This window comes from Nitrospirillum guaranorum (assembly GCF_034653275.1).
Classification (GTDB): domain Bacteria; phylum Pseudomonadota; class Alphaproteobacteria; order Azospirillales; family Azospirillaceae; genus Nitrospirillum.
Genome location: NZ_JAYEES010000001.1, coordinates 1 through 115,343, shown reverse-complemented (window position 1 = coordinate 115,343; position 115,343 = coordinate 1). Strand labels below are relative to the sequence as shown.

At 68.8% G+C, this 115,343-nt stretch carries 68 protein-coding genes and 2 pseudogenes; 46 read left to right on the top strand and 24 right to left on the bottom strand.

What is annotated here, in order from left to right:
• Positions 1 to 70 precede the first annotated feature (70 nt).
• Entirely contained in the window at positions 71 to 1,126 is a 1,056-nt protein-coding gene (locus UAJ10_RS00350; RefSeq protein WP_416235326.1) for a bile acid:sodium symporter family protein, read from the bottom strand.
• A 154-nt stretch (positions 1,127 to 1,280) separates the two neighbouring features.
• On the opposite strand from UAJ10_RS00350, the gene UAJ10_RS00345 reads away from it, so the two are divergent.
• Complete coding sequence (locus UAJ10_RS00345) at positions 1,281 to 2,126, top strand: LysR substrate-binding domain-containing protein (RefSeq protein ID WP_322913159.1); 846 nt, start codon at positions 1,281 to 1,283, stop codon at positions 2,124 to 2,126.
• A gap of 419 nt (positions 2,127 to 2,545) precedes the next feature.
• Here the strand turns inward: UAJ10_RS00345 and UAJ10_RS29785 are convergent, their stop codons facing one another.
• Complete coding sequence (locus tag UAJ10_RS29785) at positions 2,546 to 3,028, bottom strand: DUF4166 domain-containing protein (RefSeq protein WP_416235343.1); 483 nt, start codon at positions 3,026 to 3,028, stop codon at positions 2,546 to 2,548.
• Positions 3,029 to 3,941: 913 nt separating this feature from the next.
• Positions 3,942 to 4,241 (bottom strand): annotated as a pseudogene (locus UAJ10_RS29780) (saccharopine dehydrogenase NADP-binding domain-containing protein); the annotation flags it as partial.
• A gap of 230 nt (positions 4,242 to 4,471) precedes the next feature.
• Here UAJ10_RS29780 and UAJ10_RS00335 point away from each other — a divergent pair.
• From UAJ10_RS00335 to UAJ10_RS00320, 4 genes are all read left to right on the top strand, one after another.
• Positions 4,472 to 5,704 carry a dipeptidase gene (locus tag UAJ10_RS00335; protein WP_322913155.1) on the top strand — a complete coding sequence of 411 codons (1,233 nt, stop codon included), beginning with the start codon at positions 4,472 to 4,474 and terminating at the stop codon, positions 5,702 to 5,704.
• Between the two features lie 166 nt (positions 5,705 to 5,870).
• Positions 5,871 to 6,452 carry a TetR/AcrR family transcriptional regulator gene (locus tag UAJ10_RS00330; RefSeq protein ID WP_322913153.1) on the top strand — a complete coding sequence of 194 codons (582 nt, stop codon included), beginning with the start codon at positions 5,871 to 5,873 and terminating at the stop codon, positions 6,450 to 6,452.
• 27 nt (positions 6,453 to 6,479) lie between these two features.
• Positions 6,480 to 7,187: a glutathione binding-like protein gene (locus UAJ10_RS00325; protein ID WP_322913151.1), complete on the top strand. Its 708-nt coding sequence runs from the start codon at positions 6,480 to 6,482 to the stop codon at positions 7,185 to 7,187.
• A 43-nt stretch (positions 7,188 to 7,230) separates the two neighbouring features.
• Positions 7,231 to 8,451, top strand: a complete 1,221-nt coding sequence (locus UAJ10_RS00320) for a YbfB/YjiJ family MFS transporter (protein WP_322913149.1) — start codon at positions 7,231 to 7,233, stop codon at positions 8,449 to 8,451.
• Between the two features lie 77 nt (positions 8,452 to 8,528).
• Here UAJ10_RS00320 and UAJ10_RS00315 read toward each other — a convergent pair whose 3' ends face one another.
• The 4 genes from UAJ10_RS00315 to UAJ10_RS00300 form a co-directional block, all read right to left on the bottom strand.
• Complete coding sequence (locus tag UAJ10_RS00315) at positions 8,529 to 10,142, bottom strand: sensor histidine kinase (protein WP_322913148.1); 1,614 nt, start codon at positions 10,140 to 10,142, stop codon at positions 8,529 to 8,531.
• Positions 10,139 to 10,891 (bottom strand): response regulator transcription factor, encoded by a 753-nt coding sequence (locus tag UAJ10_RS00310; RefSeq protein WP_322913146.1) that lies wholly within the window; start codon positions 10,889 to 10,891, stop codon positions 10,139 to 10,141. The genes UAJ10_RS00315 and UAJ10_RS00310 overlap by 4 nt, the downstream gene beginning before the upstream one ends.
• Before the next feature lie 11 nt (positions 10,892 to 10,902).
• A complete protein-coding gene (locus tag UAJ10_RS00305) occupies positions 10,903 to 12,408 on the bottom strand; it encodes a DUF4153 domain-containing protein (RefSeq protein WP_322913144.1) in 1,506 nt (501 codons plus the stop codon).
• 270 nt (positions 12,409 to 12,678) lie between these two features.
• A complete protein-coding gene (locus UAJ10_RS00300) occupies positions 12,679 to 13,140 on the bottom strand; it encodes a hypothetical protein (protein WP_322913142.1) in 462 nt (153 codons plus the stop codon).
• 243 nt (positions 13,141 to 13,383) lie between these two features.
• Between UAJ10_RS00300 and UAJ10_RS00295 the strand changes: the two genes are divergently transcribed.
• Entirely contained in the window at positions 13,384 to 14,244 is an 861-nt protein-coding gene (locus tag UAJ10_RS00295; protein ID WP_322913140.1) for a protein-methionine-sulfoxide reductase heme-binding subunit MsrQ, read from the top strand.
• A gap of 3 nt (positions 14,245 to 14,247) precedes the next feature.
• On the opposite strand, the gene UAJ10_RS00290 is transcribed toward UAJ10_RS00295, so the two are convergent.
• Positions 14,248 to 15,831 (bottom strand): hypothetical protein, encoded by a 1,584-nt coding sequence (locus UAJ10_RS00290; protein ID WP_322913139.1) that lies wholly within the window; start codon positions 15,829 to 15,831, stop codon positions 14,248 to 14,250.
• A gap of 270 nt (positions 15,832 to 16,101) precedes the next feature.
• Here UAJ10_RS00290 and UAJ10_RS00285 point away from each other — a divergent pair, with 270 nt between their 5' ends.
• On the top strand, positions 16,102 to 17,220 hold the full coding sequence (locus UAJ10_RS00285) for an NAD(P)/FAD-dependent oxidoreductase (protein ID WP_322913138.1): 1,119 nt from the start codon (positions 16,102 to 16,104) through the stop codon (positions 17,218 to 17,220).
• A 53-nt stretch (positions 17,221 to 17,273) separates the two neighbouring features.
• Here UAJ10_RS00285 and UAJ10_RS00280 read toward each other — a convergent pair whose 3' ends face one another.
• From UAJ10_RS00280 to UAJ10_RS00270, 3 genes are all read right to left on the bottom strand, one after another.
• Complete coding sequence (locus tag UAJ10_RS00280; protein ID WP_322913137.1) at positions 17,274 to 18,485, bottom strand: MFS transporter; 1,212 nt, start codon at positions 18,483 to 18,485, stop codon at positions 17,274 to 17,276.
• A gap of 172 nt (positions 18,486 to 18,657) precedes the next feature.
• Positions 18,658 to 19,110: a DMT family transporter gene (locus tag UAJ10_RS00275; protein ID WP_322913135.1), complete on the bottom strand. Its 453-nt coding sequence runs from the start codon at positions 19,108 to 19,110 to the stop codon at positions 18,658 to 18,660.
• A gap of 78 nt (positions 19,111 to 19,188) precedes the next feature.
• A complete protein-coding gene (locus UAJ10_RS00270; protein WP_322913134.1) occupies positions 19,189 to 19,776 on the bottom strand; it encodes an AraC family transcriptional regulator in 588 nt (195 codons plus the stop codon).
• Between the two features lie 277 nt (positions 19,777 to 20,053).
• Between UAJ10_RS00270 and UAJ10_RS00265 the strand changes: the two genes are divergently transcribed.
• Positions 20,054 to 21,175 (top strand): D-alanyl-D-alanine carboxypeptidase family protein, encoded by a 1,122-nt coding sequence (locus UAJ10_RS00265; protein WP_322913133.1) that lies wholly within the window; start codon positions 20,054 to 20,056, stop codon positions 21,173 to 21,175.
• A gap of 118 nt (positions 21,176 to 21,293) precedes the next feature.
• Positions 21,294 to 22,328, top strand: a complete 1,035-nt coding sequence (locus UAJ10_RS00260; protein WP_322913132.1) for a YeiH family protein — start codon at positions 21,294 to 21,296, stop codon at positions 22,326 to 22,328.
• Positions 22,329 to 22,383: 55 nt separating this feature from the next.
• Here UAJ10_RS00260 and UAJ10_RS00255 read toward each other — a convergent pair whose 3' ends face one another.
• Entirely contained in the window at positions 22,384 to 24,804 is a 2,421-nt protein-coding gene (locus UAJ10_RS00255; RefSeq protein ID WP_322913130.1) for an ABC transporter permease, read from the bottom strand.
• A gap of 245 nt (positions 24,805 to 25,049) precedes the next feature.
• Between UAJ10_RS00255 and UAJ10_RS00250 the strand changes: the two genes are divergently transcribed.
• The 4 genes from UAJ10_RS00250 (at position 25,050) to UAJ10_RS00235 (ending at position 29,687) form a co-directional block, all read left to right on the top strand.
• Positions 25,050 to 25,940, top strand: coding sequence for a LysR family transcriptional regulator (locus UAJ10_RS00250; RefSeq protein ID WP_322913128.1), 891 nt, complete (start codon positions 25,050 to 25,052; stop codon positions 25,938 to 25,940).
• A gap of 419 nt (positions 25,941 to 26,359) precedes the next feature.
• Positions 26,360 to 27,751, top strand: a complete 1,392-nt coding sequence (locus UAJ10_RS00245) for a circularly permuted type 2 ATP-grasp protein (RefSeq protein ID WP_416235325.1) — start codon at positions 26,360 to 26,362, stop codon at positions 27,749 to 27,751.
• 3 nt (positions 27,752 to 27,754) lie between these two features.
• Positions 27,755 to 28,705, top strand: coding sequence for an alpha-E domain-containing protein (locus UAJ10_RS00240; protein ID WP_322913125.1), 951 nt, complete (start codon positions 27,755 to 27,757; stop codon positions 28,703 to 28,705).
• 226 nt (positions 28,706 to 28,931) lie between these two features.
• Positions 28,932 to 29,687, top strand: a complete 756-nt coding sequence (locus UAJ10_RS00235) for a proteasome-type protease (protein WP_322913124.1) — start codon at positions 28,932 to 28,934, stop codon at positions 29,685 to 29,687.
• A 12-nt stretch (positions 29,688 to 29,699) separates the two neighbouring features.
• Here the strand turns inward: UAJ10_RS00235 and UAJ10_RS00230 are convergent, their stop codons facing one another.
• The 3 genes from UAJ10_RS00230 to UAJ10_RS00220 form a co-directional block, all read right to left on the bottom strand.
• Complete coding sequence (locus UAJ10_RS00230) at positions 29,700 to 33,284, bottom strand: response regulator (protein WP_322913123.1); 3,585 nt, start codon at positions 33,282 to 33,284, stop codon at positions 29,700 to 29,702.
• 139 nt (positions 33,285 to 33,423) lie between these two features.
• Complete coding sequence (locus UAJ10_RS00225) at positions 33,424 to 34,683, bottom strand: sensor histidine kinase (RefSeq protein WP_322914475.1); 1,260 nt, start codon at positions 34,681 to 34,683, stop codon at positions 33,424 to 33,426.
• 166 nt (positions 34,684 to 34,849) lie between these two features.
• Entirely contained in the window at positions 34,850 to 35,329 is a 480-nt protein-coding gene (locus tag UAJ10_RS00220; RefSeq protein ID WP_322913121.1) for an Lrp/AsnC family transcriptional regulator, read from the bottom strand.
• Between the two features lie 157 nt (positions 35,330 to 35,486).
• Here UAJ10_RS00220 and UAJ10_RS00215 point away from each other — a divergent pair, with 157 nt between their 5' ends.
• Positions 35,487 to 35,750 (top strand): DUF6356 family protein, encoded by a 264-nt coding sequence (locus UAJ10_RS00215; RefSeq protein ID WP_322913119.1) that lies wholly within the window; start codon positions 35,487 to 35,489, stop codon positions 35,748 to 35,750.
• Here UAJ10_RS00215 and UAJ10_RS00210 read toward each other — a convergent pair.
• The 3 genes from UAJ10_RS00210 to sodC all read right to left on the bottom strand — a co-directional run bounded on the left by UAJ10_RS00210 (position 35,729) and on the right by sodC (position 40,569).
• Positions 35,729 to 37,267 carry an HD domain-containing phosphohydrolase gene (locus UAJ10_RS00210; RefSeq protein WP_322913118.1) on the bottom strand — a complete coding sequence of 513 codons (1,539 nt, stop codon included), beginning with the start codon at positions 37,265 to 37,267 and terminating at the stop codon, positions 35,729 to 35,731. The genes UAJ10_RS00215 and UAJ10_RS00210 overlap by 22 nt on opposite strands.
• Positions 37,264 to 39,720, bottom strand: a complete 2,457-nt coding sequence (locus UAJ10_RS00205; RefSeq protein ID WP_322913117.1) for a sensor histidine kinase — start codon at positions 39,718 to 39,720, stop codon at positions 37,264 to 37,266. The genes UAJ10_RS00210 and UAJ10_RS00205 overlap by 4 nt, the downstream gene beginning before the upstream one ends.
• Positions 39,721 to 40,017: 297 nt before the next feature.
• Positions 40,018 to 40,569, bottom strand: coding sequence for a superoxide dismutase [Cu-Zn] SodC (gene sodC / locus UAJ10_RS00200; protein WP_322913116.1), 552 nt, complete (start codon positions 40,567 to 40,569; stop codon positions 40,018 to 40,020).
• Positions 40,570 to 40,777: 208 nt separating this feature from the next.
• On the opposite strand from sodC, the gene UAJ10_RS00195 reads away from it, so the two are divergent.
• The 10 genes and pseudogenes from UAJ10_RS00195 (at position 40,778) to UAJ10_RS00145 (ending at position 57,605) form a co-directional block, all read left to right on the top strand.
• Complete coding sequence (locus UAJ10_RS00195; RefSeq protein ID WP_322913115.1) at positions 40,778 to 41,488, top strand: response regulator transcription factor; 711 nt, start codon at positions 40,778 to 40,780, stop codon at positions 41,486 to 41,488.
• Positions 41,485 to 42,795 (top strand): sensor histidine kinase, encoded by a 1,311-nt coding sequence (locus tag UAJ10_RS00190; RefSeq protein WP_322913114.1) that lies wholly within the window; start codon positions 41,485 to 41,487, stop codon positions 42,793 to 42,795. Before UAJ10_RS00195 ends, UAJ10_RS00190 begins: the two co-directional genes overlap by 4 nt.
• A 72-nt stretch (positions 42,796 to 42,867) precedes the next feature.
• Positions 42,868 to 43,566 carry an ABC transporter ATP-binding protein gene (locus UAJ10_RS00185; RefSeq protein WP_322913113.1) on the top strand — a complete coding sequence of 233 codons (699 nt, stop codon included), beginning with the start codon at positions 42,868 to 42,870 and terminating at the stop codon, positions 43,564 to 43,566.
• Complete coding sequence (locus UAJ10_RS00180) at positions 43,563 to 45,956, top strand: ABC transporter permease (protein WP_322913111.1); 2,394 nt, start codon at positions 43,563 to 43,565, stop codon at positions 45,954 to 45,956. Before UAJ10_RS00185 ends, UAJ10_RS00180 begins: the two co-directional genes overlap by 4 nt.
• A 525-nt stretch (positions 45,957 to 46,481) precedes the next feature.
• On the top strand, positions 46,482 to 49,316 hold the full coding sequence (locus UAJ10_RS00175) for a TonB-dependent receptor (RefSeq protein ID WP_322913110.1): 2,835 nt from the start codon (positions 46,482 to 46,484) through the stop codon (positions 49,314 to 49,316).
• A 184-nt stretch (positions 49,317 to 49,500) separates the two neighbouring features.
• Positions 49,501 to 51,044: pseudogene (locus UAJ10_RS00165) on the top strand (tryptophan halogenase family protein).
• Positions 51,045 to 51,054: 10 nt separating this feature from the next.
• Positions 51,055 to 52,920 (top strand): alpha-amylase family glycosyl hydrolase, encoded by a 1,866-nt coding sequence (locus UAJ10_RS00160; protein ID WP_322913108.1) that lies wholly within the window; start codon positions 51,055 to 51,057, stop codon positions 52,918 to 52,920.
• On the top strand, positions 52,917 to 54,554 hold the full coding sequence (locus UAJ10_RS00155; protein WP_322913107.1) for an alpha-glucosidase family protein: 1,638 nt from the start codon (positions 52,917 to 52,919) through the stop codon (positions 54,552 to 54,554). Before UAJ10_RS00160 ends, UAJ10_RS00155 begins: the two co-directional genes overlap by 4 nt.
• Before the next feature lie 49 nt (positions 54,555 to 54,603).
• Positions 54,604 to 56,655, top strand: coding sequence for a glycoside hydrolase family 97 protein (locus UAJ10_RS00150; protein WP_322913106.1), 2,052 nt, complete (start codon positions 54,604 to 54,606; stop codon positions 56,653 to 56,655).
• A 2-nt stretch (positions 56,656 to 56,657) separates the two neighbouring features.
• The gene (locus tag UAJ10_RS00145; protein WP_322913104.1) at positions 56,658 to 57,605 is read left to right on the top strand and encodes an alpha/beta hydrolase; all 948 of its coding nucleotides are present in this window, start codon (positions 56,658 to 56,660) and stop codon (positions 57,603 to 57,605) included.
• A gap of 45 nt (positions 57,606 to 57,650) precedes the next feature.
• On the opposite strand, the gene UAJ10_RS00140 is transcribed toward UAJ10_RS00145, so the two are convergent.
• Positions 57,651 to 58,085, bottom strand: coding sequence for a hypothetical protein (locus tag UAJ10_RS00140; RefSeq protein WP_322913102.1), 435 nt, complete (start codon positions 58,083 to 58,085; stop codon positions 57,651 to 57,653).
• Positions 58,086 to 58,214: 129 nt separating this feature from the next.
• Here UAJ10_RS00140 and UAJ10_RS00135 point away from each other — a divergent pair, with 129 nt between their 5' ends.
• Positions 58,215 to 58,478, top strand: coding sequence for a hypothetical protein (locus UAJ10_RS00135; RefSeq protein WP_322913101.1), 264 nt, complete (start codon positions 58,215 to 58,217; stop codon positions 58,476 to 58,478).
• A gap of 116 nt (positions 58,479 to 58,594) precedes the next feature.
• Positions 58,595 to 60,991, top strand: a complete 2,397-nt coding sequence (locus UAJ10_RS00130; RefSeq protein ID WP_322913100.1) for a glucan 1,4-alpha-glucosidase — start codon at positions 58,595 to 58,597, stop codon at positions 60,989 to 60,991.
• A gap of 42 nt (positions 60,992 to 61,033) precedes the next feature.
• Here the strand turns inward: UAJ10_RS00130 and UAJ10_RS00125 are convergent, their stop codons facing one another.
• The 3 genes from UAJ10_RS00125 to UAJ10_RS00115 all read right to left on the bottom strand — a co-directional run bounded on the left by UAJ10_RS00125 (position 61,034) and on the right by UAJ10_RS00115 (position 65,002).
• Positions 61,034 to 62,101: a class I SAM-dependent methyltransferase gene (locus UAJ10_RS00125; protein WP_322913099.1), complete on the bottom strand. Its 1,068-nt coding sequence runs from the start codon at positions 62,099 to 62,101 to the stop codon at positions 61,034 to 61,036.
• Positions 62,102 to 62,231: 130 nt separating this feature from the next.
• Positions 62,232 to 63,260 (bottom strand): LacI family DNA-binding transcriptional regulator, encoded by a 1,029-nt coding sequence (locus UAJ10_RS00120; RefSeq protein WP_322913097.1) that lies wholly within the window; start codon positions 63,258 to 63,260, stop codon positions 62,232 to 62,234.
• A gap of 155 nt (positions 63,261 to 63,415) precedes the next feature.
• On the bottom strand, positions 63,416 to 65,002 hold the full coding sequence (locus UAJ10_RS00115) for a sodium:solute symporter (RefSeq protein WP_322913095.1): 1,587 nt from the start codon (positions 65,000 to 65,002) through the stop codon (positions 63,416 to 63,418).
• A 297-nt stretch (positions 65,003 to 65,299) separates the two neighbouring features.
• Here UAJ10_RS00115 and UAJ10_RS00110 point away from each other — a divergent pair, with 297 nt between their 5' ends.
• Both UAJ10_RS00110 and UAJ10_RS00105 read left to right on the top strand, forming a co-directional pair.
• Positions 65,300 to 68,290, top strand: a complete 2,991-nt coding sequence (locus tag UAJ10_RS00110; RefSeq protein WP_322913093.1) for a TonB-dependent receptor domain-containing protein — start codon at positions 65,300 to 65,302, stop codon at positions 68,288 to 68,290.
• Positions 68,291 to 68,351: 61 nt separating this feature from the next.
• On the top strand, positions 68,352 to 70,631 hold the full coding sequence (locus UAJ10_RS00105) for an endo-beta-N-acetylglucosaminidase (protein ID WP_322913091.1): 2,280 nt from the start codon (positions 68,352 to 68,354) through the stop codon (positions 70,629 to 70,631).
• Positions 70,632 to 70,645: 14 nt separating this feature from the next.
• On the opposite strand, the gene UAJ10_RS00100 is transcribed toward UAJ10_RS00105, so the two are convergent.
• Complete coding sequence (locus UAJ10_RS00100; protein WP_322913089.1) at positions 70,646 to 71,317, bottom strand: SH3 domain-containing protein; 672 nt, start codon at positions 71,315 to 71,317, stop codon at positions 70,646 to 70,648.
• A gap of 333 nt (positions 71,318 to 71,650) precedes the next feature.
• Between UAJ10_RS00100 and UAJ10_RS00095 the strand changes: the two genes are divergently transcribed.
• The 15 genes from UAJ10_RS00095 to UAJ10_RS00025 all read left to right on the top strand — a co-directional run bounded on the left by UAJ10_RS00095 (position 71,651) and on the right by UAJ10_RS00025 (position 88,539).
• A complete protein-coding gene (locus UAJ10_RS00095; RefSeq protein WP_322913087.1) occupies positions 71,651 to 72,100 on the top strand; it encodes a lysozyme in 450 nt (149 codons plus the stop codon).
• A gap of 178 nt (positions 72,101 to 72,278) precedes the next feature.
• On the top strand, positions 72,279 to 73,280 hold the full coding sequence (locus UAJ10_RS00090) for an SGNH/GDSL hydrolase family protein (protein ID WP_322913086.1): 1,002 nt from the start codon (positions 72,279 to 72,281) through the stop codon (positions 73,278 to 73,280).
• 5 nt (positions 73,281 to 73,285) lie between these two features.
• Positions 73,286 to 74,686 (top strand): GDSL-type esterase/lipase family protein, encoded by a 1,401-nt coding sequence (locus tag UAJ10_RS00085; protein WP_322913084.1) that lies wholly within the window; start codon positions 73,286 to 73,288, stop codon positions 74,684 to 74,686.
• A 10-nt stretch (positions 74,687 to 74,696) separates the two neighbouring features.
• Positions 74,697 to 76,142 (top strand): MBOAT family O-acyltransferase, encoded by a 1,446-nt coding sequence (locus UAJ10_RS00080; RefSeq protein ID WP_322913082.1) that lies wholly within the window; start codon positions 74,697 to 74,699, stop codon positions 76,140 to 76,142.
• 13 nt (positions 76,143 to 76,155) lie between these two features.
• A complete protein-coding gene (locus UAJ10_RS00075; RefSeq protein WP_322913080.1) occupies positions 76,156 to 76,497 on the top strand; it encodes a hypothetical protein in 342 nt (113 codons plus the stop codon).
• 15 nt (positions 76,498 to 76,512) lie between these two features.
• A complete protein-coding gene (locus UAJ10_RS00070) occupies positions 76,513 to 76,854 on the top strand; it encodes a hypothetical protein (RefSeq protein ID WP_322913078.1) in 342 nt (113 codons plus the stop codon).
• Positions 76,855 to 76,978: 124 nt separating this feature from the next.
• Positions 76,979 to 77,473 (top strand): winged helix-turn-helix transcriptional regulator, encoded by a 495-nt coding sequence (locus UAJ10_RS00065; RefSeq protein WP_322913076.1) that lies wholly within the window; start codon positions 76,979 to 76,981, stop codon positions 77,471 to 77,473.
• Between the two features lie 207 nt (positions 77,474 to 77,680).
• The gene (locus tag UAJ10_RS00060) at positions 77,681 to 78,775 is read left to right on the top strand and encodes a glycosyltransferase family 4 protein (RefSeq protein ID WP_322913074.1); all 1,095 of its coding nucleotides are present in this window, start codon (positions 77,681 to 77,683) and stop codon (positions 78,773 to 78,775) included.
• Between the two features lie 29 nt (positions 78,776 to 78,804).
• Positions 78,805 to 80,982 (top strand): amylo-alpha-1,6-glucosidase, encoded by a 2,178-nt coding sequence (locus tag UAJ10_RS00055; RefSeq protein WP_322913073.1) that lies wholly within the window; start codon positions 78,805 to 78,807, stop codon positions 80,980 to 80,982.
• A gap of 265 nt (positions 80,983 to 81,247) precedes the next feature.
• A complete protein-coding gene (locus UAJ10_RS00050; protein WP_322913071.1) occupies positions 81,248 to 83,185 on the top strand; it encodes an alpha,alpha-trehalose-phosphate synthase (UDP-forming) in 1,938 nt (645 codons plus the stop codon).
• Positions 83,166 to 83,993 carry a trehalose-phosphatase gene (gene otsB, locus UAJ10_RS00045; protein WP_322913069.1) on the top strand — a complete coding sequence of 276 codons (828 nt, stop codon included), beginning with the start codon at positions 83,166 to 83,168 and terminating at the stop codon, positions 83,991 to 83,993. Before UAJ10_RS00050 ends, otsB begins: the two co-directional genes overlap by 20 nt.
• A gap of 180 nt (positions 83,994 to 84,173) precedes the next feature.
• On the top strand, positions 84,174 to 86,327 hold the full coding sequence (locus UAJ10_RS00040) for a sensor histidine kinase (protein WP_322913067.1): 2,154 nt from the start codon (positions 84,174 to 84,176) through the stop codon (positions 86,325 to 86,327).
• Positions 86,324 to 86,704 carry a response regulator gene (locus tag UAJ10_RS00035; protein WP_322913065.1) on the top strand — a complete coding sequence of 127 codons (381 nt, stop codon included), beginning with the start codon at positions 86,324 to 86,326 and terminating at the stop codon, positions 86,702 to 86,704. Before UAJ10_RS00040 ends, UAJ10_RS00035 begins: the two co-directional genes overlap by 4 nt.
• A gap of 156 nt (positions 86,705 to 86,860) precedes the next feature.
• A complete protein-coding gene (locus UAJ10_RS00030; protein ID WP_322913063.1) occupies positions 86,861 to 88,006 on the top strand; it encodes an FAD-dependent monooxygenase in 1,146 nt (381 codons plus the stop codon).
• Positions 88,007 to 88,029: 23 nt separating this feature from the next.
• On the top strand, positions 88,030 to 88,539 hold the full coding sequence (locus UAJ10_RS00025; protein ID WP_322913061.1) for a cupin domain-containing protein: 510 nt from the start codon (positions 88,030 to 88,032) through the stop codon (positions 88,537 to 88,539).
• A gap of 24 nt (positions 88,540 to 88,563) precedes the next feature.
• Here UAJ10_RS00025 and UAJ10_RS00020 read toward each other — a convergent pair whose 3' ends face one another.
• A complete protein-coding gene (locus UAJ10_RS00020) occupies positions 88,564 to 89,817 on the bottom strand; it encodes a multidrug effflux MFS transporter (RefSeq protein ID WP_322913059.1) in 1,254 nt (417 codons plus the stop codon).
• A 272-nt stretch (positions 89,818 to 90,089) separates the two neighbouring features.
• Between UAJ10_RS00020 and UAJ10_RS00015 the strand changes: the two genes are divergently transcribed.
• The 3 genes from UAJ10_RS00015 to UAJ10_RS00005 all read left to right on the top strand — a co-directional run.
• Positions 90,090 to 90,749: a TIGR02466 family protein gene (locus UAJ10_RS00015; RefSeq protein WP_322913057.1), complete on the top strand. Its 660-nt coding sequence runs from the start codon at positions 90,090 to 90,092 to the stop codon at positions 90,747 to 90,749.
• 674 nt (positions 90,750 to 91,423) lie between these two features.
• Positions 91,424 to 92,533, top strand: a complete 1,110-nt coding sequence (locus UAJ10_RS00010; protein WP_322913055.1) for a beta strand repeat-containing protein — start codon at positions 91,424 to 91,426, stop codon at positions 92,531 to 92,533.
• Between the two features lie 2 nt (positions 92,534 to 92,535).
• A partial coding sequence (locus UAJ10_RS00005; protein WP_322913053.1) for a hypothetical protein occupies positions 92,536 to 115,343 on the top strand: 22,808 nt, incomplete at its 3' end.

The following is a 115,343-nucleotide window of genomic DNA, read 5'->3' as shown; positions in this document are numbered from 1 at the left end:
CGCGTCCTAGGGCACGGAACGTTGTTCCATGCCCGTTGGCGTTCTCGGGGGCGCTTTCGGGAAGTCTTGGTTATTCCGCCGTCCCATACCCCGGCGGATGGCTGCTGGCGTAACGGCGGGCCAGCACGGCGCAGACCATCAGCTGGATCTGGTGGAACAGCATCAGGGGCAGGACGATCATGCCCACGGCGTGGCCGGCGAACAGCACGTTGGCCATGGGGATGCCGCTGACCAGGCTTTTCTTCGACCCGCAGAACACCACGGCGATCTCGTCGGCCCGCGACAGGTGCAGGCGGCGGCTGATGACGGTGGTCAGCACCAGGATCAGGGCCAGCAGGCCACCGTCGACCAGCACCACCTTCAACAGGCTGGCCACGTCCAGCTGGTGCCAGATGCCCTCGTTCACCGCGTGGCTGAAGGCGCCATAGACCACCAGCAGGATGCTGGCGCGGTCGACGGGGCCCAGCACCTTCTTGTTGCGCGCCACCCAGTCCCCGATGCGGCTGCGGAGAAGCTGGCCCAGGACGAAGGGCAACAGCAGCTGCACGAAGACCGAGGTCAGCGCGTCGGCTGAGAAGCCGCCGCCGGCCTTGGCCAGCAGCAGGCCCACCAGCAGCGGCGTGATCACCATGCCCAGCAGGTTGCTGGCCGAGGCGCTGCAGATGGCCGCCGCCACGTTGCCACCGGCGATGGAGGTGAAGGCGATGGAGGATTGCACCGTGGACGGCAGGGTGCAGAGGAACAGCACGCCCAGGTACAGGTCGGGCGTCAGGACGCCCAGGTTCACCAGCGGCTTCAGCGCCAGCCCCACCAGCGGGAACAGGGCGAAGGTGCAGAGCGTCACCAGCAGGTGCAGCCGCCACTGCGTCAGCCCGCCGATCACCGCCTCGCGCGACAGCCGGGCGCCATAGAGGAAGAACAGCAGGAAGACGGCGACGTCCGTGGCCCCGTTGGCCACGCCGATCATGGCGCCCTTGGCCGGCAGGAACGAGGCCAGCACCACCGTCCCCACCAGCAGCAGGGTGAAGGTGTCGGGCTTCAGGCGCGCCAGCCACAGCAGGGCCGTGGAGGGCTTCCGGGAGGACGGCATGGACGGGTCGGGGGCGGTTGCGGCGGGGACGGACATGGGCTGACAACCTTGTACGGGCGACGGGTCGGGGGCAAGGGGCGGAACAGGATGACGCACCATCATAAAGTGCTGGACGGCCCATCTTGAAGGCTGCTTACAATTGTTATTGTGATCACGTTTATGAATGATCGTACCGTCGCCGGGGATGGGTATGCTGGACACCACGCTGTTGCGCACCTTCATGGAGGTGGCGCGCGCCCAAGGGTTTACCGAGGCCGGCCGCCGGCTGGGCCTGCGCCAGTCCACCGTCAGCCAGCAGATCGGCCGGTTGGAGGAGGCGGTGGGCCGCCGTCTGTTCGTGCGCGACACCCACACCGTGCGTCTGACCGCGGATGGCGAGGCGCTGGTGGAATTCGCCCGCGGCATGCTGGAGCTGGAGGAACGCGCACGGCAGCACTTCGCCGGGGCCGACCTGCGCGGCCGGGTGCGGTTGGGCGCGGGGGAGGACTTCGTCATCTCCCACCTGTCCGACGTCTTGGCCGCCTTCGTGCGCCGCCATCCCGCCGTGGACCTGGAACTGACCGTGGGCCTCAGCGGCTTCCTGTATCAGAAGCTGGACGCGGGTGAACTGGACCTGGTGCTGGCCAAGCGCCGCCCGGGCGACACGCTGGGCCGGCCGCTGTGGCGCGACCGCTTCGTCTGGGCGGGGCGGGAGGGGGAGACGCTGGATCCCGCCAAGCCGGTGCCGCTGGTGTTGTACACCCCGCCCAGCATCAGCCGCTCCGTCGCCCTGGAAAGCTTGGAACGCCACGGCCGCCCCTGGCGCATCGCCTGCGTCAGCGGCAGCCTCAGCGGTTTGCGCGCCGCCGCCTTGGCCGGCCTGGGCGTCACCGTCCAGCCCCGCGCCATGCTGCCCAGCGGCATGGCGGAGGTGCCGCACCTGCCGCCCTTGGTGGATGTCGAGTTCGTCCTGGCCGGACCCGGCGCCACGGGGCGCGGCCCGGCGGCTGCCTTGGCCCAGGCTATCGTGGACAGCGCGGTGAAATTACAAGGATAGAGGGGATGAATCGTGGTTTAATAATTAAATGGCTGTGGTCGCGGTATCGAAGGGGGGCGCATGAAAAGTCTTATGGCCGGAATGATTGAGAAGAGTTTGTATGATAAACCGCGTAGCGCCAAAGTAGGGTGTCTTTACGTCTGTGCAGCCTTAGTTGTAACGATTGCTCGATATCACCGGATGTCTCATTACTCAATGTGGGATTTTATATCCAGTTTTTCCTTTAATGTGTTTGGAATAGCGTTTATTATGGTTATATCCAAGGTAGTTTCTGAGTATTTTGGAAAATTTTTTCTCGGAAAAACAATAAATTATGAGAAAGATGAATACGAATTCTGTGCATTAATAACAATTATTTCAATCTGCCTTTTGGCAATAATTGTAAATGAAATAGGTCATATCTATACTGGCCTTGATGATTAATGTAGCCACCCCCGGTAATGCACGATCAGTCCCGCCAGCGGGTGGCTGAGGCGGACGTCGAAGTGGAAGCGGTCGCCGTCCGGCGTGGATGCCACCGTCTCGGTGGCCGCGCTGCGCGGCGCCAGCCACAGGGGCAGCGGCAGGCCGAACAGCGTCCAGCGGCGCAGGACCAGGGTGACGCCGTCGGCATCGGCCACCAGGGCCATGGCGAAGGCGGCAGGGCCGAAGCTCTCCACCACCAGATGCGCGTCGCGGCCCCGGCCCAGGCTTTGCCGGCTGGCGAAGCGGCGGCCGGCGAAGTCGCGAACCCACAGCTCGCCGCCCCCCGGTGCACCCGTGTCGGCCGTGCGGCTCAGGGTGACGGTGACGGGGCACGTCGGTCCCGCTGGGCGGGAAGCCGACCAGCCAGGCCGCCAGCCGGGCCAGTGGCCCCCGGCCCCGGGTGACGGCGGCCCGGCCGCGCCAGATGGCCGGTCCATCGGCGGGCAGGGTATGAAGGGCGCGCCAGGCGGCGGGCTGCCGGTCCCAGGCCTCGCCCCCCATCACCTGGGCGAACAGGGGCGCCCCCGGCCCGGGGGTGTCGCGCACGCCGGCGCGGATGGCGCGGGGGGCGAACAGGGGCTGGTAGTCCGCCAGATCCAGGTCGGTGACGGCGGCGCGGGCGCCAGCGGGCGGCGGCGATCCCGCCAGCCAGCGGCGCACCAGGGCGGCGGCCGGCATGGCGGGGATGTAGGGGCCGTCGTCGCCCTCCGCCACCATGTGCCAGGACCGCGTGGCGGTTTGGCCTTGCGCGTCCCGTCCCGTGACCTCGACGAACATGCCGCCGCGATGCTCCCCCCAGCGGAGGATGCCGGCGCCCCAGTGGAACAGGGGCGCCAGGGGCAGCAGGCTGGGCAGCAGCCGCAGACGCACCAGCCAGGCCAGGCCGGTCATGACCCGGTGCACGCTTTCCGGCCGCGTGCCCGCCCCCACCCAGATGTCGCGCAAGGCCGGCCACAGGGGCGGCAGCACCCGCAGGTCCGGCACCTCCACCAGGGCGAAGCGGGTGTTGCGCAGGGGCAGGACGCCCGGCGGGGCGATGGTGTGGCGCCGCACCTCCGTCATGGCCTGGCCCCGGGTCCAGGCGCCGTCGCGCATCAGGGGCACGGGGCGGCCGGCATAGCTGGCGATGGCGCGCAGCACGTTGGCGCCCACCACGGCATAGGGGGAGGGGGCGACGCCCGCCGCGATGCCCGTCACCGCCGTCCAGCCCGGCGTCAGGTGGCGCACGGCCGCCGCCGTCAGCACGGGGAAGCTGCTGACCCCCGACAGCACGGGAATGCCGCGCGCGCGGGCGGCCCCGTCAAAGGCCTGGATGCCCATGACGAAGTCGGCGCCGTCCGCCAGATCCAGGTAGGGCAGGCCCAGGTCCAGGCAGGCCTGGACCACGCGATAGGGGGCGTCTCCATAGACCTGGAAGGGGCCGGTGGCGTCGATCACCAGGTCGGGGGCCGCGGCCGACAATTGGGCCGCCAGGTCGCCGTCGCGGTCGAAGGCCAGGGGCGACAGCCGGGTGGCGCCGCATGCCCGCGCCAGGGCCGCGCAAAAGGCGGCGGCCTTGCCCGCCGACCGACCGGCGATGACCAGGGTCAGGCCCGGCTCATCCGCCAGCAGGGTGGCGATTCGGCCGCCGAAGGTGCCGTAGCCGCCCATGATCAGGACCCGCAGGCCGGGTTTGGACATCCGTGCACTTCCCTTCCAGTGGCCGCCGACGGCGCCCGCCATCAAGGCACAGTCTGGGGCGGATGACAAACTGCGGCGGGCCGGCCGGATGACGTCCAACGCGCGTGGCCACGCCACCCTTCCTTTTTCCCGGGCTTTGCGCAATCGTGACGGCGGCGACCCGGCGTTAGGGCGGGCGCCTGATGGGGAATGGGGACCGGATGACGATGATGGATCGCCGCGCCGTGCTGGCGGGGGCCATGGCGACCTTGGGCGGCGGCCTGGCCGCAGGCCCGGTACGGGCGCGCAGTCGCGCCCCCGACGCCGCCTCCAACACATCCTCTGGCAAGCCTGTCACGGAGCCGTCCATGCGTGCGCCCCTCATCAATTTCCTGGGCGGCTTCTCCAACCCCAACATCGAGGTGGACGCCACGCTGGACCCGCAGTCGGTGGCGGCCCGGCTGCCCGACACGCCGCAGGCCAAGGTGGACGCCCGCGCCCTGGCCGATGTGCGCCAATCGGGTCTCACCGCCGTGAACCTGACCCTTGGCTACGTCTCTGGGGGTTACGTCTCCGGCCCCATGGACCCGTTCGAATTCACGGTGCGCGACATCGGCCGCTGGGACCGGCTGATCCGTCAGCATCCCGGCGCATTGCGCAAGGTCTACACCGCCGCCGACATCGTCGCGGCGCAGGCCCAGGGCCAACTGGGCGTCATCTACGGTTTCCAGAACGCGGTGCAACTGGGCGACGACCTCGACCGGGTGGAGTTGTTCGCCGACCTCGGCGTGCGCATCATCCAGCTGACCTACAACCCCGCCAACCCGCTGGGCGCCGGCTCCATGGCGCCCAACACCGGCCTGACCGATTTCGGCCGCCAGGCGGTGGAGCGGCTGCAGGCCGCCCGGGTCATGGTCGACCTGTCGCACAGTGGGGAGAAGACCTGCCTGGACGCCTTGGCCGTGGCCAAGGGCCCCATCACCATCAGCCACACCGGCTGCCGCGCCGTGTGCGACCTGCCGCGCAACAAGACGGATGCGGAACTGCGCGGCGTGGCCCAGGGCGGCGGCGTGGTCGGCATCTACTTCATGCCCTTCCTGACGCCGGACGGCCACGCCAAGGCCGAGGACGTGGTGCGGCATATCGAGCACGCCCTGGCCGTCTGTGGCGAGGATCACGTGGCCATCGGCACCGACGGCGACGTCACCGGCATCGACGACCTGGACCGCTACCGCGCCGTGCTGCGTGAGGAGATCCAGCGGCGCCGCGCCGCCGGCATCAGCGCCACCGGCGAGTCCGAGGACACCTACCCCTTCTTGGCCGACATGCGCGGCCCGGGCCAGTTCGCCCACCTGGCCGACCTCCTGTCCAAGCGCGGCCACAAGCCCGCCCGCATCGACAAGATCCTGGGCGGCAATGTCCTGCGCTTCGCGCGCGACGTGTGGGGGGCATGAGGGCGCCACGCATCGGCGCCGCAGCCTTCCACCCCACGGCACATTGATTTCCGTCCAACGGGGCTTGCGTTCTGTATCGAGTGCTCTAATTTAATTGGAGCGAGTGATACAGAACCGCCCCGTATGGCGTTTGGCGGTTCTTTCCGGATTTGGGGGAGAGACCGCCATGGCGCGGCCGCGTGAGTTTGATGAGGGGGTGGCCCTGCAGGCCGCCGTCGACGGGTTCTGGTCGCAGGGCTATGGCGCGGCCAGCACCCGGGATCTGGCGGCGCGCATGGGGCTGACCACGGCCAGCTTCTACAACGCCTTCGGCGACAAGCGCGGCCTGTTCATGAAGGCGCTGGACCAGTATCTGAGCGGGACGCTGAGCCAGCGCATCGCCCGGCTGGACCAGCTGCCGCCGCGCCAGGCGGTGGCCGGCTACCTGGCCGATGTCGTCGAACGCTCGCTGGCCGATCCGCAGCGGCGGGGGTGCATGCTGATCAACGCCGCGCTGGACGTCACGGCCCAGGACCCTGACATCCGCGCCGAGGTGGCTGGCGGCCTGGGCGAAATCCGCGCCTTTTTCCTGCGCCATCTACAGGCGGGCCAGGCTGACGGGACGATCGCGTCGGCCCAGCCGGCGGAAGACTTGTCCCACCTGTTCCTGAGCGTGGTGGTGGCCATGCGCGTCATGGCGCGCCTGCACGCCGACCGTGACCAGCTGGAGGGCATGGCCCGACCGGCCTTGGCCCTGCTGGGCCCCTGACATCCGCCCGACCCCGTGAGGTATCCGATGATCGAGCTGTACTACTGGCCCACCCCCAATGGCCACAAGATCACCCTGTTCCTGGAAGAGGCGGGGCTGGACTACGCCATCCACCCGGTGGACATCAGCGCTGGCGACCAGTTCAAGCCGGACTTCCTGGCCTTCTCCCCCAACAACCGCATGCCGGCCATCATCGACACCGCGCCGGCTGATGGGGGTGAAGCCATCACCGTGTTCGAGAGCGGCGCCATCCTGCTGTACCTGGCGGAAAAGACCGGCCGCTTCATTCCCGCCGACGTGCGCGGCCGCAAGACGGTGACGGAATGGCTGTTCTGGCAGATGGGCGGCCTGGGCCCCATGGCGGGGCAGAACCATCACTTCGTGCAGTACGCGCCGGAACGCATCCCCTACGCCATGACCCGCTATGTCAACGAGACCAACCGACTGTACGGCGTGCTGAACCGCCGCCTGGCGGGCCGCCCCTTCGTGGCCGGTGACGAATATTCCATCGCCGACATGGCGATCTATCCCTGGATCGTGCCGTGGCAGCGGCAGCAGCAGAACCTGGACGACTTTCCCGACCTGAAGCGCTGGTTCGGGGCCGTGGCTGCCCGCCCGGCCACCGTCCGCGCCTATGCCAAGGGGGAGCCCCTGCGCACCCGCCCCACGGTGACGGAGGAGGGGAAGAAAATCCTGTTCGGCCAGACATCGACGAACGCACCCACCATCAAATAAGGCCAGCATCGTAAAGCCGGCCGCAGTAAAGGCGGTTCATCCCATGTCCACCTCCACCACCGGGGACGGCACCGTCCCCCGGCACGCCCCCGGCTTGTCCGCCGCCTCCTGGATGGCCGCCGTCGCCGGCCTCAGCGGCAGCCTGGTCGCCGTCGGCCTGGCGCGCTTCGCCTACACGCCCCTGATCCCGCCGCTGATCGACGCCCGCTGGTTCGCGCCCGGCGACGTGGTCACCTTGGGGGCGGCCAACTTCGCCGGCTACCTGGCGGGCGCGTTGCTGGGCCGGCCCCTGGCGGCTGGCCTGACCAGCCGCTGGGTCCTGCGCCTGATGATGCTGGCCGTTACCGTGGCGTTCTTCGCCTGCGCCTTCCCCCTGTCGGTCGCCTGGTTCTTCATCTGGCGCCTCCTCTCGGGCCTGGCCGGTGGCGCCATCATGGTGCTGGTGGCGACCAGCATCCTGCCCCACATCCCGCCGGCCAGGCGCGGCCTGGTCAGCGGCATTATCTTCCTCGGCTTGGGGCTGGGCATCGCCGCGTCGGGCACCCTGGTGCCGGCGCTGCTGCGCCTGGGCCTGGTGCAGACCTGGGTGGGCCTGGGCGGGCTGTCGCTGCTGCTGACGGCCCTCAGCTGGTTCGGCTGGCCGGCCGGGGACGCGCCCACCCCCGTCACGACAGCCGGCGAGGCGGAGGGCGGGCGCACCGGCGGCATCCTGCGCGTGCTCTACGCCGAATATGCCCTGAACGCCTTGGGCCTGGTGCCGGTCATGGTGCTGCTGGTCGACTATGTCGCGCGCGGCCTGGGCCGGGGGGCGGATGTCGGCGCGTCCTATTGGGTGCTGTATGGTATCGCCGCCATCGCCGGCCCTCTGATCAGCGGCCCCATGGCCGACCGCCTGGGCGCGGGGCTGGCCTATCGTTTGTCCCTGGCCCTGCTGGCGGGCGCGGTGGCCCTGCTGGCGGTCAGCGGCCATCCTGCCGCCATCGTCGTCGCCACCGTCGTCCTGGGCATTTTCACCGCTGGCATCGTGCCCTTGGTCCTGGGCCGCATCCGCGAACTGCTGCCGCACAGCCATAAGCGGCAGCAGGCGGCGTGGAGCCGCGCCACCACCGCCTTCGCCCTGTTCCAGGCGCTGGCCGGCTACGGCTATTCCTATCTGTTCAACCACAGCGGCCAGAACTATGCCTTGATCTTCGTCTGCGGCGCCGTGGCCCTGGTGGTGGCGCTGGTGGCCGACACGGCGGCGGCGCTGGGCGGGCGGAAATGAAGCCAGCGGCATAACGTTTCCCTTATGCCGCAGCCCGCGACCGCGGGCGCCCGGCGCTTGAGGGACGCCTCAAGCCTTCAAACCCGGGGCAGGGTCACCTCGAACACCGCCCCGCCGCCTTCCGGCGCGTCGCCCAGGCGGATGTCGCCGCCGTGGGAGCGCAGCAGGGATTGCACGATGTGCAGGCCCATGCCGGTGCCGCCGCTGTCCCGCCGGGTGGTGAAGAAGGCATCAAACACCCGGTCGCGGTTGGCGGCGGAGATGCCGTGGCCGTTGTCGGTCACGGTGACCACCACCGCCCAGTCGCGGGTGGCGACGGCGATGTCCAGCGCCGTGGCGCCGTGGCGGCCGGCGTTGTCCGCCAGGTGGCTGAACAGGATCATCACGTTCTCCGCCGACATGGCGACGGCGGCGTCCTCGCCGCCGGTGGTCAGCGCCAGTCTCGGGAACTGGGCCGCCAGCTCGGGCCAGACGGCGGACAGGCTGGTGCGGCCGCCGCGTACCGCGTTGTCCGCCTGGGCCAGGTCGCGCAGCCGCTGAACCAGGGCCGTCAGGCGGCGGGTGTCGGCCAGGATGTTGCCCAGGAAGCGCCGGCGCTGTTCGGTGTCCATGGGACCGGCGCCCATCGCCTCCTCCCCCTCCAGGTCGTCGTGCAGCAGCTCGGCCGCCCCCTGGATGCCGGTCAGGGGCGACTTCAGCTCGTGGCTGACATGGGCGGCGAAGGTGGTGATGTAGCGGGAGCGGTCGGACAGGCGCTGGGCCATGTCGTGGAAGCTTTGCGACAGCAGGGCGATTTCCCGGGTGCCGTAGTGCGGGGCCTCGGCCGGCCCCTCGTCCAGGGCGCGGGTGCCCAGTTCCCGCGTCTGGCGCACCAGCTGGTGGATGGGGCGGGTGATGGTGCGGGAAAAGACGAAGGCGATGATCAGGATGACCGCCAGGATGACGCCGCCGGCCAGGGCCACCTTGCGCCGCTCCCCATACAGGTGGCGGAAGATGTTGTTGGGCGTGCGTGAGGCGTAGATGACGCCGGCCACCCGGTCGCCCTCTGGCGTGTGGGCGATGATGGGCAGGGCCACGAACACCCGCACGCCCGTCCCCCGGCTCATGGAGTATAGCGGCGGCGGCTCATGCTGTGACCGGCGGACACGCAGGGCCGCGTGGTATTGGCCGGCCAGGGCGCCCGCCACCTCCGGCACCTCGGCCAGGGACAGGCCCACCTCCTCCGCTCCGGCCAGGATGGTGCCGTTGAAGTCCAGCACGCGCACGCCGGCCAGCGTCTGGTCCTGTGCCCGCCGGGCGATGGCATAGACCTGGGACCCGATGGCCTGTAGCGCGGGATCCACGGCGGCGGTGGCTGGCACGGCCGCCGGCCGGGGGCCCAGCACATCGTCGCCCGTCAGGTCCAGCGCCGGTTCGATGGGGTGGAAGCGTTCCTCCGGCGCCAGGGATGCGACAGGCGTGGGCGACACGGCCGGCGGAGGGTCCTGCCGCTCCACCGCGTCGGCGTAGGCCGCGGCCAGCACGCTGGCCTGGGCGATCAATTCCGCCTCCGTCTGGCGGACCAGCTGGTTCTCATAGAGGCGGAAGAAGAACAGGCCGGCCAGGGGCAAGGCCGCCACCGCCAGCAGCACCGCCACCACGATCATGCCCAGCGACGGACGCCATTTGGCACGGACGCGCAGGGGTGTCACGGCGCCGTGCCCGTGGTGCAGGGGCCCAGGCGGAAGCCCACGCCGTGCACCGTCTCCACCACGTCCTCGCACCCCGCCGCCTGGAACTTGGCGCGGATGTTGCGGACGTGGCTGTCGATGGTGCGGTCGGAGACGTGGATGTTGTCGGGATAGGCCGCGTCCATCAGCTGGTTGCGGCTGAACACCACCGCCGGCCGCCCGGCCAGGGTCTTCACGATCATGAATTCGCGGGCCGTCAGGCCCAGCTCACGGCCCGCCACCGTGGCCCGGTGGCCGGCGCTGTCCAGCACCAGGGCGCCCCTGATTATGGGGGGAGGTGTCAGGGGCGGGGCGTCCTCTTGCGGCGTCGCAACCAGGGCCGCGCCGGGGGATGCGCCTTGGGGGGTGCCGCGCGCGCGGCGCAGGATGACGTTGACGCGGGCCACCAGCTCACGCGGGCTGAAGGGCTTGGTGACGTAGTCGTCGCCGCCCATCTCCAGCCCCAGCACGCGGTCGATCTCCTCATCCCGGGCGGACAGGAACAGGATGGGCACGTCGGAGGCGCGGCGCAAGCGGCGGCAGACCTCCAGCCCGTCCATCTCCGGCATGCCCACGTCCAGCACCACCAGGCTGGGCGGGTTGCGGGTGGCCAGGTCCAGGGCGTCCACGCCGTTGCCCGCCCACTCCGCCGCCATGCCGGCCTTTTCCAGGGCGAAGCACAGGACGTCACGGATGTGGGGATCGTCATCGACGACAAGGATGCGGTGCATGATGCCCATCATTACTGCCCTTCGTGATCGATACCATCTGGATGGGCGGCCAGATAGTCCCGCAAGTTCTGGTCACGCACGGTCCAGCTGCGCCAGTCGGCGTGGCGGGCCAGGAAACGCTCCGCCAACTTGCGCCGGGCGTCCAGGACGGCCTGGCCCGGGCTGTCGGGCAGGACGGTGTAGCGATCCAGCGCCGGGATGGCTTGTGGGCCCAGCCGCGCCAGGTAGGCCCAGTCCAGGTCGGGGCCATTCCCCGCCGCTTGCCGGCTGTGGGTAACGTTGTAGCCGGCGATCAGGGCGGGGATGTTGACCCAAGCGGCGCCGTACAGCAGGGTCGCGGCCGCTACCAGGTTGGCGCCCACCAGCCAGCGGTTGGACCGGCTCAGCGCCATGCGCGCCAGGATCAGCGCCAGGCCCATCGCCACCAGGGCCATCCAAAGGAAGGCGGCGACGCGCAGGCCGGTCAGGGAATAAGCCTCCACATAGGCGGCCAAGCGCAGCATGGCCGACAGCACCAGCAGGATGTTCTGCGCGATCCAGGCGACGATCAGGCGGCGCACGGTGCCGGTCACGCCCGGCCGCTCCAGTGCCACCAGCACGAACAGGGCCGCCAGCAGGGCGGTCAGGACCAGCGGATAGGCGCCCTGGTGGGCGTAAGCGGCGTGCGTGACGCCCTCAGGCGGCTGATGGCCGGTCCACAGGTAATAGAGGTCCAGGGCGGATTGCAGGGCGAACAGGCCGTTGAACAGGGCCAGGGCCCGCACCAGTGTCTGCGGCGACAGCAGCAGGGCCAGCACCGGGTCGTCACTTTTCTCCTTGGCGGCCATCGGTTCCGGTGGCGCGTCGTGCTGACCGGCGCCGATGATGCGCACGAAGGGCCACAACAGGGCCAGGGTCCCCATCCAGAAGACGACGCGGCCGGCGTCGATGTCCCCCAGGAAGGCCAGCGGCAGGCGGCCGGCCCACAGGCCCAGCACCGGGTTGGCGGTGGCGAACAGCAGGCAGAAGATCAGCCCCAGGCCCAGGGGCAGGACCCAGCGGGCGATGGTGGCGGCAACGGCCTGCCGTGATGTCCGACCCGACCACCAGAGCCATGCCGCCATGCCGTCCCGCGCCAGGCGCCAGGGGCCCAGGCCCAGCATGGCGCCCAGCGATCGCGCCCGGTCTTCCAGACGGGGGGGCCAGCGGCCGGTCAGATGCAGCAGGCTGGCCGCCACGGTTGGGAAGGTCAGCAGCAGCGACAGGGGTGTGACGGCGTTGATCAGAAGCGCCAGCACGGCCGCCAGGGCCGCCCCTGCCGTGACCCGTCTTTTGATCCCCTCCGCCGGCGGGTTCAGCAGCAGCGATCCGGCGCATAGCGGCACCAGGAAGGCGGGCAGGGCGATGCCCAGCGGCGCGTCGTAGAACAGGGCGGTGGCCAGGGTCGCCAGGCCGGCCAGGAGGATGCCGGCGGGCAAGCCGGGGGCGCCGCCGCCCGGCGTCGCGCCGGCGGTCGTGTCAGGGGTGGTGTCGGTCATGGGGCCGGGCTCTTCCTGGGCTTGAAGGGCAGGATGACAGCCGTCGGGCCTTTTCCGTTCGGACGCGCCACCAGCCACCAGCCGTCGCGCAGGACGCCAACGGGAAGCTGGGCCGGTGGCACGGTGGCGGAGTGTGGGCTCGGGGGTGGGGTTCCGGCGGGTGTCATGCCGCCGTTATGCGACGCGACCGTGCAGCCCTGCGGGCGCCGGTCAGCAGATATTCAGCGTCTTTTGTGCAGATTTTGTGCAGGCGGCCGTCGGGCCCCCGCCTTACTTCGCCTTGATGGTCACCGTCAGGGTGTCGGTGTAGTTGCCGGCGATGGTCTTGGCGTTGGCGGCGATGGTCACGGCCAGGGCGGCGGTCTTGGCGAAGGTGGCCTTGGACCGGGTGACCGAGACGCTGCCGCTGCCGTTGCCGTTGGCGCCGTCATAGATGGTGGTGAAGCCGACGGTGTTCTTGCCCGACTGCAGCTTGCCATTGTTGGCGGAGTTGACCGTGATGGTGTAGCCCTTGGCATCGTTGCAGTTTTCCACCACGCTGCCCACCTGGCGCTTGGTCTCCCCACCCACCACATCGAGGGCGACGCCCAGGTCGGTGACGTCCACGGTGCAGGCGGTGGAGACGCTGGCCTTCAAGGCGATGGTGTTCTTCGTACTGGCGGCGCGGGCCGGCGCGGTGGCGACGATCCAGGCCAGGCAGCCCAGGATCAGGGCCGTCAACAGGCGGGTCATGAGAAGTCCTCGGTTCCGATGGGCTTGCAGCCCTTTTGGGACTGGTCAACGCAAGGACCGGGCCAGATGCGGCGGATAGCCGCGCGCGGTACGGTAAATAAGGAATTAACTTGGGGTGGCGCGTCGGCCCCATCCCCCTGAAAAGGCGAAGATAATGCGTTATGCAACAAAAATGCCCGGCGCTGTTGCCATCAGTTTTGCAAACAGTATTGCATATCGCATTGACGTCATGGGGGGCCGCGCATGAACTGGCGCCTGTGGCAGGATCGGGCCGGCCGCTATTCCTGGCTGATGACCCTGGTGCTGGCGGGCTTGTGCCTGCCCATGGTCCTCATCGCCTATGACGCGGTCATGGGGCAGCTGGGCCCCCGGCCCTACAACGCCTTCATCCATGAGGTGGGCGTGTGGACCTTCCGCTTCCTGCTGCTGTCGCTGCTGGTGACCCCGCTGGCGCGCATCGCCCGCTGGCCGGCGCTGATGACCGTGCGGCGGCGCATCGGCGTGGCCGCCTGCCTTTACGCCTTGGTCCACCTGGGCGGCTACGCGGCCGACCAGTCGCTGGACCTTTTGCACATCGCGTCCGAGATCGCGCGCCGTGTCTACCTCACCATCGGATTCGTGGCGCTGTTGGGCCTGGTGGCGCTGGGCGTCACGTCCACCGACGGCATGATCAAGCGGCTGGGCGGGCCGCGGTGGCGCCGGCTGCACGCCCTGGTCTACCCCATCGCCATCCTGGGCCTGGTCCACTACTTCCTGCAGGAAAAGGCCGACGTGACGGTACCCACCCTGATGGCCGGGTGGCTGGCCTGGCTGCTGGCCTACCGTCTGCTGAACCGCCTGCTGCCCGACGGGCAGGCGCGCTCGGTTCCTGTGCTGCTGGGGCTCAGCGTCATGGCGGCCCTGGGCACGGCCGGGGCGGAGGCGCTGGGCTTCTGGGCGGTGCGCCACCTGCCGCCGGATCTGGTGCTGGAGGCCAACCTCAGCTTCGACTGGGACGCGGGTATCCGCCCCGCCTGGTACGTCCTGGCCGGCGGCTTGGGCCTGACCCTGGCCTCCGTGGTGGGCGACCTGAAGCAGCGGGCGCGCCGGCTGGCGCGGGCGTAGGCCTCAGCCTTTCAGCCCGCGCCCCTCGGCCAGGGTGACGAAGTTCACCAGGTTGGCGTCACGCCAGTGCTTGGTCCGGCGCAGCTCGTTCTGCGCCTTGACCAGCAGGGTGCTGATCAAGGCCATCTCGGCGCCGGTCATGGGCGTGGCGTCGCGCAGGCGGTCGGTGGCCGTCTGCACCAGCCCCTGGTCCAGCAGGGTCATGCTCTCGCGCAAATCGGCGCCCACGGCCTGCGACAGCTCCGCCGCGCGCACGGCCTGGCCCAGCCGCTCCCGGCTGTCGCCCGCCTCGGTGCGGGAGAAGGCGGCGCGGTAGGCGTCCGTCAGATCCTCCACCAGCCGGTCGCGGAAGTCGCTGTAGCGGGTGCCCCAGTGCAGGCTGCGGGTCAGGGTGTTGCGCCAGCGCATGGTATAGCCCAGCGCCCAGGCCAGCGCGGCATGGTCCAGCGCCATACGACCCTTGGCATGGGCCGTGACCGAGACGCGCATGGACAGGTAAGGGTACAGCGCGCCCTCCACCTTCTTGATCATGGTGTCCAGGTTGCCGTGGGCCAGGCTGGCCTCGCGCCCGTCGCGCAGCAGGTCGAATTCGTCGAACAGGGTCAGCAGGTCGTCCAGGTAGACCAGCTCCCGCTCCAGCAGCTCCCGCCGTTCCGAGGCGACGACCAGGGGGCGGCGGGCCACCTCGCCGGCGCCGGCCAGGGCGCCCAGCTCATCGGCCAGCACCTGGCAGGTGCGGGCCAGGTGGCGCACCAGGGCCGACAGCAGCACCGGCTGCCAGTCGGTGGGGCCCTGCACCAAATAGCCGCTCATCTGCCGGTAGGCGCGGTGGCGGTTCAACAGCACCAGGGGCATCAGCAGGGTCAGCTGGTTGGCCTGGGCCGCCGGCACGCCCGGCGCCTGGAAGGACAGCACGGCGTCGGCCCCGTCGGCCCCGCCATTGTCGTCATCGCCATTCAGGCCCATGACCAGGCGGGAATAGGGACCGCCGTTCTCCAGCAGCATGTACAGCAGCGACAGGTCGGCCAGCATCAGGGGGCGGGGCACGACCCCCAGGTTCTTGCGTGTCGCCTCCGTCCGGCGCCAGGCGTTCATCGCCTCCAGCAAATCCTTGGTGGCCGCCTTGTCCTGCAGGGTCTGCGACAGCCGCGCGGCGGCGGCCACGCGCAATTCCTCGCGCAGGGCCAGGGCCTTGGGCGTCCGCAGCACCATGAACAGCGGCTGTTCCTGGGCCAGCGCCGACAGGGTCTCATCCACCGAGCGGCTCAGCGGCGCCAGCGGCTTGGCGGCCAGGGCGGACCACAGGCCGCCCACGTCCAGCGGGTGGATGCTGCCGGGGCAGTGGAACTCCTCCCGCAGCAGCCAAGGGTCGCTGGTCAGGAAGGGTTCGAACAGCTGGGTGAACTGGCGCCGGGCGTGGGCCTGGCGCTGGGCGTTCAGTTTTTGGATCAGGGCGCGGCGCACCATCGCCCGGCTCTGGTCCGGGCTGGAGTCGACCTCTTCGAACAGTTTGCGCGCGGCCTCGGGCGACAGCCGGTCCACCAGGTCGGTCAGCGTGCGGGCGCGATCCTCTTCCGCCGGGGTCATGCCCTGCCCCGAAGGCCGCTGTGGCAAGCCGTCCTCAACCCCATCCTTGCAACCCCATAGCCCATGCGCCGACGGCATCCATTATGGCCTGCGGATATTTCCGGCAGGTAAACGAACATCCCCAAGGTAATACGCTGCGGCCCCTTGGCCGACAATTATCTTAAAGGTTTGACCCTGCCAAAAGGTTTGGGGCGCCGTTTATGCCTGCGGCATTGCGCGACGCGGCGCCGTCCGGGCAGATTTGACCCGAGGATAGGACGGGAGCAAGGCATGGCCGGCGCGGACACGGATTTCGACGCGATCGTTGTGGGGGCGGGGGCGGTGGGTCTGGCCTGCGGTCGCGCCCTGGCCCTGCGCGGCCTGACCGTCGCGGTGCTGGAGGCGGAGGACGCCATTGGCCAGGGCGTGTCGTCCCGCAATTCCGAGGTGGCGCACGGCGGCCTCTACTACCCCACCGGTTCCTTGCGGGCGCGGTTCTGCGTGGCGGGCCGGCGGATGCTGTATCCCTTCCTGGAGGCCCACGGCGTCACTTACGACAAGTGCGGCAAGCTGGTGGTGGCGACGGAGGAGGCGGAGGTGCCCCGGCTGGAGGGCATCCTGCACCAGGCCCAGATCAACGGCGTGGAAGGCATGCGCTGGTTGAGCGCGGCCGAGGTGCACGCGCTGGAGCCGGACCTGCGCGCCGTGGCCGCCCTGATCTCGCCGGAGAGCGGCATCTTCGACAGCCATGGCTACATGGTGGCGCTGCGGGGGGAGATCGAAGGGCGGGACGGCGCGGTGGTCACCGGCACGCCGGTGCTGGGCGCCACGCCCCTGGAGGGCGGCGGCTACGCCGTGCGCACCGGCGGGCGCGATCCCACCACCGTCACCACACGTCTGCTGGTGACCGCACCGGGCCTGTCGGCCCAGGATGTGGCGGCCGGCATTGAGGGCTTCCCGGCCGACCTGATCCCCCGGGCGCACTACGGCAAGGGCAGCTATTTCGCCCTCAACGGCCGGGCGCCGTTCAAGCGCCTGGTCTATCCGCCGCCCATACCCGGCGCCCTGGGCGTGCACTACCGCCGCGACCTGGGCGGGCAGGCGCGCTTCGGCCCCGACCTGGAATATGTCGAGGCGCCGGACCATCGCGTGGACCCCAGCCGCGCCGATGGCTTCTACCGCTACATCCGCCGCTTTTGGCCGGGCCTGCCCGACGGCGCCCTGGTGCCGGACTATGCCGGCGTGCGGCCCAAGATCCATGGTCCCGGGGAGGCGCAGCCCGACTTCCGCCTGGATGGGCAGGCGGTGCACGGCCTGCCGGGCCTGGTGGCCCTGTTCGGCATCGAAAGCCCGGGGCTGACCTCCTCGCTCGCCATCGGCGAGGCGGTGGCCGACCTGCTGGGGGCATGAGAAAGGGGCGACCCGGATGGGCCGCCCCTTGCCCGTGACGGAGGATCGGGCCCTCAGCGCGCCCCGGGCGCGGTTGCCCCCTGGGCGCGGTTGCCCATAAGGGCGAGACCGCCCAGCGCCAGCACGGCGGCGATGCCGCTGGCGATGGCCAGGCCCAGGAAAGCGCTGAAGATGTCGCCGAAGCGATGAGACAGGGTGGTGACGACGAAGGCGCTCAGGAACTGCCCGACAAAGAAGGACGCCTGCCACAGACCGGTGGCCCGGCCGCGGATCTCGAACGCCAGGCCGCGCAGGGCCCAGGTCAGCAGGGTGGGCAGGATTAGGCCGCAGCCGAACTGGGCCAGCGCCACGGAGGCCAGCAGCCATCCATGGCCGGTCGCCAGCGCCATGCCGCCGAAGCCCGCGCCGCAGAGGGCGAACGCCACCAGCAACAGCAGGGCCACCGGCAGGCCGGACAGGCGTTGGAAGGCGATGGTGCCCACCGGCACGGCCAGGCTGGCCGCCGCCGTCATTCCGCCGATGGTGGCGGGATCGGTGACGCCCCGACCGGTCAACGCCAGGGACAGGTCCACCTGCACCGTATAGAACAGGACGGCGGCGAAGGTGGTGATGGCGCAGATGCCGCCCAGGCGACCCCATGGGAAGGCCACCTTCCGGTGCGCCTCGGGATGCTGGAGGACGTCCGCCGTCTCCTCCGGCTCCCAGGTGAAGAAGTGGATGCCGGCCAGCAGCAGCAGGCTGCTGGCATACACGGCGAAGGGTGCCCGCCAGCTGATGCTGCCCAGCGCGCCGCCGATGACGAACAGCGCCACGGCGGAGATGGAGGCGACGGCGGTTTGCAGCGCCAGCCATTTCTCCCGCTGTTGCCCCTTGAAGTAGTCGCCGATCAAGGTGGTGGTCAGGGTCATGACCGCGGCCTCCGTCACCCCCACCACCACGCGGCTGGCCAGGATGGCCCGGAAATCATCAAGGACCAGCGGGGCCACGCCGCAGACGGCGTACAGCAGCATGGACAGCATCAGCAGCCGGCGGCGGCCAAAGCGGTCGGCCAGCCAACCGGCGGGGGCGGAGAACAGGGCCACGCACAGCGCCGGTGTCGTCAGGATCATGGGCACCCAGTAATCGGCCTGGGGCATGTCCTTGAAATGCGCCAGCATTTGCGGCAACACCGGCGCCAACACGACGACGCCCATGACCGACATCGTGCTGGGCAGCAGCAGCGCCAGGCCCTGCGGCAGGCCGGCCGTCCGACTTTTGGAAGCCACGTCACACCCTCCCTGGGGACGGGCGCGGGCGCCGGTCCGTTATCCTCCTGCCATGTCGGGGCGGGCTTTTCCCGCCGGCCTCCGAACCATGGCGTCCCTAAACTAGAGGGTAGGGGACCGTGCGGTAAAATCGGGGTTTCCGATATCATGCATCGGCGGCACCGGCAGGTCGCTATCGGCGCACCAGGACGACGCCCAGGATCAGCAGCGCCGCGCCCAGCAGCCGGGCGGCGCCGGCGGGATGTGGGGTCACGCCTAGCGCGCCGACATGGTCGATGACCAGGCCGCACAGCATCTGCCCCACCACGATCAGGGCCAGGACGGTGGCGGCGCCCAAGCGCGGGATCATCAGGATGGCGGTGGCGATGAAGGCCGCGCCGAACAGGCCGCCGGCCCAGGCCGGCCAGGGCGTGGCGCCCAGCGTCGCCGCCGTCGGCCGGGGTCCCGGCATCGTCAGCGCCAGCAGCAGCATGGCCGCCATCCCCACCAGATAGCTGGTGAAGCCCGCCCACCAGGGCGATCCCAGCGCCATGCGCAGGTTGGCGTTCAGGACCTGCTGCACGGCCAGGCTGACGCCGGCGGCGACCACCAGCAGGCAGGGGAGCACGGTGGCGAGGGATGGCATGGGGCGCGGCTTTCCAAAGGGTGACGGTGGCACCACGGATAACGGTGTGTCGCGCCGCGCTATAGAACGGGTGTGACCTCAGCCGGCGCGATAGCGTCCCGGCGTGACGCCGAAGGTGCCGCGGAAACAGCGGCCCAGATGGCTTTGGTCGGCGAAGCCCGTGTCCGCCGCCACGGCGGCGATGGCCTCGCCCTGACGCAGCAGGGCGCGGGCGGCGTTCAGCCGGTCCAGCAGGCGGAACCGCTGCGGCGCCAGGCCGTGCAGCCGCTTGAAGCGGCGGGAATACCCCTCCCGGCTCAGGCCCGCCAGCGCCGCCGCCCGGGTCACGGTTTCCCATCCCGTGTCGATGCCGGCCGCCGCCCGTGCCGTGCCCGGTGGCAGGTAGAGGTTGGTGCAGACCACCCTGGCCGGGCTGGGCAGGGAAAGGTGGGGCACGCCGGCGGGGATGCGCACCGCCTGGCCCGCCGCCACCTCGACCGGGACGCCCGCGATGACGAAGCGGCGCACGCCGAGGTGGACCATGGTCACCTGATCCTCTTCATGGAAATGGACGGGCAGGGCCACGTCGCGCCCGCGCACCGTTCCCAGCTCGACGGCCGCGCCATCCCCGGGGCGCCAGTAGCGCCAGGGCCCGTCGGGGGTTTCCGATAAAGGGGGTGGAGGCATGGCGGCGGCGGCCTGTTGAGGGGCGGGCCCGCCATGGTACCGCCAATCGCAGGGATCGGGAGGGCTGTTTCGATGGCCCGCGCGGCCTGGTGCCGCAGATTGATTCCGCTATCGACGGCGCCACCCCCGCCGGGTGATTCACCCTTTATCTTGTTGCGTCATCTTTACCCCACCCAATACCTGGACAGAATCCGCTGAATCTTCTACCCCTAGGGACAGTATTCCATTCCCTAGGGGCGAGAGGAGCGGCACGGTGGGTTTCAAGGGGGCGATTGGGGTGGCGCGGCGTGTCCTGGGCCGGCTGGGGGCTGTCGTCGCGGCGCTGGGGGCGGTCGCCGTCGGCTTGGGGGCGGCCCATCCGGCGCAGGCGGGTTACGCCTCCCTGGTGGTCGACGGTGGCACGGGCGAGGTGCTGAACGCCGTGAACCCGGATGAGCAGAACCATCCGGCGTCGCTGACCAAGATGATGACGCTCTACCTCACCTTCGAGGCCATCCACCAAGGGCGCCTGCATTGGGAGGATGAGTTGCCGGTGTCGCGCAACGCCGCCAACAAGGAACCGACCAAGCTGGGGCTGGAGGTCGGGCAGACGGTCAGCGTCAAGGACTGCGTCCTGGGCATGATCGTCATTTCCGCCAACGACGGCGCCACCGTGGTGGGCGAGGCCCTGGCCGGCGGCAGCGAACAGGTGTTCGCCCGCATGATGACGGACAAGGCCCACCAGTTGGGCATGACCAACACCGTGTTCCGCAACGCCTCCGGCCTGCCTGATCGCGAGCAGGTGACGACGGCGCGCGACATGTCGCGCCTGGCCATGGCGCTGCATCGCGACTTCCCGCAGGATTATCACTACTTCGCCACGCGCGAGTTCGATTTCGAGGGTCGCCACCTGACCGGCCATAACCGCCTCATGTACCGCTACCCCGGCATGGACGGCATGAAGACCGGCTTCACCAACGCCTCCGGTTCCAACCTGGTGTCCTCGGCCGTGCATGATGGGCGCCGCCTGTTCGGCGTGGTGTTCGGCGGCAGCAGCGCCAAGACCCGCGACACGCTGATGGAAACCCTGCTGGACAACGCCTTCGCCAACCGCGACACCGACCCCAAGCTGGTGGCGCTGGCCGCCGGCCGCCCCCTGACGCGGGTGGCCCGCGCCCGCGGCACCGGCCGCGTCGTCCACGCCGGCCGGGCCCGCACCGTGCACGTGGCCGTGGCCCCGGTGCAGCGGCGCGGCCATGCCGCCGCCACGCGCCAGCGTGTGGCCTCGGGCCACGCCGGCCGGCATGGGACGGCCCACGCGGCATCCAAGGGCCATGCCCACGCCAAGGCGGTGACGGTGGCGGGCAAGGCCGCCAAGGGCAAGGCGCACGGGCACCATCATAAGGTTGCCGCCGACTAATCTAAAAGTCAGATTGATATCAACAGAACAATCTGTTGGATGGTTTTGTGTGAAATAGCGATGTTTGGGGGCGCGATCCAGTGGGGTCGCGCCCCTTTCGCATCAAGGCACCGCCATCATGGTCCACACCGCCCATACCGCCGCCGCACCCGCCGTCCGCTGGCCCACGCTGGCCTCCGCCACCCGCTTGGTCCCGGGCCTGGTCTACTGCCTCATCCCGGCGGCGGCTGGCCTTGCCCTGCACCGCGTGCCGGCCCTGGGATTGTTCAGCCCCATGATCCTGGCCGTGGTGGTGGGCATCGTGCTGCGCAGCGCGATTGGCCTTCCCACGGTGACGCAGGCGGGGGTGACCTTCGTGCTGAAGCGCCTGTTGCGCATCGCCGTGGCCATGCTGGGCCTGCAGTTGACGGCGGCCCAGGTGGCGGCGGTGGGCCCCACCGGCGTCGCCATCATCGCCGTCAGCCTGGTGGCCACCTTCGTCTTCACCAAGACGGTGGGCCGCTGGCTGGGCGTGCCCGCGCCGCTGGCGGAACTGATCGCCGCCGGCACCTCGATCTGTGGCGCCTCGGCCGTGGTCGCGGCCAACACCGTCACCCAGGCGGATGATGAGGACGCGGCCTACGCCGTCGCCTGCGTCACCGTCTTCGGCAGCATCGCCATGCTCGGCTATCCGGCCCTGGGCGCCGCCCTGCATCTCGCACCGAGGGCTGTCGGCCTGTGGGCCGGCGCCTCGATCCATGAGATCGCCCAGGTGGTGGCCGCCGCCTTCCAGTCGGGCCAGCAGGCTGGGGAATTCGGCACGGTGGCCAAGCTGACCCGCGTGGCCATGCTGGCCCCCCTGGTCCTGTCGCTGGGCGCCCTGCGCCGCCGGCGGGAAGGCACAGGCGGCAAGCCCATGCCCATGCCGTGGTTCATCCTGGGCTTCGTGGCGCTGGTCGCCCTGAACAGCCTGCACGCCGTTCCCGCCGTGGTGAAGGACTGGGCCCCCGGCGTCACCACCAGCCTGCTGACCCTGGCCCTGGCCGCCATGGGCCTGCACACCCACGTCGGCCGCATGGCCGCCAAGGGCATCGCCCCCCTGGCCCTGGGCGCCCTGGCCAGCCTGTTCATCGCCGGCCTCAGCCTGGTGCTGATCGTGACGGTGTGGGCGTGACGCCGCTAACGGACCATTGAGGGGAAGGGCCCGCCGGCGCTGTCGGCGGGCCTTTTCATTCATACCGTAGCGCCAGCACCGGCCGGGCGCGGGCGACCAGGATGGTCTGGCCGGCCACGGTGGCGGCGGCGATGGCCAGGGCCAGGGCGGTGGGGCCGACGAAGGTCCAGGGGCCGATGTCCACGTGATAGGCGAAGCCCGCCAGCCAGCGGTGCAGGAACAGATAGGCCGGCAGCCAGGCCAGCGCGCTGGCCAGCAGCACCGGCTTGGCGAATTGCCACAGCAGCAGGCGCAGGATGTCGGCCAGCGAGGCGCCGTAGACCTTGCGCACCCCGATCTCCTTGGTCCGCCGCTCCGCCGTCACGGCCGACAGGCCGTAGATGCCGGCGCAGGCCATGCCCAGGTTGATCAGGCTGAACAGGGTGATCATCTGCGTCTCATGCCGGATCAGGCTGGTCAGCGAGTTCAGGTGATCGTCGAAGAAATAACGGTCGCTGGGCGTCAGCTCCCCCACGCGGCGCCACAGGGCGTCGATGGCGGCCAGCGTGCGGGCGCGGTCGCCCGGCGCCAGCTTCACGTACATCAGCTCATACCCGCCGGGATCGCTGACGAAGAAGGTGGGGGCGATCTTGTCCTGTAACGACCCCATGGGGAAGTCGGGCACCACCGCTGCCACCTGCACGTCGCCGTCCACGCCTGGCAGGTGCAGCGTCTGGCCGATGGCGTCCTCCGGCAGGTCGTTGCCCAGGGCCCGCGCGGCCGTCTCGTTGATCACCACCTTGTGGCGCACGGTGCTGGGCCGCTTCGGGTCCGGCAGTTGCCCGGCCAGGGCGGGCAGGTGGAAAACGGGCAGGAAGCCGGGGTCGGCCGCCACGCGGTTCAGGCGGACGGCGTGGCCGTCGTTCAGCGTGGCCGTCACCAGGGGGCGACTGCGCTCCAGGCTTTCCATGCCGGTGCAGCCCACGCCCTTCACCCCGTCGATATGCTGCAGGCCGACGCGAATTGATTCCGGGCAGTTGGCGTCCAGGATCAGGATGTCGGCGGTGTCATAGGACACGCGGTCGCGCGTCAGCAGCTGTTGCTGGCGATAGGTGACCGAAGCCCCCACCAGCAGCATGACCAGCAGCATGAACTGCCCCATCATCAGAATCTGCCGCACCCGGGCCGTCCGGTCCACCACCGGGGCCGCCGTGCCCGGGCCGCTGCCCTTCAGGATGGCCACCGGCCGGTGCGCCGCCAGCACCAGGGCGGGGTAGAACCCGGCCAGCAGCGTGACGCCCGCGCCCAGGCCGGCGACGATGGCCCCCACCTCGGGCGAGGCGGCGTCCAGCGACAGCCGCGCGTCCAGGAAGCGGTTGACCGGGGGGATGGCCAGTTCCGTCAGTGACAGGGCGATGACCATGGCGATGCCCACCAGGATCAGCGTTTCCAGCATGAATTGGGTGACCAGGTCGCGCCGCCGCGCGCCGCCCATCTTGCGCACCCCCACCTCCACGGCGCGGCGGGTGGCCCTCGCCGTGGCCATGTTGATGAAGTTGATGCAGGGGATCAGCAGGGTCAGCAGGGCGATGCCGCCGATCATATACATGCGGTTCAGCCGGTCGGGGTTCAGGCCGGCGTGCAGCTGCAGGCCGGTCATGGGCACCAGCTGCGGCGACTGTCCGCCCGCATGCCCCGCCCCCCAATGCCGGGCCGCCAGCCCGTCCAGCGTCGCTTGCGCCGCCGCCGGGTCGGCGCCATCGCGCAGGCGGACATAGGTGTAGACGTCGCCCGTCGTCCGCGCCGCCGCCGGGTCGCTGTCGCCGCCATCGGTCCGTGGCCCATTGACACGGGACTGGGGCGCGCTGAAGGGCGAATAGGGCGAGGCGGAGGACGCCAGGATCATCACCTCCCGCATATGGCTGCGGAAGGGCAGGTCCTTCAGCACGGCGCGCACGCGCAGCGTGGTGCGCTCATCCAGCTCGATGCGCTTGCCCAGGGGGGATTCCGGTCCGAACAGCTTGCGCGCCATGGTCTGCGTCAGGGCCACCGCCCCCGGGTCGGCCAGGCTTTCCTTCAGGTCGCCCTCCACCGCCGGCAGGTGCATGATGTCGGCGAAGGAGGGGTCGACCCAGGTGACGAACTCACGGAAGGCGGCGTTTCCCCGCCGGATCTTGCGGGCGTCGTCCAGCAGGCGGGCGGCGGCGTCCACTTCCGGCGCCTCCGCCACCAGCGTGGCGGCCAGGTCGGGCGGGGTGCGCCATCGCACCAGGGGGCCGGCGTCCTGGTCCTCGTCCACCGGCGCCAGGATACTGTCCACCAGGTACAGCTGGGCATGGTCGGGCAGGAAGGTATCGTAGGCCATCTGGTCGCGGATCAGCAGGGCCATCAACAGGCTGGCCGTCAGCCCGACCACCAGCCCCGCCAGGCTGATGACGATATCGGCCTTCACCTGCCGCAAGGACCGGACGGCCTGGCTTGCCGCGATGTACAGCATGGTCGCTTCCCTGTTCCCCACCCCGTTTTCGGGATCGCCGCGCCCGCAAGCAAAGGGCGGACCACCGCTCAAGCCCTTGGTATTTCTTGATTCAACGGGCTTTGGGCGCTGTTCGGAACCGCGCCTTGTCCGTTTCCGGACAGCCAGGTTGCCCGCTTCCGGACAATGATGCCGTGCCGCCCGCGCCTGCGCTAGAGTGGCGGCGACGCCGCCGCTGGGGCGGTACCTGACAACGGGCCTATCCCTTGACCCTGGAACAGTTGCGCATCTTCGTGGCGGTGGCGGAGCGCCAGCATGTGACCCAGGCTGCGCGGGCCCTGAACCTGGCGCAGTCGGCCGCCAGCGCCGCCGTCGCGGCGCTGGAGGATCGCTACCAGACGGCCCTGTTCAACCGCGTGGGCCGCGGCATCACGCTGACGGAGGCCGGCCGCCTGTTCCTGGCGGAGGCCAAGGCCGTGCTGGCCCGGGCCGACATGGCCGAACGGGCGCTGGCCGAACTGTCGGGGCTGCAGCGCGGGCAATTGCGGGTGCAGGCCAGCCAGACCATCGCCAGCTATTGGCTGCCGCGCCACTTGGTGGCCTTCCGCGACCGGCACCCGGGCGTGGAGCTGGACCTCACCATCGGCAACACCGCCCAGGTCGCGGCCGCCGTGCTGGAGGGCAGGGCCGACCTGGGCTTCGTCGAGGGGGCGGTGGACAGCCCCGACCTGTCCGCCCACCAGGTGGCGCTGGACCAGCTGGTGGTGGTGGTCGCCCCCCATCATCCCTGGGCCTTCCGCGAGACGGTGGCGCCGGCCGACCTGCACGAGACGCCCTGGATCATGCGGGAACAGGGTTCGGGCACCCGCTCCGCCTTCCTGGCGGCGCTGGCGGACTTGGGTGTGGATACGGCCCGGTTGCGCATCGCGCTGGAACTGCCCTCGAACGAGGCGGTGCGGGCGGCGGTGGAGGCGGGCGGCGGCGCGGCGGCGCTGTCGGCCTCCGTCGCCAGCGGCAGCATCGAGGTGGGGCTGCTGTACCCCGTGCCGCTGGCCTTGGCCCCGCGCGCCTTCACTTTGGTGCGCCATCCCGATCGCGGGCTAAGCCGCGCGGCTAGCGCTTTTCTAGACGAAATGGGCCGCCGGGACTTGGCTTAAGCGATAGAAGCCGCCCGTTGAAACCCTGTTCACTCAAATGAACTTCTTTTGACTGTCCTGGCCGGGTCTTGACCTGACGCAGGGCCTGTTCGATTGAAGGCGGACAAGGATAAGCGCGCCTTTTGGTTGCCACGGCGGCCGGCGCGCGGTTGAGGAGGAAACCCATGATCATATCGCCGCAACGGCCCGCATCGGGCGCCTGCCAGAGGCCATGAGAGCGTCTGCACAATTTATGGGCGATGAACGGCGGGCCGTTGCCTGCGCATTGGGCGCCCATGCTTTTGCGTCCTTGGCGGAACGCATATTTCCTGGGCAGTTCCTAGGCTAGGCCGAGTTGGCGTGGCTCTTGCTCAACCAATCAGTCGGGCCTACCGATGGGGAAGGGGTTTATGGCGAAAACAGACGGTCCATTCAATGAAATGGGCATGTCGGATCAGGTGCGCGGCCCGTATGCGGACATCGAACGATGGCTGCGCGAGATGCCGTCCGACAAACTGGAACTGAAGCGCCGCGAGGCGGAAACGCTGTTCCGGCGTGTGGGCATCACCTTCGCGGTGTACACGGAAGGCGGGGATCCGGAACGGCTGATCCCCTTCGACATCATTCCCCGCGTGCTGGCGCGGTCCGAATGGGACAGGCTGTCGCTGGGCCTGCAGCAGCGGGTGAAGGCGCTGAACGCCTTCCTGGCCGATGTCTATGGCGAACGCCACATCCTGCGCGCGGGCAAGGTGCCGGAACGCATGGTGCTGGGGAATGAAAGCTTCCGGCCCGAAATGCAGGGCTTCCTGCCCCCGGCCGGCGCTTACACCCATGTGGCCGGCATCGATATCGTCCGCCTGGATCCGGACAATTTCTATGTGTTGGAAGACAATTGCCGCACGCCGTCCGGCGTCTCCTACATGCTGGAGAACCGCGAGGCGATGCTCCGGTTGCTGCCCGACCTTTGCGGCATGCACAAGCTCGCGCCCGTCTCCCACTACCCGGAAGACTTGCTGGACACGCTGAAGTCGGTGGCGCCGCCGGCCTGCCGTGACGCGCCCACCGTGGCGGTGCTGACGCCCGGGTCCTACAACAGCGCCTATTATGAACACTCGTTCCTGGCCGATGAGATGGGCGTGGAACTGGTGGAGGGCGGCGACCTTTTCGTGGACGAGGGCTTCGTCTACATGCGCACCACCCAGGGACCGAAGCGGGTGGACGTGCTGTACCGCCGCATCGACGACGATTACCTGGACCCGCTGACCTTCCGCCCCGACAGCGCGCTGGGCGTGCCGGGCCTGTTCGCGGCCTACCGCGCCGGCCGGGTCACCCTGGCCAACGCCGTCGGCACCGGCATCGCGGACGATAAGGCGATCTATCCTTTCGTTCCCGAAATGATCCGCTTCTACCTTGGGGAAGAGCCCATCCTGTTGAACGTCCCGACCTATCTTTGCGAACGGGACGACGACCGCAAGTACGTGCTGGAGCACCTGCACGAACTGGTGGTGAAGGAGACGCGCGGGTCGGGCGGCTACGGCATGCTGATCGGGCCGCAGTCCACCGCCGCCGACCGGGCGGTGTTCGCCGACCGCATCAAGGCGCGGCCGGCCGACTACATCGCCCAGCCGACGCTGGCGCTGTCCACTTGCCCGACCTTCGTCGAGCAGGGCATCGCCCCCCGCCATGTCGACCTGCGGCCCTTCGTGCTGAACGGGCGGGAAATCCGGGTGGTGCCCGGCGGCCTCACCCGCGTGGCCCTGCGCGAGGGTTCCCTGGTGGTGAATTCCAGCCAGGGCGGCGGCACCAAAGACACCTGGGTACTGGAGCGCTGACGAATGCTGAGCCGTACCGCAGACGGACTGTTCTGGCTGGCCCGCTATATGGAGCGGGCGGCCAGCGTCGCGCGCCTGGTGCAGGTGGGCAACCGCATGTCCAACATGTCGCTGTCCCTGGACAATCCGGGCAATGAATGGCGTTCCACCCTGATCGCCACAGGCACGGAGCCGGGCTACCTTGCCAAGCATGGCGAGGTGGTACCCTCCCTGGTGCTGGATTACCTGGTGCTGGACCCGGAAAACCCGTCCAGCATCGTGTCCTGCATCGAGACCGCCCGCCGCAACGGCCGGGCGGTGCGCACCGCCCTGACCGTGGACACATGGGAGGCGCTGAACGAGACCTGGCAGCAGACCCGGGCCCTGAAGGCCGACCGCCTGGCGGCGGACAGCCTGCCCGGCCTGATGGACTGGGTGGTCCAGCGGTCCCTGCTGTTCTGCGGCAGCTACGCCAACACCATGCTGCGCAACGACGGCTACCTGTTCACCCATCTGGGCACGCTGCTGGAACGGGCGGACAACACCGCCCGCATCCTGGACGTCAAGTATCACGTCCTGCTGCCCGACCATGAGGGCGTGGGCGGGGTGCTGGATTATTATCAGTGGCAGAGCATCCTGCGGGCCGTCTCCGCCCTGCGCAGCTATCACTGGGTCTATCATGACCGGCTGAAGCCCTGGCTGATCGCCGAGCTGCTGATCCTGCGGCCGGAAATGCCCCGGTCCCTGGTGGCCTGCCTGGCCCATGTGGTGGATCTGCTGGAGGCCCTGGCCGTGCGTTATGGCGGCCAGCGGGGCGAGTGCCACCGCCTGGCGGGCGAAATCCACGCCCGGCTGCGCTACGGCCGGGTGGAGGACATCTTCCAGTTCGGTCTGCATGAGTACGTGACGCAGTTCATTGATGACATGCTGCGCCTGGGCCAGGAGATCAGCGGCTTCTACCTCAACGTCCGCTGAGCCGCCGCGAGGGGATCCGGACCCGGGTTCTCCCTGGGGCCGGATCCATTCGTTGCGTTTCCGGTCCGTCGCCAATACTTAACGTGCGCACCCCCTGGTGGCGGCCGCCGGTTTCGGGGTATGACGGGGCATGGGGATAGGGACCCTGTCCGTCGGGGCGCCTATCCCTCACTTGAGGAAGAAAGCCGCCCGTCAAGGATGGCGTCCCGCATGTCGAGGCCTGAAGATGACCTATTGCGTCGCCCTGTTTCTCAAAGCCGGGCTGGTGATGCTCTCCGACACCCGCACCAATGCCGGGGTCGACAACATCTCCACCTTCTGCAAGATGCACCGGTTCGAAACCCCGGGTGAGCGCTGCATGGTCCTGCTGACGGCGGGGAACCTGTCCATCAGCCAGTCGGTGGTGAACCGCCTGCAGGAAGGCGTTTCCATCGGCGACGCCGATCCGGAGACGCTGGCCACCGTCCCGTCCATGTTCCGCGCCGCGCAGCTGGTGGGTGCCGCCATCCGCGATGTCTACAACAGCGACGGCTTGGCCATGAAGGCGCAGGGCGTGGGCTTCGACGCGTCGTTCCTGCTGGGCGGACAGATCAGGGGCCGGGGCATGCGCCTGTTCCAGATTTATTCGCCCGGCAACTTCATCGAGGCGACACCCGAAACGCCCTACCTGCAGATCGGGGAGCACAAGTACGGCAAGCCCATCCTGGATCGCGTGGTCTCTTACGACACGCCGGTGCAGGACGGGGTGAAGCTGGTGCTGGTCTCCATGGACAGCACCCTGCGCAGCAACCTGTCGGTCGGCATGCCCATCGACCTGGCGGTCTACCATCGCGACGATCTGCAGCTGCGCATCAACCGTCGCATCACCGAGACCGACAGCTATTTCCAGCATGTGCGCGACCATTGGTCCAACGCCCTGCGGCAGAGCTACGGCACCCTGCCCACGGCCGACGAGTGGTGGGCGGGCGAGCGGCAGGGCTAGCCCGCCGGAGCGCTATCCCTCGGCCTTTTTCAGCAGCGGTTTCAGCACGGCGGCCACGGCGGCCAGCCCGGCGGGGAGGGTCGCCGCCAACGCGGCGATCTGGGGCCGGCACTCATCCGCCTTCCCGGCGCGCGCGGACGTCTGGATGCGGGTCGCCAGGTTCTGCATCTGGCGCAGGCCGATGTCACCCGCGGTGGCGATCAGGGTATGGGCGGCCCTGGCCATGGCGTCGGTGTCGCTGGTGTTCGCCAGGGTTTCCAGCGTCGCCACCCGCGCCTCGCATTCGTTCACCGACGACATGACCAGGTCGGCCAGGGTGTCTGTGTCCAGCAGCTCCGCCAGCTGGCGCAGGGGTGCGGGGTCCAGCACGGGCGGCTCGGCCGGTGCTGCGGGTGCCGCCGGCTCCGGGGCCCTCTGTTCCGGGACCCTCTGTTCCGGGACCAGGGGGGCCGGCGGTGCCGAAGGCATCGGGATGGGGGCGGTCGGGGCCGGAACGGTGCCCTCTGTCGACCCGACCACCGCGACCCAGCGCGCCACGGTGGTGGCCAGGGTGGGCAGGGCGAAGGGTTTGGCGATGTAGTCGTCCATGCCGGCGGCCAGATATTCCTCGCGCATGCCGGCCATGGCGTTGGCCGTCATGGCGATGACGGGGGTGCGGGCCCGGCCCATCCTTCCCTGGATGTCGCGGATGCGCTGGGTGGCCTGCACGCCGTCCATCTCCGGCATCTGGATGTCCATCAGCACGGCGTGGAAGGCTTCGCGCTCATAAAGGTCCAGCGCCGTGCGCGCGTCACCGGCCAGGGTGACACGATAGCCCAGCTTCTCCAGCATGGTCCGGGCGACCGTTTGGTTGATGAAGTTGTCGTCCACCACCAGCAGCCGGGCGCCGTTGCCGGCGGGCAGGCCCGGCCGGCCGGGCTTGGGCGGCCGGTTGGGGCGCGGTGCTGCCGCCGGTGGCGATCCCTGTACCGGGGGCAGGGCTTGCGCCTTGGGTATCTCCTTGGCGCGTGCCGCCGGCAGGCGCACGGTGAAGGCGAAGGTGCTGCCCTGGTTCAGCGTGCTGTCCAGGGTGATGGCGCCGCCCATGAGGGCCACCAGCCGCTGGGAAATGGCCAAGCCCAGGCCCGACCCGCCGAAGCGGCGGGAGATCGAGGTATCGGCCTGCCCGAACTTGCGGAACAACTGCGCCTGGGCCGGCGCGCTGATGCCGATGCCGGTGTCGCGCACGGCGAAGTGCAGCGGCACCAGGCCGTCCCTGGCGATGCCCACCTCCACCTCCAGCGTGACCGATCCCCTTTCCGTGAACTTCACGGCGTTGCCCACCAGGTTCAACAGAACCTGGCGCAGGCGGAACGGGTCGCCCCGGTAATGGCCGGGGGCCGCCCCCACCACCAGCGTTTCCAGCCGTATGCCCTTGTCGCGGGCGCGCGGCTCCAGGATGGCCAACACGCCGGCGGTGACGTCGGCCAGGGCGAACGGCACCTCCTCCAGCTCCACCCGCCCCGCTTCCAGCTTCGAGATGTCCAGGATGTCGTTGATGATGGACAGCAGGGCGTCGGCGCTGTCGCGTATGATGGCGGCGTAGGTCGCCTGGTCGGCGGTCAGCGGGCTTTCCAGCAACAGCTGCACCATGCCCATGACCCCGTTCATGGGCGTGCGGATCTCGTGGCTCATGTTGGCCAGGAAGTCCGACTTGGCGGCGTTGGCCGCCTCGGCGGAGCGGCGCGCGGCGTCCAGCTCCTCCGCCAGGGTGCGCAGTTCACGCGCCTGCGCCGCCAGGCGGTCGCGCGCGTCGATCAGGTCGCTGACCTGCCGCCGCTGCAGCGTCATGTCCATGTAGCTGACGACGAAGCCGCCGCCCGGCATGGGGATGGCCCGCGCCTCCAGCGTGCTGCCGTCGGCCCGCGTCAGCTCATAGGTCATGGGTTCCGGTGAGCGCACCCCCGCCAGCGGGTCGGCGGCGCCGTCCTTCAACAGGGGCTCGACCTCCCCCAGGGGCAGGCCGGGCGGGCAATCCTCCGCCGTCAGCCCCATCAGATCCAGGAAATGGCGGTTGCGGATGGACAGGCGCAGCTGGGCGTCGAAGGCGACGATGCCCTGGTCAATGGATTCCAGGATGGTGGTCAGCAGCCTGTCGCGCTCCTGCAGGTGCTGGCGCGCCTCCACCAAGGGCGTGATGTTGCGCCCCACCCCGCGGAAGCCGCGAAAACGGCCGTCAGGCGCGTAATAAGGCCGGCCGGAGATTTCCAGGTGCCGGATCTGGTCGTTGGGTCCGGGGACGGAATAGGTGAAGTCGCGGAAGGGGGTGCGGGTGTTGAGGAACCCCTCGTAGATCGCCCAGTGGGCGGCGTCGGCGTCGGTCGACAGCTCCCGCCGGGTGCGGCCCAGCAACTGGGCCACGTCGATGCCCACGAACTGCACCCCGTCGGAGATGTAGGTCAGGCGGTGGGTCTCATCCGTTTCCCAGTACCAGTCGGTTGACACCTCCGTCAGGTCGCGGAACCGTTCCTCCCGCGCCACCAGTTCCTGCTCCTGCCGCGCGACGGCGTCGGCCATGGCGTTGAAGGCCTGGGCCACGGCCTCCAATTCCGGCCCGCTGCCGGGGCTGTCGACGTGGATGGCGCGGTCGCCGGCGGCGATGCGCTGCGCCGCGTCGCCCAGGGCGCGCAGCCAGCGCAGGACCGACAGCTCCAGCCCCGCCACACCCAGGGCGAAGGCCAGCAGGGTGACGGCCAGAACCACCACCAGGTTGCGGCGGAAGTCGATGTTGGCGGCGGCCAGCACATCGGCCTTGGACAGGCCGACGGCCACGCGGGCCCCGGTGTCCCCCACGCTGGCGATGCCGAACAACCGGCCCACGCCCTGCAAATCGACCGTGTCGGCGTTGCCGTCCGGCGTGGCCAGCATGGCGCCGATCAAGGGCGCGCGACGATCGTCATCCCCCACCTCGGCACCGGACTCCGGGTACCGCGCCAGGATGTGGCCATGGCGGTCCACGGCCAGGAACACGGCGTGCCGCTTCTCCACCAGTTGCCGGCCCATGTCCTCCAGCCATTGCAGGCTGATGGCGGTGCTGGCCACGCGGGCGACATCGCCCTTGGGGGTGGCCTGCATCTGCGCCACCACCATCACCGGCTGGCCCGAGGTGCGGCCGATCAGGAAATCGCTGATGGTGGGCTGGCCGGTCCTGATCAGGGTCTGGAAATAGTCGCGGTCGCCAAAGTTCTGGAAGGGGGGCCCGGATGATGAGCAGAAGGCCTGGCCGTCCGGCCCCATCAGATTGACGTTGGTGATCCAGGGATGGGCCGCCTTCATCAGCCGCGCGTCCTGCACGCACTCCTCCACCGGCAGGCGCGCGCTTTCGCTGACCAGCGTGTCCGCGATGTGCCGGGCCTGGGTGATCAGCATCGCCTGCTGCCCGGCGACCGCGTGCGCCAGGCCCAGGGCCTGGGCCTCGGCGCCGGCCACGGCCTCCGACCGGCGGGCGCCGTAGTCGGCGATGGACAGGGCGGTGAGGGGCGCCACCACCACCAGCAGCAGGATTTGCAGCCGGGCGCGCAGGCCTTTGCCGTGCAGCTTCAGGTAGTGGGGAGGCAAGCCGTTATGCCTTTCCGGCTGAACGTCAGGGTCGCGCCATCATAGCGAAAGCCACCGGGAAATACAGGCACAGCCGCAAGACAGGATCGTTGCGGATCCGATTTTTCAATAAATTAGAGGTGGCACGCGCGGTCAGCCCTCAGGCCGCTTGCACCTTGCGCGCCCGGGGCACGGTGACGGAGATGTAGAACTGTGTGCCGGCTTTGTCGAAGGCCATCTCCGCCCCGATCTGGCGGCACAGCGCCTGGACCACGGTCATGCCGATACCGGCCAGGCGGGCGGCCCCCATGTCGGTGGGCAACTGCCCGCTGGGGTCGTCGATGATGCAGGACAGGCGGTTGTCCACCACGGACAGGGTCAGCTGCACGGGGCTGTACAGCTCGTCCGACCGGCGCAGGGTGGGGGTCAGCATCTCATTCAGGATCAGGGCCAGGGCGACGCCCGTCTCCACCGGCAGCAGCACGGGCGTGCTGGTGACCTGCACACGGTCCAGGGCGCCGTATTCCGCGGCCACCTCACGGCAAAAGGCGGGCAGCAGGGCGCCGAACTCCACCTCGTCCACCGTCTCGGCCTGCAGCATGCGCTTGTGGACCTCGTTGATGGCCAGCACGCGGGTGCGGGCCTCCGCCAGGGCGCGTTCGGCCTGCGGGTCCTTGGTGTCGTGGGTCTGCAACTGCAGCAGGGTTCCGATCATGGCCAGGCCGTTGCCCACGCGGTGGTTGATCTCGCGCAGCAGACGGCCCTTTTCGTCCAGCATGTCCTGCAACTGCTGGCGCATGCGGCTTTCGCGGTCCGCCTCGGTCATGGCGCCGCTGGACAGGCGCCAGACCAGGCCGCCGGCCACCAGGCAGATGACGACGCTGCCGGCCACGAACAACAGGCGCAGGGTGTTGACCCGGCCCTGGCGCTGCACCAGCAGCGCCTGCTCGGTGCCGTCTATGATGGCCACCTGCTCCCGCACCTCGGCCATCAGGGACTCGCCCCGTTCCAGGGTGATGGTGTCCGGGGGCGATCCGGCGGGGGTCTGCATCAGCACCTGCAGCGCATCCAGCCTCGCGTTGGCCAGGGCCGTCAGGGTGGATGCGCGCCGCACCTGGTCCGGGTTGTCGCTCAGCAGGGTGGTCAGCGCCAGCAGCTGGTTGGTGGTGTCGTCGCGATAGCCCTGGAAGCGGTCGCGGGCCTCCGGCGCGTGGACCAGCAGGTACAGGCGCTGGGCCAATTCCGCCGACAGGATGTGGCTCAGCACCAGGATCGCTGTGGTGCGGACCTGATGGCTGTGGTTCACCCACCTCTCGCTGCTCACCACCTCCGCGAAGATGGACTGCATGATCAACAGCAGGGCGACGATGCCACCCAGGGCCGCCAGCCCCGCCAGTCGCACCCGCTGTCGCAGCAGCATGTCCACGGCTTACGCCCTCATCAAACCCGGCACCCTCACGAAACCGCGACGCGCCAATCGCCCATAAAAAATCCCTCCGCGTTTCGCAACGCGGATGGGACAAACCAGAGGCGGAACATGACGCAGTTTTTCCCGCCTGGCGACCTTGCCTTAGGCGTATGCCTCTTTATGGTCGCGACAGCGGGCTCGGGAGGGGGATCGCCGTGGTGGATTTGATGCGTTCCATGGCGAAGCTGGAACTGACGTCGGTCAGCTTGGTCACCTTGATCAGGCGCTTGTACACCCGGTCGTAATGGGGAATATCGGCCACCAGCACCTTCAGCAGGTAATCGACGTCGCCGCTCATGCGGTAGAACTCCACGATTTCCGGGATGTCCGCCACGCCCCGGGCGAACGTTTCCAGCCAGTCCTCGTCATGTTGGTTGGTCCGGATGGCGACGAATACGGTGATGCCGCAGCCCAGCAGGTCGGCGTCCAGCAGGGCGACGCGGCGGCGGATGATGCCCGCCTCCTCCAGCTGCTTGACCCGGCGCCAGCAGGCGTTGGTCGACAGGGCGACGGCGTCGGCCAGCTGGGCGATGGACAGCGAGGCGTCCTCCTGCAGCAACTGCAGAAGCCGGATGTCGATCTTGTCAAGATGATCCATGGAACTGCCACTTCATGGGATGAGTTCACACTATCGCGCCATCACAGTGGGACAGTTTGGGATTTTTCTCAAGGCCGTCCGGGTTATGCTGATGTCATCGGCACCGGATGGCAGCGGCCGTATGACAGGGGCCGGATGACAGGGAAAGGCGCGGATCATGTTGGGCAAGCTGTTTATCGATCACCCGCGGTCAGTTCAGGAAAGCTATGGCGAGCATGCCGTCGTGGCGGCGTCGTTCGGTGGCCGCATGGTGCTGGCGGGCCTGGCCTGTCTGGTGCACGCCGTCGTGCCGGGCCTGTTCGTGCGCACCGGCAGCCGCACCATCACCACGCTGTATGACGAGATGGTGGTGAATCGCAACCGCAAGGCCGCCCCGCCGGAAGCCGCCGTGGGCGCCGGCTATCGCTCGATATCCGGGTAACGCGTCCGGCTTTCCATCAGGGTCGGCGCCAACGCCAGGATGGCGTCCACCACGGTGGGGTCGAAATGGCGGCCCCGCTCCTTGACCATATGCTCCAGGATGCGTTCCAGGGGCCAGGGCGCCTTATAGGGCCGGTGGCTGCCCAGGGCGTCGAACACGTCGGCGGCGGCGACGATGCGGGCCAGCGGGTCGATCTCATCCCCCCGCAGGCCCCGGGGATAACCCGTCCCATCCCATTTCTCATGATGCTGAAGGGCGATGACGGCGCCGGCGCGCAGGATGTCCTGCCGGGCGTCCTTCAGCATGCGCCAGCCGATGTCGGCGTGCGTCTGCATCACCTTCCATTCCTCCTCGTCCAGCTGGCCGCGCTTGTTCAGGATATGGTCGGGGATGCCGATCTTGCCGATGTCGTGCAGGGGGGCCGCGTAGCGCACCCGCGACACCATGGTCTCATCATACCCCAGATAGGCGGCGATCATGCCCGCCGCCTCCGATACCCGCTTCAAATGGTTGCCGGTTTCCTGGTTGCGCGTCTCCACCGCCTCGCCCAGGCGGAAGACGATCTCGCGCTGGGTCTCCTCGATCTCCTCCTTCAGGCGCAGGTTATCGAAGGCTACGGTCAGGTTGCGTACGAACAGGGCCAGCAGGTCGCGGCCCAGGGGCGTGACGGCGGCCACACCATCCAGATACAGCAGGCGGCGCCCGCCGCCGCCGGTGGGCAGCCATTCGCTCCACCGGCCATGTTCGCGCAGGTTGCCGTCCAGCGCCAGCGCGGCTTGCACCTCCGCGGGCACGGGGCCGTCCTCATCCAGATCCGCGAACCGGCCGCAGGCGGCCAGGGCCCGGGCAGGACCGTCGGGCCTGTCCTGTTCCAGCACCAGGCCGTTCAGCACAACCCCACCCGTCAGGCCCGCCAGCTGCTCCAGGCAGGTTCGGGCCAGGCGGTCGGCGGCGGTCAGGTGGAAAATTCGGGGCAGGGCGTCGATCAGCCGGCGCAGGCCCTGGCGGCTCTGCTCCACCGCCGCGATATCGCGGTACCCGCGCAGGCAGGAATACATCAGGGTGAACAGCTGCCGCTCCGTCAGTTCCCCCTTCTCACGATAATTGTCGATGTCGTAGCGGGCGATGATGTCGGCCTCGGGCGCCGAGCCGGGCTGGCCGGTGTTCAGCACGATGCGCACCTGGCGGTTGCCCAGCCGCTCCCGCACCGCCTTGGCCACGTCCAGGCCGGCGCTGTCGCTTTCCATCACCACGTCCAGCAACAGCACGGCGATGTCCGGATGTTCCGCCATGCGCTGCAGGGTCTCCGCCCCGGAATGGGCATGCAGGAAGGCCAGCGGCCGGCCGTCCATGCGGAATCCCTCCAGCGCCAGCTCGGTGACCGCGTGGATGGCGGTGTCATCATCGGCGATCAGCACCTTCCACGGCGCGACGGGGGATGCTGGCGGGGGCGGCCGGGGCGCTGGCGGAACCGGGTCGGCGGGTGACCGGGCGAACAGATCGTCGAAGGTCATCATGGCGATATCCCGTTGAAGGCGTCAGGCGCCGGTTCCGCTGATGCGGGGGCGGCGGCGGGCGGGACCAGGGGCATTTCGATGCGAAAGGCGGTGCCGGCGCCAGGGGCGCTCTCCACGGCGATGCGGCCCTTCAGGCCGCTGGTGACCAGGGTGTGGGCGATGGACAAGCCCAGGCCGCTGCCGCCCTGGCCGCGCTTGGTGGTGAAGAAGGGCTCGAAACAGCGCCGGCGCACCTCTTCCGTCATGCCGATGCCGTCGTCACGCACCTCCATCACCGCGCGGTTGCCGGACCGGGTCAGGGTGAGGCGCACGGTGCCGCCCTCCTGGTCGGGGAAGGCGTGCATCACCGCGTTCAGCACCAGGTTGCTGGCCACCTGCCACAGCTGGGATGGGACGGCGCGCACGATGATCTCACCATCCCCCTCGATGACGAGGGTGTGCCGGCCGCGCCGCAACTCCGGCCGCAGGTTGACCAGCGCGTCCTCAAGATACTGTTTAAGCCGTACCTCATGTTCGGCGTCGCCGTGCTGGTCGATGGCCACCTGCTTGAAGCTGCGCACCAGCCGGGTGGCGCGCTCCAGATTCTCCTGGATCAGCGACGTCAGGGTGGCCGCCCGCTTCAGGTAGTCGTCCAGCATTTCCTTGGTCATGGCGCGCTCGGCGAAGGCGCCGGCCAGCAGGCGGGTGCGCTCCGCCAGGGTGCTGGCGGCGGTGACACCCACGCCGATGGGGGTGTTCACCTCGTGCGCCACGCCGGCCACCAGGCCGCCCAACGCGGCCATCTTCTCGCTTTCCACCAGCTGGTCCTGCGCATCCTCCAGCTGGGCCAGCGCCGTCACCGCGCGTTCCTTGGTGGCGGCCAGCGCCAGCTCGTCACGCTTGCGGGCGGTGATGTCGGTGGCCAGGCACACGATCATGCCGCCGCCGGGTACCAGCCGGAAACGGGCCTCGCACCAGCGTCGGCCGCCGGGTAGGGGCGCGTCGAAGCTGTACTGCCCGCCGCCGTCCGCCAGACGGGCCAGCAGGGCGGGCATGGTCAGCAGGCGCATGCCGGCGGGGTAGAGGCCCGCCAGGTGGGTGTTGATGTCCGCCAGGGTGGCGCCGGGCCGGGTCAGGTGCTCCGGCAGGTCCAGCACGGCGGCTAGGCGGGCGTTGGCCGCCTTCACCCGGCCCTCACGGTCCAGCAGGCACAGGCCCTCGGTCATGTTGTCGAAGGTCAGGCGCAACTCGCCCACGGCCTTGTGCAGGCGTTGCTCCAGCAGGATGGCCGGGGCCAGCAGGCGCCGCGCCGCGGCGCCGTAGGCCAGCCAGATGCCCGCCAGCAGCAGAATGGCGCTACCCAAGGGCCACAGGCTGCCGCTGAGCAACGCGGACAAAAAATCCCCCAAGGGCATACGCACGACCAGCGACCAGCCGAGGTTGGTCAGGGGCAGGGCGGCGGTCAGCCAGGCGCCGTCGCGCACCGGCTGGCCGGCGCCCGCCAGCGCCCGCCGCACCTCCGCCAGGGGCAGGCTGGGGCGGTCGCCGGTCTTCGCGTCGGGCAGCACGGCTTCGGCCGGGGCGCCGCCCCGTAGCACGACGGTGCCTTTGGCATCGACGATCAGCAGTTCGTTGCCGGGGAGATCCGGCAGGGGGCCGATCGCCCGCCACAGTCCCTCCAGGGACAGGCTGACGGTGATGGCCAGGAAGTCGGGCAGGTCGCTGGACCGGGTGAGATAGGCGGCGGTGACGCCCCGGCCCGCCACCATGCTGCGATAGGGCGGGCTCATCATGCCTTGGCCGATCTTCAGCGCACGCTGCGCCAGGCCGCGGATGCTGGCGATCAGGCGTTCGCCGGTCATGTCGTCGCGCAGGCCCCGGGGCATGTCGGGGTAGGTCAGCGCCCAGTCCGGCCCGACCACGGTGACCGAACTGATGGGCGTGCCGCTGGCCAGCAGGCTGATGCCCTGCAGCATGGATAGAAGGCAGGCGGTGGGGCCGGCGGGCGGGCGCTGGTCGGGCGCGGTCAGGATCAGGTGGGCGTTCAGCGCGGCGGCATCGGCTCGCAGGCGCTCGTCACAGCGCACGGCGTCGTTGGCGGGCAGGCCTTGGATGCGGCCGGGTTCCGCCCGCGTGCCCGACAGGCGCGTGGCCACGCCGTCACCGATCGTCCGCGCCTGTTCCAGCGCGGGGGTCAGGGTCAGGGCCCGGGCCAGCAGCTGCCGCTGCAGGTCGGCGACCAGGGCGTCCGCGTCGTGGTGCAGTTGAGCCCCCGCCGCCGCCAGCACGGCCAGGGTCAACAGCACGGCGGCACCCAGCAGGCCCCGGCGGCCGAACTGGCCCAGGCGCGGGATGCCGCCGCCATCCGGGGCAACCCCCAAAGCGCGGTCCGGGTCCAGCGTTCCGTCCCGCTGCACCGCCGTCAGCGTCGGGGTTGGGGTGGGATTTGGGGTCGAGGAGGAATAGAAGGTCATAAGTGTCCGCGTGCCACCTGCCCCGGTCCGAAAGGGGGAAGGGGGACGCGTTCCGGACGCGCCCGCTGGGACCGGTCACCGCCCGGTCATATGGACAAATCCGCCGGTATGCTCACTGTATGCTTCGGCATAGCTTGGCCAGGCCGGCGCCATATCCGGTGGTTTCGGGATCGGAACATGGGGTCCAGCAGGGCGGCGGGTGTGGCTCCCCGCGTGCCGGCGGCGGAACACCGCAAAAAACCAAGCCCCAGCAGGCGGTTCCGCTGGGGCTTTGCTCAATGGCGACGGGGGTGGACCTTACTTCTCGCCCACCACGCCGCAGGCGATGCGGCCGCCGCCGCCGCCCAGTGGTTCCGGCGTGTCGGAGAAGTTGTCGCCGCCGGCATGGATGACGAAGGCGTGGCCGGCCAGGTCGGACAGCGTCAGGTGCGGCACCGTCAGCGGCTCGGGCGCGGTGCTGCCGTCGGCCGTGACCGTCAGCGGGGGCAGGTCGCCCTTGTGGCCGTCGGCCGTGGGGCCCAGGTGCTTGCCGGTGCCGGCGGGGTCGAAGTGGCCGCCGGCCCCCAGCCCGGCGCCGGGCTTGCCGTCCTTTTCCCCCGGCTGGCATGAGGCGTTGGCGTGCAGGTGGAAGCCATGCACCCCCGGCGGCAGGCCGGTCAGCTTGGGCGTCAGCACCAGGCCGCCGCTGCCTTCGGTGGCGGTGATGGTGCCGATGGCGGCCCCCACGCCCGTGGCGGTGATCAGGTGGACGGTGGTGACGACCGGGGCGCCGGCGGCCAGGGCCGGGGCGGTGGTGGCGACCGCCATCGCGGCCGACAGCAGGGCGGCGCGCAGAATGGACTTCGTCATGCTTTCCCTCCAGATGGGCCCGGCGTTCCCCGGCGAAGCGGGCGCGGGCTTATGGGCAGGTTTGGTTAACACGCTGAATGATAGGGGAGAAGGCCGGGGCCTGCCAGCAGGCAGGCTGCTTAGGCCGTAAGATTGCGACTATGTCGCGGCGCCGCTGTTTCACGCTATCGTCCGGCGCGCAGATATCGCATTCAAGGATGCCGCCCTCATGATCCCGCCCCCGCCCGACGGCGCCCGCATCCTGCTGGTGGAAGACGACGACCGGTTGGCACCCCTTGTGGTGCGCCATTTGGCCGACAGCGGCTTCCAGGTCGCCTGGGCCGCGGACGCGGCGGCGGCTGACGCGCATTTGCGGGCGCATGCCGTGGACCTGGCGGTGCTGGACATCATGCTGCCGGGGGAGGATGGCTTGTCCCTCTGCCGTCGCATCCGCCGCGACCACGACATCGGCATCATCATGGTCACCGCCCGGGGGCAGGAGGCCGACCGAATCCGCGGCCTGGACCTGGGCGCCGACGACTACCTGCCCAAGCCCTACAGCCTGTGGGAGCTGGAGGCGCGGGCCAAGGCGGTGCTGCGGCGCTGCGTCCGCGCCGGCCCGGCGGCGGCCCCGCCCGCCATCCACCACGCCGGTCCCTTCCGCATCGACGCCGGCAGCCGCGTCGCCAGCCTGCACGGCCAAGCCCTGGATCTGACGCGCACGGAGTTCGACCTGCTGGCCCGACTGGCGGCGGAGCCGGGGCGGGTGTTCAGCCGCGACATGCTGCTGGAATGCGTGCGGGGTGGGGAGACGGACGCCTTCGACCGCGCGGTCGACACCCACATCAGCAACCTGCGCCGCAAGATCGGTGACGACCCCAAGACCCCCACCTTCATCCGCACGGTGTGGGGCGTGGGCTACCGGTTCCACCTGTCATGAGGGGGCCGGGCCTGTTCCGCCTGATGTTCTGGCGGGCGCTGCTGCTGGTGGCCGTCTGCCTGGGCATCCTGGTGACGCTGTCCTTCCATTTCCAGGCGCGCTTCCTCTATGGCGACTGGCAGCGCGATCTGCAGGAAGAGGCGCGCTGGCAGGCCAGCCACTGGCCCGAGGGCCAGGATCCGGCGACCGTTGTCCAGGCCTGGGGGGCGGCGCACCGCCGGGTGCGTCTGACCTGGCTGGCGGCCGATGGCCATGTTGTGGGTGACAGCCGACCTGACCGCCCGTCCTTGGATCCCGGGCTGGTCGGCGCGGGGCACCAGGATCTGGAGGTGCTGGTGGGCGCCGCGCCGCTGCCCGGCGGCGGCACCCTGGTGCTGAGCCGCGCCGGCCAGCCGGCGATCCCCCTCCATGTGGAGTTCGTGCCCGTCGTGCTGGTGTTCGTCGGGTTGGCCGCCTTGCTGATCTGGCCGCCGGTGCGCGACCTGACGGGGGCCTTCCGCCGTCTCTCCACCCTGGCCGCGCGCGTGGCCGGCGGGCACTTCGGGGAGACGCTGGCCCCGCCGCGCCAGCGCGAACTGGCGGGCCTGGTCCAATCCTTCAACGACATGTCGCTCGCCCTGCGCGATGCCGAAACGCGGCAGCGCCGGTTGCTGGCCGACGTGTCGCACGAACTACGGTCTCCCCTGGGCCGGCTGCGGGCGCTGGGGGAGACCATCGCCCGCCGGCCGGAACAGGCGGCGCCGCATCTGGCGCAGATGGATGCGGAGATCGCGCTGATGGATCGCCTGGTCGGCGACATCCTGGAGGCGGCGCGGGTGGAGGAGGGGGCCGTGCCGCTGGTGCGGGACGCGGTGGCGCTGGCCGACTGGGGCCGCGACGCCTTCGCCCGGCTCTCATCCCGCATCGAGGGCGCCGGCATCGGGGTGTCGGTGAGCGTGGACGCGGACCGCACCGTCCACATCGACGCCGAACGCCTGTTCCAGGCCCTGGGCAACCTGGTGGACAACGCGGTGGCCGCCACCCAGGGTCGGCCGGACGCGCGCATCACCCTTGGCCTGCGGGCCGACGACGCGGGCTGGCGCGTAACGGTGGCCGACAATGGCCGGGGCATCCCGGCGGCCGACCTGCCCCACGTCTTCGACCGTTTCTTTCGTGTCGACCGCCACCGGGGCCGCCAAACGGGCGGCGCTGGTTTGGGCCTTGGCATCGCCCGTAGCCTGGTGGTGGCGCAGGGCGGCCGGCTGACGCTGGACAGCACGGTGGACATGGGCACCACCGCCACCCTGGTTTTCCCCACACTTTCCTGACAATCGCGGCAAAGGCGCCCGACACGGCCCCGCCACGCTGTCCCCTCTTCAACCAGGAAAGGGGGGGCGCAGGTGTCGCCTGTCATTCAATTGCTGGCCGCCGGGCGGACGTTCCGCCAGGGGCCTGACGCGCACGCCGCCCTGCGGCCCGCCACCGTCACCATCGACCGGGGGCAGTATGTGGCGGTGACGGGGGCGTCCGGCTCCGGCAAGTCCACGCTGCTGAACCTCATCACCGGGGTGGATCGGGCCAGCCAGGGCTCCGTCCGCGTCAACGGCACGGCGCTGGAGACGTTGGGTGAGGGGGCGCTGGCCCGTTTCCGGGGGGCCAGCATTGGCATCGTCTTCCAGTTCTTCGAACTGATCCCCACCTTGACCGCCCTGGACAATGTCGTGCTGGCCATGGATTTGGTGGGTACGGTGCCGGCCAAGGCGCGCCGGGCGCGGGCCCTGTCCCTGCTGGGCGACATGGGCCTGGCCGACCAGGCCTTCCGCCCGCCCGGCCGCCTTTCGGGTGGCGAGCAGCAGCGCGTGGCCATCGCCCGCGCCCTGGCCAACGACCCGCCCATCCTGATCGCGGACGAACCCACCGGCAACCTGGACCGCGCCAACGGGGAACGCGTGGCCGCCCTGTTCGACCGCTGCGTGGCCGATGGGCGCACCGTCATCGTCGCCACCCACGAACGCGTCGGGTTGGATCGCTATCACCGGGTGCTGCGGGTCGAGGACGGCCAGGTGACGGAGAATAATCCGGTGGAGGACACGCCATGATCTCCGTTCGAATGAAGAAGGTGGCGCGCGACTTCGGCGTGCGCTGGGGCCGCACCCTGATGGCCTTCGCCGGACTCACCATCGGCCTATTCGTCGCCGGCGCGGTGGTGGCCGCCTATTCCCTGCTGCGCACGGACCTGGACGCCGGCTATCGCCGCACCAACCCGCCCAACCTGGTGCTGCGCACCGATGCCGTGCCGCCGGAGGCGCTGCGCCGGCTGGCGGCCCTACCCGGCGTCGCGGCTGTGGAGGAACGCCCATTGGTGATGGCCCGGGTGCAAACCCGGCCGGGCCGCTGGTGGCCCCTGGAACTGTCGGTGGTGGACGACTTCCGCGCCCTGCGCGTGGCCACCTTCGCTCCCGACGCCGGCCTGCCCCAGGAGGCCTGGCCGCCCCCCACCGGCAGCCTGCTGCTGGAACGCGATGGGCGTTATTTCATGGAGGGCGGGCCGGGTGTCGCCCTGCCGCTGCGCTTCGCCAATGGCGGAACCGCCAGCGCGACCTTCGGCGGCTATGTCTTCGATCCCGGCCAGCATCCCTCGCGCATGGAAATGGTGCTTTACGGCTATGTCACCCGCGCCACCCTGGCCGCCTGGGGCCAGACGCTGGATGGCACCCGCCTGCTGCTGACCGCGCGCGCGTCCATCGGCCCGGAAAGCGCCGGCGCGCTGGCCCCGGCGGTGGAGTCCACGTTGGCGGCGGCGGGCGTGGCCGTGCGGCGCCTGGATATCCAGGACGTCCCGGTCTACGGCCACCAGAACCAGTTGGACGCGCTGCTGGTGCTGATGGCCGGCTTGGCCTTGACCACCCTGGTCATGGGCATGGTGCTGGTGGTCAACCTGATCGACGGGATGATGACGCGGGAACGGCGGGTGGTGGGGGTGATGCGGGCCCTGGGGGCCCGGCCGGGGCAGGTGCTGCGCGACTATCTGCTGGCCACGGGAGCCTTCGGCCTGGTGGCCGCTCTGGCCAGCCTCTGGGCCGCCATGACCATGGGCACGGTCATGGCCCGCTTCCTGGCCGCCGGCAATAATTTCGACCTGTTGACGCCCCGGCCACCCCTATGGGTGGCGGCCATCATCCTGGCTTTCGGTGCGGCCACGCCCCTGGCGGTGGCCACCTGGCGGGTGGGGCGGACGGTGCGCCTGCCCGTGCGCTTGGCCCTGATGCGGGCCGATGGGCAGGGCGGCGGCGCGGGCGTGGGCATGCTGGGCCGTGCCGTGATCCTGCCCCTGCTGCCCCGCCTGGCGTTGGGGGCCGTGCTGCGGCGGCCCCGCCCGGCCGTGCTCAGCGCCCTGGTGCTGGCCATCGGCCTGGCTTTTTTCCTGACGGCCCTGAACGTCCGCGCCTCCATGCAGGGCACGGCGGCGGCGGTGGCGCGGACCAAGCCCTACGACGTGCAATTGGCGCTGCGCCAGCCTTATCCGGTGGACCGCCTGCGACCCCTGCTGGCCGGTCGGGCGGGGGTCCGCGTGGCGGAGTACTGGCGGGCGGCGGCGGCCACACCGCTGGGCGCCGACGGGGTGCGCCTGGGCAACGCCATTCCGGTGGTGGCGCCGCCAGCGGACACCCGCCTGCTGCGCCCGGATCTGCTGGCCGGGCGGTGGCTGGCCGGGAACACGCTGTCCGGGAACGCCACGCCCCATGGTGTGGTCGTGACGCAGAAGCTGTTGGCCGACGTTCCGGCCCTCCGGTTGGGCGGCGCCTATCAACTGCGCGCCGGGGACCGCGTCGCACCGGTCACCATCATCGGCGTGGTGCGGGAATTCGGACCGGGCCGCGTCTACGCCCCCGCAGCGGTGATGGACGCCCTGCGCCCGTCACCCGCGGACGCCGACCTGGTCTATCTGGCCCTGGCCCCGGGCACGGACCAGCGTCGGGCCGCCCAGGAATTGCAGGACGACCTGATCGCCGCCGGCATCCAGGTGGGGGAGGTGGAGACGGCCGGTATGCTGAGGGCCATCATCGACGGTCATCTGAACTTCATCACCCTCATCCTCATGGCAATCTCCGTCCTGGCCTTGGCGACCGGCGTGCTGGGCTTGGCGGCCTGCATCGGCGTCAGCGTGGCGGAGCGAACGCGGGAGGTCGGGGTGATGAAGGCCATGGGCGGCGGCGCCGCCGCCCTGGTGCGTCTGTTCATTTATGAGGCGGTGGTGATCGCCGTCCTGGGCTGGGGCGTCGCTTCGGCATTGGCGCCGCTCATCAGCCGCCCGGTGGTGGCCCGCTTCGGCCAGAGCATCATCCGCTACCCCTTCGACTACCAGGCCTGTCCCTGGGGTGCCGCCGCTGGCCTGGGGGTCGCCCTCCTGGTCGCGGTACTGGCGGCGCTGGCCCCCGCCCTGACGGCGGCGCGCGCCGCCGTGGCCACCGCCCTGCGGGTGGAATGAGGACAGGCCATTTGATTGCGGTCTTGTAAGCGCCAGGCCGGATCCGCAAGGGTCCGGCCTTTTTCATTGTGCATGTGCACACATGATTATTTGGGTGGGCGAAGCAGAATTGGTTAACAGTCGCGCCGCTGTCTGAATACGTATGTGACTGTTACTGGATCGTTGCACATACGTATGCGGACTATGTTACAAAAATCCGCCCCACACTATGATCGTCACAAATTCGGGAGGATACGGGGCCAGGGTGCCCAAGCACCCAGATCCAAGTTGATGCGCGTTCAGGTGGAAACGATACGGCCGGGCACCTCGAAATGCCTGGTACAGTCGTACCTGAGCCATCTTTGATCCATACCGTGACATTCATGACGTCGTGCAAGGTGCCCCGTCGACCCGGGGCGGCCACAGCCTTCGTTCACGCCGGGGCGACCCGGGGGGTGTCCGTCCACAGGGGCGGGCGCTTTGAAGAACAGCAGCAACTGGGCCGGGTAACGGCCCGCGTAAGGCAAGACTTAAGGGGAGGGTGCCATGAGGAACATGAAGATCAGTTTGGCCGCCAGGCTGGCCCTGGGCGTCAGCGCCGCCGTGCTGATGATGCACGGATCCGCCCTGGCGCAGAGCGCGCCGGCCGATGCCGCCGCCGCCAACGACGACATGCAGGAAATCGTCGTCAGCGGCTTCCGCCACTCGCTGGAATCGGCGATCGAGGCGAAGCGCGACGCCAGCCAGATCGTGGAAGCGATCTCGGCCGAGGACATTGGCAAGCTGCCGGACAACTCCATCGCCGAATTGCTGGCCCGCCTGCCCGGCCTGGCCGCCCAGCGCGTCGATGGCCGCGCCCAGGTCATCAGCCTGCGCGGTTTGGGCCCGGACTTCACCCTGACCACCCTGAACGGGCGCGAGCAGGTGTCGACCGGCAACAACCGCAGCGTCGAATACGACCTGTACCCCTCGGAAATCATCAGCAGCGCCGTGGTTTACAAGACCCCGCAGGCCGGCTTCACGGCCCAGGGCCTGGCCGGCACCGTGGACCTGCAGACCGTCCGCCCGCTGGACTACGGCAAGCAGGTGCTGTCCGCCTCCGCCCGGTATGAGCAGACCTCCATCGGCAAGCTGAATTCCGACAGCGAGGACAAGGGCTACCGCGCCAGCGCCACCTACATCGACCAGTTCGCCCACGACACCCTGGGCGTGTCGCTGTCCATCGCCCATCTGAACTCGCCGACGCAGCAGGAAACCTCGCGCGTCTGGGGCTACCCGCAGCTGTCCAACGGCAAGTACGTCATCGGCGGTGACGAGGTGCGCGCGAATTCCGAAGAGTTCAACCGCACCGGCATCATGAGCACGGTGCAGTACAAGCCCACCGACAACTTCACCACGTCGCTGGACTTCTTCTACACCCACTATCAGGACTACCAGTGGCAGCGCGGCATCGAGATGCCGCTGCAGTGGGGCAACGGCTCGGCCATCGGCGCGCAGCCGCCCGTGGCGCTGCTGCCCGGCTACACCACCGTCGGCAACATGATCACCAGCGGCGCGTTCAGCGGCGTGAAGGGCGTGGGCCGCAGCGACGTGGGCACCACCCAGTCCGACCTGTACTCCATCGGCTGGAACGGCCAGTACACCAAGGGCGACTGGACCGGCACCCTGGACGCCGGCTACAGCCAGGCCGACCGCACCACCACCCGCTTCGAATCCTACTTCGGCACCGGTTCCAGCGGGTCGTCGGGCGCCACCGACACCATCGGGTTCACCGATGTCGGCACCAATGTGGCCGGGTACCAGTACACCCACAACCTGAACTACGCCGACCCCAACCTGATCAAGCTGACCGATCCCAACAACTGGAACGGCGGCACCACCCCCTATGCCCAGAACGGCTACCTGAACAAGCCGCGGGTGCACGACGACCTGTATTCGCTGAAGGGTGACCTCAAGAAGGACTTCCACGAAGTCGCCTTCCTGAAGGACATCGACATCGGCGTGAACTACACCGAGCGCAACAAGGAATACTACCAGCCGGAATGGTACGTCACCCTGACGTCCAACCTGACCGCGCCGGTCGATCCCCTGACCGGCGTGCGGGGCGCCAGCGCCGCCATTCCGTCCTGGGCCATGGTGGGCACCGCCGACCTCAGCTGGATCGGCCTGGGCAACACCGTCGCCTACAACCCGGTGGAACTGCTGTCCCGCGGCGTCTACAGCCTGGTGCCCTGTGGCCAGTATCGCGCCAACTGCACGGGCGACAGCCACTACACCGTGGATGAAAAAGTCACCACCGCCTTCGTCAAGGCGGACGTGGACGGTAACCTGGGGAGCGTGAAGGTCACCGGCAACGTCGGTCTGCAACTGGTCCATACCGACCAGTCGTCCACCGGCATCGCCGTCAGCACCGCCAATTCCGCCGCCGGCGTTTATGCCCCGCGCACCGAGGGCATCGCCTACAACGACCTGCTGCCCAGCCTGAACCTGTCCTTCGTTCTGCCTAACCCGGACCATCAGATCCGTCTGGGCGCCGCCCGCGAGATGATGCGGGCCCGCATGGACCAGATGCAGGCCAACCTGGCCTACAGCTTCGACAGCTCCAAGGCCGGCTACACCGGCGGCAACCTGAACAACAGTCCGTGGAGCGGCAACGGCGGCAACCCCTACCTGAAGCCCTGGTACGCCGACGCGGTCGACCTGTCCTACGAATACTATTTCAACAAGGCTGGCTACCTGTCGCTGGCGGCGTTCTACAAGCACCTGGAAAACAACATCTACAATAAGAGCACGGTCACGGACTTCACCGGGGTCACCAGCAATTCCACCACCGGATCCAGCACCACGCTGGGTTACGTCACCGTGCCCGTGAACGGTGCCGGCGGCATGATCGAGGGCGTGGAGGCCGCGTTCGCCGTGCCGCTGGACATGGTGTGGTCCAAGCTGAGCGGCTTCGGCATCAACGGCGCCGCCGGCTGGACGCAGACCGACCTGCAGGCCGGGTCGCAGGGTGTGGGTAGCGGCAACAGCACCCTGCCGGTGGCCGGTTACTCCAAGTGGACGGAGCAGGGCACGCTGTACTACGAGAACGGCGGCTTCGGCGCCCGCGTCTCGGTCACCCACCGCTCCGGCTACCTGTCGGAACAGACCGGTTTCGGGCAGGGCCGCGAGTTCGACCTGGCGGTGCCGGAGACCCTGGTGGACGCCCAGGTCAGCTACGACTTCGGCGAAGGCGCCCTGAAGGGCCTCTCCATCGTCCTGCAGGCCCAGAACCTGACCGACGAGCCGGTCATCACCTACTACAACGGCGATACCACGCAGAATTGGCGGTACGAAAAGTACGGCGTTCGTTATCTGCTCGGCGCTTCCTACAAGTACTGAGCCGATAGGGTGGGGTCTCCCGCCGGCATCCCGGCCGGCGGGCGCCTCTCGCCTTTCTCCCCGAGCCCTCGTGAGGCGGGCCCAGACCCAGGTGGACCCCAGATCCAGGTGGACCAGGGCCCGCCTCACCCTTTTCCCCGCTCCGGCGGGGACGTACCGTCAACAGCGACCTGGAAGACAGGCCATGACGTTCGCCCCCCTCCGCGACATCGTCATCGTCGGCGGCGGAACCGCCGGATGGATGACGGCCGCCCTTTTCAGCCACATCCTGGGCCCTGGCGGCCACCGCATCCACCTGGTGGAATCCGAGGAGATCGGAACCGTGGGCGTGGGCGAGGCCACCATCCCCCCATCGCCATCTTCAACCGCGCCTTGGGCCTGGACGAAAACGACTTCCTGCGCCAGACCCAGGGCACCATCAAGCTGGCCATCGAGTTCGTGGACTGGCTGCGGCCGGGGCACCGCTACCTGCACAGCTTCGGCGCTTTCAGCCGGTCGCTGGGGCTGGGCCATTTCCAGGATTTCTGGCTGCGCGCCCACCGCCTGGGCATGACGGACGACTGGGAACCCTACATCCTCAATAGCGTGGCGGCCCGGCGCGGGCGCTTCCTGCGGCCCGACCCGCGCCGGCAAAGCCCGCTTGAGCCGCTGGCCCACGCCTTCCACATCGATGCCGGGCTGTACGCCCGCTATCTGCGGCGGTTCGCGGAACAGCGCGGGGTGCGCCGGACGGAGGGCAAGATCGTCCGCACCGTGCTGCGCGCCCACGACGGCTTCGTCGACGCGGTGGAGCTGGCCGACGGCACGCGCGTCGCCGGGGACCTGTTCATCGACTGCTCCGGCTTTCGCGGCCTGTTGATCGAGCAGGCGCTGAACACCGGGTTCGAGGACTGGACGCATTGGCTGCCCTGTGACCGGGCCTGGGCCGTGCCCAGCGCGCACGACGGGTCCGCCGCCGCCCTGACGCCCTACACCCGCTCGACCGCGCGGCCCGCCGGCTGGCAGTGGCGCATCCCGCTGCAGCACCGCACCGGCAACGGCTACGTCTATTCCAGCCGCCATGTCAGCGATGACGAGGCGGCCGCCACGCTCATGGCCAACCTGGATGGCGAAGCGTTGGCCGAGCCACGCCAGTTGCGTTTCACCGCCGGTCGCCGCCGCCGCTTCTGGAACCGCAACGTCGTGGCCGTGGGCCTGGCCGGCGGATTCATGGAACCCCTGGAGTCCACCAGCATCCACCTGGTGCAGTCGGCGATTTCCCGCCTGATCACGCTGCTGCCGAACCGGGAATTCGATCCCGCCGTGGCGGACGAGTTCAACCGGGCGTCGGCCATCGAGTATGAGCGCATCCGCGACTTCATCATCCTGCACTACGCGGCCACGGAACGCGCCGACAACCCCTTCTGGAGGGAGTGCCGGGACCGGCCCGTGCCCGAGGAACTGGCCCGCCGCATGCGCGTCTTCCGGGCGCTGGGCCGCGTCGCCCGCGACCACGACGAACTGTTCAGCGAGGTCAGCTGGCTGCACGTCTTCCTGGGGCAGGGGGTCTGGCCGCGCGATCACCATCCCCTGGCCGACCAGTTGTCGGAAGAGGATCTGCGCCGTTTCCTGGACGACATCAAGTCGGCCGTGGCGCGCGAGGTGGATGCCATGCCCACCCATGCCGACTTCGTCGCCCGCCACTGCTCCGCCCCCCAATGCCCCGCTACCGCAAGCCCGACCGCCTGACGAGGACCGCATGACGCCCTTCAGCCGCCGCCTGGCGCTGTTCGCCACGACCATGATCATCGCCGCCGGGACCCTGCCGCTGGCGGGCGCCGCTCCGGCGCGGGCCGCCGACTATCGCGATCGGCTGGCGGAGGATGAGGTGGTCTATTTCCTGCTGCCCGACCGCTTCGACAACGCCGACCCCGCCAACGACACGGGCGGCCTGGGCGGCGGCCTGGGCGGCGACCGGTCGGTCACCGGCTACGATCCGACCGACAGCGGCTATTACCACGGCGGCGATCTCAAGGGCCTGATCCGGCGGCTGGACTACATCCAGGGCCTGGGCGCCACGGCCCTGTGGGTCGGCCCGGTGTTCAAGAATAAGGCGGTGCAGGGGGCGCCCGGCCACCAGTCCGCCGGCTACCACGGCTATTGGATCACCGACTTCACCCACGTCGATCCGCATCTGGGCACCGACGACGACTTCAAGGCCCTGGTGGACGCGGCCCACGCGCGCGGCATGAAGGTCTATCTGGACATCGTCATCAACCACACGGCCGACGTCATCCAGTACAAGGAATGCGCCCTGGAAAACGGCAAGGGCAAGCCGTGCCCCTACCGCTCCAAGGCGGACTATCCCTATACCCGCAAGGGCGGCCCCGCCGGCCCCGCCATCAATGCCGGCTTCCAGGGCGACGAGGTCCGGACCGAGGAGAACTTCGCCCGGCTGACGGACCCGGCCTACGCCTACACCCCCTTCGTGCCCGAGGCGGAACGGCATGTTAAGGCGCCGGACTGGCTGAACGACCCCCGCTACTACCACAATCGCGGTGAATCGACCTTCAAGGGCGAAAGCTCCCTGTACGGCGACTTCGGCGGCCTGGACGACGTGATGACGGAGCACCCGGCCGTGGTGCGGGGCTTCATCGACATCTATGGCGGCTGGATCGACCGCTATGGCATCGACGGCTACCGCATCGATACCACCCGCCATGTGAATCCGGAATTCTGGCAGGCCTTCGTGCCCGCCATGTTGGAACGCGCCAAGGCCAAGGGCATCCCCCATTTCCATATCTTTGGCGAGGTGGCGGACACCGACGGCCGGGTGGCCATCCTGGCCCGCCACACCCGCGTGGACAAGTTGCCGGCCGTGCTGGACTTCGCCTTCCGCCGCGCCGTGGTCGACACGGTGGCCGGCACCAAGGGCACCGACAGGCTGGCCCTGATGCTGGACGGCGATGCGCTGTACGAGGGCGGTGAGGACGCGGCGCGCCAGCTGCCCACCTTCGTCAGCAACCATGACCACGGCCGCTTCGCCTATTTCGCCCGTAAGGCTTTCCCCCAGGCCGGGGAGGATGAGATCCTCCGCCGTGTGATCCTGGCCAACGCCCTGATGTTCACCCAGCGCGGCGTGCCCGTCGTCTATTCCGGGGACGAGCAGGGCTTCAGCGGCGGGGAGGATCGCGCCGGCCGCGAGGACATGTTCGGCAGCCGCGTCCCGTCCTACAACGCGGAACGCCTGGTGGGCACCACCGCCACCACCGCCACGCCCAGCTTCAACCCGGACCACCCGCTCTATAAGGCCCTGGCCGAGATGGCGCGTCTGCGCGAGGCGGAGCCGGCGCTGCGCCACGGCCGCAGCGTCCTGCGCTACGCCAGTGAAAAGCCGGGATTGTTCGCCGTCTCGCGTATTGACCCCGCCACGGGGCGCGAGGTGCTGGTGGCCGTCAACACCGGGACCCAACCGGTGAACGCCCAGGTTGAGGTCGGCAGCCAGTGGACCACTTTCATCGCCCTGCACGGCCGATGCGGCGCTGCCCCTACCGCCCCTGGCAGCTATGCTGTCCAGCTGGCCCCGCTTGATTACGTTGTCTGCGCATCTGGAGAGGCTTCATGACCATGGAACACCCCACCCATACTGGACCGGGCAGCCCCCGACCCTGGTGGCGCGGGGCGGCGATCTACCAGATCTATCCGCGCAGTTTCGCCGACTCCAACAACGACGGCGTGGGCGACCTGCCCGGCATCACCCGGCACCTGGATCATATCGCCAGCCTGGGCGTGGACGCCGTCTGGCTGTCGCCCTTCTTCACCTCCCCCATGCGCGACTTCGGCTATGACGTGTCCGATTTCCGTGACGTCGACCCGCTGTTCGGCACCCTGGCCGATTTCGACGCCCTGGTGGCGCGGGCGCATGCGCTGAATCTCAAGGTCATCATCGACCAGGTCTATTCCCACACGTCCGACCAGCACGCCTGGTTCCAGGAAAGCCGCCAGGACCGCACCAACCCCAAGGCCGACTGGTATGTCTGGGCCGACGCCAAGCCCGACGGCAGTCCGCCCTGCAACTGGCAGTCCGTCTTCGGCGGCCCGGCCTGGACCTGGGACGCGCGGCGGCGGCAGTACTACCTGCACAACTTCCTGACCGAACAGCCGGATCTGAACGTGCACAATCCGGTGGTGCAGGACGCCCTGCTGGACGTGGCGCGCTTTTGGCTGGATCGGGGGGTGGATGGCTTCCGCCTGGACGCCATCAACTTCTCCATGCACGACCCGGCCTTCACCGACAATCCGGTGAACCCGGACACGCGCGCCGCGCGCACCCGGCCCTTCGATTTCCAGCTGCATTCCAAGAACATGTCCCACCCGGACATTCCGAAATTCCTGGAACGCATCCGCGGCGTGCTGGACAGCTACGATGGCGACCGCTTCACGGTGGCGGAGGTGGGCGGCCCCGATGCCGATCGCGAGATGAAGGCCTTCACCGCCGGCGACACGCGGCTGAACAGCGCCTACGACTTCAGCTTCCTCTATGCCGACACCTTGACCCCCGCCCTGGTGCGCAAGGCGCTGGAGCTGTGGCCGGATGAGCCCGGCCTGGGCTGGCCCAGTTGGGCCTTTTCCAACCATGACGCGCCGCGCTGCGTCTCCCGCTGGGCGAAGCCGCAGGACCGCGCGGCCTTCGCCCGCATGGCGGCGCTGCTGCTGGTCACCCTGCGCGGCAACATCTTCTTCTACCAGGGGGAAGAGCTGGCGCTGACCCAGGTGTCCATCCCGTTCGAGCAGCTGCAGGACCCCGAGGCCATCGCCAACTGGCCCCTGACCCTGGGCCGCGACGGCGCCCGCACGCCCATGCCCTGGACGTCCGGCGCCCCCAACGCCGGCTTCAGCACCGTCCAGCCCTGGCTGCCCGTGGGCGCCGACCATGACGCGATGGCGGTGGACCGGCAGCAGGCCGACCCCCACTCCCACCTGGCGCTGACCCGCCGGGTGCTGGGCCTGCGCAAGGCGCACGCGGCGCTGGCGGTGGGCGATATGCGCTTCATCGAGACGGGCGAGCACGTGCTGGCCTTCGAACGCAGCCACGGCGACGAGACGCTGCTGTGCCTGTTCAACTTCGGCCCCGGGGCGTGGACGACGCCGGAGGGGGCGAACTGGCCGGTGGTGGACAGTGTGGGCGAGCCGCGGTCCGGCACCCAGGGCTGGACCCTGCCGCCCTTCGGCGGCCTGGTGCTGTCGCGGCCGAAATAGGCGCGACTTGAGGCCGGCGTTTGAGAAAAATAAGCGGGAGGCGGTGGTGATGGTTTCCTTGATGCGGCGGGCGCTGGTCGCGGTGATGGTATTGGCTTCCCTGCCGGCCTTGGCGGAAACGCCGGCCAAGGTCGTGGCCACCGTCGCCTCCCCCGCCGGCACCTTGGCCGTGCGGGTGGAGCTGGATGGCGAGGGACGGCCCGCCTACGCCATTACCCGCCGGGGGACGGAGGTTATCGCCCCCTCCCGCCTGGGTTTCCTGTTCACCGACGCGCCCAAGATGGAACGCGGCTTCACCCTGGCCGGCCAATCCACCCGCACGGTGGATGAGACCTGGGAACAGCCCTGGGGCGAATGGCGCACGATATCCAACCACTTCAACGAACTGCGCGTCCGGCTGAAGGAAAAGGCCGGGCCCGCGCGCGAACTGGACGTGGTGTTCCGCGTCTATGACGACGGCGTCGGCTTCCGCTACGAATTCCCCGATCAGCCCCAGTTGAAGACAGTGCGCATCGCGGATGAGCTGACGGAGTTCGCCGTGGTGCGGGCGGGGGAGGCGTGGTGGACCCCGGCCGGCGAGTGGGACAGCTATGAGTACATCTACAACCACACCCCCCTGGCGGAGCTGGGCCAGGCGCATACGCCCCTGACCATCCGCACCGACGACGGCACCCACATCGCCCTGCACGAGGCGGCGCTGGTGGATTACGCCGGCATGTGGGTGCGCCGGGTGGATGGCCAGCGGCTGAAGGCCACGCTGTCGCCCAGCCCGCTGGGCGCCCGCGTGATGCGCCAGGCCCCCTTCACCACGCCGTGGCGCACGATGATCTTCGCCGACAGCGCCGGCGGCCTCTATCAGTCGCACCTGGAGCTGAACCTGAACGAGCCCAACGCCCTGGGCGACGTCAGCTGGGTGAAGCCGGAGAAGTTCGTGGGCGTGTGGTGGGAAATGCACCTGGGGGCCGCCAGCTGGGCCACCGGCCGCAAGCACGGCGCCACCACCGCCAACGTGCGCAAGCACATCGACTTCGCGGCCGCCAACGGCATCGGCGGCGTGTTGGTCGAGGGCTGGAACGTGGGCTGGGACGGCCAGTGGTTCGGCAACGGCAACGACTTCGACTTCAAGAAGCCGACGCCGGACCTGGACTGGGCCGGCATGGCCGCTTATGCCAAGTCCAAAGGCGTGAACCTGATCGGCCATCATGAAACCGGTGGGTCCGTCAGCCATTACGAAAGCCAGCTGGGCGCCGCGCTGGATTACGCCCAGGGCCTGGGCATCCCCGCCATCAAGACCGGCTACGTCACCGATGATGGCGATATCGAGCGGGTGGAACCCGACGGCACCACCCTGCGCGAATGGCACGACGGCCAGTGGATGTCCCGCCATTACCTGCGGGTGGTGACGGAGGCGGCCAAGCGCCACATCGCCATCGACAGCCATGAGCCCATCAAGGACACCGGCCTGCGCCGCACCTACCCCAACTGGGTGGCGCGGGAAGGGGCGCGGGGCATGGAATACAACGCCTGGGGCGACCCCAAGAACCCGCCCAACCATGAGGCGACGCTGGCCTTCACCCGCATGCTGTCGGGCCCCTTCGACTTCACGCCCGGCGTGGTCAGCCTGACGGGCAAGGACAACACCCGCATTCCCTCCACCCTCGCCAAGCAACTGGCGCTGTATGTCGTGCTCTACAGCCCGGTGCAGATGCTGGCCGACCTGCCGGAGAACTACGCCAAGTATCCGGACGCCCTGGCCTTCCTCAAGGCGGTGCCGGTCGATTGGTCCGACACCCGCGTGCTGAACGGCGAGGTGGGCCAGTACGCCACCTTCGCCCGCAAGGACCGCAAAAGCGACGACTGGTACATCGGCGGCGTGGGCGATGACCAGCCCCGCACCCTGACCGTGACGCTGGACTTCCTGGACGCCGGCCGCGACTACACCGCCCACATCTACCGTGACGGCCCCACCGCCGACTGGCACACCGACGGCCACCCCATGACGGTGGAGACCCGCACGGTACGCCAGGGCGACACGCTGATCCTGCCGCTGGCGCGCGGTGGCGGGGCGGCCGTGCAGCTGGTGGCGGGCAAGGGGCATTGATCATGATGGCCCTGACCCGCCGCGCGGCCCTGGCCGGCTTGGCCCTCGCCACCCTGCCGGGGACGCCCGCCCTTGCCCGTGCGCGCTCCCCCGCCACGCTGGACGGCCCCGGCCCCCTGCCAGGACGCCTGGTTGACCTGGGCGAAGTGGCGTCCGCCCACGCCAAGGCGCGCCGCGTCACGGTCTGGCTGCCGCCGGACTATGACGCCAGCCAGGATCGCCATGCCGTCCTCTACATGCACGACGGCCAGAACCTGTTCGATCCGGCGGCGGCCTACGCCGGCCAGACCTGGGGTGTGGGCCAACACCTGACCCGGCTGATGGCGGCCGGCACGGTGAAGCCCACCCTGGTTGTGGGTGTGTGGAACACCGACCTGCGCTCGCAGGAGTACGCCCCCAACCTGGACGGCCGATTGCCGGCGGACCTGCAGGGCCTGGCGGGCTCCCCCTTGTCCGACGGCTACCTGCGCTTCCTGGTGGGGGAGCTGAAGCCCGCCATCGATGCCCGCTTCCGCACCCGCCCGGCGCGGGCGGACACGGTGGTCATGGGCTCCAGCATGGGCGGCCTCATCTCCCTCTATGCCCTCTGCCAATATTCCCAGGTGTTCGGCGGCGCCGGCGCCCTCTCCACCCACTGGCTGGTCAGCACCCAGGGCGACCTGGTGAGCGCCCACGACCCGCGCCTGGACCGTGTCGCCGCCCTGTTTCGCGACTACCTGCGCGACCGCCTGCCCCGACCCGGCGACGGCCGGGTCTACTTCGACCACGGCACCATCAACCTGGACAGCCTCTACGGCCCCTACCAGGACAAGGTGGATGCCCAGATGCGGGCGCGGGGCTATCGCGAGGACGTGGACTTCATGACCCGCGTCTACCCCGGCGCCGACCACAACGAGGCCTCATGGCGCGCGCGGCTGGACGTGCCGCTGACGTTTTTGCTGGCCCGTTGAGTATACCAGTATTGTCTGGAGATGATTGGTGGGCAATTGTCCAAATCAAGGTGTCGGTGACTGTGGTGAAAGTTCCAGGCTTTCGATGAGCAGAACGTTGCTTCCAAAGCAGAAATTTGGAACTATCGATCCTGCCAGCGTCTTCCGGGGAAGCAAGGGACTGTCTTCCAATTTTAGGTCATCGTACTTGAATATCTGTCCCGTTACTTGCACCAACTTGCCGTCAAAAAAAGAAAGATCAATCGCCGCCTGGTTTGTGAAGACACCGCTGATGCAGTGAGGGAAGGAGACTTTCCCGTCTCTGGATGCGGTGCTGTCAAAAATCATCAACTCGCCGCGCAGACGGGCCCAGCCCCTTATTTGAATGGTGCCGCGCCCAGCTATCTTTCTTGCGAAGTCTCCATTGGCATCACCCGCTTGAACGGCGGGGCACCATCCGAGGATCACAGAGGCGATCAGAATTCCCGCCGCTTTCTTCATTATCTAAATCCGTATCATAGAGGGATTCATTATCGCGTATTACGGTCGCATGAAAAAGTTCTACAGCGGATGCTAACTGCGCCGAGTTCTTCTTGGGTGGTAAGGTATTGTCAGAACGGGGTGGCAAAGATGCTGGATCGAGAAAAGCAGCAACGGCGAATAGTGATTCATACGCGAATCATTCTTGCCGCCATTTTCGTGGGCATGGTGTTGATGTTGATTTTTGTCTTCAAGATGCCGTGGTGGCTAGCCATAATCGGTACCTGCATCGGCTTTTTTATCAACGGCCTGATTGCCGAGTGGGAAGACAACCTCCCCGGCGGTTTCAATAATCCCCACCCGCCCAAGGTGCGCCTGCCGTCGCCGCGCCGGCCTTGGCCCTGGTCGCGCTAGCCGCAGGCCACATACGTATTTCCCCCTTCCGCCGCCCGCCTCCCATACGTATTCAAGCCCTTGTGCGGTGCACCGCGGGGGACAGTGGGGCCCTGCCTTTCAAGCCTGGTGATGAAATGACGAACAATAAGACGATGGGACGGAAACGGGCGGCCGCGCTGATGGCGATGCTGCTGGCCACAAGCATGACGGGGGCCGCTTTCGCCGCCGTGGCGCCGGGCGCGCCGGGGCAGGCGGCGACGGGCGCCTATGCGGGCAAGACCGGCATCGGCACCGCCTACCACGCGTACGACGCGCAGGCGGGCAAGGCCGTGCCGTCGCGCGTCTGGTTCTCGCTGGCCAAGGGCGTGGTCACTGAGACCATGTACGGCCTGATCCATGAGGTGCAGCTGCGCGAGCTGAAGCTGGCCATCCAGGGCGAGGGCTTCCTGGATGTGGAGGACACGGACACCGACAGCACCACCAGCTATCTGGATGTCGATGCCGCCGGCCGTCCCCGCTCCCTGGCCTACAAGGTCGTGAACAAGGCCAAGAACGGCAAGTACGAGATCGAGAAGCAGGTCTTCACCGACCCCGCCGCCGACACCCTGATGGTGCGCGTGACGGTGCGGGCGCTGAAGGGCGGCACGGTCACCCCCTATCTGCTGGTGGACCCGCAGATGGCCGGCACTGGCGGTGGCGACAAGGCCGATGGGACCGAGGGTGCCCTGCACGCTTATGAGGGCAACCGCCACCTGGTGGTGAAGGCGGCGCAGGGCTTCAAGGCCACCAGCGTGGGCTTTGTCGGCGTTTCGGACGGCCTGACCCAGCTGCGCAAGGCCGGCAAGCTGGACGACAGCTACACCACCACCGGCGACAAGGCCGGCAACGTGGCGCTGGCCGGCGCCCTGGCGCCCGTGACGGGCGAGGCCACCTTCGACATCGTCGTCGGCTTCGGCGACAGCGCCAAGGCGGCGGGCGCCGCCGCCACGGCCACGCTCAAGCGCGGGCATGACGCCGTGCTGGCGGCCTATGACGCCGGCTGGGAAGGCTACCAGGCCAAGCTGGCGCCCCTGCCGGACCTGGCCAAGGTCGCCATGGATGGCGGCAAGCTGCTGTACGCCAGCGCCCTGGTGCTGAAGGCGCAGGAGGACAAGACCCACCCCGGCGCGCTGATCGCGTCGCTGTCCGCGCCCTGGGGCGACACGCAGAAGGCGGACAAGCCGGCGACGGGCTACAAGGCCGTGTGGCCGCGCGACTTCTACCAGTGCGCCATGGCCCTGCTGGCCCTGGGCGACACCGACACCCCCAAGGCGGCGCTGACCTATCTGAAGACCATCCAGGTGGGACCGAAGACGCCGGGCAACCATGGCGACGGCGGCTGGTTCCTGCAGAAGACGCACGTGGACGGCACGCCGGAATGGGTGGGCGTGCAGCTGGACCAGACGGCCATGCCCCTGATGCTGGCTTGGCGCCTGTGGCGCAACGGCGTCATCAGCGACGCCGAGGCCACCGCGCTCTACACCAGCATGGTGAAGCCGGCCGCCGACTTCCTGGTCAAGGGCGGCACCGCCGGCATCGGCTGGAACAAGGAGACCATCCGCCCACCCGTGACCCAGCAGGAACGCTGGGAAGAGCAGGCCGGCAACTCCCCCTCCACCACGGCGGCGGTCATCGCCGGCCTGGCGGCGGCGGCGGAACTGGCGGGCCAGGCGGGGGATGAGGCGTCGGTGAAGCGCTACTACGCCGCCGCCGATCAATACTCCGCCGGGCTGGAGGCCGCGACGGTCACCACCAACGGGCAGCTGGCGCGAACGGCCTCCCCTGGGGGCTCGAAAGCCGGCTATTACCTGCGCATCGCGCCCACGGGCCAGCCCAATGCCCACACGCCCCTGGCGGTGCGCAACGGGCAGCAGGCGCTGACGGAGGACGCCTACGTCGACGGCGGCTTCCTGGAGCTGGTGCGCTATGGCGTGCGGGCACCCAGCGACCCGGTCATCAAGTCCAGCCTGGCGGTGCTGGATGACGAGACGCTGCCGGAGAACCTGCGCGTCAAGTACACCTTCCACTTCGATGGCGACGCCACGGCCTATCCCGGCTGGCGCCGCTATGGCAACGACGGCTATGGCGAGGACCGGGCGACCGGCGCCAACTACGCCGTCAGCGGCAGCATGACGCCCACCCAGCGCGGCCGCGTCTGGCCCCTGCTGACGGGCGAGCGCGGGCATTACGAGCTGGCGCTGGCGGCGGCCAAGGCCGGCGGCGCCAAGCCGGCGGAGGTGGAGGCCATCCGCGCCACCTACGTCCGCGCCCTGGAGCGCTTCGCCAACCAGGGCCTGATGATCCCGGAGCAGGTGTGGGATGGTGTGGGCAGCGATGGCGGCCGCGGCTACAAGGCCGGCGCCGGCACCGACAGCGCGACCCCGCTGGCCTGGGCGCACGCGGAGTATGTGAAGCTGCTGCGCTCCCTGCACGACGGCGGGGTCTGGGACCTCTACGCGCCCGTGGCGGTGCGCTACGCCACCAAGCCGTGAGAAGAGGATGGTTCCCGGGGCCGCGAGGCTCCGGGACCGCCGTCAAGCCTTCGTCAGCACGTAGCTGCTGACCGCCGCCGCCAAGTCCGCCGGGGAATAGTGGGCGAAGCGGGGGTGCAGGCGGCTATAGTCGATATACCCCTCGGGCGCCGTCATCAGCCGCACGATGCTGCCGTGGAAGCCGCTCAGCACGAACAGGGATTCCAGGTCGCCGGCGCGCAGGCCGTTCACCTCGTCCAGGATGCCGTCGTAGTACATGTGGAAGGAATGCTCGATGTCCTCCCGGTCGGCTGAGATGGCGCGGTGGTCGGTGAAGTCCACCGTGTGCACGCAGGCGCCGTCGTCCTTCAGGATCTCCCGCTGCCGGGCCAGGGCGCCGCGCATGTCCTCCACATGCTCCAGCACCGAATTGCTGCACACCAGGTCGTAGTACCCGTTGTCCATCATGTCGGTGTTGTTGAACAGCCGGACGGGGCCGAAATCGATCACGCGATGGCCGCCGGCATTCAGGCCGTCCAGCTTTTCCTCCAGGCCGGAAAAGTCCAGGGCGGCCACGCGCTGCCTCATCGTCGCCGGCGTGGCGCCGAAGACGGCGAAGGCGTCCGGCGTGTCATACAGCCAGCGGATGGTCTGGAAGACGCTTTCCGCCACCATGTCCGGGGCGATGGGAAAGGGCTCGAACGCGTCGGCCTGCTCAAACCCGATGGCGTACAGCATGACGGAGGCCGATAGGGAGGACCATACGCCGGCGCCGAAGTCCAGGATACGCGACCGCCGGATGCGATCGGGTTCAAGGCGGTGTTCCTGCTTGCACACCTGCAGGGCCTGGCTGAAATTGGCGATGACGGCGCGTGTCTTGACCGCTGTCAGTTCCCCGCCCACCTGGCGCAGCAGCTTTTCGATGCGCACCTTTTCCTGCGAGACGATTTCGCTGAGATAGCGGGTGGCGTATTTCGGCCGCGCCAGTTCGGCCGTCCATTTCGCCCGCAACTCGGGCGTGAGGTAGCCGGCGGCCTCCAGCGCCTGCAGCCCGGCGTCCCGGGTGTCCGGCCCGCTCAGGTCCGCCAGCAGGGAAATCAGGGAATGCCTGTAGCTGGGTCGTTGCAGCACGTCCAACTCCAATCGGGGTGTATGCCCGGTCGCCCCAACGACGCCCCCCCTTGCTGTCCCCACCATCGGGATACCGCACGCCCGGGGTGTTGGCAACAACCGGGGGTGTGACCCCGCAGTCCCCGGTGGGTCAGGCGCCGCCGCAGCTGCCCCGCACTACCAGGCTGGTGGAGATCTGTGTCGTCTCGATGGGGCGGCCGTCGATGAGGCGCAGCAGGTTCTCCACCAGCAGCTCCCCCGCGGCCGCCGTGTCCTGGCGGATGGTCGTCAGGGGCGGGGACGTGAAGGGGGCGGCGACGATGTCGTCGAAGCCCACCACCGCCACGTCCTCGGGCACGCGCAAGGACCGCTCGCGCAGGCCGTTCATGGCGCCGATGGCCAGCAGGTCACAGGCGCCGAACACGGCGTCGATGGGCCCCTCGCGGTCGATCAGGTTCAGGATGGCCTGGTGCCCGACCTCCTCCGACGCGGCGGCATCGGCGTACAACGCCTCGATCACCGGCAGGCCCGCCTCGCCCAGCGCCTCGACATAGCCGGTGTAGCGGTCGCGGAATTCTGGGCAATGCTCGGAAATATCGCCCAGGAAGGCGATGCGCTTGCGGCCGCGCGCGATCAGGTGGCGCACCCCCTCGCGGGCGCCCCGGATGTTGTCCGACCCGATGAAGTGCCCCGGCTGGCCCTGGACCACCGGTCCCCAGGTGACGAAGGCGGTGCTGACCTCATCCAGGCGGCTGATCTTGTCGACGTAGCGCAGATAGTCGCCATAGCCCAGGAAGATCAGGCCGTCGGCCCGCTTGGACGCGGCGTAGTCGGCGCTCCAGTCGTCGCTGGACTGCTGGAAGCTGATCAGCAGGTCATAGCCGCGCCGGGCCGACGCCTTGGTGATGCTGCTCAGCATGGACAGGAAGAAGGGGTTGATCAGCGACTGGCTGGTCACCGGGTCTTCGTACAGCAGCAGGGCCAGGGTATTGGTCTTCTGCGAGCGCAGATTGCGGGCGTTGACGTCGACCTTATAGTTCAGCAGGCGGGCCGCCTGGGCCACGCGCTGGCGGGTGTCCTCGCTGACCATCGCGTCGTTGCGCAGGGCGCGGGACACGGTGGACTGCGACACGCCGGCCAGTTCGGCGATGTCGAACGATGTCGGACGCTTGACCCGCATCCCCTTGCTTCCGGCCTCTTGGTGCTCCCCTGGGCGCGGATGATAGCAATCGGGCCCGCGTCCCCGCAATGCGCGTCGCGGCTCGGGATCCTTTAGGTCAGGCCGGATGGTGCCGGGCGGCAACACCCGCAGCGGATCGCCCATGGGCAGGCCCCCTAGCGGAAGGTGTAGACGATGACGGCGGTGGCGGCCAGCAGCAGGCCGGCCAGGACGCGGTAGTTGCGCCAGAACGGCTCATGCGCCAGGCGCACGCTTTCCTCCCGGAAGAAGGCGGGGGTCCAGACCAGGCCGGCCGACTTTTCCGCCGCGTCCGGCGCCGTGGCCAGGCTGACCAGCACCAGCACGACGGCGCACAGCACGAACAGCAGGGGCGCCACGTACAGGAAGTGGATGCTGACGACGTCCAGCACCGTGTTCGCCACGAACAGGGCCGCCCCGCCCAGGACGCCGGCGGCGATGCAGGCGGCGGCCCCGGCGGCGTTGGCCCGGCGCCAGAAGATGCCCACCAGGTACAGCGCCATCACCGGCGGCACGGCGTAGGCGATGATGACCTGCAGGTATTGCCACAGCGACCCGAAATGCTCGATCTGCGGCGCCCAGGCCATGGCGGCCACGGCCATGACCAGGGTTGCCATCCGGCCCACGCGCACCAGGGCGGCGCCCTGCATCTCCGGCCTCCACCGGCGCACGAAGTCCATGGTGAACAGGGTGGACGCCGAATTGAAGGTGGAGGCGATGGACGACATCAGCGCCGACATGAAACCGGCCACCGCCAGGCCCACCAGGCCGGCGGGCAGCAGGCCGAACAGCAGGGTGGGGAACACCAGGTCCGGCGATTTCAGGTTGGGGTACAGCAGGATGGCGGCGGTGCCGGGCAGCACCATCAGGAACAGCACCGGCAGCTTCAGCGCGCCGGCGAACAAGCTGCCCCAGCGGCCGTGGTTCTCATCCTTGGCCGACAGCACGCGCTGCACCATGAACTGGTTGGTGCACCAGAAGTAAAAGCCCAGCAGCGGCACGCCGGTCAGCAGGCCGGGCCAGGGCACGGCCGCGTCGCTCAGCGGCCGGATCAGCGACAGCTTGGCGGGGTCGACGGCACCCATGACCGCATCCCAGCCGCCGGCCTTCAAGAAGGTGCGCACGGCGATGACGGCGGAGGCCGTCAGCAGCAGCACGGCCTGGATGGTCTCGGTATAGATCACGGCGCGCAGGCCGCCGGCGATGGTGTAGATACCGGCGGAAACGGCCAGGACGATCACGATCTCCCACAAAGGCACGTCGGGCAGCAGAAGCTTGAACAGCAGGGCGCCGCCGTAGAGGGCGCTGGCCGTGTCCACCACCAGGTTCAGGAACAGGGTCAGGCCCGAGAAATAGCTGCGCGCCAGGCCGCTGTACCGCCGCTCCAGGAACTCGGGCAGGGTGTACACCTTGGAGCGCAGCAGGAAGGGCAGGAAGAAGACGCAAAAGAACACCAGGACGGCCGCCGCCATCCATTCATAGTTGTAGACCGAGATGCCGGTGCCGTAGGCGGCCCCCGCCAGCCCGATCAGCGTGGTGGAAGAGATGTTGGAGGCCAGCAATGCCAGGCCGATGACGGGCCAGGTGGTGCCGCGCGACGCCAGGAAGAAATCCTCGGTCGAGGAATGGCGGCGGGCCAGGTACAGCCCCAATGAGACGATGCCAACAAGATACACCGCCACGATGGCGTAGTCGACCCAGGCCATGCCTGCAACCGGCACCATACGTCCCCTCCCTGTCCCTTGATTTCCCTGCGCTTGTAAGGCGTTGCGCAGGCTTCGTCCATGGGCCGGAACCCCAGCCATTTCATCCTTCATGGCACAGGAAGGGGGGCGGACCACAACAAGAATTCGTATGCGGCTCGTCCGGCCCCTTCGAATGCCGGCCCGTCCCCGCTTGCGCCGCCAGCGTCTATGAAACTGGTTTCATTTTAGCGTTGAAACTGATTTCACATATGCTAAGATTAATGAAAATAAATTTAATAATCATAAAAACGCAACGAAGCAGAACGGGAGTTCACGATGGTTTTACGCAGGATCACATCCCTCACGCTGGGTACGGCCCTGGGTGTCATGGCCCTGCCGATGATGGCGGGGGGCCAGTCCGCCTCGGCGGCCGGGCAGGTGGCGCAAAATGCCGACGGCGGGGCCGACGCCTCCGAATTGACGGAGGTGGTGGTCGTGGGCTCGCACATCGCGGCCCGGCCCAACATCACCTCGGCGGCGCCCATCACCTCGGTGACGTCGCTGGAAATCCAGCAGTCGGGCGCGTTGAATGTCGAGGACATCCTGAACCGCCTGCCCCAGGTGTCGCCCGACAACCAGCAGACCTATCAGGACAGCGACGGCGCGCAGAAGATCAATTTGCGGCGCATCGGTTTCGGCCGCACCCTGACGCTGATCGATGGCCAGCGCGTGGCCACCAACATCGGCCTGGACATCAACATCATCCCCGTCGCCTTTCTGGAGCGCATCGACGTGCTCAGCGGCGGCGCCTCGGCCGCCTATGGCTCGGACGCCGTGGCGGGCGTGGTGAATTTCATGTTGAAGAAGGAATTCACCGGCTTCCAGGTCAGCGGCAACTACAGCCTTTACGATCACTACAACCAGCGCACCATCGTGCAGCCGGTGGCCGAAAAATACGGTATCGGCTCGCCCGACGGCCAGGCATGGGACGGCGGGCGCGGGGACTTCAACGCCGCCTGGGGCGGCAAGTTCGCCGATGGGCGCCTGAACGTGCGCGCCTTCGCCGATTATCGCCGGACAGAGCCGGTGCTATACAAGGACCGCGACTTTTCCGCCTGCGGCCTGATCCAGTCCACCACCGACGGCCCGCTGTCCTGCCAGACCTCCACCTATTCCAAGTACGGCTATTTCAGCCCGCAATCTGGCGACAACGCCGGCAAGGTGTTCTCCAACGCCAAGGACGGTTCGCCGACGTTCGTCACTCGTGACCAGACGTATGCGTACAACTCGTATCAGGACTATTACCTGCAACGCCAGGATGAGCGCATCAACGGCGGCCTGTTCCTGAACTATGACCTGACGGATTCGGTGGAGCTTTACAGCTCTTACCTGATTTCCAGCGACACCTCTTACAACCAGTTCCGCACGTCCCGGCTCTACTCGCCGTCGAATTTCGGCGAGTCCGCGTACAACATCAACTGCAACAACCCCTTGATGTCGGCCCAGCAGCAGCAGGCGCTGTGCGGTTCCCTGGCGGGCACCGGCGCGCTGATGCCGACCGAGGTTCGTTACCAGTTCGACAGCACGGCGCAGCTGAAGGACTATTATTTGAACGAGAACCAGCGCGCGACGGCCGGTTTCCGCGGCAAGGTCTGGGACGCCTGGCACTATGACGTCGGCGGCGTGTACGCCCGGTTCGACAAGACCTACAAGCCGGCTTTCGAGAACCCGGTCTACCAGACCCAGGCCGACTCCCTGAACGTCGTCAACGTCAACGGCACGCCCACCTGCGCCGCCAAGGTGGCCGGCACCAGCCCCAACTGCGTCCCCGCCAACATCTTTGTCGCCAACGGCGGCAGCCAGGCCCTGGTCAACTTCTATGAAGGCGGCTATGGCGGCACGCAGGAACAGGTCGGCGTCCTGTGGGACGCGACGGTCAACGTCAACGGCGACCTGGGGCACTATGGCATCACCAGCCCCCTGGCGCGGGACGGCTTGGCGGTGGCCTTCGGCGCCGAATACCGCAAGGACATGGAGAACAACACCGTCGACGACGCCTTCGTCAGCAACGCGGGGTATGGCAGCAACTTCAAGGCCAGCCAGAGCGTGAAGGAAGGCTATATCGAGGTGCAGGCGCCGCTGGTGCAGGACCGGCCCTTCGTGCATCTCCTGTCCGCCCAGGGCGGATATCGCTGGTCGAAGTACGACACCAATCCCGACACCTTCACCACCTGGAAGATCGAGGGCACCTATGCCCCGGTGCCGGACGTGACCCTGCGCACCAGCTACAACAAGGCGGCCCGCGCCCCCAATATTTACGAGAACAACCAGGCCATCGACTTCACCTCGGGCGGCTCCGACATCTGCGCCGGCAGCAACCCCACGGCCAGCCTCGCCGCCTGCCAGCTGACGGGTGTGACCGCCGCCCAGTACGGGCACATCAAGCAGTGCGACGACAACGCCTGCCTGGCGCGCCAGGGCGGTTTCGTGCTGGACCCCGAAACGGCGCACACCCTGACCTATGGCGCGGTGCTGAAGCCCAGCTTCCTGCCCGGCCTGACCCTGTCCGCCGACCGTTACCTGATCATGATCGACAACTCGATCGGCTTTAACTACGACGACTTCTACAGCAGCAGCTGCGCGCTGTTCGCCACCGCCTATTACTGCAGCCACTTCAACCGCAACCCGGACGGCTCGCTCACCAGCTACGACACCGTTCGCGGCGGCGCGCCCAGCACCGGCTTCGTCACCTATGGCAACACCAACAATTACAAGACGTTCGCCGAGGGCTACGACTTCCAGGCCCAGTATCTGCTTCCGGTGCCGGAACTGGGCGGCCACATGGATTTCGACTTCAATGGGTCGCTGAGCACCCGCACGGGCGGGCAGGACACGCCCAATTCGCTGGCCGCCAGCTGCGTCGGTTACTTCGGCCCGCGCTGCAACCAGCCGTTCCCGGCCTGGACGCATAATCTGCGCGGCACCTACATCCGCGACGGCGGCGCCTACAGCGTCTCCCTCAACTGGCGCCACATCTCCGGAGTGACCAACGCCGCGAACAGCGACGACCCGGCCCTGGGCTCCAGTGCCGCCACCCATGTCAGCACCTTCACCTCCATCCCGTCCTACGATTACTTCGACGTGGCCGTCGGCTACATGGTCAACGACCAGATCAGCCTGCGGCTGACCGTCAACAACCTGACGGACAAGATGCCGCCCATCGTGGCGAACTCCTACAACATCTCGCTGGCCCGTTCGAACACCATACCCCAGGTTTATGACGCCCTGGGCCGCATGGTGCAGATGGGCTTCACCGTCTCGTTCTGATGCCGGTACCGGCCCCGCGCGGCGAGCGTTGCGCGGGGCCATTCCTTTGAGGAGCTTCAGCATGGGGGATATCTTGGCGGCGCCATTGCCCGGGCCATCGGGGCTGACGCGCCGTGGCTTCACGTCCCTGGCCCTGGCGGCGCTTGCGGCCGGGATCGCGCCGGTCCCGCTTGCCGCGGCCCACGCGGCGGGGGAGGTCGCGGGCGGCGGCCGCCTGCTGCCGCGCTACCCCTTGGCCCCGGCCGGGTCCGGATGGGACGCCTTCCAGGCGCTGATGGACTACGATCCCCGGGACGACGCGGACGCGCCTTATTTCCAGTCCCAGGTCAGGCGCGCGCGGCGCATCGCGCCATTCGCCGCCACCCAGGCCCATCCAGCGCTGGATCCGGTGCCGGGTGTCGCCAGCCTGTCCGACTGCTATGGCCCCCTGGCGGCGGGTGTTCCCGAAGAAACGCTGATGCGCCGGCGTCACGGCGCCCCGCTTCCGGGCGGCGTGCAGGTACCACGCATCTTCACCTATCACGACATCGTCGTGGGCTGGCGCGGCACCGGCATGATCCCCAATCCCGCGCTGGTCGACGTGGCCCACCGCAACGGCGCCCTGGCCCTGGGCACGATCTTCCAACCCGATCATCGTCTGTATGACGGCAGCGCCGCGCCCATGCTGGAGGTCGCGCGCCGTATGGTCGACCTGGCCGATTATTTCGGCTTCGATGGTTACTTCGTGAACTTCGAGAACGGGACGGAGGAGGCCGAGGCCCAGGTCCTGGACTGGGTCGCCGCCATGCGCGACGAGGCGAAGCGGCGGGGCCTCGCCGATTTCCACATCCAGTTCTATGACGGCGGCACGGACATGGACTGGCTGATGCGCCGCCGGGGTAACCGGCCGGGCCAGGGGTTCGCCGACAGCACCATGCTGGACCAGGGGTGGAGCCGCTATGGCGGGCCGGGCAACTGCTGCTCCGGCGCGCCGGTGGCGCCGCTGGAGGTGCGGGGCTATTGTCTGCGCAATGGCTTCGACCCGCGCGCCGTGGCCTATTTCGGCCTTCAGCTTTATCCTGGGCCCGGCTATCTGGGGGCCGCCGCGCCGCAGGTCATCCACCCCAATGATGGCGCCTACGCCTATGGTGGACTTCAGGTCTACAGCGTGGAGGATGGGCTGCGCAATTTACTGCGTGTGGTGCGGACCCAGCGGGCGCTTCCCGGCGAGCCGCCGGGCGCGCCGTCCGACCGCCGCATCCTGGGCATCCTGGAACGCCAGTTCTTCAGCGGGCAGTCGCAGAACCCCGCCGCCGACAACGCGCCCGACGCGGCGCAGGCGCAGGCCTATCTGCCCGGCCCCCGGGGACGCCACCGCTATACCGACCATGATCCTGCGGCTCCGAAGCCCACGGACCAGTTGAACCTGCCCATGACCTACGGCGTCGCCAATTTCATCGCCGAGCGCTCCGTCATCGGCGGCTTCCCGTTCCTCACCCGTTTCAACACCGGCGACGGGGACCGTTTCCATGTCGGCGGCGCCATCGTGGCGGACCGGCCCTGGTTCAACCTGGGCATCCAGGACATCCTGCCCACCTGGCAATGGCGGGTCGAGCCCATGGCTGGTCCGCTCCCCCAGCGAGCGGACTTGCTGACGGTGGATTATGCCTATGACACCGCGTTCGACGGCGGCTCGTCCCTGGCCATCACGGGTGTGCTGGGGCCGGCCAACGCGACCCGGGTCTGGTTGTATAAGACCGCGCTGGCGGTGGACGGCGGGGTGGCCCACCTAGTGCTGAAGGGACAGGGTTCCGACGCCTTGCGGCTGGGGCTTGTGTTCGCCGATGCGCCGGCCAGGCCCGCATGGCTGCCCCTGGGTGGCGCGCACCGGCAACAGCTTCCAGGGGGCTGGTCGCGCCTGACACTGCCGCTGGCGCCCTATCGCGGACGGACGATCGCGGCTGTGCTTCTGGGGGCGGCTTCGGCGGCGGCCACACCGCTGCCGGTCGACATCCGTCTTGGGGAGCTTTATTTCGGCCCGCCGCCGGCCGACGTCGCGATGCCGGTGCCGCGTGGACTGACGGTGGAGGCATGCGCGGCGTCGGCGGAGGGGCGTTGGGCCGAGGTGCGCCTGCGATGGGCGCCTGAGCCTGCGGCGGCGTATCACGATATCTATGCCGCGGCGGAGGGGGCCGCCGGGGACGATTGGATCTGGCAAGGACGCGTCACCGGCACGGCCTATCATATCACCGCCGCCCCGATGGGCGCCGGCGGCCAGGTCCGTTTGCGCCTGCGGGCGGTGCCGCATGGCCCGCAGGCGCTGCCGGGAACCCCGGCCGAGGTCATCGCCATGGCCAGCTGACGCTGGCCGATCCATCAACGATGGGGACCGTGATCCCCGTCGCCCCGGTGATCGCCGCCGTGGTGGTCGCCGCCCCGGTGGTCGCCACCTGGACCGCCCCCCGGACCACCATGATGGTCGCCGCCGGGACCGGGACCAGGACGGCCCGGGCCGGGGCCGTCGTGATGATCGCCGGGCCCGGGGCCGGGCCGGCCCGGGCCGGGACCCGGACGATGGTCGTGGTCCCACCGGTCCCAACCGGGCCGGCCGGGTCCCGGACCGGGGCGGAAGTCATGGCCGGGGTGATAGATGGGCCGGGGCGGGGGCAGGCGCTCCCACCGGTGACGGTCGGCGAACCACGGCCGGTCACGATAATAGCGGCCCCAGTAGTCGTTGAACGAGAAGGTGATGATGGGCAGGCCGATCACGCCGCCGTATTGGGGCAGGTACACCCGCTGACCCTGGTAGGGATACATCAGGCTGCCGCCATAGAGCCAGCCGCGATAGCCCTGGAAGTCGACGTCGCACCACGACCAGCCGGCCAGGCAGCCGTAGACGTTCAGCGAAACCCCGGGCGGCAGGCTGGCGATGGCCGGATAACCGCCGCCCGGGCCAGCGCGCAGGATGGTGCCGCTGGAGGTGTAGGCATATTCCGCCTTGGCCGCGACGGGCAAAGCCACCAGGGCGGCGAACATCGCCGCGGCCATGTAGGCACGACCCCCGAGGGCACGACCCGGAAGGGCGCGGTGAAGGCGGGGCAGGCGCAGACGGAACATGGTGTGAGCCCTTTCTCTGAAGGCCGGTCCTCTCGGGGGTAACCCGCCCGCGCCGGACGGGGCGGCCGGGACCTTAAGGGACTGATAATACGGTACCGATACTCTCCGCCCAATGCGCCCAAAGGATGGCGGTCTAAAGGCGGAGATTTGCAACCGTTTAGGCAAATTGACGCCCGTGGGCTCGGCTTTCCGGTGGGGTGACGTGCGGGGCTGGGCTATAAGGGCAAGCCTGAATTGTATTTCTCAGCGCGGGGATGAGAGGGAATGACCAGGACCGTGAACGCCGCGGGTATCGCCTTGACCGAACAGTCCGAGGGGCTGCGACTGATCGCCTACCTCTGCCCCGCCGGCCGCCTGACCATCGGGTATGGCCACACCGGCCCCGACGTCACGCCGGGCATGACCATCACGCAGGACCAGGCCCAGGAGCTGCTGGCCCAGGATTTGGCCACCGCCGGCAACGGGGTGAGCAAGGCGGTGACGGTGCCCCTGACCGACAACCAGTACGCCGCCCTGACGGATTTCGCGTTCAACCTGGGTGTCGGCGCCCTGACCCAGTCCACATTGCTGCGCCTGCTGAACCAGGGCGATTATGCCGGCGCCGCCCAGCAGTTCCTGGTCTGGGACAAGGCGACGGTGAACGGGCAGCTGGTCACGCTGCCGGGGCTCGCCGCCCGCCGGCAGAAGGAAAAGGCCCTGTTCCTGACGGCGTGATTCCTAGGCGTTGGAGCTATCCCCAGCCGGCGCGTGACAGGCGCCGGGACTCCCGGTATGACGGTGCGGGCGGCTGTATTGACGCCGCCCGCGCCACCCAATGGGATTGATTAGGTTCGGCAGTCAGGGGCCCTCGATGAACCGCCGGTTGGTTATTGTTTTTAGTGCATTTTTCGGTTTGTCCGCAGCCATCGCCTGTGCCGAGCCGGTGGCCCCGCCGGCGACGGTTTCTCAACTGCCCGCCACCCCGGCCGGCGTCACCATTTCCGTCTATGGCGATTCCCTGGCCGATGGGGTGTGGAGCGGGTTGTACGAACGGCTGAAATCCCAGCCGCAGACACGGCTGATGCGCCATTCCCAGCTGGGGGCCGGCCTGACCCGGCCCGACTATGCCAACTGGCAGACGGAAACCGCCCGCCAGATCGATGAGGCGGGGGAGGGCGGCTATGCCGTCATCATGTTCGGCGCCAATGACATGCAGGGCGTGCGGGACGAGAACCGCAAGGGCTACCTGTTCAAGTCGCCGGGCTGGACCAACGTCTACACGCAGCGCATCGACTGGCTGCTGCAGACGCTGAAGGAACACCATGTCACCACCGTGTGGGTGGGCCTGCCCGTCATGCGCAAGCCGGAGACGAACGACGACGCCAAGTTCATGACCGGCCTCTATGAGACGGAAGCCGGCAAGTACGGCGCGGTCTTCCTGCCGCTGTACCAGGATTATCTGGACGCCGACGGCAATTTCATGGCGCGCATCGACGACAGCCGCCAGAAAAGCCAGCAGCTGCGGTCCGACGACGGCATCCACTTCACCGGCTACGGCTATCAACTGGTGGCGGGCAAGGTGCTGACCCGGTTGCAGCTGGCCGGGGCGCCGGCCGCCAAGCCGGCGGTCAAGGCCGCGTCCGCCGCCCCGCCGGCCCCCGCCCCGGTGGCTCCAGCCTCGGCCCCCGCCCCGGCCCCGGTTCCGGCGAACGCCCCGGCGGTGCCCGCGGCGGTCACGCCGGCGGCCGTCACCACCACCCCGTCCGACGCCCCCGTTGCCAAGCCCGTACCCGCCGACCTGCCGGCCAGCCAGCCCATCAACCAGCAACCCGGCGCCGCCACGGGCGCCGCGGCCGGTTCCTCCATCGGCTCGCGCGGCCGCGCGTTAATGGCCACCCCCGCGCGGCAGCTCTGACCTCCATGCGCCGCCGTCTTGCGTCCCTCAGCCTGATGCTCGCCGCCCTGGCGGCGTGCAGCGGCACCCCCGCCGGTCCTTCGGCCGCCACCGTGCCCAAGGGGGCCACGCAGGTCGCGGCCACGGGAACCGTGCCGTTGGCGCCGCCGGCCCGCGTGCCCTCGTCCTATGATGGCAATCCGGGTTTTGAACGCCTGTTTCAGCGGCTGGCGGCCATCGAGGCTGGGCACGGCGGCACGGTCGACATCCTGCAATTGGGTGACAGCCACACCGCCGGCGGCGTCTTCACCACCCGCCTGCGCGACGCCCTGCAGGAACGCTTCGGCTCCGCCGGGCCGGGGTACATGCCGGCGGGCAAGCCCTACATCGGGTCGCGCCGCGCCGATGTGGCGGTGACCCAGGAAGGCAAATGGCAGTATTTCAACAGCCTCAGCGACACCCCGTCGCCGGGCTGGGGCATGACCGGCTTCGTCGCCCGCAGCCGCGCGCGCGGGGCGGCCATCGCCATCACACCCAAGGATGGCTTGGGCTTCGACATCGCCGGCGTCACCGTGGTGCGGCAGCCGGGCGGCGGCGACCTGCTGGTGCTGATCGACGACCGGGTGGTGAAGCAGATCCCCACGCAGGGGCCCGCCGGCCAGGCCGACTGGATCACCCTGCCCACGGCGGGACAGGCGCAGCAGCTGAAGCTGGTCGCGGCCGACGCCCGGCCGGTGGACATCGCCGGCTGGTCGCTGGACCGGGCCAAGCCGGGCGTCGTGTTCGACAGCGCGGGCGTGGTCGGTGCCCGGCTGACCACCATGGATCGCTGGAACCCCGAGACGGTCGCGCTGGAACTGGCCAAGCGCAAGCCGGACCTGGTCATCCTGGCCTATGGCACCAATGAGGGCTTCGACCGCGACTTGGACCTGGCCGCCTATCAGGAACGCTTCAAGGCGGCCCTGCGCCGGCTGAACGCCGGGCCGGTGGCGGTGGTCGTCCTGGGCCCCCTGGACGGCCAGGCGGAGGCCCCGGCCTGCAAGAAGGTGGCGGACAAGGACGCCGTGTTCCCCTGCCAGGACACGGCCCCGCCCCCCGCCAAGTGCGCCTGGTACACGCCCGCCATGCTGGGCCGGGTGCGGGCCCTGCAGGCCCAGGGCGCCAAATCCGGTGACTATGTGTTCTGGGATTGGTCGCAGCTGATGCCGGGCGCCTGCGGCATGGACCGCTGGGTGCGCCAGGCCGTGCCCCTGGCCCGGGCCGACCACGTGCACCTGACGCCGGAAGGCTACACCCTGACGGCCAACGCCTTCTTCGCCTGGCTGATGGACCAGTACCAGGGCTATATCCAGCCGGGGGCCATGCCGCCGCGCCCGGTGGTGGCCGGGCGCTCCGATGCGACCGCCGCTGCCTTGGCCGGCCGGTGAGGGACGCCCCATGCTGTTCCCCACGCTGAACTTCGGCCTGTTTTTCCTGATCGTCTTCGCCGCCGCCTGGGCGCTGGCGCGGTTTCCGCAGGGGCGCATCGCCTTCCTGTCGGCCGCCAGCTACGTGTTCTACGGCTGGTGGGATTGGCGCTACCTGTTCCTGCTGGGCGGCAGCACGCTGTTCAACTACCTGGCCGGGCACGCCATCGTGCGCCAGGAGGGGCCGGCCCGGCGCAAGCTGGCGGTGTCCCTGGCCGTGGCCGTGAACCTGGGCGTGTTGGCCTTCTTCAAGTACGCCGACTTCACCAGCCACGCCGTGAACGACACCGCCACCCTGCTGGGCCTTCCGGTGCGGCTGGGCTTCCTGGACATGGTGGTGCCGGTCGGCATCTCCTTCTTCACCTTCCACGGCATCTCCTACCTGGTGGACCTGTACCGCGGCACCCTGCGGCGGCCAGCCGGCCTGATGCACCTGGTGCTCTACATCTCCTTCTTTCCGCAGCTGGTGGCGGGCCCCATCGTCCGCGCCTCCCACTTCCTGCCCCAGATCGGGGAGCGGCCGGATCCGGACGATATCCGCGCCACCCGCGCCTACCTGCTGATCATGGGCGGGCTGTTCAAGAAGGTGGTGGTGGCCAACTACCTGGCGACCGACCTGGTCGACGCCGTGTTCATGGACCCGGACCGCTATGGCGCCTTGGATCTGCTGCTGGCGGCCTACGGCTACGCCATGCAGATCTATTGCGACTTCAGCGCCTACACCGACATCGCCATCGGCCTGGCGGCGCTGCTGGGCTTCCGCTTCCCGCAGAACTTCGACCAGCCCTACCGGTCGGGTTCCCTGCGGGAATTCTGGCGGCGCTGGCACATCTCGCTGTCGTCCTGGCTGCGCGACTATCTCTACATCCCCCTGGGCGGCAACCGGGGTGGCACCTGGCGGCATTGCCGCAACCTGATGATCACCATGCTGCTGGGTGGCCTGTGGCACGGCGCCAACTGGACCTTCGTCATCTGGGGCGCGCTGCACGGTGGCATGCTGGTGGTGGAGCACCTGGTGAACCGCCTGCGCGCCATCACCATCGGGGAATGGGAGGCGCCGCCCCTGCGCGGCTGGCGGCGGGCGCTGGCCATCGTCGCCACCTTCCACTTCGTCTGCTTCACCTGGATCTTCTTCCGCTCGCCCACGCTGGAGGTGGCGGGCCACTTCCTGGCGGGCTTCGGCCGCTGGCAGGTGCTGCCCACCGCCGCCACGCCCCTGACCCTGCTGCTGATCGCCGGCACCCTGGCCAGCCAGTTCCTGCCCGCCGACCGCCTGGCGCGCATCGAGGATGGGGTGCGCCGCCTGCCGGCCGGGTTCCTGGGCCCCGCCATGGGCGCCGCCGTCGGCCTGGCCGTGGTGCTGATCCAAGCTTGCGCGCCCGAGGGCGTCGCCCCCTTCATCTACTTCCAGTTCTGAGGGGGGCCGCGACATGAACGCCATCCCGACCCGCCGCCTGTCAGCCCCCGCCGAGGTGGCGCCCTTGCCCCCGCCCGTGCGCCCCCGCTACAACCCGGTCGAGGTGATCGAGGGGGCGGCCCCCTCCCGCCTGCGGTCCGTGGCCCTGTCCCTGGCGGCGGCCACGCTGGTGGCGCTGGCGCTGGGCGCCCATCCGCTGGGCGATTGGGTCAACGGCCTACCCATCAACCCGGTGACCGACCGGCTGTCCGGCTGGGTGCAGGCCTGGCAGGATTGGATGGACGCCATCGGCGCCGGACGTCTGTACACCGGCCTGCAGGCCCTGTTCCGCTGGTTTCAGGGGCGGCACTTCTAAGAGGCGGATTAGAATATGAAGGTCTCAATCCTGCAAAATGGTGTTGTGATCGGATATTCCATCCTTGATGCGACCGATCCGCCGATGGGGGTGGCGTCGGGGAAATTTGAACCGACGTCTGACTACGATCCGCAGCGTCACGCATTCCTCGTGGACGAGGTTTACCTGGAGCGAACGGTTACTCCACCGCTCACCGCACATTTGGAGGATTTTGGTGCCATCGAGTGTGCGGGGGTCGGCATCGAAGACCTCCGCAGCATGATGGAAGGCATAGAGGTAACCGTACTGGGCATCCCCTATCCGGACTACGAGACCTTTTTCTCATCCTATGATGCATATAAAGCCTACTGGAAATGATGGCGCTACACCGGTTCTGACAAAGGACCGCCCCGGTAAGCCCTTGCGCAGCCCACTGCGGCGGCCCTACACTTGCACCATGAAAGTTGCGGACGCGTGATCCGCCACCCCTGGTGTGACCGACATGCAGCGTAAAAGTTTCGAGGACCTGACCTGCCCCATCGCCCGCAGCCTGGAACGGGTGGGGGAGTGGTGGAGCATCCTGATCCTGCGCGACGCCTTCCATGGCATGACGCGCTTCGACCAGTTCCAGAAAAGCCTGGATATCGCCCCCAACATGCTGACCCGTCGCCTGACCGCCCTGGTCGAGGCCGGGCTGATGGAAAAGCGGCAGTACAGCGAACGCCCGCCCCGGTACGAGTATGTGCTGACCGAGCGGGGCCGCGATTTCCGCGAGGTCATGCTGGCCCTGCTGGCCTGGGGCAACCGCCACTTCGCGCCCGAGGGGCCCACCGTGCAACTAGTCGACACCCAGACGGGCCAGCCCGCCGATATGGTGCTGGTGGACCGGGTGAGTGGCAAGCCCGCCACCAGCCGCGATTTCCGCCTGGCGGCCGGCCCCGGCGCCGATGAGACCATCCGCCAGCGCTATGCGCCCAAGGCCAAGCCCGCCGCCTGATTCCGCATCAGGTCTAGACCGAAAGGCCCAGGGGGCGGCGGCGTGTCAAATTCGGGCGGCGGCCTCGCCCCCATGCCCTATTCATTAAGAATTATGGTTGCTACCACCAACCGATGATACGGTTGCGCCGGTCCCTTTGGCGGCGCACCATCAATACTCATGGGTGTGCGCGCCAATTTCCATCATCGATTTAGGGAATTACCGTCGATGAAGATTGCGCAAATCGCCCCGCTGTATGAGACGGTGCCGCCAACATACTATGGTGGTACTGAAAGAGTTATATCTTATCTCACGGATGAGTTGGTAGGCCTGGGTCATGACGTGACCCTGTTCGCCAGCGGGGCTTCCCAGACCAAGGCCAGGCTCGTGCCCATGCGGCCCAAGGCGCTGTGGCTGGATGACGCGCCGTTGAAGTCGCCGGTGGCGGCCCACCTGGCCATGCTGGAACAGGTGCGGGCCCGCGCGGACGAGTTCGATGTGCTGCACTTCCATCTCAGCCATTTCATGCACTTCCCGTTCTTCAAGGAATGCGCGCAGCGCACGGTGACCACGCCGCACGGGCGCCTGGACTATGTCGACCTCGCGCCGTCCTACGGGCTTTGGCCGCGCTACCCCATGATCTCCATCTCGGACCGGCAGCGGCGGCCCCTGGCGGATGCCAATTGGCTGGCCACCGTCTATCACGGCCTGCCGCTGGACCTGTACCGCCCGCCGGCAGGCCGGCCGGGCGGCACCGGCAACTACCTGGCCTTCCTGGGCCGGTTTTCCCGCGACAAGCGGCCGGACCGCGCCATCGAGATCGCGGAGAAGTCCGGCCTGCCGCTGAAGATGGCGGCCAAGGTGGGGGACGACGACGGCCCCTATTTCAAGGAACACGTCGAACCGCGCATCGACGGCCGCGCCATTCAGCATGTCGGTGAGATCGACGACGCCGGAAAGCCCGATTTCCTGGGCGACGCCGCCGCCCTGCTGATGCCCATCGACTGGCCGGAGCCCTTCGGCCTGGTGGTGATCGAGGCCTTTGCTTGCGGCACGCCGGTCATCGCCTGGAACAACGGCGCCATGCCCGAGATCGTCGACCAGGGCGTGACCGGTTTCGTCGTTGATACCATCGCCGACGCCGTGGACGCCGTTGAGAAGGTGCGGGCCCTGGACCGCGCCCGCATCCGCGAGGTGTTCGAGCGGCGCTTTTCCGTGGCGGCCATGGCGCGCAACTACGTCGCCGCCTATGAGGCCTTGCTGAAGGGCGGCGGGGCCGCCGGCCTGCCCGGCGACCGTGCCGTCGCCGCCCCGTCGCCCTGATCCCATCGGCCCCGCGAGACCAGACCCCCATGGCAGCCCTCGACGAACGACAGTTGGACCCGGCCATCGGCCTGGCCGGCCCCGACGGCAGCGGCCCGCGCGAGACCTTCAAGCTGTTCGCGCTGAAGCATGGCGATTGCTTCGTCGTGGCCGACGCCCATGGCGACATCCAGGGCCAAGGCGACGGCCTGTTCGTGGACGACACCCGCATCCTGTCCCGCTATCAGCTGCGCATTGGTGACAAGGAACCGTCGCTGCTGGGCGCCTCGCTCAGCGAGGACAACATCTTGTTCACGGCCAACAGCACCAACGTGCCCATGCCCGCCCCCGGCGGCGGCATGACCCTGTGGGGTGTCATCCACATCGAGCGCACCCGCATCCTGTGGCAGAACCGGCTGTATGAGCGGGTGACCCTGTCCAATTTCGGCAGCAGCGACATCGTCGTGCCGCTGACCTTCAATTTCGCCGCCGACTTCCGCGACATGTTCGAGGTGCGGGGCTCCACCCGCCAGCTGCGCGGCCGCACGCATGAGGCCCAGTTGTCCGGTGACGGCGTGACGCTGAGCTACGAGGGCCTGGACCAGGTGACCCGCCAGTCCACCTTGTCCTTCAGCCAGGCGCCCGACCGGTTGCAGGGCGATCGCGCCGTGTTCAACATCAACCTGCCCAAGCGCCGCGACCATGTCCTGTACATCGAGGTGGGGACCGAGCGCACGGATACGCCCAGCCGTGTGCGCTTCCGTGCCGCCGCCGTGCGGGCGCGGCTGGAGATGCGCACCAAGCGCCGCCGCGGCGCCAGCGTCTACAGCTCCGGCCGGGTGTTCAACGACTGGCTGGCGCGCGCCCAGGCGGACACCGCCCTGCTGACGACGGAACTGGTGACCGGTCCCTACCCCTATGCCGGCATCCCCTGGTTCTCCACCGCCTTCGGCCGCGACGGCATCATCTCCGCCCTGCAGATGATGTGGCTGAACCCCCGCTTGGCGCGGGGGGTGCTGGCCTTCCTGGCCACCCATCAGGCCACCGAAACGGCACCCTTCAGCGACGCACAGCCAGGCAAGATCCTGCACGAGACGCGCAAGGGGGAGATGGCGGTGCTGCGCGAGCTGCCCTTCGGCCGCTATTACGGCAGCGTCGATACCACCCCGCTCTACATCTACCTGGCCTCGGTCTATGCCGACCGCACCGGCGATATGGCCTTCATCGACCAGCTGTGGCCCTCGCTCTGCGCCGCCGCCTCCTGGATGGAGGGGGCGGGTGACCAGAACGGCGACGGCTTCGTCGATTACCAGCGCGCCGAGGAATCCGGCCTGGCCAACCAGGGCTGGAAGGACAGCTTCGACAGCATCCAGCACGCCGATGGCAGCCTGCCGGAGGGGCCCATCGCCCTGGTCGAGGTCCAGGGCTACGTCTATGCCGCCTATTGCGGCCTCGCCCGCCTGGCCAAGCGGCGGGGGGAGGACGCGCAGGCCGCCTATTGGCAGCATCGGGCGGAGGCGCTGCGCCAGGCGGTGGAAACCCATTTCTGGATGGACGACATGGGCTTCTACGCCCTGGCGCTGGACGGGAAGGGCAAGCCCTGCCGCGTGCGCGCCTCCAACGTTGGACACCTGCTGTTCGTGGGCCTGCCCTCGCCGGAACGGGCGCACCGCGTGGCGGACCAGTTGCTGGCCGGCGCCTTCCACACCGGCTGGGGCATCCGCACGCTGGCGGACACCGAGGTCTGCTTCAACCCCATGTCCTACCACAACGGGTCCGTCTGGCCGCACGACACCGCCATCTGCGCCGCCGGCCTGGCGCGCTACGGCGTGCGCGGGGGGGTGGTGAAGCTGATGAGCGACACCTTCGAGGCGGCGGTGCGCTTCGGCATGCGCCTGCCCGAGCTGTTCTGCGGCTTCCCGCGTGAACAGGGGGAGACGCCCATCGCCTATCCGGTGGCCTGCGTGCCCCAGGCCTGGGCCGCCGGTTCCGTCTTCATGCTGTTGCAAGCCTGCCTGGGCATCGAGATCGACGGCTGGCGGGGTGAAATCCACGTCAACCGTCCCAAGCTGCCCATCGGTATCGATCAACTGACCGTGCGCCGCGTGACGGTGGGGGAACACACCGTCGACCTTTTCTTCCAGCGCATGGGGGGCAGGTCATCGCCTCCATCTCCGACCACGAGGAAGGCCTGGTGCCTCTCATCGTCCGCTCGTAAGGGCCGATAGGCCTAAGGCGATGGGACCAAGGAACCGGCGGGGCCCCGCCACGGTCGTACGCTGCCTATGCGGATTTTCCGTCCCGCTTCCGCCCCGGTTGCCTTTTTTGGAACACAATCTCACCTCTAGAATTCCTATATGAATACTGAGCTGTGGACCAATAGAAAACGCCATTACGGCTATATCTGTTCGATCTGCGCGATATATGACCTGATTGTCACAATCATAACACCAGGTCATAGCTTTCTTAACCGATAGGTATGGGTGTATCACCATGATGGACATCGATCTGGGCGCGCTGCTGTCGCAGGACTCCGCGGCCGTCTACCTGGTGGGGGCCAGCCTACTCTTGTCCGTTGCGGCCCTTGTCCTTTCCACCGCGCTGCTGCTGCGCTGGGGCCGCAACCGCCATGCGCCGATGGCGGAGGTGGCCATTCCCAGCTACGACGAAACGCGGCGCCAGATCCTGGCCGAAGGGTCGCGGGCGCCCTCGCCCGTGGTCGGTGCCCGCGACGCCCACGCCGCGGCCCAGCGTGCCCTGCGGTCCACCAAGGGCGAGGGGGTGGCCACCGACCGGCTGGGCACCTGGACGCCGGACACGCTGCGCCACCTGCTGAAGACGGAGCTGACGGGGGCGCAGGTCATCGTCGTCTCCAACCGCGAGCCTTTCATCCATGACCTGGAAGAGGGCGGGGCGGTCAAGCTGCGGGCGCCGGCAGGGGGCTTGGTGGCGGCGCTGGATCCTGTCATGCGCACCTGCGCCGGCACCTGGATCGCGCATGGCAGCGGCTCGGCCGATCATCTGACCGTGGACGCGGACGACCGTATCGCCGTGCCGCCCGACAATCCCAGCTACACCCTGCGCCGCGTCTGGCTGAGCGAGCGCGAGGAGAAGCACTATTACTACGGCTTCTCCAACGATGGCCTCTGGCCCCTGTGCCACGTGGCCTTCACCCGGCCCAGCTTCAACGCCGAGGATTGGGAGGTGTACGAGGCGGTGAACCAGCGTTTCGCCGACGTGGTGGTGGAGGAGGCGCGGGATGAGCGTCCGGTGGTCCTGATCCAGGACTATCACTTCGCCCTGCTGCCCCGCATGATCCGCGAGCGGCTGCCCGACGCCGTCATCATCACCTTCTGGCACATCCCGTGGCCCAATGCCGAGATCTTCGGCATCTGCCCGTGGCGGGAACGCATCCTGGACGGCATGCTGGGCAGCTCGGTCATGGGCTTCCATACCCAGTATTACTGCAACAACTTCATCGAGACGGTGGACCGCTTCCTGGAAAGCCGGATCGAACGGGACTCGTCGGCCGTCACCTTCGGCGGCCATACCACCCATGTGCATGCCCATCCCATCTCCATCGAATGGCCGCCGGCCTCGCTGTCGCGCCAGCCGCCGGTGCCGGCTTGCCGCCGCGCCCTTTTCGACCGCTTCAACCTGGCGCCGGATATGAAGCTGTGCGTGGGGGTGGAGCGCTTCGACTACACCAAGGGCATCATCGACCGCTTCCGCGCGGTGGAGGAGCTGTTCAAGCGCCACCCGGAATGGATCGGCCGCATGGTGGTGCTGCAGGTGGCCGCCCCCAGCCGCACCGCCCTGCCGGCCTATCAACAGTGCCAGCGCGAGTGCCTGGACTATGTGGACGAGCTGAACGCCCGGTACGGCCATGAGGGCTACCAGCCCATCCACCTGCTGAACGAATCCTACGGCAAGGATGAGGTTTACGGCCTGCTGCGGGCCGCCGACCTGTGCATGGTCACCAGCCTGCACGACGGCATGAACCTGGTGGCCAAGGAGTTCGTGGCGGCGCGCGAGGATGAGCAGGGCGTGCTGCTGCTCAGCAGCTTCGCCGGTGCCGCCAAGGAACTGCCGGAAAGCATCATCATCAACCCGTACGACACCTGCGGCACGGCCGACGCGCTGCTGCGCGGCCTGACCATGTCGCCAGAGGAACAGCGCGAGCGGATGCGCCGCATGCGCGAGACGGTGCGGGAAAACAACATCTACCGTTGGGCGGGCAACATGCTGCTGGACGGCGCCCGCCTGCGCAAACGCCACCACACCGCCAATGTCACGGCCCGCCTGGCCCGGCAGCAGTCGGCGCGCGGGGCACTCGGTCGCACCGCCTTGGGCCGCACGCCCCTGGGCCGCAACGTCGTGCGCCTGGTCAGCATGGGGAAAGGAAAAAGCGTTGAGCCGAGCCATTTCTGAAGCGATGCCCTCCCCGGCCCTGGCGCCCGCCGCCGGGGATCGCTGGGCCCTATTCCTGGATATCGACGGAACGCTGCTGGAACACCACAAGGACCCCACCGGCGTGGTGGTGGATGATGAGCTGCGCACCCTGCTGTCCAACCTGGACCGCCAGTTGGGTGGGGCGGTGGCGGTGATCAGCGGCCGGTCGCTGGCGTCCATCGACACGCTGTTCCAACCCATGGTGCTGCGCGCCGGCGGTTTGTTCGGCATTGAGCTGCGGCTGTCGCCGGACGAGCCGGCGGTGGCGGCGGAGGAGCCCCCGGCCCTGGCCGCCCTGGCGGAACGGGCCGAGGCCGAACTGGGCCACGCGCCCAACATCGTCATCGAGCGCAAGGGCCCAGTGCTGGCCATCCACACCGGGCCGCACCCGCAGTCCCTGGACCATATCACCCGGCTGGCCAAGGCGGCGCTGCCCGGCCTGCCCGAGGGTTATCGCGTGGTCGAGGGCAATGTGGGCGTGGAATTGCTGCCGGCGGCGGCCCTCAAGGGGGATGCCGTCTATCGCTTCATGACCGTGGAACCGTTCAAGGGCCGCCGGCCCATCTTCATCGGCGACGACGTGCCGGATGAGCACGCGTTCGAGAGCGTGCATGCCCTGGGCGGCATCGCCGTCAAGGTCGGCCGGCCGGAACAGGCGACGGCCGCCCTGCACGCCTTGGCCGATGTGGCCGCCGTGCGCGCGTGGCTGGGCGACCCCCAGTTCCCCCTGCTGGACAAGTTGGTCCGGCGCGAGGTGACGGAGGCCGCTGGCGAGGCCGCCAGCTGACGCCAGCCGATGGCGGCCCCGGTGTCGTGAACCTCACGCTCTACGTGCAGGACTTGGCCAATCTAATCGAACGCGCGACTTGACGGACGTACTGCCCGGCGCCACCGTCTAGGCACCCGCTAAGGTTTAGGGGTCGGGACCCTGAAACCTTGCGCGGTATCCTTGCCGCGGAGGGCGCTTATGAGTTTGACGGACTGGTTGCTGGATCCATCCGGCCTCACGCCGCATGGCTTCTGCCTCAGTTGGCTGCCGGGCCTCATCTGGTTGCACGCCGGTTCCGACGCTGTCATCGGCCTGTCCTACTTCTCCATACCCCTGGCACTGGCTTGGTTCGTACGAAAGCGTAACGATTTGGCCTACCGCTGGGTGGGGCATTTGTTCGTGGCCTTCATCCTGGCCTGCGGCCTGACCCACATGCTGTCCATCCTGACCCTGTGGATGCCGGCCTATGGGGTGGAGGGGATGGTGAAGCTGGTCACGGCGCTGCTGTCGGTGGCCACCGCGGCCATGCTGTGGCCCCTGGTGCCCCGTGTGCTGGCCCTGCCCAGCCCGGCGCAGCTGGCCCGGTTGAATGCCGACCTGACCCGCACCGTCGAAGAGCAGGAGCGCACCGCCGCCCTGCTGCGGGAAAGCGAGGCCAAGGTCCTGGCCGCCAATTCCGAGTTGGAGCGCAGGGTGGCCGAGCGGACGGACGAACTGCGCGCGGCCAACGCCCAGCTGACGGAGGCCCTGGCCGAACGGGCGGCGGCGCTGGAGGCCCTGGCCGGCAGCGAGGCGGAATACCGCGCCAGCTTCGAGGCGGCGGCGGTGGGCAAGGTGCAGGTCAATCCCGAAACCGGGCTGCTGTTGCGGGCGAATAACGCCTTCGCCCGCATGCTAGGCTATAACCGGGCCGACCTGGCTGGTCGCATGGAATGGCCCGATCTGCTGTGGGGGGAGGATCGGACGGCGGAGGGGCGGGAGTTGGCGCGCTTGCTGGCGGGCGAGGCCAGCATCTATGTCCGCGAACTGCGCTTCCGGCGCCAGGATGGCACTCCCGTGTGGGGCCGCGTGTCCGCGACGCTGGTGCGTGGGGCAGGGATGCGCAAGGCCGGCGCCCGGCTGCCGCCCCTGCTGCTGGCGGTGGTCGAGGATGTCGACACCATGCACAAGACGGCCCTGGCCCTGAGGGAAAGCGAGACGCGCCTGCGCCTGGCGGCGGAGGGCGCCAAGCTGGGCATCTGGGAACTGGATTTGGCGCGGGGCCTGGGCTGGGTGGACCGGCGTACGGCAGAGGTGACGGGCGGAACACTGCCGGCCGAGACTTGGTTCCCCCTGTCCGGCCCGGAATACGCCGCCTGGGCCGACTGGATCCACCCCGACGACCGGGCGGAGCGCGCGGCCGGGCTGAGGCTGCTGCAGACCGGCGCGGCGGAACTGGTGCAGATGCAGTACCGGGTGCGGCGGGCCGCCGACGACCCGGGCGGGGCGGACGGGGGCGCGGGGGATGGGGGCGGGGGCTGGATCTGGCTATCCCATCGCAGCGCCATCGTGGCGCGCGATCCCGTCACCTGGGCACCGACCCGCGCCACCGGGGTGTTGATCGACGTCACCGAACGGGCGGAGGCGGAGGCGGCGCTGCGCGAGGCCAAGGCGGACCTTGAATTGGTGGTGGCCGAGCGCACCGCCGCCCTGAAGCAGCGCGACCTGTTGTTGCGCGAGGTCTATCACCGGGTGAAGAACAACCTGCAGATCATTGACGGCCTGGTGATGATGCAGGGCCTGCAGCTGAAGGATACGGATGAGCGCCAGGCGCTGATGGGGCTGCGCAGCCGGGTCTATGCCCTGGGCCTGGTGCATCAGCAGCTGATGGCCTCCCCCGATCTGGAGAACTTCGACATCGCGCCCTTCCTCGACGAACTCGCCCGCAACATCCTGCTGTCGGGCGCAGACGATGGAGTGGAACTGGACATCGACATCTGCCCGCTGACGGTCAATTTGGATTTCGCCATCCCCCTGGGCTTGCTGGTGACCGAATTGATCACCAATTCGCTGAAACATGCCTTCCCGGATGGGCGCGGCACCATCACAATGGTGATGCGCCGCCGCGAGGAGGGGGGCGTGCTGCTGGTGGTGGCGGATGACGGCGACGGCATTTCGGCCCCCTCACCGGTGGAGGAAGGGGATGCGGGCGGCTACAGGCGCGGCCTGGGCAGCACCATCGTAAAGGGCTTGGTGGCGCAACTGGACGGAACGATCACGATGCGGTTCGACAAGGGCACACGGGCGGAAATCATCCTGCCGACACCGGCGGTGGGTATGGCGGGCTCTCCCGTCGGGTTGGCGGCGTCATGAGCGATGGGCTCCAAGACTGCGTCCTGGTGGTGGATGACGAATTCCTGATCGCCCAAACCCTCAGCATCCAGATCGAGGACATGGGGCTGATCGTGTGCGGCACCGCCGCGACCGCCGCCGACGCCATCGCCCTGGCCAAGGCCCAACGGCCCCGCCTGGTGCTGATGGACATGCGCCTGAAGGGCGTGGGCGACGGTGTGGACGCGGCCCTTGCCATCCATGAGTCCGTTGGCTCGAAAGTCATTTTCATCACCGCCTCGCGCGAGCCGGCGATGCTGGAGCGCATGAACCAGGACCATCCGGCCGCCATCCTGTACAAGCCGGTGTTCGGCCGGCAGCTGCAGACGGTGGTGCGTGAGGTGCTGGCGGCGGATTAGCCCGGCCGGCAACGGCTGCGCCGGTGACCCATCTGTCCGACAGCTGCCAAGATATCTTCCAAATCGATTTTAACAATAGCTGAGCGGCTCCTAGGATCGCCCGTGACGTGCCCCTTTTGAGAGGGCGCGCTAGGGAAGAAACGGGAGAAGTTGGCGATGCCTCAGTCCTCACCGCGCGCGGACCGCGCCCCCATCCTTGTGCTGGGCGGCGGTATCGGCGGCATGTCCTTCGCCATCCTGGCCAGCCGTGCCGGGTGGCCCGTGCATGTGGTGGAGGCCGACCCCAACTGGCGCGTCTATGGCGCTGGCATCACCGTCACGGGGCCGACCTACCGCGCCTTCCGCACCCTGGGCATCCTGGACGACCTGAAGGTCCAGGGCTTCCATGTGACGGAGGGTGGGCGCCTGTGCGCGCCCAACGGCAGGGCCGTGGCCGACCTGCAGGACCGGCCCATCCAGCCCGACCTGCCGGTGTCCGGCGGCATCATGCGACCCGACCTGCACGCCCTGCTGTCCCGGCTGACGCGTGAGGCGGGGGTACGGGTCAGCCTGGGCCTGACCGCCACCGACTGGACCGACGCCGGCGACCAGGTGGACGTGCGCTTCAGCGACGGCAGCGCTGGCGCCTATGAGTTCGTGGTGGCGGCCGACGGCGCCTTTTCCAAGGCACGGGCCTTCCTGTTCCCCGACGCGCCCAAGCCCGCCTACACCGGCCAGTATTGCTGGCGTGTGGTGGCCAGGCGCCCGCCGGAGATCGACCGCTCGCACTTCTTCGTCGGGGCGCCGGTGACCTGCGGCCTGGTGCCGGTCAGCCAGGACCTGATGTACCTGTGGCTGCTGGAAAACGTGCCCGATATGCGCCGGGTGGACGAGGCCACGGCCTACCAGCGGCTGGCCCAGTTGCTGGCGCCCTTCGGCGGCCCGGTGGCCACCCTGCGTGAGAATTTGACCGCGGACTCCTGGGTCAACGTCCGCCCGCTGGAGGCCGTGCTGCTGCCCCGTCACCAGTGGTTCAAGGGCCGCAGCATCCTGATCGGCGACGCCGCCCACGCCACCACCCCGCACCTGGCGTCCGGCGCCGGCATCGCGGTGGAGGACGCGCTGGTCCTGGTGGAGGAACTGGGGCGTCATGACGACCTGACCGCCGCCTTCCAGGCCTTCACCGACCGGCGCTTCGAACGCTGCCGCCTGGTGGTGGAAAGCAGTGTCGCCATCGGCAAGGCGCAGCAGGACCACGTCTCGCCCGAAATCATGGGCGCCATGATGGCCAAGGCGCAGACGGCGCTGCTGGCCGACATCTGATCCCCTGCAGAAAGCTTGACGCCATGACCAGTGATTCAGGGCTGCCCGCCGTCCGTCGCGTGGTGACGGGGCACGACGCTGGCGCGCGGGCCATCTTCACGTCGGACGATGAATTCCCCACCCGGCGCATCCCCTCGGGCGATGCCGCCTTCACCCTGATCTGGACCACGCCCACCGTCCCGGCCGACAACAATGACGAGACGGACGGCCGCCTGCGCGACGCCGGCCTGACCCTGGACCACGGCTCCGTTATCCGGGTGGTGGACATGCTGCCGGGTGGCGCCTCGCCCATGCATCGCACCAACAGCATCGATTACGGCATCGTCCTGTCGGGCGAGGTGGAGCTGGAGCTTGATGACGGGGTCAGGAAGATCATCGGCGCCGGCGGCATCATCATCCAGCGCGGCACCATGCACCTGTGGCGCAACCCCAGCGCCACCACGCCCTGCCGCATCGTCTTCGTGCTGATCGAGGCGCCGCCCTACCTGCACGACGGCCAGCCCCTGGCCGAAGCCAAGCCGGACCACAAGTAATTCCCTGAAAACGCCGGGCGCCGCTCACTTCCCCATGCGCGGGTGGAACAGCTGGAAGCGTTCGGTCACCAGCACGATTGCCAGCGCGCCGACGCCGCAGCCCAGGAACCCGCCCACCAGCGGCAGGGTGGTGCCGTCGAAGTGCTGGCTGATGGCAAAGCCCACCAGCGCGCCCAGCACGGTGCTGATGAACCCCTGGACCGAGGCGGCGGTGCCGGCGATGGCGCCCACCGGCTCCATGGCCATGGCGCCGAAGTTGCTGGCCGCCAGGCCGAAGCAGAACATGGTCAGGGCCTGCAGCACGGTGAAGACCGGCAGGCTTTCCCCATGCCGGGCAATAAGGGTGTGGATGCCGGTGAACAGGATGAAGCCCAATAGCGCGCCGTGCGACAGGCGCCGCGTGCCCAGCCGGACGACGATGCGGGCGTTCAGCAGCGCGGACACGGCCAGCGACATGCCGGTCAGGGCGAAGATCAGCGGGAACAGCTGCGGCGCCTTGAACACCTCGTCGAAGATGGGCGGCATGCTGTTGAGATAGGCGAAGATGGCGCTGACCATAAGGGTCTGCGCCAGGGTGTAGCCGATGGCCTGGCGGTCCGTCACCGTCTGCCGGGCGGCGGACAGGATGGTGGGCACGTCGATGGGCCGGCGGTATTCCGGGTGCAGCGTCTCCGGCAGCCGGCGCCACAGCCAGAGGGCGACGGCCAGGGCATAGGCGGCCAGGCAGGCGAAAATGACCCGCCACGGCGCCACCAGCATGATCAGCTGCCCCAGGCTGGGCGCCAGGATGGGCACGGCCAGCAGGATCATGAAGGCCAGCGACATGACACGCGCCATCTGCCGCCCGGCGTAGCAGTCGCGCACCACGGACACGACGACGATGCGGGTGGAGGCGACGGCGATGCCCTGAACCACGCGCACGGCCAGCAGCAGCTCGAACGTCGGGGCCAGGGCGGCCGCCAGGTTTCCCAGGGCATAGAAGACGATGCCCCACAGCAGGATGGGCCGGCGGCCATAGCGGTCGGAGATGGGGCCATACAGGATTTGCGCCCCGCCGAAGCCCAGCAGGAAGGCGGTGACGATCCACTGCCAGCGCGGCTCCTCCGTCACGCCCAGCGAGCGGCCGATCTCGCCCAGCGCCGGCAGCATGCTGTCGGTGCCCAGCGCGTTCATCGCCATCATGGCCGAGACCATCAGGACGAATTCGGTGAAGCCGATGCCGGCATGGGGATCGTCCTTGCGGACGTCCGGCGGTGGAGCGTCGGTGGCCAACTGCATGGGTGCGCGTTCCGTGGGCGGTGCCGGTCCCGGGCCCCCGCTTGCGGGGCGGGCGGCTGGGCCGATCTTCGATCTGGGACATGCCTGGTGATAAGGGCGAACGCCCCCAGGGGGTTCCTTTATACCCAAACGACCGGGGCCCGCAGCCTACTGTTTTCGGCCTAGGCGGGTTGACCTGGAATGCGTGGGGATAGGGGACGGCGCCGGAAAGGTGCAGGTCTTTTCTCCTGGCGCGATTGACGCCACCACGCCGCCCGGTTAAAGCCCAGGGCATGACCGACGACACCCCCACATCCCCGCGCGCCGCCACCCCGTCCGATGCGCAAGTCGACACCCTGTTCGTCACCCGCGTCTACCGGGCCGAGCTGGCGGAGATGCTGCCCCTGAATGAAGAGGTGGCGGCCTGCTGCCTGACGGCGGCGGAAGATGACGGCGCGGGGCGGCGCTGGTCGGACAAGCACGGCTACACCGGCTATACCAGCTACGCCTCGCTGGACGATCTCATCTGGCGTTTTCCCATCCTGAAGAAGCTGAAGGCCCAGCTGGACCGCCACGCCAAGGCCTTCGCCAAGGTGCAGGACTGGGACCTGGGCGGACGCAAGCTGGAATTGGACAGCCTGTGGATCAACGTGCTGGATCCGGGCGGCTTCCACGGGTCGCACATCCATCCCAACAGCGTCATCAGCGGCACCTATTATGTGCGGGTGCCGGCCGGGGCGTCGGTCCTGAAGTTCGAGGATCCGCGCCTGCCCTTCATGATGGCGGCCCCGCCGCGCAAGGCCAAGGCCGACCGGGCTTCACAGCCCACCATCGCCGTGGCCCCGCAGGAGGGCACCCTGCTGATGTGGGAAAGCTGGCTGCGGCACGAGGTGGCGTTGAACCGCGCGGATGAGGAACGCATCTCCCTCAGCTTCAATTACGCCTGGCGCTGACGGTCCCAGCCCAGCGGTTTCCCTTTTTAACCATCCGGCGGGGCACGGCGTCCGGCCGACCTGGCCGGACGATGCCCATTCCGTCCTGGCGCCGGCTTTTCACGTTCCACATTCCCCTCGACCAGCCCGCACGGTCGCCCATGTCTTAGTGGGAGGGAGCCGGCGGCCCGCTGCTCGGGAATCGTGCTATACTTTCGGATAGGATGTGCTCGGTTCCATCGTCCACCGCCACCTATAGTTCGCAGTAACGCAAATAATGTTGGTTAAGGCGGGGCGTAAACCGCCGCAGGCTAGCCGAAACCGCCATTTCCGCAGCGTTTCACGCAGAAACGACCGGCGTGAAATCGCGCGCTTTAGCACCACTTATACGATGGCAAAGGGTAAGAAAACACCGACGCTTGGTAATTATCATTCATCCTCGGGACTATGCCCGGTAACGCGTAATCACGTGATTGACAGGCAACGATGCCTCCCGCAGAACGGGTGGGGGGCACCATCTTTTGGCTAGGTGTGCCCGCTGGACACTGGGCTTTTGGGGGCCGGGTGTCGGTGCACCGGGTGGGGTATGTGAGGCGGATCGGAAGGGTGGGCCGAAAACAGGCCGCCGTCCATCCGCTCAGCGTGTTTCCCATCCCCGGCGCGCCTGGAAATTCGGCGTGGGATTGGGGACGACGATGAAGCGTGTGACTGCCACGAAGGCGCTGCTGGCCGGTTCTTCCCTGTTGGCGATGGGTGTCGCCCTGGGCACGCCCCGGGCGGCGGCGGCGGCCGATCAGACCATCACCGCCGGCACCACTTCCGTCGTGATGACCAGCGCCTCCGGCAACCTCACCGTCACCAACAGCGGTTCCATCCAGGGCGCGACCGCCCTGAAATACACCAGCGGCGGCGGCACCCTCATCAACGGGGGCACGATCACTGGCGGTATTCGCGGCCTGTACCTGGCCGGCACGTCGCAATCCGGCGGCTACGTCACCCTGACCACACTGGCGAACTCCGGCACTATCGTGTCCAGCGGCAACGCCCTGGAGGTCGCCACCGGCAACACCCTGGTTTCGCTGGTCAACACCGGCCTGATCCAGGGCAATCTGCTGCTGAACGGCGGCGACGCCGTCACCCTGTTCGGTGGCGCGGGCACCGCCGTCGGCAGCTTCACCGGCGTGTCCGGCAACCAGGGCACGATCACCAGCACGCTGGCCAACCTGACCCTGGGCGGCGGCAACCTGCTGTTGAACGACGACATCGACGCGACCGGCCACACAGTGGTGAACAGTGGCGCGTCGCTGGTGCTCAACACCATCGTCAGTATCACCGGCGCCTACAGCCAGACGGGTGGCACCCTGGTGATCGCCCCCACCCAGGGGGGCCTGATCGCCAGCGGCGACGCCACCCTGTCCGGCGGCACGGTGCTGTCCACCTTCTCCAGCACCGGCAACTACCTGGCCGGCGTCTCGACCCTGATCGGCGGGGCCAGCCTGTCGCTGGCCGGTGCCACCGTTTCCATCGGCACCCTGACCAGCCTTACCAGCGCCACCAGCACGATCGGCAACAATCTGCTGCTGACCATCGGCAACGACTACATCGGCGGCACGCTGGCCAGCCTCAGCAACAGCAGCACGATCAGCGGCGCGAAGAGCGCCATTTATCTGGCCGGCACCGGATCGGTGGGAAGCCTGAGCAACAGCGGCACGCTATCCGGGAACACCCGGGGCATCCTCTTGGCGGCTGGTGCCCATATCGACACCCTCTCCAATACCGGCCGCATCGTGGTCGTCGGGGGGTAGGCGTGGCCGGCGGCATCGCCAACGACGGCGGCACCATCGCCACCATTGTCAATACCGGCACCATCCTCAGCGCCAACAGCAGCGGCATCGGCGCCAACGCCAGTGGCGCCTCGATCGGCCAGATCACCAACAGCGGGCTGATCAGCGGCAATACCGGGGGCATTTACAGCCAAGGCACCATCGGCACGATCACCAACAGCGGCCAGATTGTCGGGACGCAGGTCGGTATTTCCATCAATGGCGGCACGGTCGGTATCATCAACAACAGCGGTACCGTGACCGGCGCCACCGCCCTGCTCGTGGCGTCCGGCGCCACGCTGGGCCCTGTGACCAACAGCGGCCTCATCGCCGGCAACATTCTCAACAAAAGCGCCAACGCGCTGACCATCGCCGGCGGCGCGTCCGGCACCATCGGCACCCTGACCGGCCAGTCCGGCATGGGCACCATCGTCAGCACCCTGGCCAACCTGACGTTCTCTTCGGGCAACCTGCTGCTGAACGACAGCATCACCGCCACCGGCCATACCGTGGTGAACAGTGGCGCGTCGTTGACTCTGGGCAACACCATCCAGGTCAGCGGCACCTTCTCCCAGAGTGCCGGCGGCACGCTGACCCTGAATCCCGGGGTGACACGCCTGAACGTCAGCAGCGCCGGCGCCACGTCCACGGTTGGGGGCACCATAACTGTCGCCCCGCTGGCCACCGGCAATTACATCGTCGGTTCGACCTCCAACACTTCCTATACGCTGGTGAGCATCAGTACGGGAAGTTTCAGCGGCCTTACACCCGTTGTGAACACGATCACGGGCCTGTCCTTCGGCACCGTCGGTTCGGTTGGCACCACCATCCTGACCATTGCCGCGCTCAACGACTATTTTGGCGGCACCGTCGCCAGTCTATCGACCAGCAGGACCATCAGCGGGCAGAATTATCCCGTCTATGTCGCCAGCACCGGTAGCATCGGCGCCCTGACCAACAGCGGCACGCTGTCAGCTACCACCGGCGGTGCCGGCCTCTATGTACTGGGTACAATCGCTAAGTTGTCCAACAGTGGCACGATCCAGGGCGCCACGGCCATCAGCATCGCCGGTGTCCTGACCAGCATAGTCAACACCAAGCTTATCGCCGGCGACATCATCGACAGCAGTGGCGCTGATCTGACCATTAGTAACGGCACCTTGAGCGGCACGGCCACCGGCGTCCAGGGGCGCATCAGCACCGGCGCCGCCAACCTGACCCTAAATGGCAACGTGTGGCTGAACGACAGCATCACCGCCGCCACGGTCGTCAACGCCGGCGGTAATCTGACGCTGACCAGCGTCATCGCCATAACCGGCGCCTACACCCAGTCCACCGGCACCCTTTCCGTTAGAGCGGGCGCCGAACTGACCGTCAGTGGCGCCGCCACCGTGATGGGTAGCGTCAATACCACCCTGTCCAGCACCGGCAACTACCTCACCGGCGCGGTGGCCGGCACGGTGATCGCGGGCGGTGCCGGTTCCAGCTACACCCTGGCCTTCAACAGCGTTGTGCTGACCGGCCTGACGGGAACCCTGGGTGCCAGCGGCGACAACCTGGTGGCCGTGGCGCTGAACGACTATGTCGGCGCCAGCCTGGGCACGATCAGCAACACCGGCACCATCAGCGGCGTCGGCACCGCCGTCTACCTTGCCGCCACCGGGTCGGTGGGCACGGTCAGCAACACCGGCACCTTGTCCGGGTCATCCCGAGGCGTGCGCCTGCTCAGCGGCGCCGTCATCGGCACGCTGGTCAACACCGGTCTGATCGATGGCACGACGGCCAGCGGCATCGCCAACGCCGGTACCATTGGCGCCGTCCTCAACACCGGCGGCACTATCCACAGCAATGTCTCCGCCGTTGCCCTTACGGGCGGATCCGTGGGCACGGTCAGCAGCACGGGCACGCTGTTCGGTTCCGTCAACGGCATCTATGTGAACGGCGGCACCCTGGGCACCCTGCTCAACACCGGCTTCGTCTATGGCTCGACGAGCGGCGCCCGGAACTCAACCACCATCGGCGCCGTCCTCAACCTTGGCGGCACCATCAGCGGCGGCACCGGCAGCGGCGTCGGCAATTCCAGCGGCAGCGCCTCCATCGGCCAGATCACCAACACCGGCCTGATCACCGGCCTCACCGCCGGTATTTTCAACGTCGGCAAAATGGGCCAAATCACCAACAGCGGCCGGGTCGTTGGCACGCAGGTTGGCGTTTTTGTCTACAGCGGCGGCACCGTCGGCACGCTCGACAACAGCGGCACCATCAGCAGCGACACCATCGGCGTCAAGGTCGCCGCGGGTGGCACCTTGGGCACGCTGGTCAACCAGGCCACCGGCACGATCACCAGCAGCGGCGTGCGCTCAACCTCCGCCATTGGTGTCTATGTCTTGGGCTCGCTGGGTACGCTCAGCAACGCTGGTTCCATCCATGGCGGTTCCGTGGCGGTGTCGAACCTCGGCACCATCGGCTTGGTCAGCAATAGCGGCGTCCTCAGCGGCGGCAGCCTCGGCTACTATGGGCAGGGGACCACCGGCACCCTGCTCAACAGCGGCACCATCACCGGCGCCACGCGGGCCGTGGCCGTTGGTGGCACCATCCAGACGCTGGTCAACAGCGGCACGATCAGCGGCATCGCCAGCGCCCTGGTTGTCGACGGGGTGTTGGGCACGTTGGTGGACAGCGGCCTGATCCAAGGCACCGTGAACAACCGTAGCGGCCGCGCCCTCAACATCGGCGGCGGTACCGGGGCGACCATCGGCACCCTGACCGGGCAGGCCGGTAACCAGGGCGCGCTCATCAGCAACGCCAACGTGGTCTTCACCGGCGGCAACCTGCTGCTGAACGACAGCGTCACCGCCAGCGGCGGCGCCACGGTCCAGAACACCGGCGCCACCCTGATCCTGGCCAGCATCGTCAGCATCACCGGCGCCTACAGCCAGGGCGCGTCCGGAACCCTGCAGATAGGCTCCAGCGGCAGCGGCGGGTTGGTGGTGAGCGACGCCGCCACCATCGCGGGCACCGTCCTGGCCGGCCTGTCCGCGACGGGGAATTACCTGGCGACCGGCACCACCACCCTGATCAGCGCTGGCGGCGGGGCCGACTACAGCGGTGCCCTCATCAGCACGCAGACAGTAACGGGTGTGGTGGGGGCCGGTGCCACCATCATCGGCAACAATCTGCTGCTGACCATCGCCAACGACTATGTCGGTGGTAGCCTGGCTTCCATCGGCAATACCGGCGACATCAGCGGCAAGTATGGCCTGTACGTGGCCGCCACCGGCACCCTGGGCACCTTCACCAACAGTGCCACGCTGGCGGGCACGGTTCTCGGCGCCGGGGTATACAACCTGGGCGGCATCGGCCTGCTGTCCAACGACTTAGGCCGCATCACCGGGCCGTCGGCCTTCGTTAATGCCGCTGGCGCCAGCATCGGCAGCCTTTCCAACAGCGGGTCGATCGATGGCACTTATGCCCTGTCGAACCGGGGCACCATCGCCACCCTCAGCAACAGCGGCTTGATCCAAGGCGCCTGGGTGGCGCTGTCCAACAACAGCAACGCCGGCACCCTGGCCACCATCGGGACGCTCAGCAACAGCGGCACCATCACCGGCACCAACGGCGGCGCCTCGGCCCTGTACAACATCGGCGTCATCGGCACGCTCAACAACAGCGGCCTGATCCAGGCGGCGCGCGCGCTGTACACCGGGCCCGCCGGTTCGGTGGGCCTGCTGGCCAACAGCGGCACCATCGCCGGCAACATCGAATACGATGCGACCTCGGCCCTGACCATCACGGGGGGCGCGGGCGGCACCATCGGCACGCTGACGGGCAACACCCTGACCAACCAGGGCACCCTGACCAGCGGCGCGGGCGTGGTCTTCGCCGGCGGCAGCCTGCTGCTGAACGACAGCATCGTCGCCACCGGCCAGACCGTCTTCAACACCGGGTCCTCGCTGACGCTGACCAGCATCGTCAGCATCACCGGCGCCTACACCCAAGGCGCCGCCGGCACCCTGTCGCTGACCGCCGGCACCAGCCAACTGGTGGTCAGCGACGCCGCCAGCATCGCCGGAACGGTTCAGGCCGGCCTGTCCTCCACGGGCAACTACACCGTCGGCGCCACCACGCTGGTGGCCGGCGGCAGCGGATCCAACTACACCGCCGTTCTGGGCGACGCGGTCTCCCGCCTGGCGGCCGGCGTCGCGGGCGTCGGCAACGCCCTGCGGCTGACCATCGGCAACGACTATGTCGGCGGCACGCTGGGCAGCATCGTCAACAGCGGCTCCATCGGCGGCATCGACACCGCCGTCTACATCGCCGCGACCGGCAGCCTGGGCAGCCTGGCGAACAGCGGCACGCTGAGCGGCGGCAACGTCGGCGTCGGCATCGACGGCACCCTGGGCACCCTGGTCAACACCACCACGGGCTTCATCGGCAGGGGCGTCAGCGGCAACATCGACCTCGGCGTCCAGGTGGGCGGCACGCTGGGCAGCCTGCAGAACGACGGCACCATCGCCAGCCACACGGGCGTCCAGGTGAACGGGACCCTGGGCACGCTCAGCAACCGCGGCACCATCCTGGGCCTCAGCGCCGGCGTCGCCGCCGGCGGCACCCTGGGCGTCCTGATCAACAGCGGCAGCATCGGCGCGTCCGGCACCGGCATCAACCTGGGCGGCAGCATCGGCACCGTCGTCAACAGCGGCCTGGTCTCCGGCGGCTCGGCCATTGTGCTGAACGGCACGCTGGGCACCTTGGTCAACAGCGGCACCATCCAGGGCGCCATCACCAACAACAGCGCCAACGACCTGACCATCGTGGGCGGGACGGTCGGCACCGTCGGCACGCTGTCGAACATCAATAACACCAGCAGCAACCTGGTGTTCGCCGCCGGCAACCAGTTGCTGAACGGTGCCATCGACGTCACCGGCCACACGGTGCAGAACACCGGCGCCAACCTGTCGGTGACCAGCATCGTCAGCATCACCGGCGCTTATGCCCAAGGGGCCGCCGGCACCCTGTCGCTGATCGCCGGCACCAGCCAACTGGTGGTCAGCGGCGCCGCCAGCATCGCCGGCACGGTTCTGGCCGGCCTGTCCTCCACGGGCAACTACACCGTCGGCGCCAGCACGCTGGTGGCCGGCGGCAGCGGATCCAACTACACCGCCGTTCTGGGTGACGCGGTTTCCCGCCTGGCGGCTGGCCTGTCGATGGATGGCGGCAACAACCTGCTGCTGACCGTCGCCAACGACTATGTCGGCGGCAGCCTGGCTTCCATCGGCAATACCGGCGACATCAGCGGCAAGTATGGCCTGTACGTGGCCGCCACCGGCAGCCTGGGCACCTTCACCAACAGCGCCACGCTGACGGGCACGGTTCTCGGCGCCGGGGTGTACAACCTGGGCAGCATTGGCGTGTTGTCCAACAACTCGGGCCGCATCACCGGGCCGTCGGCCTTCGTTAATGCCGCTGGCGCCAGCATCGGCAGCCTTTCCAACAGCGGGTCGATCGATGGCACCTACGCCCTGTCGAACCGGGGCACCATCGCCACCCTCAGCAACAGCGGCTTGATCCAGGGCGCCTGGGTGGCGCTGTCCAACAACAGCAACGCCGGCACCCTGGCCACCATCGGGACGCTCAGCAACAGCGGCACCATCCGGGGCACCAACGGCGGCGCCTCGGCCCTGTACAACATCGGCGCCATCGGCACGCTGAACAACAGCGGCCTGATCCAGGCGGCGCGGGCGCTGTACACCGGTCCCGCCGGGTCGGTGGGCTTGCTGGCCAACAGCGGCACCATCGCCGGCAACATCGAATACGACGCGGCCTCGGCGCTGACCATCACGGGGGGCACGGGCGGCACCATCGGCACGCTGACGGGCAACACCCTGACCAACCAGGGCACCCTGACCAGCGGCGCGGGCGTGGTCTTCGCCGGCGGCAGCCTGCTGCTGAACGACAGCATCGTCGCCACCGGCCAGACCGTCTTCAACACCGGGTCCTCGCTGACGCTGACCAGCATCGTCAGCATCACCGGCGCCTACACCCAAGGGGCCGCCGGCACCCTGTCGCTGATCGCCGGCACCAGCCAACTGGTGGTCAGCGACGCCGCCAGCATCGCCGGAACGGTTCAGGCCGGCCTGTCCTCCACGGGCAACTACACCGTCAGCGCCAGCACGCTGGTGGCCGGCGGCAGCGGATCCAACTACACCGCCGTTCTGGGTGATGCGGTCTCCCACCTGGCGGCCGGCGTCGCGGGCGGCGGCAACGCCCTGCTGCTGACCATCGGCAACGACTACGTCGGCGGCACGCTGGGCAGCATCGTCAACAGCGGTTCCATCGGCGGCATCGACACCGCCGTCTACATCGCCGCGACCGGCAGCCTGGGCAGCCTGGCGAACAGCGGCACGCTGAGCGGCGGCAACGTCGGCGTCGGCATCGACGGCACCCTGGGCACCCTGGTCAACACCACCACGGGCTTCATCGGCAGGGGTGTCAGCGGCAACATCGACCTCGGTGTCCAGGTGGGCGGCACCCTGGGCAGCCTGCAGAACGACGGCACCATCGCCAGCCACACGGGCGTCCAGGTGAACGGGACCCTGGGCACGCTCAGCAACCGCGGCACCATCCTGGGCCTCAGCGCCGGCGTCGCCGCTGGCGGCACCCTGGGCGTCCTGATCAACAGCGGCAGCATCGGCGCATCCGGCACGGGCATCAACCTGGGCGGCAGCGTCGGCACCGTCATCAACAGCGGCCTGGTCTCCGGCGGCTCGGCCATCGTGCTGAACGGCACGCTGGGCACCCTGGTCAACAGCGGCACCATCCAGGGCGCCATCACCAACAACAGCGCCAACGACCTGACCATCGTGGGCGGGACGGCGGGCACCGTCGGCACGCTGTCGAACATCAATAACACCAGCAGCAACCTGGTGTTCGCCGCCGGCAACCAGTTGCTGAACGGCGCCATCGACGTCACCGGCCACACGGTGCAGAACACCGGCGCCACCCTGTCGGTGACCAATACCATCAGCATCGCCGGCAACTTCACCCAGAGCGGCGGCACCCTGGCCATCGCCCCCGACGGCCGGTTGAGCATCAGTGGTGTGGCCACCATCAACGGCGGCCGGGTCGCCAGCACCCTGGCCGCCACCGGCAACTACACCGTCGGCACCAGCACCCTGCTTTCCGCCGGTTCGTCCAACTTCACTTTCACCCGCTATTCGCTCGGCACCGTCACCGGCCAGGCGGCGACGCTGGGCGGCGGCGGCGCCAACGACATCGTGATGACCGTTGCCAACAACTATGTCGGCGGCACGCTGGGCAGCATCGTCAACACCGGCAGCATCACCCAGGGGGCGGGTGCGGTCTACATCGCCGCCACCGGCAGCCTGGGCAGCCTGTCCAACAGCGGATCGCTGAAGACCGGCGCCGGCATATACGTGGCCGGCGCCCTGGGCACCCTGGTGAACAGCACCGCCGGCACCGTGATGGGCACGGCCAACAGCAGCAACGCCGGCATCGTCCTGGCGGCGGGCGCCACCATCGCCACCATTCAGAACAGCGGGCAGGTGGCGGGCACGGCCAGCGCCGTCGGCCTGCTGGCCACGCTGGGCGCCACCATCGGGGAACTGGACAACAGCGTCACCGGCACCATCACCGCCCTGTCCGGCAACGCCGTGGGCGTGAAGCTGCTGGGCGGCACCATCGGCACCCTGAACAACGCCGGTCTGATCAGCGGCATCGGTAACGCGGCGGGCGTGTATACCGCCGGCCTCATCACCGCCTTCACCAACAGCGGCACCATCGCCGACAGCGCCACCAACAATGGCGCCGTCTATGCCGGGGTGACCGGGTCGCTGATCGGTACCATCGGCACGCTGTCCAACTCGGGCCTCATCACCAACAGCAGCACCAGCGGCTCGGGCTCGGTGGTGGCGCTCAACATCCTGGGCGGCACCGTCGGCTCGGTGGTCAACAGCGGCACCATCAGCGGCCGCACGGCCGTGCGACTGGGCGGCGTGTCCAACGGCACGGTCAGCAGCAACGGCTACCTCGGCACCCTGGTCAACAGCGGGGTGATCGCCGGCACCATCAACGGCCGGGGCCTGAACCTGGCGGGCGGCAGCGGCACGTTCGGCACCTATACCGGCACGGCCGGCAGCGTCGGCTATCTCACCAGCGCCTTCGCCGACGTGACCCTGTCCGCCGGCGACATGGTGTGGAACGACAATGTCAACGTCGCCAGCCACACGCTGGTGAACAGCGGCGCGAACGTCGTGCTGAACACCATCATCAACGTCACCGGCAACTACGGCCAGTCCGCCGGCACCCTGCGGCTGGCCAACGGCGCCGAACTGGTGGTCAGCGGGGCGGCGGTGGTGTCCGGCGGCTCGGTGGTCGCCACCCTGTCTGCCTTGAACAACTACATCGCCGGGCAGGCGGGCGCCACCCTGGTGGCGGGCGGCGCCGGGTCCAGCTACACCGGCGTCTCGGTTTCCAGCGGCGGGGTCACCGGCCTGGCGGTGTCAGGCACCACCGTGGGCACCAACCTGGTGGTGATGAGCGCCAACGACTACATCGCCACCGTGCTCCCCTCGCTGGACAACAGCCTCAGCATCGGCGGGGCCGGTGTGCAGACGGCCCTGTTCGTGCGCGGCACGGGCAGCATCGGCACGGTCAGCAACAGCGGCACGCTGGCGGGCGCCGGCGCCGTCACGGGCTACGGCGCCTCCATCGCCGGCACCATCGGCACCCTGACCAACAGCGGCGTCGTCAGCGGCGACGGCGTCAACGGCGGCTATGGCCTGCTGAACCGGGGCACTATCGCCACGCTGATCAACACGGTGGGCGGCACCTTCGCCGGCCTGGCCGGCACGGTGGGCTACGGCCTGATCAACCAAAGCATCCTGAACACCGTCGTCAACGATGGCCTCATGACCGGCCACGACGGCGGCCTGCAGAACATGGGCACCATCCAGCTGCTGGACAACGCCAGCGGCGGCACCATCCGGTCCAACAGCGCCAGCGCGCAGCAGGGCCTGCGCAACGACGGCACCATCCTCACGCTGCTGAACGACGGCCTGATCGGCAACAACTACGGCCTGTTCCAGGCGGCGGGCACGATCCAGACGCTGGTGAACAACGGTACCATCGCCGCCAACGCCAGCGGCGTTTACATGAGCGCCGCCATCGGCACCATCAGCAACAGCGGCACCATCACCGCGGCGCACAAGGCCATCGTCGCCAACGCCGCCCTGTCGGCGCTGCTGAACAGCGGCACGCTGAAGGGCACGCAGGCCTTGGCCATCGGGGCCAGCGCCCAGGTGGGCACGATCAGCAACAGCGGCCTGATCCAGGGCAATATCGTCAACAATGGCACCGTCGGCTTGACCATTGGTGGCGGCGCCAACGGCACCGTCGGCACCCTGACCGGCCTGACGGGCCTGGGCACCATCAGCAACACCGCCGGGAACCTGGTGTTCAGCGGCGGCGCCCTGGCGCTGAACGACACCCTCAATGTCGGGACCCACACGGTCATCAACAGCGCCAGCCTGACGCTGGACAGCGTCATCAGCATCTCCGGCCACAACAGCCTGGTCGGGTCGGCGGTCACGCTGTTCGGTGGCAACTTCGTCCAGAACGGCGGCACGCTGAACATCGTGGCCGGCGCCGGCCAGTTGTTCGCCCCGGGTGCCGTCAGCATCAACAGCGGCCGAGTCAACGTCATCCTGAATGACCAGGCCAATTACCTGGCCGGGGACAAGATCACCCTGGTGCAGAGCGAAAGCTCCAGCATCAGCGCCACCGCCCCGGTGAGCTGGGTGGGCGCCCACGACACCATGGGCCAGGGGGCGGCGTTCGCCACCACCCTGCAAGGCTGGGCCAGCACGCTGTCCGGCTCGGGCGAGTACTTCGCCTACGTGGCGTACAATTCCAACGACTACATCGGCGGGTCGATCGCCAGCGTTTCCAACACCGGCAGCATCGGCTTCAACACCGCCGTCTACGTCGCCGCCTCCGGCACGCTGGGCACGCTGACCAACAGCGGCACCCTGGGGGCCACCGTCGGCATCCTGAACCACGGCACCATCGCGTCCATCCAGAACGCCGGCACCATCTTCAGCGCCAGCACCGCCATCCGCGGCGATGGCGCCTATGGCACCCTGTCCAATAGCGGCACCATCTTCAGCAGCATCATCGGCCTGTCGCTGACCGGGCGCATGGACCTGCTGGACAACAGCGGCCTCTTCACCATCCGCCAGGACGGCTTCCAGGCCGTCTACGTCGACGGCACCCTGGGCACGCTGCGGAACAGCGGCCTGCTGGCGGTCGGCTCGGCCAGCCAGCAGGCGGTGTATATCAGCGGCACGGGCACCTTGGGCACGCTGGTCAACAGCGGCACCCTGGTCGGCGACATCACCAACGACGGCGCCCGCGCCCTGGTCATTCAAGGCGGCAGCGACACCACCGTCGGCACCCTGACCGGCGTGTCCGGCATGGGCACCATCACCAGCACCCTGGCCAACATCACCCTGGCCTCGGGCAACCTGGCGCTGAACGACGCCGTCACCGTCACCGGCCACACCTTGGTGAACAGCGGCGCTTCGGTGCGGCTGGACAGCATCGTCACCGTGACGGGCGACTACAGCCAGTCGGGGGGTGGGCTGACCATGGCGGCGGGCGCCAGCCGGCTGGTCGTGACCGGTGCCGCCAGCCTGACCGGCGGTTCCGTCGTCACCAGCCTGTCCAGCACCGGGAACTATCTGGCTGGGTCCGTCATCGGCACCCTGGTGACGGGCAACGCCAGCTCCGACTACACTGGCGTCCAGGCGCAGGCGGGGGGCCTGTCCCTCGCCCTGCAGACGGGAACGGTCAGCGGCGGCGGCACCATCAGCCTGCGGGCCACGGCCATCAGCGACTATGTCGGCGGCACCCTCGCCACCTTGACCAATTCGGGCAGCCTGGGCAGCGGCGTTCCCATCTATGTCGCGACCAGCGGCCACGTCGGCACGATCATCAATGCCGGCACCCTGACCGGCGGCAACCCGCTGGATAACGAGGGTGTCATCGACACCTTGCTCAACGCGGGTCCGGGCACCATCGCCGGCAATTTCCTGGGCGTGGTCAACAACGGCACCATCGGCACCCTGAACAATGCCGGCCTCATCAGCTCGACCAGCCTGCCGGCCCTGACGAACTACGGCAGCATCGGCACCCTCAGCAACTCTGGCACCCTCCAACACGGCATCAGCAGCAGCGGCGCCATCAGCCTCCTGGCCAACAGCGCCCTGATCCAGGGCGGGATCAGCGACGGCGGCCGCATCGGCACGCTGGCCAACAGCGGCACCATCACCGGCGGTGGGGGGGTGCAGGTCAACGGCACGCTGGACCTGCTCAGCAATAGCGGGCAACTGACCGGCGCCACCACCGCCATCTCCATCGGCGGCGCCGGCACGCTGGGCGGCCTGGTCAACAGCGGCACGGTGCAGGGCAACATCGTCAATGGCGGGACCCGGCCGCTGACCATCAGTGGCGGCACCAATACCGGGCAGGCGGGCCTGCTGACCGGCGCGACGCTGACCAACGCCGGCACCATCACCAGCACCGGCGCCAACCTGGTGTTCGCCTCCGGCTACCTGGCGCTGAACGACCAGATCGACGTCGGCGGCCACACGGTGGTCAACAGTGGCGCCGGACTGACCCTGGGAACGCACATCGCCATCACCGGCAACTATACCCAGACGGGGGGCGGCCTGGTCCTGATGCCGGGCACGGGCCTGTTGTCCGTCAGCGGCGTCGCCAGCATCAGCGGCGGCAGCGTGGTCGCCCTGCTGGACAGCGCCGGCACCTATCTCGTCAACACCATCGCCGGCACGGTGGTGCAGGGCGGGGCGGGGTCCGATTATACCGGCGTCACGGTTGGCTCCACCATTGGCAGCCTGGTCCTGGCAGGCACCACGGCGACCGTCGGCGGCACGGTCGCCCTGCTGATCAACCCGCTCAGCGACTATGTCGGCGGCACCCTGGCCACGCTGAACAACACCAGCACCATCAGCGGCGTCACTATTCCCCTCAGGGTCGCCAGCAGCGGCAGCGTCGGCACACTGACCAACAGCGCCCTGCTGTCTGGCCGGCTCTACGGCATCCTGAACCAGGGTACCATCGGCCAGCTTCAGAACAGTGGCACGGCCACCGGCAGCATCGGCCTTTACAACGAAGGCAGCATCGGCACGGTGCTGAACACCGGTGCCCTGGTGGACGCCCCCGCGCCGTTGGCCGCCGGCGTGAACAATGGCGGCACCATCGCCGCCCTGGTCAACCAGGGCATCATCAGCGGGACCCATTACGGTCTCTACAACTCCCGCACCATCGGCACCCTGGCCAACAGCGGCACGATCAGCGGCCGCACCGCCCTGTTCAATCGCGCCACCGCCACCCTGGGCACCATCAGCAACAGCGGCCTGATCGCGGGCAACATCGTCAACCTGGCGACACAGGACCTGGTCTTCACCGGCGGGCTGGGCGGCACGGTCGGCACCTTGGCCGGGGCCACCCTCGGCATCTTGGGCACCCTCAGCAACACGCTGGGCAACGTGGTGTTCGCATCCGGCAACCTGCTGCTGAACGACACCGTCAATGTTTCCGGCCACACGGTGGTGAACAGTGGCGCCGCGCTGACCCTGGCCAGCGTCATCGGCATCACCGGCGCCTACAGCCAGTCGGCCGGCACGCTGGTGGTGGGCGATGGCGCCCAGCTGGCGGTCGGCGGCGTGGCCGGCATCACCGGCGGCACGGTCCTGGCCAGCCTGTCCGGCACCGGCATCTACCTGGCGGGGAACGCCGCCACGCTGGTGGCCGGCACCACCGGGTCCAGCTACCTCGGCGCCACCGTCCAGGCCACCGGCGCCACCGGCCTCGCCGGCGCCGGGACGATCAATGGCACCAACCTGCTGCTGGCGTTCGCCAATGACTATGTCGGCGCCGGCGTGGCCACCCTGGCCAACACCATCAGCGTCAGTGGCGTCACCCACGCCCTGCATGTCGCGGCGGGGGGCAGCATCGGCACGCTGCTCAACAGCGGCACGCTCAGCGGCAGCGCCGCGGCCCTCTACATCGCCGGCACGGTGGGCCTGGTGGCCAACAACGGCCTGATCCAGGGCGACATCATTAACGGCGGCGGCACGCTGACCATCACCGGCGGCGGCTTCGGCACCCTGGGCACCCTGACCGGCCAATCGGGGCTGGGCGGCATCACCAACACCGGCGGCGACCTGGTCTTCGCCAGCGGCAACCTGCTGCTGAACGACGCCATCAACGCCACCGGCCACACGGTGGTGAACAGCGGCGCCTCCCTGGCGCTGCCGGGCAGCGTCAGCATCACCGGCGCCTATCGCCAGACGGGCGGCACCCTGGCGGTGACCGCCGGCACCAGCCCGTTGACGGTCAGCGGCGCCGCCAGCATCGGCGGCGGCGTGGTCCTGGGCAACCTGGACGCCGGCGGCAATTACTTGGTGGGGGCGTCCTATACCCTGGTGCGGGGCGGGGCGGGTTCCAGCTATGCCGGGGCCTCGATCACGACCACCATCGGCGGTTTGGCCACCAGCGGCGGCACCGCCGGCCAAGACCTGCTGATGACCATCGCCAACGACTACGTCGGCGGCACCCTGACCACGCTCAGCAACACCGGCACGCTCAGTGTCGGCGCGGGCATGTTCGTGGCCGGCACGGGCAGCGTCGGCACGCTCAGCAACGACGGCACCATCAACGGCACCTGGGGCGTCAACAACCTGGGCAGCGTGGGCACCCTGTTGAACACCGCCTGGATCAGCGTGGCGGGTACGGGCATTCTCAACAACGGCGTCGTCGCCCTGCTGACCAACAGCGGCACCCTGCTGGCCGATGGCACCAACGGCGTCCTGAACACCGGCAGCATCGGCACGCTGGTCAACAGCGGCCGCGTGGTCAATTCCCAGATCTCCGCGGGCTCTGGCACGCAGGGGGCGGTGGGCAACCAGGGCACCATCGGCGTCCTGTCCAACACCGGCCTGATCAGCGGCCCCGTCGCGCTGGCCAACGGCGGCACCATCGGCCTGCTGGTCAACAGCGGCACCATCGCCGGCGACATCCAGAACACCGGCGGCGTCGACCTCACCATCGCCGGCGGCGGCAATGGGACGGTGGGTACGCTCACCGGCTATACCGGCGTGGGCACCCTGACCAGCAGCGGCGCCAACGTGGTGCTGGCGTCCGGCAGCCTGCTGCTGAACGACCGGGTGGACGTGGGCGGTGGCACGCTGGTTAACAGCGGCGCCTCGGTCCGGCTCGACACCCTGATCAGCGTCACCGGCACCTACAGCCAAAGCGCCGGCACCCTGGCGTTGTCCTCCGGCGCCGGCCAACTCGTGGTCAGCGGCGCCGCCGTTCTGACCGGTGGCACGGTGGCGCTGGCCGGCGTCGCCAGCACCGACAACGTGCTGGCCGGTAGCGGCGGCGGCTTGGTCGTGGCGGGTGGCGCCGGGTCGACCTTCACCGGCCTGACCTACGCTTCGCCCGTCACCGGCCTGGAAGTGGCGGGCAGCGTGGGCGGGGACAGCCTGTACCTGCTGACCCTCAACGATTACCTGGGCGGCGTCCAGGGCAGCCTGGTCAATACCGGGACCCTCAGCGCCAACAACGCCATCTATATCGCGGCCAGCGGCAGCGTGGGGACCCTGACCAACGCCGGCGCCCTGCTGGGCTCCATCGCCGCGGTGAACAACCTCGGCACCATCGGCACCCTGGTGAACCAGGGGGTGCTGTCGGGCGCCACGGCGGTCTACAATGCGGCCGGCGCCACCCTGGGCACGCTGGCCAACAGCGGCACCATCAGCGGCAACATCGTGAACCTGTCGGCGCGGGATCTGGTGCTGACGGGCGGCATCGCCGCCGCCGGCACCCTGACGGGCGGTAGCATCGGCAACACCGCCGCCAATCTGGTGTTCGCCGGTGGCCAACTGGCGCTGGGCGACGCCATCGACGTCGGCGGCCACACGGTGGTGAACAGCGGCGCCACCCTGCGCCTGGGCACCATGATCAGCATCACCGGCGCCTACAGCCAGACGGCGGGCACGCTGGCCCTGGGCACGCTGGGTGAACTGGCGGTCAGCGGCGCCGCCAGCATCAGCGGCGGCCTGGTGCAGATCAGCCTGTCCGGCGCCGGCAACTACCTGGCCAACAGCCTGACCACGGTGGTGACCGGCGGCGCCGGCTCCAGCTATGCCGGCGCCACCATCACGGCGGCGGGCACCGTCGCCGGCCTGGGCCTGGCCACCACCATCCTGGGCGACAACCTGGTGTTGGCCATCGCCAACGATTACATCGGCGGCACGCTGGCGACGCTGACCAACAGCGGCCTGCTGACGGCCAGCACGGCGGTGTATATCGCCAGCACCGGGTCCCTGGGCACCCTGGTCAACAGCGGCGTCATTCAGGGCAATATCGTCAACGCCTCGGCCAACGCCCTGACCATCCAGGGCTATAACGGCACCCTGTTCAGCACCTTCACCGGCCAGTCGGGCCTGGGCACCATCGCCGGCACGCTGGCCGACGTGGTGCTGGCGTCCGGCAACCTGGTCCTGAACGACGATGTCAATGTCGGCGGCCATACGCTGGTCAACAGCGGTGGCACTGTGCAACTGAACACCCTGGTCAATGTCACCGGCACCTACAACCAGTCCGCCGGCGCGCTGTTGATCAACTATGGCACCGGCCAGCTGGCCGTCGGCGGCGTGGCCTCCGTCACCGGCGGCACCATCGCCATGGTCAACATTTCCATCAGCCCCAACGGGCTGGTGGGCCAGACCTTTGGCGCCGGCCCGGTGATCACCGGCACGACCGGCTCCAGCTATACCGGCCTGACCTACAACTCCAACATCCAGGGGATGGAGGTCACGGGCTCCGTCGCCAACAACAGCCTGTACCTCGTGGGCCTGAACGACTATGTCGGCACGGTCCTGGGCTCGGTCGGCAACAGCGGCACGCTCAGCGCGACCAACCCGGTCTATGTCGGGCGCTATGGCACCCTGGGCACGCTGAACAACACCGGCGTGCTCTCGGGTTCCTATTCCGGCGTGTTCAACATGGGCAGCATCGGCACGGTGCTAAGCACCAACAGCATCGTCGGCACCAGCTTCGGCCTGTTCAACAACGGCGCCACCGCCATGATCGACCTGATCAGTAACAGCGGCACGCTGACGGGCCGGATAGGCATGGCCAACACCGGCACCATCACCACGCTGGACAACAGCGGCCTGCTGTCGGGCGACACCATCGCCGTCTACAGTACCCGCGAACTGGACACGATCAGCAACAGCGGCACCATCGCCGGCAACATCAGCATCACCGGCGGCCACGCCTTGACGCTGGTCGGCGGCTTGGGTGCGGGCGGCCTGTTCACCGGGGCTGGCGGCAGTGTCGGCGTGATCACCAACACCACGGCCGACCTGGTGCTGGCCTCCGGCGCCCTGTGGTTGAACGACGTCATCAACGTCGGCAGCCATACGGTGGCCAACACCGGTGCCTCGGTCAATCTGCTGACGGCGCTCAGCATCACCGGCAACTACAGCCAGACGGCGGGCACGCTGGATGTCGGCGGCGCGCAGCTGGTGGTCAGCAATGCTGCCAGCATCACCGGCGGCACGGTCGTCACCACACTGTCCAGTTCCGTCAACTACATCGCGGGCCAGGTGGGCAGCACGCTGGTGACGGGCGGCGTCGGGTCGAACTACACCGGTGTCAGCGTTTCCGCCGGCACCATCTTCGGCCTGGCCGTGGGCGGCACCACTAACGGTACCAACCTGGTGGTCGTGGCGCAGAACGACTACATCGCCGGCAGCCTGGCCAGCCTGGGCAACACCGGCAGCATCGGCGGCGTGCTGTACGCGGCCTACGTCACTTCCACCGGCACCCTGGGCACCCTGAACAACAGCGGCACCCTGGCCGGCGTGGGCGGCAGCACCACGGCGGCGGGCGTGCGCAATGCCGGCAGCATCGGCACGCTGTCCAACAGCGGCGTCATCCGTGTCACCGGCGCGCACTTCAGCGACGCCCTCTACAACACCGGCACCATCGGCACGCTGCTGAACGCCGCCGCCGGCACCATCGCCGCCACCGTCAGCGGCGCCGGTGTGGAGAACACGGGGCTGATCGGCACCCTGGGCAACAGCGGCACCATCATCGGCGCCAGCTATGGCCTGGAAAACATCGGCACCATCGCCACGCTGAACAACGCCGGCACCATCACCGGCAACACCGCCATCAGCAACGCCGGCAGCATCGGCACGCTGATCAACAGCGGCCGCATGGGCAGCAACCTCGGCTTCTACCAGCACGGCGCCGTCATCGGCACCGTGATCAACAGCGGGGTGATGGGCGGCAACGGCGGCGTTTTCGCCAGTTCCGGCATCAACACCTTCATCAACAGCGGCACGGTGCTGGGCACCAGCAACAGCACGGGCGCCCTGTCGCTGGCGGGCAGCGCCACCATCGGCACGCTGATCAACAGCGGCGTCATCAACGGCAACATCATCAACAACGGCGCGGGCGACCTGTCCATCGGCGGCGGCACGGCCGGCACCGTGGGCACCCTGACCGGTGGCAGCATCACCAGCACGTCCCACAACGTGGTGTTCAACACCGGCGCCCTGGCGCTGGGCGATGCCATCAACGTCGGCGCCAACACGGTGCTGAACACCGGCGCCAACCTGGCGCTGGCCAACAGCGTCAGCATCACCGGCAACTACAACCAGTCGGCGGGCACGCTGGTGGTCAGCCCCGGCGTCAGCCAACTGGTGGTCGGCGGCATCGCCAGCATCAGCGGCGGTCAGGTCAGCATCAACCTGTCCAGCACGGGCAACTACCTGGCGGGCAGCGACTATACCCTGGTGCAGGGTGGCACCGGTTCCAGCTACGCCGGCGCGGGCTTGAGCGTTACGAGCGTCGCCGGCCTCAGCACCGGCACGTCCATCGCCACCATCGGCGGCACGGTCGACCTGTTGCTGGCCGTCAACAACGACTATGTCGGCGGCACGCTGGGGCGGCTCGGGAACACCGGTACCATCAACGCCAACAACGCGATCTATATCGCCAGCGGCGGCTTGGTCGGCACCGTCACCAACAGCGGCTTGCTGAACGGCGGCAACGCGCTGGTTAACCAGGGACGCATCGGCACGCTGGTCAACAGCGGCACCATCGCCGGCAGCATCGTCAACGCCGGCAGCGGCGTGCTGACCATCCTGGGCGGCACCGGCGGCACGGTCGGCACCCTGACCGGCCAGAGCGGCGGCATCGGCGTCCTGTCCAGCAGCGGCGCCGACGTGGTGCTGGCATCGGGCGCCCTGCTGCTGAACGACCAGGTCGACCTGGGCGGGACCAACACCCTGGTGAACAGCGGCGCCTCGGTGCGCCTGGGCAGCTTGATCAGCGTCACGGGCCGGTACAGCCAGACGGCCGGCACGCTGGATGTCGGCAGCGGCGGGCTGGTGGTCAGCGGCGCCGCCAGCATCACCGGCGGCACCGTCGTGGCCACGCTGTCCGGTACCGCCAACTACCTGGCAGGACAGATCAGTTCCACCACCCTGGTGGCGGGCGGTGTCGGCTCCAGCTACACCGGCGCCAGCGTGGCGGCCGGTGGCGTGACCGGCGTGGCCGTGACCGGGACCACCAGCGGCACCAACCTGGTCGTCGCGGGCCTGAACGACTACATCGGCGCCACGCTGGGCACCCTCAACAACACGGGCACCATCAGCGCCAGCAGCGCCGTCTACGTGGCGGCGACGGGCAGCCTGGGCAGCCTGACCAACAGCGGCACGCTGCAGGGCGCGACGGCGGCCCTGAACAACCTGGGCTCCATCGGCTCCATCCTGAACGGCACGCTGGGGACCCTGGGTACGCTGGGCAACGTGGGCGTCATGGTGGGTGCGGTGGGTGTGGCCAACAGCGGCAGCATCGGCACGCTGACCAGCTACGGCACCATCACCGGCACGACCGGGGCGGCCGTGGACAATCAGGGCTTTGTCTACGGCCTGGGCAACGCCGGCACCATGACCGGCGTGACCAGCGGCGTGAACAACGCGGGCACCATCGCCGTCTTCCAGAACGCGGGCCTGCTCTCCGGCTCCATCGGCCTGAACAACAGCGGCACCCTTGGGCTGGTCGGCAACATCGGCTTCGGTCCCTTCCTGGGCAGCATCGTCGGGTCGGCCACCGGCATCCGCAACGCCGGCGTCATCGGCACCGTGATGAACCAGGGCGTGATCTCGGGCGTGACCGCGATTTACAACGGCGCCAGCGCCAGCCTGGGCACCATCGCCAACGCCGGCCTGATCCAGGGCAACATCGTCAACCTGTCCGCGGGTGACCTTGTCATCGCCGGCCTGGCCGGTACCCTGGCCGGCGGCAGCGTCACCAACACCGGTTCCAACGTCGTCTTCGCCGGCGGCAGCCAGGTGGTGGGCGACGCCATCAACGTCGGCAGCCACATGGTGGTGAACAGTGGCGCCACGCTGACGCTGGCCAACACGGTCAGCATCACGGGCAACTATGCCCAGGCGACGGGCACGCTGGCGCTGGGCAGCAACCATCTGGCGGTCAGCGGGGTGGCCAGCATCAGCGGCGGCGTGGTCAGCACGACCTTCGACACGACGACCAACTACATCGTGGGCTCGCCCAACGGCGTCATCCTGGTGCAGGGTGGTGCCGGCTCCAGCTACACCGGCGTCACCGTCGCCTCAGGCATCACCGGCCTGACCATCGGTGCCGGCGTCACCACCATCGGGTCCAACATCGACCTGGTGCTGGCGGCGGTGAACGACTACATCGGCGGCACCCTCGCAACGCTGAACAACAGCGGCACCATCAGCGGCGTGGTGACGGCGGCCTACATCGCCATCGGCGGCAGCCTGGGCACGCTGGCCAACAGCGGTTTGCTGGACGGCGCCCAGTACGGCATCCAGAACCGCGGCACTGTGGGTCTCGTCAGCAACAGTGGCACGGCCACGGGCCTGATCGGCCTGTACAACCAGGGGACCATCGGCACGGTCGTGAACACCGGCGCGCTGCTGGACAGCCCGGCGCCAGCGGCGGCCGGCCTTGACAATGCCGGCAGCATCGGCGCCGTGGCCAACAGCGGCACCATCAGTGGTGCTGCCTATGGCCTGTTCAACAGCGGTAGCATAGGGGCGGTCAGCAACAGCGGCACCATCGCCGGCGTGACCGCCCTGTACAACCAGGGCAGCATCGGCACCATCGCCAACAGCGGCACGATATCCGGCAACGTGGTGAACAGCAGCGCCAACGCCCTGGTGTTCACCGGCGGCACCGGTTCCACCATCGGCACGCTGACGGGCCAGAACGGCGCCATCGGCACGATCAGCAGCACGCTGGGCAACGTGGAACTGGCCGGCGGCAACCTGCTGCTGAACGACCAGGTGACCGTGGGCGCGGGCACGCTGGTGAACAGTGGCGCCAACGTGCTGCTGACCAACGCCATCAGTGTGACGGGCAACTACAGCCAGTCGGCGGGCACCCTGGCCATGGGCATCGGCAGCGGCACGGCGGGTGAGCTGCTGGTCAGCGGCGACGCCGCCTTCACCGGCGGCACCGTCGCCGTGACGGCGCTGTCGGGCAGCAACCTGATCGCGGGCCAGAGCTACACCATCGCCGAGGTGGGCGGGACCCTGACCACCAGCGGCCTCAGCGCGGCCGCCAGCGGCTTCAGCGCCACGCTGGGCAGTGGCACGAACGGATCGGCCACCGACCTGCTGCTGACGCTGCTCAGCGACTATGTCGGCGGCACTCTGGGCACCCTGACCAACAGCGGCACCATCAACGCCGCCACGGCGGTGCTGATCACCAGCGCCGGCAGCCTGGGCACCCTGGCCAACAGCGGGGCCATCATCGGCAATGTCATCAACAATAGCGCCAATGATCTGGTGGTCGTGGGCGGCACCGGCGGCGCGGTGGGCGGCTTCTCGGGCGGCACCATCCGCAACAGCCTGAGCAACCTGACCTTCGCGTCGGGTGCCGTCAGCCTGGCCGACGCCATCGACGTGACCGGCCACACGGTGGCCAACACGGGCGCCAGCCTGACGCTGGCCGGCGACGTGGCGGTGACGGGCAACTACAGCCAGACGGCGGGCACGCTGTCGGTGGCCGGGCATGCCCTGAGCGTCAGCGGCGCGGCGCAGGTGACGGGCGGTGTGGTGGATGCCGGGATGAGCGGCACGGCCAACTACCTGGTGGGTGACAGCGTCACCCTGATCCGGGGCGGCGACGGCTCGACCTACACCGGGTCCACGGTGGTCAGCGGCCTGACGGGCCTGGACGCCACGGGTGCCGCCAGCGGCAGCAATCTGCTGGCGGTGGCGGGCAACGACTACATCGGCGCCAGCCTGGCCACGCTCAGTGTGACGGGCACGCTGGCCAACAATGCGGGCGGCGCCACGGCGCTGTACATCGCCAGCACGGGCACGCTGGGCAGCCTGGCCAACAGCGGCCTGATCAGCGGTAACATCACCAACGTCTCCGCCCGGGATCTGACCATCATTGGCGCCACTGGGGGTGGCAGCGGCACGGTGGTGGGCAGCTTCGGCGGCGGCACCATCCGCAACACGGGCGCCAACGTCGTCTTCGCGTCGGGCGCGGTCGCCCTGGGCGACCAGATCGACGTGGGCGGCACGCACACGGTCAGCAACATCGGGGCGGCCCTGGCGCTGACCACGGACGTGGGCGTCACCGGCACCTATGCCCAGAGCGCCGGCAGCCTGACCGTGAACGGCCATGTGCTGACGGTCAGCGGCCCGGCGCTGGTCACCGGTGGCACGGTCAGCGCCGGCGTCTCCGGCGTGGGCAACTATTTTGTCGGCGACAGCGTGACCCTGATCCAGGGCGGGGCGGGGTCGTCCTACACCGGGGCCGTGGTCACCAGCGGCCTGACCGGTCTGGACGCCAAGGGCTCGGTCAGCGGCAGCACCCTGCTGGCGGTGGCGGGCAACGACTACATCGGCGCCAGCCTGAACACGCTGAACGTCACCGGCAATCTTTCCAACAATGCGGGCGGCGCCACGGCGCTGTACATCGCCGGCACGGGCACGCTGGGCAGCCTGGCCAACAGCGGCACCATCAGCGGCAATGTGGTTAACGCCAGCACCCGGGACCTCACCATCAACGGAGGGGGCAACGGCGCGGTGGGTCGCTTCACCGGCGGCACCATCACCAACACCGGGTCCAACGTGGTGTTCGCGTCCGGCGCCATCAGCCTGGGCGACGCCCTCAACGTGGTGACGCACACGGTCAGCAACGCCGGCGCCAGCATCGCGCTGGCCAGTGACGTGGCGGTCACGGGCAACTTCAGCCAGAGCAGCGGCACCCTGACCACGGGCGGTCATGTGCTGACCGTCAGCGGGGCTGCCAACGTGACGGGCGGCGTGGTCAACGCCGGGGTCAGCGCTACCGGCATCTACTACGCCAGTGACAGCATGCTGCTGATCCAGGGCGGTACCGGCTCCGGCTACGCCGGTGCCACCGTGACCAGCGGCGTCACCGGCCTGTCGGCCAGCGGCACCGTTCTGGGCAGCAATCTGATGGCTGTGGCGGGCAACGACTACATCGGCGCAGCGCTGGACACGCTGAACATTGTCACCACCATCAGCAGCCCGACCGCCGTGTACATCGCGGCCAGCGGCAGCCTGGGCACGCTGTCGAACAACGGCGCCGTCGCCGGCAACATCACCAACCTGTCGACCAGCGACCTGGTGAT

What these genes read in the sequence shown, in the direction of transcription:
- UAJ10_RS29785 (WP_416235343.1), bottom strand. Translation starts at nt 3,028, where the DNA reads ATGGACCGGCCATCTGGCGCGGCCGGGCCGCCGTCACCCGGGGCCGGG.
- UAJ10_RS00075 (WP_322913080.1), top strand. Translation starts at nt 76,156, where the DNA reads ATGAACGCCATCCCGACCCGCCGCCTGTCAGCCCCCGCCGAGGTGGCG.
- UAJ10_RS00015 (WP_322913057.1), top strand. Translation starts at nt 90,090, where the DNA reads ATGACCGACGACACCCCCACATCCCCGCGCGCCGCCACCCCGTCCGAT.
- UAJ10_RS00190 (WP_322913114.1), top strand. Translation starts at nt 41,485, where the DNA reads ATGAGGGGGCCGGGCCTGTTCCGCCTGATGTTCTGGCGGGCGCTGCTG.
- UAJ10_RS00020 (WP_322913059.1), bottom strand. Translation starts at nt 89,817, where the DNA reads ATGCAGTTGGCCACCGACGCTCCACCGCCGGACGTCCGCAAGGACGAT.
- sodC (WP_322913116.1), bottom strand. Translation starts at nt 40,569, where the DNA reads ATGACGAAGTCCATTCTGCGCGCCGCCCTGCTGTCGGCCGCGATGGCG.
- UAJ10_RS00240 (WP_322913125.1), top strand. Translation starts at nt 27,755, where the DNA reads ATGCTGAGCCGTACCGCAGACGGACTGTTCTGGCTGGCCCGCTATATG.
- UAJ10_RS00150 (WP_322913106.1), top strand. Translation starts at nt 54,604, where the DNA reads ATGGTTTCCTTGATGCGGCGGGCGCTGGTCGCGGTGATGGTATTGGCT.
- UAJ10_RS00030 (WP_322913063.1), top strand. Translation starts at nt 86,861, where the DNA reads ATGCCTCAGTCCTCACCGCGCGCGGACCGCGCCCCCATCCTTGTGCTG.
- UAJ10_RS00145 (WP_322913104.1), top strand. Translation starts at nt 56,658, where the DNA reads ATGATGGCCCTGACCCGCCGCGCGGCCCTGGCCGGCTTGGCCCTCGCC.
- UAJ10_RS00275 (WP_322913135.1), bottom strand. Translation starts at nt 19,110, where the DNA reads ATGCCATCCCTCGCCACCGTGCTCCCCTGCCTGCTGGTGGTCGCCGCC.
- UAJ10_RS00105 (WP_322913091.1), top strand. Translation starts at nt 68,352, where the DNA reads ATGGGGGATATCTTGGCGGCGCCATTGCCCGGGCCATCGGGGCTGACG.
- UAJ10_RS00285 (WP_322913138.1), top strand. Translation starts at nt 16,102, where the DNA reads ATGGCCGGCGCGGACACGGATTTCGACGCGATCGTTGTGGGGGCGGGG.
- UAJ10_RS00245 (WP_416235325.1), top strand. Translation starts at nt 26,360, where the DNA reads ATGGGCATGTCGGATCAGGTGCGCGGCCCGTATGCGGACATCGAACGA.
- UAJ10_RS00110 (WP_322913093.1), top strand. Translation starts at nt 65,300, where the DNA reads ATGGTTTTACGCAGGATCACATCCCTCACGCTGGGTACGGCCCTGGGT.
- UAJ10_RS00305 (WP_322913144.1), bottom strand. Translation starts at nt 12,408, where the DNA reads ATGACCGACACCACCCCTGACACGACCGCCGGCGCGACGCCGGGCGGC.
- UAJ10_RS00310 (WP_322913146.1), bottom strand. Translation starts at nt 10,891, where the DNA reads ATGCACCGCATCCTTGTCGTCGATGACGATCCCCACATCCGTGACGTC.
- UAJ10_RS00320 (WP_322913149.1), top strand. Translation starts at nt 7,231, where the DNA reads ATGTCCACCTCCACCACCGGGGACGGCACCGTCCCCCGGCACGCCCCC.
- UAJ10_RS00070 (WP_322913078.1), top strand. Translation starts at nt 76,513, where the DNA reads ATGAAGGTCTCAATCCTGCAAAATGGTGTTGTGATCGGATATTCCATC.
- UAJ10_RS00205 (WP_322913117.1), bottom strand. Translation starts at nt 39,720, where the DNA reads ATGACCTTCTATTCCTCCTCGACCCCAAATCCCACCCCAACCCCGACG.
- UAJ10_RS00160 (WP_322913108.1), top strand. Translation starts at nt 51,055, where the DNA reads ATGACGCCCTTCAGCCGCCGCCTGGCGCTGTTCGCCACGACCATGATC.
- UAJ10_RS00215 (WP_322913119.1), top strand. Translation starts at nt 35,487, where the DNA reads ATGTTGGGCAAGCTGTTTATCGATCACCCGCGGTCAGTTCAGGAAAGC.
- UAJ10_RS00035 (WP_322913065.1), top strand. Translation starts at nt 86,324, where the DNA reads ATGAGCGATGGGCTCCAAGACTGCGTCCTGGTGGTGGATGACGAATTC.
- UAJ10_RS00155 (WP_322913107.1), top strand. Translation starts at nt 52,917, where the DNA reads ATGACCATGGAACACCCCACCCATACTGGACCGGGCAGCCCCCGACCC.
- UAJ10_RS00010 (WP_322913055.1), top strand. Translation starts at nt 91,424, where the DNA reads ATGAAGCGTGTGACTGCCACGAAGGCGCTGCTGGCCGGTTCTTCCCTG.
- UAJ10_RS00085 (WP_322913084.1), top strand. Translation starts at nt 73,286, where the DNA reads ATGCGCCGCCGTCTTGCGTCCCTCAGCCTGATGCTCGCCGCCCTGGCG.
- UAJ10_RS00270 (WP_322913134.1), bottom strand. Translation starts at nt 19,776, where the DNA reads ATGCCTCCACCCCCTTTATCGGAAACCCCCGACGGGCCCTGGCGCTAC.
- UAJ10_RS00050 (WP_322913071.1), top strand. Translation starts at nt 81,248, where the DNA reads ATGATGGACATCGATCTGGGCGCGCTGCTGTCGCAGGACTCCGCGGCC.
- UAJ10_RS00130 (WP_322913100.1), top strand. Translation starts at nt 58,595, where the DNA reads ATGACGAACAATAAGACGATGGGACGGAAACGGGCGGCCGCGCTGATG.
- UAJ10_RS00055 (WP_322913073.1), top strand. Translation starts at nt 78,805, where the DNA reads ATGGCAGCCCTCGACGAACGACAGTTGGACCCGGCCATCGGCCTGGCC.
- UAJ10_RS00115 (WP_322913095.1), bottom strand. Translation starts at nt 65,002, where the DNA reads ATGGTGCCGGTTGCAGGCATGGCCTGGGTCGACTACGCCATCGTGGCG.
- UAJ10_RS00080 (WP_322913082.1), top strand. Translation starts at nt 74,697, where the DNA reads ATGCTGTTCCCCACGCTGAACTTCGGCCTGTTTTTCCTGATCGTCTTC.
- UAJ10_RS00025 (WP_322913061.1), top strand. Translation starts at nt 88,030, where the DNA reads ATGACCAGTGATTCAGGGCTGCCCGCCGTCCGTCGCGTGGTGACGGGG.
- UAJ10_RS00235 (WP_322913124.1), top strand. Translation starts at nt 28,932, where the DNA reads ATGACCTATTGCGTCGCCCTGTTTCTCAAAGCCGGGCTGGTGATGCTC.
- UAJ10_RS00065 (WP_322913076.1), top strand. Translation starts at nt 76,979, where the DNA reads ATGCAGCGTAAAAGTTTCGAGGACCTGACCTGCCCCATCGCCCGCAGC.
- UAJ10_RS00210 (WP_322913118.1), bottom strand. Translation starts at nt 37,267, where the DNA reads ATGATGACCTTCGACGATCTGTTCGCCCGGTCACCCGCCGACCCGGTT.
- UAJ10_RS00095 (WP_322913087.1), top strand. Translation starts at nt 71,651, where the DNA reads ATGACCAGGACCGTGAACGCCGCGGGTATCGCCTTGACCGAACAGTCC.
- UAJ10_RS00100 (WP_322913089.1), bottom strand. Translation starts at nt 71,317, where the DNA reads ATGGCCGCGGCGATGTTCGCCGCCCTGGTGGCTTTGCCCGTCGCGGCC.
- UAJ10_RS00220 (WP_322913121.1), bottom strand. Translation starts at nt 35,329, where the DNA reads ATGGATCATCTTGACAAGATCGACATCCGGCTTCTGCAGTTGCTGCAG.
- UAJ10_RS00290 (WP_322913139.1), bottom strand. Translation starts at nt 15,831, where the DNA reads ATGACCCCGGCGGAAGAGGATCGCGCCCGCACGCTGACCGACCTGGTG.
- UAJ10_RS00300 (WP_322913142.1), bottom strand. Translation starts at nt 13,140, where the DNA reads ATGACCCGCCTGTTGACGGCCCTGATCCTGGGCTGCCTGGCCTGGATC.
- UAJ10_RS00350 (WP_416235326.1), bottom strand. Translation starts at nt 1,126, where the DNA reads ATGTCCGTCCCCGCCGCAACCGCCCCCGACCCGTCCATGCCGTCCTCC.
- UAJ10_RS00225 (WP_322914475.1), bottom strand. Translation starts at nt 34,683, where the DNA reads ATGCTGCTGCGACAGCGGGTGCGACTGGCGGGGCTGGCGGCCCTGGGT.
- UAJ10_RS00330 (WP_322913153.1), top strand. Translation starts at nt 5,871, where the DNA reads ATGGCGCGGCCGCGTGAGTTTGATGAGGGGGTGGCCCTGCAGGCCGCC.
- UAJ10_RS00175 (WP_322913110.1), top strand. Translation starts at nt 46,482, where the DNA reads ATGAGGAACATGAAGATCAGTTTGGCCGCCAGGCTGGCCCTGGGCGTC.
- UAJ10_RS00060 (WP_322913074.1), top strand. Translation starts at nt 77,681, where the DNA reads ATGAAGATTGCGCAAATCGCCCCGCTGTATGAGACGGTGCCGCCAACA.
- UAJ10_RS00260 (WP_322913132.1), top strand. Translation starts at nt 21,294, where the DNA reads ATGGTCCACACCGCCCATACCGCCGCCGCACCCGCCGTCCGCTGGCCC.
- UAJ10_RS00295 (WP_322913140.1), top strand. Translation starts at nt 13,384, where the DNA reads ATGAACTGGCGCCTGTGGCAGGATCGGGCCGGCCGCTATTCCTGGCTG.
- UAJ10_RS00255 (WP_322913130.1), bottom strand. Translation starts at nt 24,804, where the DNA reads ATGCTGTACATCGCGGCAAGCCAGGCCGTCCGGTCCTTGCGGCAGGTG.
- UAJ10_RS00195 (WP_322913115.1), top strand. Translation starts at nt 40,778, where the DNA reads ATGATCCCGCCCCCGCCCGACGGCGCCCGCATCCTGCTGGTGGAAGAC.
- UAJ10_RS00345 (WP_322913159.1), top strand. Translation starts at nt 1,281, where the DNA reads ATGCTGGACACCACGCTGTTGCGCACCTTCATGGAGGTGGCGCGCGCC.
- UAJ10_RS00140 (WP_322913102.1), bottom strand. Translation starts at nt 58,085, where the DNA reads ATGAAGAAAGCGGCGGGAATTCTGATCGCCTCTGTGATCCTCGGATGG.
- UAJ10_RS00040 (WP_322913067.1), top strand. Translation starts at nt 84,174, where the DNA reads ATGAGTTTGACGGACTGGTTGCTGGATCCATCCGGCCTCACGCCGCAT.
- UAJ10_RS00180 (WP_322913111.1), top strand. Translation starts at nt 43,563, where the DNA reads ATGATCTCCGTTCGAATGAAGAAGGTGGCGCGCGACTTCGGCGTGCGC.
- UAJ10_RS00120 (WP_322913097.1), bottom strand. Translation starts at nt 63,260, where the DNA reads ATGCGGGTCAAGCGTCCGACATCGTTCGACATCGCCGAACTGGCCGGC.
- UAJ10_RS00135 (WP_322913101.1), top strand. Translation starts at nt 58,215, where the DNA reads ATGCTGGATCGAGAAAAGCAGCAACGGCGAATAGTGATTCATACGCGA.
- UAJ10_RS00325 (WP_322913151.1), top strand. Translation starts at nt 6,480, where the DNA reads ATGATCGAGCTGTACTACTGGCCCACCCCCAATGGCCACAAGATCACC.
- UAJ10_RS00335 (WP_322913155.1), top strand. Translation starts at nt 4,472, where the DNA reads ATGACGATGATGGATCGCCGCGCCGTGCTGGCGGGGGCCATGGCGACC.